The 115,343-nt window shown below is 59.4% G+C and carries 99 protein-coding genes and 3 pseudogenes (1 of these 102 running past the window's edge); 48 read left to right on the forward strand and 54 right to left on the reverse strand.

Features of this window, described 5'->3' with window-relative positions; all coding sequences use genetic code 11:
- From RYC18_RS06010 to RYC18_RS06020, 3 genes and pseudogenes are all read left to right on the forward strand, one after another.
- Nucleotides 1-2,067, forward strand: a pseudogene (locus tag RYC18_RS06010) (hypothetical protein); the annotation flags it as partial.
- Nucleotides 2,064-2,747 carry a hypothetical protein gene (locus tag RYC18_RS06015; protein ID WP_057404690.1) on the forward strand — a complete coding sequence of 228 codons (684 nt, stop codon included), beginning with the start codon at nucleotides 2,064-2,066 and terminating at the stop codon, nucleotides 2,745-2,747. The pseudogene RYC18_RS06010 and the gene RYC18_RS06015, both read left to right, overlap by 4 nt.
- Before the next feature lie 56 nt (nucleotides 2,748-2,803).
- Entirely contained in the window at nucleotides 2,804-3,379 is a 576-nt protein-coding gene (locus RYC18_RS06020) for a GNAT family N-acetyltransferase (RefSeq protein WP_054098029.1), read from the forward strand.
- Between the two features lie 69 nt (nucleotides 3,380-3,448).
- On the opposite strand, the gene RYC18_RS06025 is transcribed toward RYC18_RS06020, so the two are convergent.
- Nucleotides 3,449-5,017, reverse strand: a complete 1,569-nt coding sequence (locus tag RYC18_RS06025; protein ID WP_005744172.1) for a TerC family protein — start codon at nucleotides 5,015-5,017, stop codon at nucleotides 3,449-3,451.
- Nucleotides 5,018-5,669: 652 nt separating this feature from the next.
- On the opposite strand from RYC18_RS06025, the gene RYC18_RS06030 reads away from it, so the two are divergent.
- From RYC18_RS06030 to RYC18_RS26330, 7 genes and pseudogenes are all read left to right on the forward strand, one after another.
- Nucleotides 5,670-5,951 (forward strand): hypothetical protein, encoded by a 282-nt coding sequence (locus tag RYC18_RS06030; protein ID WP_002553776.1) that lies wholly within the window; start codon nucleotides 5,670-5,672, stop codon nucleotides 5,949-5,951.
- Nucleotides 5,952-6,101: 150 nt separating this feature from the next.
- On the forward strand, nucleotides 6,102-6,443 hold the full coding sequence (locus RYC18_RS06035) for an FKBP-type peptidyl-prolyl cis-trans isomerase (protein WP_002553777.1): 342 nt from the start codon (nucleotides 6,102-6,104) through the stop codon (nucleotides 6,441-6,443).
- Between the two features lie 130 nt (nucleotides 6,444-6,573).
- A complete protein-coding gene (locus tag RYC18_RS06040) occupies nucleotides 6,574-6,801 on the forward strand; it encodes a hypothetical protein (RefSeq protein ID WP_002553778.1) in 228 nt (75 codons plus the stop codon).
- A 50-nt stretch (nucleotides 6,802-6,851) separates the two neighbouring features.
- The gene (locus RYC18_RS06045; protein WP_002553779.1) at nucleotides 6,852-7,556 is read left to right on the forward strand and encodes a YoaK family protein; all 705 of its coding nucleotides are present in this window, start codon (nucleotides 6,852-6,854) and stop codon (nucleotides 7,554-7,556) included.
- Between the two features lie 65 nt (nucleotides 7,557-7,621).
- Nucleotides 7,622-8,584 carry a class I SAM-dependent methyltransferase gene (locus RYC18_RS06050; RefSeq protein WP_005783041.1) on the forward strand — a complete coding sequence of 321 codons (963 nt, stop codon included), beginning with the start codon at nucleotides 7,622-7,624 and terminating at the stop codon, nucleotides 8,582-8,584.
- Nucleotides 8,585-8,874: 290 nt separating this feature from the next.
- Nucleotides 8,875-9,612 (forward strand): annotated as a pseudogene (locus tag RYC18_RS26325) (MCP four helix bundle domain-containing protein); the annotation flags it as partial.
- A 129-nt stretch (nucleotides 9,613-9,741) separates the two neighbouring features.
- Entirely contained in the window at nucleotides 9,742-10,497 is a 756-nt protein-coding gene (locus tag RYC18_RS26330) for a methyl-accepting chemotaxis protein (protein WP_394342752.1), read from the forward strand.
- 14 nt (nucleotides 10,498-10,511) lie between these two features.
- Here the strand turns inward: RYC18_RS26330 and RYC18_RS06060 are convergent, their stop codons facing one another.
- Nucleotides 10,512-11,351, reverse strand: a complete 840-nt coding sequence (locus tag RYC18_RS06060) for an IclR family transcriptional regulator (protein WP_016980418.1) — start codon at nucleotides 11,349-11,351, stop codon at nucleotides 10,512-10,514.
- A 241-nt stretch (nucleotides 11,352-11,592) separates the two neighbouring features.
- Between RYC18_RS06060 and RYC18_RS06065 the strand changes: the two genes are divergently transcribed.
- The 9 genes from RYC18_RS06065 (at nucleotide 11,593) to moaA (ending at nucleotide 20,987) form a co-directional block, all read left to right on the forward strand.
- Complete coding sequence (locus RYC18_RS06065) at nucleotides 11,593-12,621, forward strand: ABC transporter ATP-binding protein (protein ID WP_005783047.1); 1,029 nt, start codon at nucleotides 11,593-11,595, stop codon at nucleotides 12,619-12,621.
- Entirely contained in the window at nucleotides 12,618-13,490 is an 873-nt protein-coding gene (locus RYC18_RS06070; RefSeq protein ID WP_016980417.1) for an ABC transporter permease, read from the forward strand. Before RYC18_RS06065 ends, RYC18_RS06070 begins: the two co-directional genes overlap by 4 nt.
- Nucleotides 13,491-13,493: 3 nt before the next feature.
- Complete coding sequence (locus tag RYC18_RS06075) at nucleotides 13,494-14,288, forward strand: ABC transporter permease (protein WP_005783051.1); 795 nt, start codon at nucleotides 13,494-13,496, stop codon at nucleotides 14,286-14,288.
- Between the two features lie 17 nt (nucleotides 14,289-14,305).
- On the forward strand, nucleotides 14,306-14,596 hold the full coding sequence (locus RYC18_RS06080) for a (2Fe-2S)-binding protein (RefSeq protein ID WP_002553787.1): 291 nt from the start codon (nucleotides 14,306-14,308) through the stop codon (nucleotides 14,594-14,596).
- A complete protein-coding gene (locus RYC18_RS06085) occupies nucleotides 14,593-15,984 on the forward strand; it encodes an FAD/NAD(P)-binding oxidoreductase (RefSeq protein ID WP_044293251.1) in 1,392 nt (463 codons plus the stop codon). Before RYC18_RS06080 ends, RYC18_RS06085 begins: the two co-directional genes overlap by 4 nt.
- The gene (locus RYC18_RS06090) at nucleotides 15,981-17,165 is read left to right on the forward strand and encodes an NAD(P)/FAD-dependent oxidoreductase (RefSeq protein WP_005783058.1); all 1,185 of its coding nucleotides are present in this window, start codon (nucleotides 15,981-15,983) and stop codon (nucleotides 17,163-17,165) included. The genes RYC18_RS06085 and RYC18_RS06090 overlap by 4 nt, the downstream gene beginning before the upstream one ends.
- Nucleotides 17,162-18,214, forward strand: coding sequence for an ABC transporter substrate-binding protein (locus tag RYC18_RS06095; RefSeq protein ID WP_005783060.1), 1,053 nt, complete (start codon nucleotides 17,162-17,164; stop codon nucleotides 18,212-18,214). The genes RYC18_RS06090 and RYC18_RS06095 overlap by 4 nt, the downstream gene beginning before the upstream one ends.
- A 149-nt stretch (nucleotides 18,215-18,363) precedes the next feature.
- Nucleotides 18,364-19,710: a cation:proton antiporter gene (locus RYC18_RS06100; protein ID WP_005783061.1), complete on the forward strand. Its 1,347-nt coding sequence runs from the start codon at nucleotides 18,364-18,366 to the stop codon at nucleotides 19,708-19,710.
- 278 nt (nucleotides 19,711-19,988) lie between these two features.
- Nucleotides 19,989-20,987 (forward strand): GTP 3',8-cyclase MoaA, encoded by a 999-nt coding sequence (moaA, locus tag RYC18_RS06105; RefSeq protein ID WP_005783063.1) that lies wholly within the window; start codon nucleotides 19,989-19,991, stop codon nucleotides 20,985-20,987.
- A 42-nt stretch (nucleotides 20,988-21,029) separates the two neighbouring features.
- Here moaA and RYC18_RS06110 read toward each other — a convergent pair whose 3' ends face one another.
- The 7 genes from RYC18_RS06110 to RYC18_RS06140 all read right to left on the reverse strand — a co-directional run bounded on the left by RYC18_RS06110 (nucleotide 21,030) and on the right by RYC18_RS06140 (nucleotide 29,907).
- Nucleotides 21,030-21,563 carry a DUF3833 domain-containing protein gene (locus RYC18_RS06110; RefSeq protein WP_005783065.1) on the reverse strand — a complete coding sequence of 178 codons (534 nt, stop codon included), beginning with the start codon at nucleotides 21,561-21,563 and terminating at the stop codon, nucleotides 21,030-21,032.
- A 17-nt stretch (nucleotides 21,564-21,580) separates the two neighbouring features.
- A complete protein-coding gene (locus tag RYC18_RS06115) occupies nucleotides 21,581-22,099 on the reverse strand; it encodes a chalcone isomerase family protein (protein ID WP_057404686.1) in 519 nt (172 codons plus the stop codon).
- A 224-nt stretch (nucleotides 22,100-22,323) separates the two neighbouring features.
- Nucleotides 22,324-22,641, reverse strand: a complete 318-nt coding sequence (locus RYC18_RS06120) for a hypothetical protein (RefSeq protein WP_005755789.1) — start codon at nucleotides 22,639-22,641, stop codon at nucleotides 22,324-22,326.
- A gap of 605 nt (nucleotides 22,642-23,246) precedes the next feature.
- Nucleotides 23,247-25,208: a methyl-accepting chemotaxis protein gene (locus RYC18_RS06125; protein ID WP_046832711.1), complete on the reverse strand. Its 1,962-nt coding sequence runs from the start codon at nucleotides 25,206-25,208 to the stop codon at nucleotides 23,247-23,249.
- A 372-nt stretch (nucleotides 25,209-25,580) separates the two neighbouring features.
- Nucleotides 25,581-27,299 carry a ubiquinone-dependent pyruvate dehydrogenase gene (poxB, locus tag RYC18_RS06130; RefSeq protein WP_016980412.1) on the reverse strand — a complete coding sequence of 573 codons (1,719 nt, stop codon included), beginning with the start codon at nucleotides 27,297-27,299 and terminating at the stop codon, nucleotides 25,581-25,583.
- 151 nt (nucleotides 27,300-27,450) lie between these two features.
- On the reverse strand, nucleotides 27,451-29,340 hold the full coding sequence (gene mrdA, locus RYC18_RS06135) for a penicillin-binding protein 2 (RefSeq protein WP_002553803.1): 1,890 nt from the start codon (nucleotides 29,338-29,340) through the stop codon (nucleotides 27,451-27,453).
- A 138-nt stretch (nucleotides 29,341-29,478) separates the two neighbouring features.
- Nucleotides 29,479-29,907, reverse strand: a complete 429-nt coding sequence (locus tag RYC18_RS06140) for a winged helix-turn-helix transcriptional regulator (RefSeq protein ID WP_005744192.1) — start codon at nucleotides 29,905-29,907, stop codon at nucleotides 29,479-29,481.
- A gap of 88 nt (nucleotides 29,908-29,995) precedes the next feature.
- On the opposite strand from RYC18_RS06140, the gene RYC18_RS06145 reads away from it, so the two are divergent.
- From RYC18_RS06145 to RYC18_RS06165, 5 genes are all read left to right on the forward strand, one after another.
- The gene (locus tag RYC18_RS06145; protein WP_005744194.1) at nucleotides 29,996-30,853 is read left to right on the forward strand and encodes an SDR family oxidoreductase; all 858 of its coding nucleotides are present in this window, start codon (nucleotides 29,996-29,998) and stop codon (nucleotides 30,851-30,853) included.
- A gap of 97 nt (nucleotides 30,854-30,950) precedes the next feature.
- The gene (locus RYC18_RS06150) at nucleotides 30,951-31,256 is read left to right on the forward strand and encodes an RcnB family protein (RefSeq protein ID WP_005744196.1); all 306 of its coding nucleotides are present in this window, start codon (nucleotides 30,951-30,953) and stop codon (nucleotides 31,254-31,256) included.
- Between the two features lie 238 nt (nucleotides 31,257-31,494).
- Nucleotides 31,495-31,983 (forward strand): DUF3828 domain-containing protein, encoded by a 489-nt coding sequence (locus RYC18_RS06155; protein ID WP_005733540.1) that lies wholly within the window; start codon nucleotides 31,495-31,497, stop codon nucleotides 31,981-31,983.
- Between the two features lie 63 nt (nucleotides 31,984-32,046).
- A complete protein-coding gene (locus RYC18_RS06160) occupies nucleotides 32,047-32,250 on the forward strand; it encodes a hypothetical protein (protein ID WP_002553810.1) in 204 nt (67 codons plus the stop codon).
- A gap of 160 nt (nucleotides 32,251-32,410) precedes the next feature.
- Nucleotides 32,411-32,608: a hypothetical protein gene (locus RYC18_RS06165; protein ID WP_002553811.1), complete on the forward strand. Its 198-nt coding sequence runs from the start codon at nucleotides 32,411-32,413 to the stop codon at nucleotides 32,606-32,608.
- An 8-nt stretch (nucleotides 32,609-32,616) separates the two neighbouring features.
- On the opposite strand, the gene RYC18_RS06170 is transcribed toward RYC18_RS06165, so the two are convergent.
- Both RYC18_RS06170 and RYC18_RS06175 read right to left on the reverse strand, forming a co-directional pair.
- A complete protein-coding gene (locus RYC18_RS06170) occupies nucleotides 32,617-34,068 on the reverse strand; it encodes an MFS transporter (RefSeq protein ID WP_016980410.1) in 1,452 nt (483 codons plus the stop codon).
- A 61-nt stretch (nucleotides 34,069-34,129) separates the two neighbouring features.
- Nucleotides 34,130-35,437: an Nramp family divalent metal transporter gene (locus RYC18_RS06175; RefSeq protein ID WP_161938286.1), complete on the reverse strand. Its 1,308-nt coding sequence runs from the start codon at nucleotides 35,435-35,437 to the stop codon at nucleotides 34,130-34,132.
- A 316-nt stretch (nucleotides 35,438-35,753) separates the two neighbouring features.
- Here RYC18_RS06175 and RYC18_RS06180 point away from each other — a divergent pair, with 316 nt between their 5' ends.
- Nucleotides 35,754-37,172 (forward strand): MFS transporter, encoded by a 1,419-nt coding sequence (locus RYC18_RS06180; protein ID WP_005744198.1) that lies wholly within the window; start codon nucleotides 35,754-35,756, stop codon nucleotides 37,170-37,172.
- Nucleotides 37,173-37,194: 22 nt separating this feature from the next.
- On the opposite strand, the gene RYC18_RS06185 is transcribed toward RYC18_RS06180, so the two are convergent.
- Nucleotides 37,195-37,419 carry a DUF6555 family protein gene (locus RYC18_RS06185; protein WP_004658504.1) on the reverse strand — a complete coding sequence of 75 codons (225 nt, stop codon included), beginning with the start codon at nucleotides 37,417-37,419 and terminating at the stop codon, nucleotides 37,195-37,197.
- Between the two features lie 116 nt (nucleotides 37,420-37,535).
- Nucleotides 37,536-39,086, reverse strand: a complete 1,551-nt coding sequence (gene norR / locus RYC18_RS06190) for a nitric oxide reductase transcriptional regulator NorR (RefSeq protein WP_016980409.1) — start codon at nucleotides 39,084-39,086, stop codon at nucleotides 37,536-37,538.
- A gap of 371 nt (nucleotides 39,087-39,457) precedes the next feature.
- Here norR and RYC18_RS06195 point away from each other — a divergent pair, with 371 nt between their 5' ends.
- Genes RYC18_RS06195 through RYC18_RS06215 form a run of 5 tightly spaced genes read left to right on the forward strand, consistent with a single transcriptional unit; the run spans nucleotide 39,458 to nucleotide 45,403 of the window.
- Nucleotides 39,458-40,909: a UbiA family prenyltransferase gene (locus RYC18_RS06195; protein ID WP_005783092.1), complete on the forward strand. Its 1,452-nt coding sequence runs from the start codon at nucleotides 39,458-39,460 to the stop codon at nucleotides 40,907-40,909.
- Complete coding sequence (locus RYC18_RS06200) at nucleotides 40,906-42,222, forward strand: FAD-binding protein (protein WP_005783094.1); 1,317 nt, start codon at nucleotides 40,906-40,908, stop codon at nucleotides 42,220-42,222. Before RYC18_RS06195 ends, RYC18_RS06200 begins: the two co-directional genes overlap by 4 nt.
- On the forward strand, nucleotides 42,219-42,959 hold the full coding sequence (locus tag RYC18_RS06205) for an SDR family oxidoreductase (RefSeq protein ID WP_005783095.1): 741 nt from the start codon (nucleotides 42,219-42,221) through the stop codon (nucleotides 42,957-42,959). The genes RYC18_RS06200 and RYC18_RS06205 overlap by 4 nt, the downstream gene beginning before the upstream one ends.
- Nucleotides 42,956-43,921, forward strand: coding sequence for a YbhN family protein (locus RYC18_RS06210; protein ID WP_005783096.1), 966 nt, complete (start codon nucleotides 42,956-42,958; stop codon nucleotides 43,919-43,921). Before RYC18_RS06205 ends, RYC18_RS06210 begins: the two co-directional genes overlap by 4 nt.
- A gap of 54 nt (nucleotides 43,922-43,975) precedes the next feature.
- Nucleotides 43,976-45,403: a DUF2723 domain-containing protein gene (locus RYC18_RS06215; RefSeq protein ID WP_010192038.1), complete on the forward strand. Its 1,428-nt coding sequence runs from the start codon at nucleotides 43,976-43,978 to the stop codon at nucleotides 45,401-45,403.
- Between the two features lie 48 nt (nucleotides 45,404-45,451).
- Here RYC18_RS06215 and RYC18_RS06220 read toward each other — a convergent pair whose 3' ends face one another.
- From RYC18_RS06220 to RYC18_RS06250, 7 genes are all read right to left on the reverse strand, one after another.
- On the reverse strand, nucleotides 45,452-47,278 hold the full coding sequence (locus RYC18_RS06220) for a glycoside hydrolase family 15 protein (RefSeq protein ID WP_005783098.1): 1,827 nt from the start codon (nucleotides 47,276-47,278) through the stop codon (nucleotides 45,452-45,454).
- On the reverse strand, nucleotides 47,271-48,071 hold the full coding sequence (locus RYC18_RS06225) for an SDR family oxidoreductase (RefSeq protein WP_005733527.1): 801 nt from the start codon (nucleotides 48,069-48,071) through the stop codon (nucleotides 47,271-47,273). Before RYC18_RS06225 ends, RYC18_RS06220 begins: the two co-directional genes overlap by 8 nt.
- A gap of 67 nt (nucleotides 48,072-48,138) precedes the next feature.
- The gene (locus tag RYC18_RS06230) at nucleotides 48,139-49,176 is read right to left on the reverse strand and encodes an NADP(H)-dependent aldo-keto reductase (RefSeq protein ID WP_005783099.1); all 1,038 of its coding nucleotides are present in this window, start codon (nucleotides 49,174-49,176) and stop codon (nucleotides 48,139-48,141) included.
- A gap of 87 nt (nucleotides 49,177-49,263) precedes the next feature.
- Nucleotides 49,264-51,075, reverse strand: coding sequence for an ABC transporter ATP-binding protein (locus RYC18_RS06235; RefSeq protein ID WP_004665547.1), 1,812 nt, complete (start codon nucleotides 51,073-51,075; stop codon nucleotides 49,264-49,266).
- Between the two features lie 306 nt (nucleotides 51,076-51,381).
- Nucleotides 51,382-52,452 carry a DUF1615 domain-containing protein gene (locus RYC18_RS06240; protein ID WP_016980408.1) on the reverse strand — a complete coding sequence of 357 codons (1,071 nt, stop codon included), beginning with the start codon at nucleotides 52,450-52,452 and terminating at the stop codon, nucleotides 51,382-51,384.
- An 80-nt stretch (nucleotides 52,453-52,532) separates the two neighbouring features.
- Complete coding sequence (glsB, locus tag RYC18_RS06245; protein WP_002553827.1) at nucleotides 52,533-53,441, reverse strand: glutaminase B; 909 nt, start codon at nucleotides 53,439-53,441, stop codon at nucleotides 52,533-52,535.
- Between the two features lie 70 nt (nucleotides 53,442-53,511).
- Complete coding sequence (locus RYC18_RS06250) at nucleotides 53,512-54,327, reverse strand: class II aldolase/adducin family protein (protein ID WP_002553828.1); 816 nt, start codon at nucleotides 54,325-54,327, stop codon at nucleotides 53,512-53,514.
- Nucleotides 54,328-54,560: 233 nt separating this feature from the next.
- On the opposite strand from RYC18_RS06250, the gene RYC18_RS06255 reads away from it, so the two are divergent.
- Entirely contained in the window at nucleotides 54,561-55,598 is a 1,038-nt protein-coding gene (locus RYC18_RS06255; RefSeq protein ID WP_016980406.1) for an ABC transporter substrate-binding protein, read from the forward strand.
- Nucleotides 55,599-55,778: 180 nt separating this feature from the next.
- Here the strand turns inward: RYC18_RS06255 and RYC18_RS06260 are convergent, their stop codons facing one another.
- From RYC18_RS06260 to RYC18_RS06285, 6 genes are all read right to left on the reverse strand, one after another.
- Nucleotides 55,779-58,181 carry a TonB-dependent receptor plug domain-containing protein gene (locus tag RYC18_RS06260; RefSeq protein WP_016980405.1) on the reverse strand — a complete coding sequence of 801 codons (2,403 nt, stop codon included), beginning with the start codon at nucleotides 58,179-58,181 and terminating at the stop codon, nucleotides 55,779-55,781.
- Nucleotides 58,182-58,461: 280 nt separating this feature from the next.
- Nucleotides 58,462-58,863, reverse strand: a complete 402-nt coding sequence (locus RYC18_RS06265) for an ExbD/TolR family protein (protein ID WP_002553831.1) — start codon at nucleotides 58,861-58,863, stop codon at nucleotides 58,462-58,464.
- A 1-nt stretch (nucleotide 58,864) separates the two neighbouring features.
- On the reverse strand, nucleotides 58,865-59,593 hold the full coding sequence (locus RYC18_RS06270) for a MotA/TolQ/ExbB proton channel family protein (RefSeq protein WP_002553832.1): 729 nt from the start codon (nucleotides 59,591-59,593) through the stop codon (nucleotides 58,865-58,867).
- A 118-nt stretch (nucleotides 59,594-59,711) separates the two neighbouring features.
- Nucleotides 59,712-60,542: an energy transducer TonB gene (locus tag RYC18_RS06275; RefSeq protein ID WP_005779650.1), complete on the reverse strand. Its 831-nt coding sequence runs from the start codon at nucleotides 60,540-60,542 to the stop codon at nucleotides 59,712-59,714.
- 883 nt (nucleotides 60,543-61,425) lie between these two features.
- The gene (locus tag RYC18_RS06280) at nucleotides 61,426-61,920 is read right to left on the reverse strand and encodes a copper chaperone PCu(A)C (RefSeq protein ID WP_004658526.1); all 495 of its coding nucleotides are present in this window, start codon (nucleotides 61,918-61,920) and stop codon (nucleotides 61,426-61,428) included.
- Complete coding sequence (locus RYC18_RS06285; RefSeq protein ID WP_004658527.1) at nucleotides 61,914-62,519, reverse strand: SCO family protein; 606 nt, start codon at nucleotides 62,517-62,519, stop codon at nucleotides 61,914-61,916. The genes RYC18_RS06280 and RYC18_RS06285 overlap by 7 nt, the downstream gene beginning before the upstream one ends.
- Before the next feature lie 394 nt (nucleotides 62,520-62,913).
- Here RYC18_RS06285 and RYC18_RS06290 point away from each other — a divergent pair, with 394 nt between their 5' ends.
- Complete coding sequence (locus tag RYC18_RS06290; protein ID WP_316884437.1) at nucleotides 62,914-65,412, forward strand: TonB-dependent receptor; 2,499 nt, start codon at nucleotides 62,914-62,916, stop codon at nucleotides 65,410-65,412.
- Between the two features lie 17 nt (nucleotides 65,413-65,429).
- Here RYC18_RS06290 and RYC18_RS06295 read toward each other — a convergent pair whose 3' ends face one another.
- Nucleotides 65,430-65,984 (reverse strand): TetR/AcrR family transcriptional regulator, encoded by a 555-nt coding sequence (locus RYC18_RS06295; protein WP_005779656.1) that lies wholly within the window; start codon nucleotides 65,982-65,984, stop codon nucleotides 65,430-65,432.
- Between the two features lie 180 nt (nucleotides 65,985-66,164).
- Between RYC18_RS06295 and RYC18_RS06300 the strand changes: the two genes are divergently transcribed.
- Both RYC18_RS06300 and RYC18_RS06305 read left to right on the forward strand, forming a co-directional pair.
- Complete coding sequence (locus RYC18_RS06300) at nucleotides 66,165-67,325, forward strand: efflux RND transporter periplasmic adaptor subunit (protein WP_005779658.1); 1,161 nt, start codon at nucleotides 66,165-66,167, stop codon at nucleotides 67,323-67,325.
- A gap of 33 nt (nucleotides 67,326-67,358) precedes the next feature.
- On the forward strand, nucleotides 67,359-70,502 hold the full coding sequence (locus RYC18_RS06305; RefSeq protein WP_010200252.1) for an efflux RND transporter permease subunit: 3,144 nt from the start codon (nucleotides 67,359-67,361) through the stop codon (nucleotides 70,500-70,502).
- Between the two features lie 38 nt (nucleotides 70,503-70,540).
- Here RYC18_RS06305 and RYC18_RS06310 read toward each other — a convergent pair whose 3' ends face one another.
- On the reverse strand, nucleotides 70,541-72,124 hold the full coding sequence (locus RYC18_RS06310; RefSeq protein ID WP_005744219.1) for a sensor domain-containing diguanylate cyclase: 1,584 nt from the start codon (nucleotides 72,122-72,124) through the stop codon (nucleotides 70,541-70,543).
- A 334-nt stretch (nucleotides 72,125-72,458) separates the two neighbouring features.
- Nucleotides 72,459-73,559 (reverse strand): dimethylsulfone monooxygenase SfnG, encoded by a 1,101-nt coding sequence (sfnG, locus tag RYC18_RS06315; protein WP_005779663.1) that lies wholly within the window; start codon nucleotides 73,557-73,559, stop codon nucleotides 72,459-72,461.
- A gap of 323 nt (nucleotides 73,560-73,882) precedes the next feature.
- Here sfnG and RYC18_RS06320 point away from each other — a divergent pair, with 323 nt between their 5' ends.
- Complete coding sequence (locus RYC18_RS06320) at nucleotides 73,883-74,218, forward strand: hypothetical protein (protein WP_004665564.1); 336 nt, start codon at nucleotides 73,883-73,885, stop codon at nucleotides 74,216-74,218.
- 208 nt (nucleotides 74,219-74,426) lie between these two features.
- A complete protein-coding gene (locus RYC18_RS06325; RefSeq protein ID WP_004660551.1) occupies nucleotides 74,427-75,464 on the forward strand; it encodes an LLM class flavin-dependent oxidoreductase in 1,038 nt (345 codons plus the stop codon).
- A 169-nt stretch (nucleotides 75,465-75,633) separates the two neighbouring features.
- On the opposite strand, the gene RYC18_RS06330 is transcribed toward RYC18_RS06325, so the two are convergent.
- From RYC18_RS06330 to glnT, 5 genes are all read right to left on the reverse strand, one after another.
- Nucleotides 75,634-76,959, reverse strand: coding sequence for an ammonium transporter (locus tag RYC18_RS06330; RefSeq protein WP_005779665.1), 1,326 nt, complete (start codon nucleotides 76,957-76,959; stop codon nucleotides 75,634-75,636).
- Nucleotides 76,960-77,440: 481 nt separating this feature from the next.
- Nucleotides 77,441-78,781, reverse strand: a complete 1,341-nt coding sequence (locus tag RYC18_RS06335) for an FMN-binding glutamate synthase family protein (protein ID WP_005744225.1) — start codon at nucleotides 78,779-78,781, stop codon at nucleotides 77,441-77,443.
- Between the two features lie 15 nt (nucleotides 78,782-78,796).
- Nucleotides 78,797-79,480: a protein glxC gene (locus tag RYC18_RS06340; RefSeq protein ID WP_004665565.1), complete on the reverse strand. Its 684-nt coding sequence runs from the start codon at nucleotides 79,478-79,480 to the stop codon at nucleotides 78,797-78,799.
- Nucleotides 79,477-80,397 carry a class II glutamine amidotransferase gene (locus tag RYC18_RS06345; RefSeq protein ID WP_004665566.1) on the reverse strand — a complete coding sequence of 307 codons (921 nt, stop codon included), beginning with the start codon at nucleotides 80,395-80,397 and terminating at the stop codon, nucleotides 79,477-79,479. Before RYC18_RS06345 ends, RYC18_RS06340 begins: the two co-directional genes overlap by 4 nt.
- A 124-nt stretch (nucleotides 80,398-80,521) precedes the next feature.
- On the reverse strand, nucleotides 80,522-81,856 hold the full coding sequence (gene glnT, locus RYC18_RS06350) for a type III glutamate--ammonia ligase (RefSeq protein ID WP_002553848.1): 1,335 nt from the start codon (nucleotides 81,854-81,856) through the stop codon (nucleotides 80,522-80,524).
- Between the two features lie 290 nt (nucleotides 81,857-82,146).
- On the opposite strand from glnT, the gene RYC18_RS06355 reads away from it, so the two are divergent.
- Nucleotides 82,147-82,752, forward strand: coding sequence for a helix-turn-helix domain-containing protein (locus RYC18_RS06355; RefSeq protein ID WP_004665568.1), 606 nt, complete (start codon nucleotides 82,147-82,149; stop codon nucleotides 82,750-82,752).
- Between the two features lie 36 nt (nucleotides 82,753-82,788).
- Here RYC18_RS06355 and RYC18_RS06360 read toward each other — a convergent pair whose 3' ends face one another.
- The 4 genes from RYC18_RS06360 to RYC18_RS06375 form a co-directional block, all read right to left on the reverse strand.
- Nucleotides 82,789-83,955, reverse strand: a complete 1,167-nt coding sequence (locus RYC18_RS06360) for a DUF1624 domain-containing protein (RefSeq protein ID WP_044292846.1) — start codon at nucleotides 83,953-83,955, stop codon at nucleotides 82,789-82,791.
- A 51-nt stretch (nucleotides 83,956-84,006) separates the two neighbouring features.
- Complete coding sequence (locus RYC18_RS06365; protein ID WP_005779671.1) at nucleotides 84,007-84,567, reverse strand: carbonate dehydratase; 561 nt, start codon at nucleotides 84,565-84,567, stop codon at nucleotides 84,007-84,009.
- Between the two features lie 11 nt (nucleotides 84,568-84,578).
- Nucleotides 84,579-85,484 carry a GTP cyclohydrolase FolE2 gene (gene folE2, locus RYC18_RS06370; protein WP_004660572.1) on the reverse strand — a complete coding sequence of 302 codons (906 nt, stop codon included), beginning with the start codon at nucleotides 85,482-85,484 and terminating at the stop codon, nucleotides 84,579-84,581.
- 175 nt (nucleotides 85,485-85,659) lie between these two features.
- Complete coding sequence (locus RYC18_RS06375) at nucleotides 85,660-86,568, reverse strand: LysR substrate-binding domain-containing protein (RefSeq protein ID WP_016981366.1); 909 nt, start codon at nucleotides 86,566-86,568, stop codon at nucleotides 85,660-85,662.
- Between the two features lie 205 nt (nucleotides 86,569-86,773).
- Between RYC18_RS06375 and RYC18_RS06380 the strand changes: the two genes are divergently transcribed.
- From RYC18_RS06380 to RYC18_RS06415, 8 genes are all read left to right on the forward strand, one after another.
- Nucleotides 86,774-88,294 (forward strand): ABC transporter substrate-binding protein, encoded by a 1,521-nt coding sequence (locus tag RYC18_RS06380; protein ID WP_005779677.1) that lies wholly within the window; start codon nucleotides 86,774-86,776, stop codon nucleotides 88,292-88,294.
- A 102-nt stretch (nucleotides 88,295-88,396) separates the two neighbouring features.
- Nucleotides 88,397-89,314 (forward strand): ABC transporter permease, encoded by a 918-nt coding sequence (locus RYC18_RS06385; protein WP_003348343.1) that lies wholly within the window; start codon nucleotides 88,397-88,399, stop codon nucleotides 89,312-89,314.
- Between the two features lie 8 nt (nucleotides 89,315-89,322).
- Nucleotides 89,323-90,231 carry an ABC transporter permease gene (locus tag RYC18_RS06390; protein ID WP_057405302.1) on the forward strand — a complete coding sequence of 303 codons (909 nt, stop codon included), beginning with the start codon at nucleotides 89,323-89,325 and terminating at the stop codon, nucleotides 90,229-90,231.
- A 16-nt stretch (nucleotides 90,232-90,247) separates the two neighbouring features.
- Nucleotides 90,248-91,249, forward strand: coding sequence for an ABC transporter ATP-binding protein (locus RYC18_RS06395; RefSeq protein WP_029240938.1), 1,002 nt, complete (start codon nucleotides 90,248-90,250; stop codon nucleotides 91,247-91,249).
- A complete protein-coding gene (locus RYC18_RS06400; RefSeq protein WP_004665574.1) occupies nucleotides 91,246-92,259 on the forward strand; it encodes an ABC transporter ATP-binding protein in 1,014 nt (337 codons plus the stop codon). Before RYC18_RS06395 ends, RYC18_RS06400 begins: the two co-directional genes overlap by 4 nt.
- Nucleotides 92,256-93,683 carry a M20 family metallopeptidase gene (locus tag RYC18_RS06405; RefSeq protein WP_005744235.1) on the forward strand — a complete coding sequence of 476 codons (1,428 nt, stop codon included), beginning with the start codon at nucleotides 92,256-92,258 and terminating at the stop codon, nucleotides 93,681-93,683. The genes RYC18_RS06400 and RYC18_RS06405 overlap by 4 nt, the downstream gene beginning before the upstream one ends.
- Nucleotides 93,680-94,831 carry a M20 family metallopeptidase gene (locus tag RYC18_RS06410; RefSeq protein WP_057405301.1) on the forward strand — a complete coding sequence of 384 codons (1,152 nt, stop codon included), beginning with the start codon at nucleotides 93,680-93,682 and terminating at the stop codon, nucleotides 94,829-94,831. Before RYC18_RS06405 ends, RYC18_RS06410 begins: the two co-directional genes overlap by 4 nt.
- Before the next feature lie 122 nt (nucleotides 94,832-94,953).
- Nucleotides 94,954-96,477, forward strand: coding sequence for an amidase (locus RYC18_RS06415; protein WP_016981362.1), 1,524 nt, complete (start codon nucleotides 94,954-94,956; stop codon nucleotides 96,475-96,477).
- A gap of 62 nt (nucleotides 96,478-96,539) precedes the next feature.
- Here RYC18_RS06415 and RYC18_RS06420 read toward each other — a convergent pair whose 3' ends face one another.
- From RYC18_RS06420 to RYC18_RS26340, 16 genes and pseudogenes are all read right to left on the reverse strand, one after another.
- Entirely contained in the window at nucleotides 96,540-98,915 is a 2,376-nt protein-coding gene (locus RYC18_RS06420) for a glucose/quinate/shikimate family membrane-bound PQQ-dependent dehydrogenase (RefSeq protein ID WP_057405300.1), read from the reverse strand.
- Between the two features lie 138 nt (nucleotides 98,916-99,053).
- A complete protein-coding gene (gene phnP / locus RYC18_RS06425; protein ID WP_005779697.1) occupies nucleotides 99,054-99,803 on the reverse strand; it encodes a phosphonate metabolism protein PhnP in 750 nt (249 codons plus the stop codon).
- Nucleotides 99,794-100,360 (reverse strand): phosphonate metabolism protein/1,5-bisphosphokinase (PRPP-forming) PhnN, encoded by a 567-nt coding sequence (phnN, locus tag RYC18_RS06430; protein ID WP_004665582.1) that lies wholly within the window; start codon nucleotides 100,358-100,360, stop codon nucleotides 99,794-99,796. Before phnN ends, phnP begins: the two co-directional genes overlap by 10 nt.
- Nucleotides 100,360-101,505: an alpha-D-ribose 1-methylphosphonate 5-triphosphate diphosphatase gene (locus RYC18_RS06435; RefSeq protein WP_005732942.1), complete on the reverse strand. Its 1,146-nt coding sequence runs from the start codon at nucleotides 101,503-101,505 to the stop codon at nucleotides 100,360-100,362. The genes phnN and RYC18_RS06435 overlap by 1 nt, the downstream gene beginning before the upstream one ends.
- Complete coding sequence (phnL, locus tag RYC18_RS06440; protein ID WP_005744242.1) at nucleotides 101,499-102,215, reverse strand: phosphonate C-P lyase system protein PhnL; 717 nt, start codon at nucleotides 102,213-102,215, stop codon at nucleotides 101,499-101,501. The genes RYC18_RS06435 and phnL overlap by 7 nt, the downstream gene beginning before the upstream one ends.
- A gap of 41 nt (nucleotides 102,216-102,256) precedes the next feature.
- A complete protein-coding gene (gene phnK, locus RYC18_RS06445; RefSeq protein WP_005744244.1) occupies nucleotides 102,257-103,078 on the reverse strand; it encodes a phosphonate C-P lyase system protein PhnK in 822 nt (273 codons plus the stop codon).
- Nucleotides 103,075-103,947 carry an alpha-D-ribose 1-methylphosphonate 5-phosphate C-P-lyase PhnJ gene (locus tag RYC18_RS06450; RefSeq protein WP_162491491.1) on the reverse strand — a complete coding sequence of 291 codons (873 nt, stop codon included), beginning with the start codon at nucleotides 103,945-103,947 and terminating at the stop codon, nucleotides 103,075-103,077. The genes phnK and RYC18_RS06450 overlap by 4 nt, the downstream gene beginning before the upstream one ends.
- 11 nt (nucleotides 103,948-103,958) lie before the next feature.
- Nucleotides 103,959-105,038, reverse strand: a complete 1,080-nt coding sequence (locus RYC18_RS06455; protein WP_316884488.1) for a carbon-phosphorus lyase complex subunit PhnI — start codon at nucleotides 105,036-105,038, stop codon at nucleotides 103,959-103,961.
- Nucleotides 105,038-105,634 (reverse strand): phosphonate C-P lyase system protein PhnH, encoded by a 597-nt coding sequence (phnH, locus tag RYC18_RS06460; RefSeq protein WP_316884490.1) that lies wholly within the window; start codon nucleotides 105,632-105,634, stop codon nucleotides 105,038-105,040. The genes RYC18_RS06455 and phnH overlap by 1 nt, the downstream gene beginning before the upstream one ends.
- On the reverse strand, nucleotides 105,634-106,098 hold the full coding sequence (gene phnG, locus RYC18_RS06465; RefSeq protein WP_316884492.1) for a phosphonate C-P lyase system protein PhnG: 465 nt from the start codon (nucleotides 106,096-106,098) through the stop codon (nucleotides 105,634-105,636). Before phnG ends, phnH begins: the two co-directional genes overlap by 1 nt.
- A gap of 14 nt (nucleotides 106,099-106,112) precedes the next feature.
- A complete protein-coding gene (gene phnF / locus RYC18_RS06470) occupies nucleotides 106,113-106,847 on the reverse strand; it encodes a phosphonate metabolism transcriptional regulator PhnF (protein WP_316884494.1) in 735 nt (244 codons plus the stop codon).
- Between the two features lie 36 nt (nucleotides 106,848-106,883).
- Complete coding sequence (phnE, locus tag RYC18_RS06475; RefSeq protein ID WP_002553872.1) at nucleotides 106,884-107,672, reverse strand: phosphonate ABC transporter, permease protein PhnE; 789 nt, start codon at nucleotides 107,670-107,672, stop codon at nucleotides 106,884-106,886.
- Between the two features lie 28 nt (nucleotides 107,673-107,700).
- Nucleotides 107,701-108,711, reverse strand: a complete 1,011-nt coding sequence (phnD, locus tag RYC18_RS06480) for a phosphonate ABC transporter substrate-binding protein (RefSeq protein ID WP_004658078.1) — start codon at nucleotides 108,709-108,711, stop codon at nucleotides 107,701-107,703.
- Between the two features lie 38 nt (nucleotides 108,712-108,749).
- Nucleotides 108,750-109,583 carry a phosphonate ABC transporter ATP-binding protein gene (phnC, locus tag RYC18_RS06485; protein WP_316884500.1) on the reverse strand — a complete coding sequence of 278 codons (834 nt, stop codon included), beginning with the start codon at nucleotides 109,581-109,583 and terminating at the stop codon, nucleotides 108,750-108,752.
- A 257-nt stretch (nucleotides 109,584-109,840) separates the two neighbouring features.
- Nucleotides 109,841-110,605 carry a methyl-accepting chemotaxis protein gene (locus RYC18_RS26335; protein ID WP_371321914.1) on the reverse strand — a complete coding sequence of 255 codons (765 nt, stop codon included), beginning with the start codon at nucleotides 110,603-110,605 and terminating at the stop codon, nucleotides 109,841-109,843.
- Nucleotides 110,606-110,698: 93 nt separating this feature from the next.
- A pseudogene (locus RYC18_RS26340) lies at nucleotides 110,699-111,730 on the reverse strand (cache domain-containing protein); the annotation flags it as partial.
- A 333-nt stretch (nucleotides 111,731-112,063) separates the two neighbouring features.
- Here RYC18_RS26340 and RYC18_RS06495 point away from each other — a divergent pair.
- The 3 genes from RYC18_RS06495 to RYC18_RS06505 form a co-directional block, all read left to right on the forward strand.
- The gene (locus RYC18_RS06495) at nucleotides 112,064-112,891 is read left to right on the forward strand and encodes an HDOD domain-containing protein (protein WP_316884502.1); all 828 of its coding nucleotides are present in this window, start codon (nucleotides 112,064-112,066) and stop codon (nucleotides 112,889-112,891) included.
- A gap of 158 nt (nucleotides 112,892-113,049) precedes the next feature.
- Complete coding sequence (locus RYC18_RS06500) at nucleotides 113,050-115,023, forward strand: DNA topoisomerase III (RefSeq protein WP_316884504.1); 1,974 nt, start codon at nucleotides 113,050-113,052, stop codon at nucleotides 115,021-115,023.
- A 77-nt stretch (nucleotides 115,024-115,100) separates the two neighbouring features.
- Nucleotides 115,101-115,343, forward strand: the 5' portion of a protein-coding gene (locus RYC18_RS06505; RefSeq protein ID WP_004658073.1) for a RidA family protein. 156 nt of this gene lie beyond the right edge of the window; the window shows 243 of its 399 coding nt (coding positions 1-243); it begins with the start codon at nucleotides 115,101-115,103; the stop codon falls past the right edge of the window.

Here is a 115,343-nt window from a genome sequence, read left to right on the forward strand (position 1 = left end):
CTGCAAACGATCATGCTCAACCTGCAGATCATTTACGCCCAGGACAGCGCAGCCATCACCTGGCTGGCCGAGCAGGAAGCCAACGCCACCACACCGTATGGCACATTGCGTTACGGCTTCTCACCCGCGCTCAAACAGGCGTTGCACCAAGAGGCCGACGCGCTATTGAACGGCCTTGGCGACGTCACCAACCTGGCCACACGCATTGGCGAACTCAATGGTGCCCTCAATCACCAGGGCTTTGCCGACAAGCCGTGGATGAAAGCGCTGAAGCAACCCGTTCAGGGCACCTTCAAAGCCCTCGGCGAACTGGCCAGCGGCGCAGGTAAAACGACGCTTGAGAGCATCCTGCTGGCCTGGGTACCCATCGACAGCCGCATGGCCCTTGGCAAACAGCAGAACATCGTCGCGTTGCTTCGCACCCTGTTGATCGGCCAGATGTTGCTTGATTCGAAGGCGCGCATTGCAGTCGATCAACAGGTACTCACCAAGCTCAAACAGTGGATACGCGAGTGGCAAGTACTTAACAAGCAGATCAGTGATATCCGTCGCCGGTGGCTATATCCGAATGCCTACAACACACGCCAAAGCACCGCTCGCAACCTGCACGCCCATAAACAGAAACTGCGCGTCCACGAACTGAGCATCCCCGCTCTGCTCGACTTCCAGAACAACGAATACGCCAAATTACTGCAGGACGAGATTCGCCAGTACTTCCAGTCCGGCAAAACCCTGGCCAAGGACTGGCTCGCCCAAGCCAAACGCTGGACCAACCGACTCGGCGGCACTGCGGGCTCGATCACTTGGGGTGTGATCATGCTCAATTTCATCAATACCGCGCTCACTTACCGGGACGTTACTCGTGATGGAGACTTCAGTGCCAAGGATATTGGCAAGGTCACGTATGGACTGGGTTACAGCTTCAATCTGTTGATGGTGGTGTTTGTTGAAGCGCCGTGGAGCGTAATAAGGGATGCGACGCCGGTACTGATCGATGGCAAGAATGTAGGGGTTCTGGACAGGTCCAGTGCGTATTGGAAAGCCAAGGGAAATGCGACGTGGAGTGATGCAATACGTGGGTTCAGGGTTTCGATGGTGGCGATGGGTGGGTTTGGAGTAGCAGCAGTTACGCTTGAACTATTTGATATCACAGATGATTTTTACGCAGCTAAAACACCTGAGGAAAAGAACACGATTATTGTTAAAGGTATTTCTATATTCGCAATGGGAGTAGGCTCCACTTTTCAATTTATAGCAGGGTTGTCCCCCGCAAGCACATTCACAATTGTTGCGATGAGTCCATGGTTCAGCGTGGCGCTGCTCGTAATAGGATCTATATATCTTTTTACTACAATGGCTTTAAGTTATTTCAAGCAAGACAGCGTCGGCTGGTGGCTACGTAAGTGCTGTTGGTCGAGAACCCTAGACTATCGTTACCCCGAGACTGTCAAAGGTGAGAGCGAAGAGGTTCGCGCATTGATGGAAATTCAATTATCTCCGCAGGTTTATGTAAAAAGCACTGTGCATTATGAAAGCCGTTATCTTGGCAAAGGCGATCACTACAGCGTAGCGGTACAAAATGGCGCTGGAGTACAAGTGCGCTTGCCCAACCTAGTGCGCGGGCAGTCCGTGCACTTCAATGTCATTAGCAGCAAGCGCCCATGGGGAGTGCTACCGGTAGAAAAAATAGACGACCCTCTGCATGAAGCTTTTCTGGCCCACGGGCAATTCAGGAAGACCGAACAGTTCGGAACGCTAACCAACAAGCCTGCTGGCAAGGCGAGTGAAGACTTCACCTACCCGTTGATGCCGCCCGAAAACGAAGACCTCATCTGGGAAACCTGGGTGCCGCTCGACAAGGACGCAACCTATCTTGAGCTGCAAATCTGGTACCCCAGCAATCTGATACATCCTGGCGAGGAAGATCAAGGCTATCTGTTTCAGATGGAGCTTGGCACAAGAGGCGATACAGCTATCGATGGTTTGGCTGCTGTGGAGCTTGAAGTAAAGACATCAAGCAGTGTCGGCACGCTGACCCTAGAAGTAGCAGAGGGTACACCTGTATGAACCAGCAAGAAAAAGCCTTGTACCTGCCAAAAAACAAAGACGTTCTGAACTGGAAGATCAAAACACTTGCGAGATCGCCTAGAGAAATGATGATAACTCAGTCCATATTCATTGCCGTCTACGTGATAGGAAGCACACTTTACATGTGGGGAGGCTGGATAATGTTCTCAGACAGTCTTTACTCATTAGCGGGCACCATACTCGCGCTTGCTGGAATTCTTGCGTATTTCATATGCCTGCTCATCCGTCAAAAAACCATCTACAACTACACCATAAAAACCAACTGCGCCCACCTGGAGTACTACCTCCATTACCCCGACTTCGCCTCGTCCTTCTTCAAGGGCATTGCCATAGCCGTCATCCTGATATTCGTCTTCATAGCCGCCCTCACCGGCTCACTGCTCTTCCTGATCGGCCCGGCAGCCATGGCCTGTATCGCAGCCCTCAAGCTACTAAACTGGGAAAACCCCATTCACCATGAACAAAGCCTGCCCTGGGATGAGTACAACTTTGTAACCGTCGACCGTAAACGCCTCATGATCATCACGCACCGCACTGACGTCACGCTAGGCTTTGAGGCCCGTTTCCAGCACGAGGTACTGTTCAACAAATACCTGAATTTTCTCCACACAGTGCTCCCCTCCACCGCCGAGTTCACCGAAAAAGCCTGGAAGTGGTAGCACACCCAAGCTAACGTACACGCCGGAATTCAAGCCCTACCCACCAAGGCCTCACCATGATCCAGATCCGCCCCATGACCACGGAAGACTTCGAGCGCTTCTGGCCCACCTTTCAGGCTGTCGTCATCGCTCAGGAAACCTACGCCTACGACCCTGCCGTCACTCAGGAGCATGCCCGCAGTCTGTGGATGGAGCTGCCGCTGCACACGCTGATTGCCGAGGAAGACGGCCAGCTGTTGGGCAGCTATTACTTGAAGGCCAATGCGGCAGGTCCGGGGAATCATGTCTGCAATTGCGGCTATATGGTGACGGATGCGGCGCGGGGTCGTGGTGTGGCGCGGTTGATGTGCGAGCACTCGCAGCAACTGGCGCGCGACAGCGGGTTCCTGGCGATGCAATTCAATTCGGTGGTGGCCAGCAATGAAGTAGCTGTCGCGCTGTGGGCCAAGCTGGGTTTTGAGACAGTCGGGCGTTTGCCCAAGGCTTATCGTCACGCCCGATTGGGGCTGGTGGATTGTCTGGTGATGTTCAAGTGGCTGGCTGATGCGCCGATGGCCAAAGAACCTGCGCAGCCCAAGCTGATCGGCCGCAAGAATATCGAATCTGTGGTGTCGCGTCCGCGTCGAAAATAAGCGCGGCGCACACATGAAAACGGGGCCTGCTCACATGAGAAGGCCCCGTTTTGTATTACAGCTCCGTGCTTATTTGCCAGAACCCATATCGGGCTGTTTCTGCAACAACACCCGAGTCACCCGGCGCTCTTCCACGCCGACAACCTGAAGTTTCCAGCCCTGCCAGTCCAGGCTATCGCCGGTAGAAGGCAGGCGATCCAGCAGGCTCATGACCAGCCCGGCGAGGGTCTGATAATCCTCGGTGGCCTTGGCCTGGAAGCCGGTGCGTTCGCGAATCAGACTCAGGTTCAAGGCACCCGATACCACGAAGTCCTCGCCTTGCTTGACGATGTCCGGGCCTTCCACTTCGCTGGCGTCCGGCAGCTGGCCGGCGATGGACTCCAGAATATCGGTCATGCTCAACACGCCGATGAAATCACCGAACTCGTTGACCACAAAAGCGATGTGCGTCGACTCCTTGCGCATCTGCTCCAGGGCATTGAGGATGGTGAAGCTTTCCAGCAGGTTGATTGCCTTGCGCGACATTAGCTTCAGGTCGGGCTCGTTGCCGGACAACAATTCCTTGAACAGCTCTTTCTTGTGCACGAAGCCCAGCGGCTCATCGATGCCTCGCTCGCCAATCAACGGCAGACGCGAGTAGGACGAGTGCATCAGTTTCAGACGGATTTTCTCAGCATCGTCTTTCAAGTCGATATAGTCGATTTCGGCCCTCGGCGTCATCACAGTGCGAATCGGCCGCTCTGCCAGTTGCAGTACACCGCTGATCATCACCCGCTCACGACGGTCAAACACCGGCTCGCTGCTTTCGCCTTCCAGCATGTCGGTGATTTCCTCATCGACATCGCCAGACTCCAGCTTGCGACCGCCCAGCAGACGCATCACCGCATGGGCAGCCCGCTCGCGACGCGGCAGGTGGCCATGAGCAGACTTCTTGCTGCGCTTGCGAGCGATCTGGTTGAACACCTCGATGAGGATCGAGAAACCGATGGCCGCGTACAGATAGCCCTTGGGAATATGGAAACCCAGGCCCTCGGCGGTCAGGCTGAAACCAATCATCATCAGGAAGCCCAGACACAGCATGATCACTGTCGGGCGGCTGTTGACGAATTTGGTCAGCGGCTTGCTGGCAATCATCATCAGGCCGATGGAAAAGATCACAGCGATCATCATCACCGACAGGTGTTCGACCATGCCGACGGCCGTGATTACGGCGTCCAGCGAGAACACCGCGTCGAGTACCACGATCTGCGCGACGATGGGCCAGAACAACGCATAACCTGCGTTACCAGCGCGCTGAGCAACATGGCCTTCCAGCCGTTCGTGCAGTTCCATGGTGGCCTTGAACAACAGGAACACACCACCAAACAGCATGATCAGGTCACGACCGGAGAACGTCTTGTCGAAGATCTCGAACAACGGCTCGGTCAGCGTCACCATCCAGGAGATGCTCGCCAGCAGGCCCAGGCGCATGATCAGTGCCAGCGACAGGCCGATGACGCGCGCCTTGTCGCGTTGTTCGGGGGGCAGTTTGTCCGCCAGAATGGCGATAAACACCAGGTTATCGATACCCAGCACCAGTTCCAGCACGATGAGGGTCAGCAGGCCAAGCCATGCCGTGGGGTCAGCGATCCATTCCATGGTAGTTATGCAGCCTCACGAGAAAAATGGCGGGAAAACTCATCGTTGGCCACAGCTGGCCACGCACTGCAATGAATTGCCATGCGCAAAGGTGCCTTGCGACCATGCACAGGCATGTCGGGGCCATTGCAACACGAGAGAGAGGGTAAACCGGCGTTCGAATCAAACGGCCTGCCTAGTGAATGGGATATCACTGGCCAGCCATCAGCGGTGAAGGGAAGGCAACTCGGAGGCTCCTGGAGGGTATTCATACGGTCCTGAAAATCAATACGGGCGTTGATCGTACAATACACACAACTGTTTCGTATTTTGTATAAGTATTACAAGACTTGACCAAAAGCACGGCGTATTCCTAAGCCTCGCTCAACCCGGAGCGACGTTTTGCCGCACCTCCAGGTACGACCAGTTGTCTGACAACGGCAGTGTCCGGGTAGATCACACAAATCATTTGTTTTAAAATGTTGCAATAACGGCAGGCCTGCGCAGTGTCCAACGCGACTTGTGTGAATGCACGATCCCCTGCCCTCTGACCAGAATCATAAAAAGAAAGCCCGTCATAGACGGGCTTTTTTCGTTTTCAGCTTTTGCACCCCGACGCCGGTGACCGGCATCGCGGACGACCCGTTTCTTTTAACCTTTGAGGTGATTTCCCATGCTGCGTATCGTTGTCGTTCATTTGTTCCAGTGGCTCAAGCGCCTATCGTCCGCGCTGTTCTTCCGTAGCGCCGAGGACAACTATTCCCGTAGCTTCACTCGGGAAAACGATGACGAAGGCCGCTGGACCTTTGTTTCAATCGTCATCGTTCTGACCCTTAGCCTTTACTGCCTGGCTGGCCTGGGTTACTACGCCAAGACCAATATCTGGGACGGTTTCACCCAGGAGCAGAAAGAGAATATCGCCCAAGCGATGGTGGTCAGTTCGCAGAATCTCTGACGAACGACACAATCGGAATACGACGGGGAAGCGAAAGCTTCCCCGTTTTCGTTTCGCCCGCTTGTCACAGGCATGCTTTTCTGCGAGAAAGCGCTGCGAAAATGCACGCTCTCGGCATTCATTGAGCGCGCTAAAAACGGAAGCCTTGTAATGAGCAAAGAATTACAGATTACCGACCTGCATCCCGGCGAAGGCAAGGAAGCGGTCAAAGGTGCGCTGATCACCACGCATTACACCGGAACCCTCGAAGACGGCACTGTCTTTGATTCCTCTCACCAGCGTGGCAAGCCGTTTCAGTGCGTGATCGGCACCGGACGCGTTATCAAGGGCTGGGATCAGGGCCTTATGGGCATGAAGGTGGGCGGCAAACGCAAACTGTTCGTGCCTGCCCACCTGGCCTATGGCGACAGAACGATGGGCGCGCACATCAAACCGGGTGCCGACCTGACGTTTGAAATAGAGCTGCTGGAAGTGCTGACCCGCGACGATTGAGCCGGCTGCCTTGCAGATCGCCTTGAATCGGCCGATGACCTTGGCTGACAGGCATAAGCCTGATTGCTTGTTATCGCGGAAAAAGCCATGCTCCGGGTATGGAATTCAAGGTCTTGGCACAGGAACACGTATGGCGCTCAATAAGTCGACTCAGGAGCTGAAGCGGCACCTGAAAGGGACAGCAACCAATCTGGAAAACACGGCGGAAGAAATTCTCAAACTCGCCTCGCAAATGAAAGATGTCGACGTTACGGCAGTACTGCAGATGGTCAACCGCCTTTACAGCGATGCCGATCAGCTCAAGGCCTATGCCGATGAGGTCAGGGCCAAGCGAATAGTACGCGCCAAGCCGCTATGAACCGCTGAACCAGCGATCAAACGCGCTTCCATTGGTCCAGAGGGCCTTCGATGCTGCCACAGCCCGCCAGAATCAGCGCCAGCCCCAGGCACCTGAACATGCAGAAATGGCGTGGCCGGGTCGGCATGTGCCTGGTGGCGAGCCTTTCGGTTCTGGCGGGCATGACCGATGCCATCGGTTTCATGGCGACCGGCGACTTCGTTTCGTTCATGAGTGGCAACACCACCCGGCTTGCCGTCGCGATCAGTGCCGGCGACCTGAGCGTGACCCTTCGCCTGGCACTCGCCATCTTCGCCTTTATTGCCGGCAATGCGCTGGGCGTCGTCGTTGCACGGCTTGGCGGCCGACGCGCCCTGCCCCTGCTGCTGGGGATCGCCACGCTGCTGTGCGCCGCAGCCGCATGGCCGCTGGAAAGCAATATGCTCGCACTGATCTGGGCCATTCTGGCGATGGGTATGCTCAACGCCGCCGTGGAACAGGTCAACGGGCTGCCGGTCGGCCTGACCTATGTAACCGGCGCGCTGTCGCGTTTCGGGCGTGGCTTGGGCCGCTGGATACTGGGCGAGCGCCGAGATGGCTGGCGCGTGCAACTGGTGCCGTGGGTTGGCATGTTCATCGGGGCGGTCATCGGCGCACTGCTTGAACAACGCCTGGGGCTCAATGCCCTGTTGATCAGCGGCAGCCTGTCGGCATTGCTGGGGCTGGTTTCATTGAAAATCCCGCATCGCTGGCAACGTCAATACATGCCTCGCTGAACCCTGCGATTCCCATCTGCTGAAATACGTTTACCATACGCCGCCTTTCATAACCGACCTTCGTCATGACCCCTGAAGCACTCGCCATCCTGCAACAGCATCTACTCGCCGCCCTGAACAACGTTCCGACTGAAACCCGCCGCCTGTTTCATGGCCGTGGTCGCGTATGGCCGGGGCTGGAGCACATTACCGTCGACTGGATGCAGGGCGTGGTGCTGGTCTCGCTGTTCAAAGAGCCTCTTGAGCCCGAACTGGCAGCTCTGACGCAGCTGTTGAACGAGTTGATCGAAACGCCGCAGTGGCAACAAAGTCAGGCCCATACCCTGTTGTTGCAACACCGCTATCTGCCGCAAAGCACTACGCAATGGCTGACCGGCGAGGTGGTCGATGAATGGGTGATCACCGAAAATGGCCTGCGTTATAAAGTCGATTTCGGCAAGAAGCAGAACAGCGGTCTGTTTCTGGACATGCGCTATGGCCGCGAATGGGTGCAGGCCCAGGCAAAGGGCAAGCGCATCCTGAACCTGTTCGCCTACACCTGCGGCTTCTCGGTCGCCGCCCTTGCCGGTGGTGCAGACCATGTAGTGAACCTGGACATGGCCCGCGCGGCATTGAATCGCGGTCGTGAGAATCACCGGCTCAATGATCAGGACCTGGGCCGGGTGACCTTTCTCGGGCATGACCTGTTCAAGTCATGGGCCAAAGTCACCCGCTCCGGCCCTTACGACCTGATCATCATTGACCCGCCGTCTTTCCAGAAAGGCAGCTTCATGCTCGACAAGGACTACCAGCGAGTCCTGCGCCGTCTGCCAGAGTTGCTGGATGAAGACGGTTCGGTGCTGGCATGCATGAACGATCCGGCGCTGGGGCCGGACTTTCTGATCCAGCACACGGCAATCGAGGCACCGTGCCTGCGCTTCGAACAACGCCTGGAGAACCCGCCGGAATTCCCGGATGCGCGGGTCGATGGCGGCCTGAAGGCTTTGGTGTTCAAGGCTGAAGGCTTGAGTCGGACAGGGTGGGCGTAAACCCTAAAGAATTTAGCCAGCGACGCGCGAGTATCGCTGGCTACCGTCAATGGAACAAGTAACGTTACGGGAAATGCGTTTACAAACTTTTCACATTCAAAAACAGTCCTCGCCATTAAAAGTCTGACTATTTTCCAACTTTTTGTTTGTTTAACACTTCCTGAATGACCAATAAACTTTTTGTGTCAGACAGTAGTTTTTTCCAGGCCACAGCACTAGAGTGATATCAAGTCACCATCATTTGTAATGATGGCCCCCGCCATGAAGTGGTGACACAAAGGGGATCCATAATGCCAATAAGAAATATCGGATTGAACCTCAGGGCGTTTGTCAGCTTTGGCTTTATTTGCTTGCTGCTCGCTGGCCTGGGCATCAACGCACTGTTCAAAATGGAAGGGCTCCACCAGTCCGCCGAGCGGTTACAGAATGACTGGCTGCCCAGCGTGAGGCAGGCAGGCCGCATTAATACCGCAGGCCTGCTGTATCGCCTTGATGCTCGACGCTTCGTGATGGATGACGACAGACGGTCTTCCGAGTCCATGAACAAGCTGACTGGATTGAAAAATTCGTTACTGCAAGAAGCTGACACTTACGGCCCTCTGGTATCAAGCCCGGAAGAAGAGGAAGCCTATCGAAAAGTGAAGGCTGATGCGTCGGCTTACATCGCCAAAATCGATGAACTGGTTGAACTTAGCAAGAACAAGTCCGATAGCGAATTATTCGCATTCATTCGCGATGTGACGAGCCCGCAAGCCAAGGCGTTACAAGCATCGATAGAAAAACTGATCGAAGTCAATATCAAAGGAGCCGAACAATCGGGGTTGGTGGCTAACAGGAATTATCAGAGCGGGCTGACCGTGACCATGACGCTGATTATTCTCGCCATCATCATTACGTTGATTGTTGCCACCTTATTTACGCGCAGCATTGCAAAGCCGGTCAAGGCGCTACTCGACTCCACACGACGGATCGCCGAAGGTGATCTGCGCACGACTGTCGAAATCAACGGGGCAGACGAGCTGACCGAACTGCAAAAAGCCAGCGCAGCGATGCTCTCTAACCTCAAGGGCACCATTCAGCATATTTCCGATGCCTCAGGCCTGCTCGCCTCGGCCGCCGAAGAAATGAGCTCGATCACACAGGATTCCACACAGGGCATGCAGCGTCAGACCCAGGAAACCGAGCAGGCGGCCACGGCGGTCAACCAGATGACAGCCGCCATCGAAGAGGTCGCACGCAACGCTGTTGCGGCCTCTTCCTCTACCCAGGCCTGTGAAAAATCCGCGCAGACTGGCCAGGATTGCGTCGGCCAGACCATCACTGCGCTGGAAAAGCTCAGTCACACCGTGGACAGAACCGGCACAGAAGTAGAAGGCCTCGCCAATCAGGCTCAAAGCATCGCCAAGGTTGTGGACGTGATTCGCGCCATCGCCGAACAGACCAACCTGCTGGCGCTCAACGCCGCCATCGAAGCGGCGCGGGCTGGCGAACAGGGCCGTGGGTTTGCGGTGGTTGCCGATGAGGTCAGGGCGTTGGCACATCGCACGCAGACGTCTACCCAGGAAATAGAACAGATGATCCAGGGTATTCAGAAGAACTCCAATGAAGCCGTCCAGTCGATGAAGCAGAGCAATGCGGAAACCGACGCCACCTTGCTGATCGCCCAGCAGGCCGGGATTGCGATCAAGGACATCACCGCGTCGATCAGTCATATCAATGAACGCAACCTGATGATTGCGACAGCCTCTGAACAGCAAGCGCATGTTGCGCGGTCGGTCGACGAGAACCTGGTGAGCATTCGCGATCTGTCGGCGCAGAGCTCTTCGGCTTCCAGCCAGACCTCCACTGCCAGCCAGGAGCTGTCTCGCCTGGCTGTGGATCTCAACCGTATGGTGTCGAAGTTTTCAATCTGAGACGGACCTCTCCTTTACTCCGCCTGCCCAAATACCTGGCTGGGCCGTCGCAGCGAAGGATCGAAGGGATTGATTCTGGCACTGATGGCCGTGGCTTCACGCTTGAGCAGTTCTACCACGGTCATCAGGCGATCAGGCCCCAAGCGGTCGGAGATAGTTGCCACGCTGAGCGCTGCCACTGCCCGGCCGCTGCGGTCCAGGATCGGCACGGCCAGCCCGGCCATGCCCGGTAGCGCGCCGGTGTTGCGCCCGGCGTAGCCGAGGCGGCGCACGTTTTCGACCTCTGAACGCAGAAACACCTCGTCGTACAGGTGAAAATCCTTGAGCCGTGGCAGGTTGTAGGCAATCACCGTTTCCCGCTCGTCCTCGGGGAGAAACGCGAGAATCGCCAAGCTGCCCTGCCCCACGCCCAACGCAACACGGCCACCAATGTCGCCGGTGAACGTGCGAATCGGGTACGGGCCCTCACTGCGGTCCAGACAGATCGCGTCAAAGCCACTGCGTGCCAGCAGAAACAGCGAGTCGCCCAGCGATGCAGACAGGCGTAACAGACTGGGGCGTACCACGTCGCGCAGATTGCCGGTGTTGCCCGCCTTGGCGGCCAGCGCAAAGAATTCGATGCTCAACCGATAGCGCTTGCTGAGCAGGTCCTGCTCGACCATGCCCTCATCCATCAGACTGCGCAGCAAGCGGTGCGTGGTGGGTTGCGAGAGCCCGACACGCTGGGCGAGTTGTGTGACCCGCTCGCCGCCCTCGTCGCAATCGCCCAGGCAACGCAATACGGCGAACAGACGCGACACCGCGCCGACGCCCACTTGCGCAGAATCAGTATTCCGATCAGTGGAATTATTCATGAATATAGCTCGCTATTTTTCCACTAAAAGAATTAATTCGAAGAAAGATGTTATTCAGTGAAATTGCTTGTTGAGCCCATCCTAGCCTTCGCCCTACTCTCAGTCCACAGGGGCGATTTGAACAATCATCGGTAGCCGACTCAGAGCGAGCACCAACGTCCACAGAACTGCATGACTTCATTTCGCATCTGCCCATGACAAACGCGTGCCTCGGCGCGCATGCACACAGGTGGAAGCAGGCATGGCATTTCTGCAGCTCGAAGGTCTCTCCAAACGCTACGGTTCCATAGACGCTGTGGTCGCCACGAACCTGGCCGTCGACAAGGGCGAATTCGTTTCACTGCTCGGCCCTTCCGGCTGCGGCAAAACCACCACTCTGCAAATGATCGCCGGCTTCGTTGAAGTCAGTGACGGGCGCATCGTGCTCGACGGCCGCGACATTACCCACGCCAAGCCCAGCAGTCGGGGTCTGGGCGTTGTATTTCAGAGCTATGCATTGTTTCCGCACATGACCGTGGCCAACAACGTTGCGTTTGGCCTGCGCATGCGCAAGGTGCCTGCTGCCGAGTTGCAACAGCGTGTCACACGGGTGCTGGAACTGGTTCGTCTCGGCCAGCATGCCGAGCGCTACCCGCGCGAGTTGTCTGGCGGGCAACGGCAGCGGGTCGCGCTGGCCAGAGCACTGGTGATCGAGCCGCCGGTGCTGCTTCTGGATGAACCGCTGTCCAACCTGGACGCCAACCTGCGCGAAGAGATGCAGTTCGAAATTCGCCGTATTCAGAATGAAGTGGGCATCACCACACTGATGGTTACCCACGATCAGGCTGAAGCCCTGTCGATCAGTGATCGGGTGGTGGTGATGCAGGCCGGACGGATCACGCAGATCGACGAGCCCTACACGCTCTACGAACACCCGCGCACGCGCTTTATCTCGGGGTTTGTCGGCAAAGCCAATATGTTGCAGGGCGACCCGGACAGCAGCGGCAACCCGCAGATCCGTCTGCTACCCGGCGATGGCACGCTGACACTCAGCCTGCGTCCAGAGAAAATTGATCTGGTGGACCCCGGCTGCGGACGGCTGTCGGGGCGTATCGTCACGCGTTACTTTCTCGGCAGCCAGTGGCTGTATCGCATTCAGACCGGCATCGGCGAAATAACCGTAGTGCGTCGCAACGACGGCCAGGCACCGCTGGAACAAGGTGCTGCGGTCGGCATCGATTGGCCAGCCGAATTGCTGCGCGTACTGGACGCCGACGAGGTGCGCGCATGAGCCTGATGAGCGAAATGCGTCAGGGTGGCCGCGGTTATTGGCTGTCAGCTCCGGCACTGGCGTTGTATATCGGCTTGCTGGTGCTGCCGCTGGGCCTGACGCTGCTGCTGTCATTCAACGTGTTCGACTATCAGGTCGGGGTGAAAAGCGACAGCTATACGCTGGCCAATTACACGGCCGTGGTCACCGATTCGTATTTCTATGAAATCTTCCTGCGCACCTTCTGGATCAGCGCGCTGGTGACGTTGCTCTGCGTGCTGATCGGTGTGCCGGAGGCCTACATTCTGAGCCGCATGGGCACACCGTGGCGCTCTATCTTCCTGATTCTGATCCTCACGCCGCTGCTGATCTCGGTGGTGGTCCGGGCCTTCGGCTGGAGCCTTCTGTTGGGGGCGGACGGTCTGATCAACCAGGCTATCCAGTTCATGGGCGGTCGCCCGGTGAAACTGCTGTACACCCCGTTTGCCGTGATCATCGCGCTGGTCCACGTCATGTTGCCGTTCATGATCATTCCGGTCTGGACCTCGTTGCAAAAGCTCGACCCCACCGCCGAACAGGCCGCGCTGTCGCTGGGTGCCAGTCAGGCGAAAGTCATGCGCCTGATCGTCCTGCCACAGGTCATGCCGGGCGTGCTGTCCGGCTCACTGATTGTCTTTGGCCTGGCCGCCAGTTCGTTTGCCATTCCCGGCCTGCTCGGTGGTCGACGTTTGAAGATGGTCGCCACGGTGATCTACGACCAGTACCTCTCGGAGCTCAACTGGCCGATGGGCGCGACCCTGGCGGTGGCGCTGCTGCTGGTCAACCTGCTGGTCATGCTGTCCTGGAACCGCCTGATCGAAGGCCGTTACAAAAAAACTCTGGGGGAATGATCCATGTCCAAGAACGGTCCTTTGGCCCTGTCGTTTCATGCGCTGGTAGTGATCTTCATGATGGCCCCGCTGGTGGTGGTGTGCCTGGTGGCGTTTACCCCGGAAAACACCCTTAGCCTGCCCACTACCGACTTCTCGCTGCGCTGGTTCAAGGCGGTGTTCGAACGCGCCGACTTTATCGACTCGTTCTACAACAGCCTGATTCTGGCGTTTGTGTCCGCAACGCTGGCGACGTTGATCGCGGTGCCTGCTGCGCTGGCGATCACCCGGCATACATTTCCGGGCCGCAACTTTTTCAATGCGCTGTTTCTTTCGCCGATCATCATTCCGCACCTGGTGCTGGGGGTGGCGATGCTGCGCCTGTTTGCGCTGATGGGCGTAAACGGCAGCTTCACCTGGCTGATCTTCGCCCACGTGCTGGTCATCACGCCTTACGTACTGCGTCTGGTGCTGGCGGCGGCGATCGGTATCGACCGCAGCGCCGAACACGCCGCCGAGTCATTGGGGGCCAACCGTTTGACCCTGTTTCGGCAGATCACCCTGCCGATGATCCTGCCCGGCGTGGCAGGCGGCTGGCTGCTGGCGTTCATCAACAGTTTCGATGAAGTCACGCTGTCGATCTTCGTCACCTCGCCTGCTACCCAGACGCTGCCGGTGCGCATGTACGTTTACGCCACCGAATCCATTGACCCGATGATGGCTGCCGTATCGGCACTGGTCATCGCCCTCACCGCCGCCACCATGATCCTGCTCGACCGGGTCTATGGGCTGGATCGGGTGCTGGTCGGCAAACACTGATCCGGAGCTTTCACGTTATGGCATTGCTGAAACGACTGGCTGAACATGATCGCCCCGTTCTGCCCTTCACCCTCGATGGGCAACCGGCCAATGGTCTGTTGGGCGACACCGTGCTGACTGCGGTATTGACCGCCAGTGAGCACCTGCGCGGCAGTGACTTCAGTGCCGAGCCGCGCGCCGGGTTCTGCATGATGGGCGCCTGCCAGGACTGCTGGGTAAGACTCGGCAACGGCCAGCGAGTGCGTGCCTGTTCGACGCTGCTGGAAGCTGGCCAGGCGATTATTCGTGAACCGGGGCGGCGGCCATGAGCAAAGACCGCGTTGCCATTATCGGCGCCGGCCCAGCCGGGATTCGCGCTGCCCAGACGCTGCTGGAGCACGGTGTCAAAGCCTGCCTGATCGACGAAGGTCTGCGCGGCGGCGGGCAGATCTATCGTCGCCAGCCAGAGAATTTCCAGCGTTCGGCCAAGGCGCTTTACGGCTTTGAAAGCGGCAGGGCCGTTGCGCTGCATCAGGCGCTCGATGCACTGACAACACAGATCGACTACCGACCGCAGACGCTGGTGTGGAACGTCGAAGGCAATCAACTCGATACCCTGCACAACGGAACAGTCGCAACCCTGGATTTCACCCGACTGATTGTCGCCACAGGTGCCACCGACCGCATTCTGCCAGTGCCCGGCTGGACACTGCCCGGCGTGTATAGCCTGGGTGCAGCGCAGATCGCACTTAAATATCAGGGTTGTGCGATTGGCGAACGCGTGGTGTTTTGCGGCAGCGGCCCCTTGCTGTATCTGGTCGCCTATCAATATGCCAAGGCTGGCGCGAACGTGCTGGCGGTGCTCGACAGCGCGCCGTTTTCAGCCCAATGCAAGGCGCTGCCTGCGCTGCTCGGCCAACCGGCAACCCTTGCCAAGGGCCTGTATTACCGCGCGTGGCTGAGTGCGCATGGCATTCCCGTGCACCAGGGCGCATACCTCACACGCATCAACGGTGACAAACGCGTAGACGGCATTCACTGGCAACGCAACGGCCAATCAGGCCACCTGGCCTGCGACGCAGTAGCCTTTGCCCATGCGCTGCGCAGCGAGACACAACTGGCCGACCTGCTCGGCTGTGAATTCGGTTGGAGCCCGCTTAACCGAGCGTGGCTGCCCATTCGCGATGACTGTGGGCGCAGCAGCGTGCCAGACGTGTATCTGGCAGGCGACGGTGCTGGAATCATGGGCGCAGACGCGGCGGAAATGGCCGGAGAACTGGCCGCGCTCGGGCTGCTGCAAGACAGCGGTGTCACCGTCGACGCCGTGCGTATCAGTGACCTGCAAACCGCACTGCAACGCATCGAAAGCTTCCGCCACGGGCTGGAAACCGCGTTTCCGTTCCCCGAAGACTGGGCTGCCAATGTAGCGGATGACACGCTTGTGTGCCGCTGTGAAGAGGTCTCTGCGGGCGATATTCGTACCACCGTGCAGGACGGCCATTGGGAGATCAACCGGGTCAAGGCCATGTGTCGGGTGGGTATGGGCCGCTGTCAGGGCCGGATGTGCGGCCTGGCAGCCGCCGAGATCATCGCCCGCGAGAGCGGCCGGCCAGTTGAGCAGGTCGGCCGTCTACGCGGCCAGGCACCGATCAAGCCACTGCCGTTCGGCCTGGAGATGCTGCCCGTGGACAAACAATCAGCGGAGACACAACCATGAGCACGCTGATTGAAAGCGATGCGATTGTTATCGGCGGCGGCATCGTCGGCTCGTCGGCAGCCTTGGCGCTTGCACTGAAGGGCAAGCGTGTCGCCTTGCTGGAGCGCGACTTTTGCGGCTCGCACTCCAGCGGCGTCAATTATGGCGGCGTACGCCGTCAGGGCAGGCCCTTGTCGCAACTGCCCTTGTCGCAACGGGCGCATCAGATCTGGAGCGGCCTGTGCGATCTGATCGGTATCGACGGCGAATACCAGCGCTCCGGCCACCTCAAACTGGCGCGCAGCGAGCAGGACATGGATGCGCTACGCAGCTACGCCGAAGCCAGCCAGGGGTTCGGGCTGGATTTGCAACTGCTGGATCGAGAGCAACTGCGCGCCCGTTACCCTTGGGCGGGCGATGTCGCCGTCGGTGCATCGCTATGCGCCGACGACGGGCACGCCAATCCGCGTCTGGTATCGCCCGCCTTTGCCCGCGCAGCTCGCCGGGCGGGCGCTCAGGTATTCGAGCAGGCGCCGGTCAGCGAAGTCAGTCACGACGGCAACGCCTTCATCGTCACGACCGCCAGCGGCCTGACACTGCGAGCCCCCTGGCTACTGAATTGCGCTGGCGCCTGGGCAGGAGCGCTGGCGGCACAATTCAACGAACCGGTGCCGATGTATTCGGGGCATCCGGCGATGCTGGTGACAGAACCACTGCCAATGTTCATGGACGTCAGCACCGGTGTCGAAGGCGGCGGCATCTATGCCCGGCAGGTGGCACGCGGCAATTGCGTGCTGGGCGGCGGACAAGGCTTTGCCCTCGGCCCGGCACACGCCAGACCAGGACAGGCGGCAGTGCTCGACATCCTGCGCAACGCCGTCGAACTCTACCCGCCATTGGCCGGGGCCCAGGCCATTCGCACCTGGAGCGGCACTGAAGGCTACCTGCCTGATCGCGAACCGGTGTTGGGCCCGAGCCTGACAAGACCAGGCCTGCTGCACGGCTTCGGCTTTGCCGGGGCAGGCTTTCAGATCGGCCCGGCCGCGGGCGAAGCGCTGGCCGAATGGGTCTGCGGCGGTGCCTCAACGATCTCGCTCGAGGCTTTTTCCATCGGCCGCTTCCGCCAGGCAGCTACCCAACCCACTGCGATAGAACCCGCTACGAACGTCATCCCATTGCACAGAGGAAGGTCGTCCTTATGAAAAGCACCAAACGTCTCGCCCTCACCAGCCTGTCATGCCTGCCCTTGGCTGCCGCACTCGTGTCGTTGCCTGCCCAGGCCGAAACCACGCTGTACCTGGGCATGAACGGCGGAACCATGGAGCGCCTGTATGCCGATCAGGTGCTGCCCGCTTTCGAGAAGGCCAACAACGTCAAGGTGGTGATCGTGCCCGGCACCTCGGCCGACATCCTCGCCAAGGTGCAGGCGAGTAAAGACAACCCGCAGATGCATGTCATCTTCCTCGATGACGGCATCATGTACCGAGCCATTTCCATGGGCCTGTGCGACACCCTGCAGCCCAGCGCCAGCCTGGCTGACCTGCCTGCCAAGGCAAAAATCAAGGAACAGGCAGCGGCCGTCAGCCTGGGTGTGACCGGCCTGGCCTACAACACGCGGATGTTCAAGGAAAAGGGCTGGAGCGCGCCCACCTCATGGATGGACCTGGCCGACAAACGTTTCAAGGACAAGGTGGTGTTCCAGTCACTGGCCTCCTCGACCTTCGGCCTGCATGGCTTTCTGATGTTCAACCGTATCCAGGGCGGCAGCGAGAAAGACGTCGAGCCAGGCTTCAAGGCCTGGCCGAAGACCATTGGACCGAACGTGCTGGAATACATCGCCAGTTCGGCGAAGATCTCGGAAATGGTACAGACCGACGAAGCCGCGCTGTTCCCGCTGACGCCGACGCAAGTGACCGCCTTGAAGATCAAGGGCGTGCCGGTGGAATACGCCTCGCCCAAGGAAGGCGGCGTGGTGTTGAACGTGGCTGAATGTGCAATCGCCAATAACAACCAGCCAGAGCTGGCCCAGAAGCTGGCGGCCTACCTGCTGACACCGGAAGCACAGGCACCTGCGTTGGAATTCGGCGATCAGATCCCGTCAAATCCGAAAACACCGACCTCCGAGAAGACGCGCGCGCAAGTCGAGGCCATGGAAAAGTACCTGGAAACAGCGGTAACCATCGACTGGGATCAAGTCAACCAGATCCGCCCCGAGTGGAACGCACGCTGGAGCCGCAGTATCGAGCGCTAGTCGCAAGCGGCAAGGTCAAAAGGCCGTGCCGTTTACAGGCAAACACCGGCTGATCACCGCCCGGCAAATTATTTCAACTTATTACCGCACAAGAGAGTCCCACCGTTACGCCCTCTTCTTGAGGCGCATTTAACGGTGGTTCTTTCTTTATGAGTTTTATTGTCTGCATGAGCGTGCTTGGCGTGCTCTTGATGCTATTGGCGCTCACGTCCTCGTACCTGCGCTGGATGCCGGTGACCACGTCAGCGGTATGCCTGGGATTCGGCTTTGGCATCGGGCCGATGGGCCTGGATATCGTCAATCTGGATTTCGAAAAATCCTACGAATGGCTGGAGCGCCTGACCGAGGTGGCGGTACTGTTTTCCCTGTTCGGTACGGGCATCAAGTTGCGCCTGCCGCTGCGCGGCAAGGCCTGGCACTCTGCCTACTGGCTGGCCGGGCCAGTGATGCTGGCGACCATTGCTGGCGTGACGGTCGCGGGGCACAACATCATCGGCCTGGACTGGGGCGTGTCGTTGTTGCTCGGTGCCATGCTGTCGCCGACCGACCCTGTACTGGCCGGGATGGTCCAGGTGAACAACGCCCAGGACCAGGATCGCCTGCGGTTTGGTCTGTCCGGCGAAGCGGGCCTCAACGACGGGACGGCGTTTCCGTTCGTGATCTTTGCCTTGCTGTACCTGAGTTCCGGGGGCGCAATGAGCGACTGGGTCCAGGGATGGCTGATCAAGGACCTGATCTGGGCGGTTCCGGCCGGTTTGTTGATTGGTTACGGCATGGGCCGCGGCGTTGGCCATCTGATGATCTTTCTCCGCATCAAGAACGCCGACAGCACCACATCACCCAATGACTTTCTGGCGCTGGCATTGATCGCCCTGGCCTACGTGGTCGCGCAAGGTGTGGGAGCCTTCGGTTTTCTTTCGGTCTTTGCCGCCGGATTCGGGCTGCGTCAGGCTGAAGTACGTGTCACGCGCTCAGAGCTGCCATCGGAGCATGTCGCGCAACCGGTCCTGGGGCATATGACTGCGTCCCTCGAACAGGGCACAGTAGCGCAGGGCGAAGACATGAGCGACTCGCAACTGGCTGCCGGGGTAATGATGGGGGATATGCTCGCGTTCGGCAGCCTGGTGGAACGCGCGATGGAAGTGTTGCTGATCACCCTGCTGGGCGCTGCGCTGGCGATGTACTGGGACTGGCGCGCGATTGGTCTGGGTATCGCGCTGTTCTGCGTGATTCGTCCTGCCAGCGTTTGGTTGCTGGTGAGTCGTCGCCTGCTCAACGTCCGACAAAAAGCACTGGTTGGATGGTTCGGTATTCGTGGGATCGGCAGTCTTTATTACCTGTGTTTTGCGTTGTCACACGGTCTGGCACACGATGTCGGCCACGTTGTGATCGGCATGACACTTTCGGTCGTAGCGCTGAGCATTCTGGTACACGGCATCAGCATCCAGCCTTTACTGGAACGCTACGAGCGCAGCGCCGCCGCCAACCCTGATTAACAGGCCTGCTACGGCAAAGGGCCATAGATGAGGTCGATGAGGGTATTGGAAGAAGCAATTGGACTGCGGCATTTCGACTCGGTAGCGTGGCGGCCATGTAGCAGGTGCATAGTCGCCAGTGCAAAGCTTGAGGCGTGCAGCTAATATGTGAGCAGGCTTGGGCACTTTGCCAGCCTGCGCAAAGGCCTGAATGCTGCACCTTGCAAAAGAGCTGAACCCCTGTAGCACGCTGGCCTCCAAACCTGGAATACAGCTCTCTCGATCATTTAGAAGGTGAAATGTCAGAACCCGTCCTGATGGACCGCTTTGCACGTAAAGTCGATTATCTGCGCATGTCGGTCACCGACCGGTGCGATTTCCGCTGCGTGTACTGCATGGCCGAAGAGATGACGTTTTTGCCTCGGCAACAGATTCTGTCGCTGGAGGAAATCCTTCAGGTAGCCGAGCGCTTCGTGGCGCTGGGTACGCGTAAAATTCGTCTTACCGGCGGTGAGCCACTGGTACGCTCGGGCGTCGTGGGTCTGTGCGAAAAGATCGCCGCCCTGCCCGGCCTGCGCGAACTGTGCATGACCACCAACGGTTCACAACTGGACAAACTGGCCGTACCGCTGTTCAAGGCGGGCGTCACCCGTTTGAACATCAGCCTGGACAGCCTCGACCCGCAACGTTTTCGCGAACTGACCCGCACGGGTGATCTGCACAAGGTCATTGCCGGTATCGACGCCGCCAATGCCGCAGGTTTTGTGCACACCAAGCTCAACTGCGTGGTAATGCATGGTCGCAATGATCACGAGATCAACGACCTGCTGGCGTTCGCCATCGATCGCAATCTGGATGTCTCGTTCATCGAAGAGATGCCGCTGGGCATCATCAGCGAGCACAGCCGTGCCGAGTCCTTCTACTCCAGCGATCAGGTTCGCGAGCGCATTGCCGAACGTTACACGCTAGTGCCTTCCACTGACTCGACCCAGGGGCCGTCGCGCTACTGGCGTCTGGCCGAAGCACCAGGCATTCGCATTGGCTTTATCTCACCGCACAGCCATAACTTCTGCGGCACCTGCAATCGCGTGCGCCTGACGGTCGAAGGCCGCTTGCTGCTGTGCCTGGGCAACGAGCACTCCGTGGACTTGAAAGCGGTACTGCGCGCCAATCCCGGTCAGCCTGAGAAACTCGAAAAAGCCATCATCGATGCGATGCAAATCAAGCCGTGGAGCCACAACTTCACCCACGACGATGGCGTGCAGGTGGTGCGCTTCATGAATATGACGGGCGGCTGACAGCCGCACTGGTGGATAACGCCTCAGCTCATGAGGCGCGGTTTATTTGCCCGACTTGCGAAAGAACAAAGTGATCTGCCCGACTTCCACGCCCAGTTTGGTCATCGACGAACGATTGGCCATGGTCTGCTTGTCGATCAGGTACATCCAGTCATCCAGGCTGACGTCATACTCGGTGCCGTCCACCGGCAACCTGAGCACATAGTTCCAGTGGAAGCTGTTGCCTGACACCTCGCCATAGGCCTCGCCAACCACGTCACCTGCCGTGCCCTTCCAGCGCCCCGGACCATCGGGACGCAAGCGCCACTCCCGGACCTGCTTGGTGCCATCGCTGTAGCTGAAGGCCTCGTGCATGACCAGCACTTCGCCTTCACTGTGCCCGTCGATCACCACGGTAAAGCGCTTGGTGACTTCACCGGAGCGCTTTTGAAACATTCCCCAGGCCTCGACACGCCCGGTGAAGTACTGGCGCAGATCGAGCTTGGGCTCTTCCTGACTGTAACGGGTTACCGGCACACCGCCGCAGCCGCTCAGTACAAGCCCCGCAAACAACATCAACATCCACTTTCTCAGCATGCGCCCTCCTTGATGGGTCATGAGCCGGTACTGCCGAGCAACTGCTCACGCAGCTCGGGGTTACGGGTTTTCGGGTCAAGCCAGATGGAAAAGAAAGCCTTGGCGAACTCACTGTCGGGCACGACATGCTGGAGTTTGTCGCCGACATAGAAACGCGCTTCGCGGCCGGGCAGGTAAACCCCGGTAATCTTCATGCCCGGCTTAACATCGACAAATGACTGGTTCATTTGCTGACGCCATTGCGCCAGTTGCTGTTCGTTCACCTTCGACCCGGAAATACGCTTGATCTCATCGATGCTGGCATCGACCAGATCTTCGCGGTCAATATCGCGATGGTAAGTCAGCTCGAGAGCCAGCGGCGCATTCGCTACAAAGGGCTTGGCGGGACTAAGCAACCTGGCCGTGTAGACACGAAAGCCGAACAGGCTGAGATCACCGCCACCGACAACCTGGGCATTGGGCAATGCCTCCCGCCAATCCGCCGAAGCGCCAGCGCTGAGCAACATCACCAACCATAGCCATCGTGGCGCACGCATCGGCAACCTCTGTGTAGGTCAGGTGCTGGCGCTGCCATGAAAGCATCGGCAGGCCGGGAATGAGAGAAGCCAGATAACTGACTCATGGCCGGAATCTATACCAGCAAAAACACTTTGTACAACCAATAAGGCAATTACCCTTTCGGGCGCTGAAAATAAAAAAGCCTGTTCCCGATCAGGTTCGGGAACAGGCTTCAGGGCTCAATACTTATCGCACCTTGAATTCAGGCGACCTGAGAGTGTGCCTGCAGACGGCTCTTTTGCCATTCGCCTTTCAGCGCCTGCAGCGTATTTTCCACATACGTGCGGTCGGCCGCCGCTTTTTTGCCGACATAACCCTGACCGCGGCGAAACATCTTCAGCGCAGTGCGCATCTGTGGATGAGCGTCACGGAATTCGTCTTCCTGGGTGAATGGCGACATGGCGTCGACATGGACTTCACCCGAATCGGCAATCCATACGATGTGGTTGTCCAGCGTGTCTTTGCATACTGCAAACAGACGAGCCAGTTCATCAATAGTCGGTTGCTTGTTGATATTCATGTTGATGCTCCTTCGCTCGTAGACCGTTCAATAATTGATACATCAAGTTCATGCGCCAGAGCGTCATCAATGCGACACACGTAAGTGTTAGTCGAATGTCGCTCCAGCCCCTCAAGGACATGCAGGTAGCCTTGATGAAGAGCCGCTACACAGCGGCATCAGCGCAGAGAGAAGAAGTCACGAAACCCAAAGACCTGACCCAGGATCGGCAATCGATCCATTACAAGCATCATGAGGACGTTTCGCCAGCTTCTCGCCCATATCGACGACAAATGCCAGTTCAGCTCCATCAATCTGCCTTGTGGGCAGCCTACATCCGGGAACATCTCGACGGCTTGCCGAGCCTGTTCAGTACACTTTGCAGCGCTCCCGATCGGGGAGACAGCTGCATAATGCAAAAGGAAAACGGGTACGTCAACGATTATGTAGTGATTATTTTATAGCACTACATAATTATATGAGGGACGTGGGGTTACGTTAAAAGGTGACTGAATGGTCATGCTGGGCAGGCTCAGGGACATCGGCACGACAGCATCTGAAGACCAGCAAAAAGGCCTGAAAGTGTTCGCTTCCAGGCCTTTTCAAAACACACAAACAGCTTACTGTCAGCTCACTTTAAACCGTCCCACCAGCCCCTGCTGCTGCTCAGCAAGCCTGGCCAGTTCACGACTCGTGACCGCTGTCTGCTCGGCACCTGCACTCACCTGGATGACCAGCGAGTTGATGTCGTCGACGTTGCGGTGGATCTCTTCGGCCACCAGGCTTTGCTCTTCAGCGGCCGAAGCGACCTGGATGTTGCGGTCGCTGATGGTCGCGATGCCTTCGGCGATCTCTTCCAGCAGTTCGCCAGCGCGTACGACGTTGCTGGCCCCCTCCTGCGCCTTGCCCAGGGTTTCCTGCATCGACGCTGCTGCGCGTTCCGAGCCGGACTGCAGGTTGGCGATCATTTTCTGGATGCTGACGGTAGAGTCCTGAGTCTTCTTGGCCAGATTGCGTACTTCGTCGGCAACCACCGCAAAACCACGCCCCTGCTCGCCGGCACGTGCAGCCTCGATGGCTGCGTTGAGCGCCAGCAGGTTGGTCTGGTCGGCGACGCCACGAATGACATCGAGCACCGAGGAGATCGAGTTGCTCTCGCCCTTGAGCTCGTCGATGATCCGCGAAGTCTCTTCAGCCTGCACCGAGAGTTCCTGAATCAGGCCGATGGTGTTGTCGATTTCGGTCTTGCCCTGCACGGTGCTGTTGTTGACGCGTTGCGACATCTCGGCCGCGTCGGTGGTGCTGCGCGCTACATCCTTTACCGTGGCGCTCATCTCGCTGATGGCAGTAGCGACCTGATCGGTACCCTGGCGTTGTTGCGCCACGTTCTGATTGGTTTGCAACGCCACTGCGGAGGACTGCTCGGCAGCGGTGGCAACCTGCGCCGTGGCGCTGCCGATTTCGCTGATAACCTCACTGATCTGATGCGCCATGTTGTCAAGATTGCGTGAGATCTCGCCAAACTCATCCTTGCCGATATAGCGGGTCCGCGCGGTCAGGTCGCGGGTGGAAAGTGCCATCAATGTGCGGTTCACATCGACAACTGCGACCTTGATGTTGCGGATGATGACCGACGCCAGCCACAGCACTACGATCAGCATCAGGACGACAGTAGCAACCGCCACATACAGGCTGCTTTGAGCAGAGCTGCGCGCATCCGTTGCCAGGCCGACCACGTTCTGGCCAAGCTCTGCTTCTACCTGAGCCATCATGTCGATACGCACGGTGGCAAGGTTGAACCAGTCTTCCGGCTTGACGTTGAGCGGATCACCCATCGGGGTATCGAAACCCAGGCGTTGCAAGCGCGCCACTTCCAGCGAGCCCGGCTGCTGCATGACGTCATTGAGTTTGGTCTTGAATACTTCAGGGGACCAGCGTTGAAACGCTTCGAGGTAACCGGAGAACTCTCCGAGGTTACGACTGAAGCGTGACAACAGGGGCGCGTCAAAGCGGTTCTGGTTGAATGCCTGGCCGAGCAGCACGCGCTCGCGACCGGCACGTTCCTTCATGTCGATGAACTGGTTGAGCGAACTCAGGCCACGCAGTATTTGCGGATCTTCGATACTCGCCTCCAGTGAATAGGAGAACCCGACAAGTGTTTTGATAACGTCGGTGAAGCGCGTAGAGGACTCGGTGTTGTTGATCCCCAGCGTATCGATCTTGAGGCGCAACGCAGTCAGGTCATCCAGTGCACGGTAGACTTTGTCCGGACCGGGAATACCGTCGGTCGACTGGGCACGCATCTCGCTTATCGCCTTGTCGGTTTCCTGACGGAAGGTCTTCAATTTGTCCTGCATGGACTTGCCGCCGCTGCCCAGAAACACGCCGCTGGCACCGCGCTCGCGCTGGATGGTAGTGACCACGTTGCTCAGTTTCTGTGCAACTGCGGTGGCTGTTACTGCTCGCCTCATGTCACCGAGGTTTTCGCTTTTGTCAGCGACGAACAAACCTGCAAAGGCCAGGAAGCCCAATAGGGGGAATATTAAAATAAGCAGCAGTTTCATACTCAAAGGAGCATTTCTAAGCATTGCAGACCTCATGACGTGCAGACTTTTCTATAAAGGCTATCCAGGGCGTAACGTTCTGTATTCGTCGACGTTTTTTTGTCGCCAGGGACAATTGGTTTATCAGCCTGCCGTAGCCGGTCTTGCTTCCGTATCACTGTCTCGGCCGCCTTCCGGGAAGCTTTACCCACTATTTGAATTTGTTAATTCAAATAGCGAACTTGATAAAGCAGAGGGCGTGAGAAGTTTGGATCCGCAAAGAAATGACCGCCTGGGGCGATCATGATGAGAAGATAAATATAAAACACCGAGAGTGTAACCTGTAACAGCGATGACAATCTCGATAGAGAGAAGTTGCAACTTTTTTCTATTAAACCCATACGTTTTTATAATTGATTAACGCAGGTTGGTTTTCGCCAGCTCCAGCACCTCACTGCCCCGCCCGCTCATGATCGCGCGCATCATGTACAGGCTGAAGCCCTTGGCCTGGGCCAGCTTGATTTTCGGCGGGATGCCCAGCTCCTGCTTGGCAGTGACCACGTCGATCAGCACCGGACCGGGATGATCGAACGCCTTGCGCAACGCTGCAGATAGCTCTTCGGCGTTCTCCACGCGCAGGCCGAGAATGCCTGCGCCCAAGGCGATGCCGGCGAAGTTGGTTTCATGCAGGTCGGTGCCGTGCGGCACGTAGCCACTGGCTTTCATTTCCATGTCGACAAAGCCCAGCGAGCTGTTGTTGAACACCACCATCTTGATAGGCAGGTTCAGTTGGCGGATGCTCAGCAGATCTCCCAACAACATCGACAGGCCACCATCGCCACACAACGCCACCACCTGACGCTCAGGGTGCTCGGCCTTGGCCCCCAGAGCTTGTGGCAAAGCGTTGGCCATCGAGCCGTGGTTGAACGAGCCGAGCAGACTGCGCTTGCCGTTCATGTGCAGGTAGCGTGCGGCCCACAGCGTTGGCGTGCCGACATCGACGGTAAAGATTGCATCGGCGTCGGCCTGTTCATCGACCAGACGGGTGAGGTATTGCGGGTGAATAGGCGTACCGTCTGGCGTAGGCGTGGCCAGTTCGTCCAGCTCTTCACGGGCCTTGGCGTAGTGCTTCAGGGCCTTGTCGAGGAAACGGCGATCGGTATGCGGCTTGAGCCTTGGCTGAAGCGCTTCAAGGGTTTCCCGCACGCCTCCAACCAGACCCAGCGCCACGGGCGTGCGGCGGCCCAACTGCGTAGGGTCGAGGTCGATCTGGATGATGTTGGCTTTTTCCGGGTAGAAATTCCGATAGGGGAAGCTGCTGCCGAGAATCACCAGCGTGTCGCAGGACAGCATGGCGTGATAGCCGGAGCTGAAGCCGATCAGGCCGGTCATGCCGACGTCGAACGGGTTGTCGTATTCAACGTGCTGCTTGCCACGCAAGGCATGAACAATGGGGGCGCCCAGCGTATCGGCCAGTGCAAGAATCTGCTCGTGAGCACCTGCACAGCCTGCACCGCACAGCAAGGTCACGGCTTTCGAGTCGTTGAGCATGTCGGCCATCGACTGCAAGTCGTTGTCTGCCGGGACGACAGCTGGCGGCGTGGGCTCAATCCATTTCGCAGCTACATCAGGGGATTCGCTGAGCGCTACATCGCCGGGCAAGACGATAACGGCAACACCTTTCTGGCTGATCGCCGCGCGCATGGCACGTTCCAGCACACGGGGGAATTGCTCGGGGTTGCTGACCAGTTCGACGAAGTGGCTGCACTCCTTGAACAGCTCCTGCGGGTGGGTTTCCTGAAAGTAATCCAGGCCGATTTCCGAGGAAGGAATGTGCGCAGCAATCGCCAGCACCGGCACGCGGTTGCGATGGCAGTCGTACAGGCCATTGATCAGGTGCAGGTTGCCCGGTCCGCAGCTGCCTGCACAGACCGCCAGCTTGCCGCTGGATGCCGCCTGGGCACCGGCGGCGAAGGCTGCGACTTCTTCATGACGGGTGTGCATCCAGCGAATCGAATCGGTGCGTTCCAGGCTGTCGGTCAGGCCGTTGAGGCTGTCACCGGACACCCCCCAGATGTGGGAAACACCTGCCGCTGCGAGGGTTTGCGCAAGATGGTCGGCGATGGTCTTGGACATTAGGGGTTCCTTGTCGAGGCAATAATGAATTCGGTAAAACGCGCGCAGCGCTCTGCTACGCCTGTTGTGGTCGACCCGATGAATTCTCGACAGTTCAGAAAACCTGAGCCCTGTTCAGGGCTCGGTCAGACAGTTTGCATTGGCAAACAATTCAGGCGTGCGGGTTGCCCGGCGCCTTGGCAGGGACTGCGTATTGCGGTTTGAGCTTGCCCTCGCTGTCGAGCAGCCAGGCATCGAGAATTTCCCGGACTACAGGGCCCGCGACTCGACCACCCGCCTCGCCGTTCTCGATGGTCACAGATACCACGATCTTCGGATGATCGGCCGGTGCGAAGCCGACGAACAAGGCGTTGTCACGGTTACGCTCCAGCGTCTTCAGGCGGTTGTAACGCTCACCCTGCTTGATCGCCACCACCTGCGCCGTACCGCTTTTGCCAGCGATGCGGTACTGCGCGCCCTTGGCGGCATCGCGCGCAATGCCGCGTGGGTCGTGCATGACCATCTGCATGCCGGTGTTGACCTGATTCCATTCATTGGGATCGCGCAGCACGATGTTTGGCATCGGGTGCTCATCAAGCGGCACGTCATGACCTACTTCCATCGCCAGGTGCGGCCGATGCCAGACGCCTTTGCTGGCAATCAGTGACGTGGCCTGGGCCAGTTGCAACGGAGTGACCTGCATATAGCCCTGGCCGATACCGAGAATCACCGTTTCGCCCGGGAACCACGCCTGGCGGCGTGTAGCGCGCTTCCATTCGCGGGACGGCATCAGCCCGGCCGATTCCTCGAACATGTCCAGCGAGACCTTCTGACCGATGCCGAACATGGTCATGTAGTCGTGCAGGCGGTCGATGCCGAGCTTGTGCGCGACAGTGTAAAAGTAGGTGTCATTGGAACGCATGATCGCTGTGTCCATATCCACCCATCCATCGCCGCTGTGGTTCCAGTTGCGGTATTTGTGATCGAAGTCCGGCAGCTGGAAATAACCGGGGTCGAAGACCTTGGTCGAGGCTGTGACCACACCGCTGTCGAGACCGGCAATCGCCACCTCCGGCTTGACCGTCGAGCCCGGTGCGTAAAGGCCACGCAGCACCCGGTTGAACAGCGGCCGGTCAATGGAATCGCGCAGCGCAGCGTACTGCTTGAAGCTGATGCCGGTGACGAACAGGTTGGGGTCGAAGCTTGGTTTGCTGACCATCGCCAGCACTTCGCCGGTTTCCGGGTCCAGCGCAACCACCGAACCACGTCGATCACCCAGAGCGTTTTCCGCTGCGGCCTGCAAATGCGCGTCCAGCGTTAGGGTGATGTTCTTGCCCGGCACCGGGTCAGTATGTTTCAGCACCCGCAGCACGCGGCCCTGGGCGTTGGTTTCGACCTCTTCGTAGCCTACGTGGCCGTGCAGCTCGGATTCGTAGAAGCGCTCGATACCGGTCTTGCCGATGGATTGAGTGCCGCGATATTCGTTGTCGAGATGCGACGCTTCTTTTTCGTTGATACGCCCGACATAGCCAATCGAATGAGCAAAGTGTGCGCCCAACGGGTAGTGACGAACGAACTGCGCTGCCACATCCACGCCCGGTAGCAGGTACTGATTGACCGCCAGTATGGCGATCTGCTCCTCGGTCAGCTCATAAAGCAGTGTTGCGGGCTCGAACGGGTGACGAACCTGTTTCAGTTCCTTGTCGAACAGAATCCGGTCTTCGTCGGGCAACTCCAGCAGGGTCATCAGTTCATCGATCACCTTGTGCCAGTCACCGGCGCGTTCACGGGTCAGGGTCAGGTTGAAACTGGGGCGATTGTCAGCGAGCACTTCGCCATTGCGGTCAAAGATCAAACCGCGCTCGGGCGGGATCGGCAGCACGTGAACACGGTTGTTTTCGGAAATGGTCGAGTGATAGTCGAACTCGGTGACTTGCAGGAAATACATGCGCGCGACCAGACAGGCAGCCAGCAGGCCGACCAGCACCGCGCAGGCAATCAGGCGCTGATTGACCAGCCGCGTCTCTTTTTCGTGGTCTTTCAGGGGAATTGGATTGGGCATTTCTACAGCTTCTCGGTGAAGGGCAAACGGCGCAACTAAACGTGTATATAAAGATTTCGGCGCGCACCATACCAAGAAGCGGCTGATTGCAGGCGATCAAGCCGACAATCGCAGGATGAAAAATCTGTCAGAAAAGACTCATTCGGGCGTGATCTGCAGCGTATTCGACACTTCACGGGCCTGCATAATGCGCGGCAGATTGGTCTCGATCCAGGTGGCGAGTGTTTCAACCTGCAAGGCGACTTCTTCGCCCATCGGGGTCAGCCGGTATTGAACATGCGGCGGCACTACCGGCAGTGACTTGCGGCTGACGAAGCCGTCCTGCTCCAGGTGCTGCAGGGTTTGCGCGAGCATTTTCTCGCTGACCCCGCCAATTTTGCGCCGCACCTCGCTGAAACGATGCATGCCGCCGCGCAAAACCACCAGCACCAGCACGCCCCAACGGCTGCAAACATGGTTGAGCACAATCCGTGAAGGGCAGTCAGTGGCCAGTACCTGCCCCTGACGAACGAAGGCCAGCATGGACTCGACCGTTTCAGACTGTGGATGCGAGGCAGATTCACTCATAGCACTTACCTTTTTGTACGTACTTACGAAAGGTAAGCATCATGACTATGCTGGCGCTTCCTTTCAACCTGATTCAAGGAATCCTTCCATGATCGTTGTCACCGGTGCCACTGGCCAGCTTGGCCGTATCGTCATTGAACAGCTGCTCACTCGTGTACCTGCCGGGCAGATCATTGCCGCAGTCCGCAGCCCGGAAAAGGCCAATGACCTATCGGCAAAGGGCATTCAAGTTCGTCACGCCGACTATTCGCAGCCGTCGACGCTGGACAGCGCGTTTGCCGGTGCCGACAAAGTGCTGCTGATTTCTTCCAGCGAAGTGGGCCAGCGCCTGCCGCAGCACAAGGCCGTGGTTGATGCGGCGAAACGCGTCGGGGTCAAACTGCTGGCTTACACCAGTGTTCTGCATGCAGACGCCTCGGCACTGGGCCTGGCCAGAGAGCACCGCGAAACCGAAGACTACCTGCGCGCCAGCGGGCTGCCTTATGTCCTGCTGCGCAATGGCTGGTACACCGAAAACTACACAGCAGGCATTCCCGGCGCGCTGGGCCATGGCGCGGTCATGGGCTGTGCCGACGAGGGCCGCATCAGTTCGGCGTCGCGCCTCGATTACGCTGAAGCTGCGGCGGTGCTGCTGACCTCCAGCGAGGATCAGAGCGGTCGCGTGTACGAGCTGGCTGGTGACGATTCCTACACACTTGCTGAGTTCGCTGCCGAGCTTTCAAAGCAGGCCGGCAAGACTCTGCCTTACGTCAACCTGCCGCAAGCCGAATTCAAAGCCGCGCTGATCCAGGCAGGCTTGCCAGACTTCGTTGCGCAGTTGCTGGCTGATTCCGACGCGGCCGCAGCCAAAGGCGCGCTGTTCGATGACAGTCACCAGTTGAGCGCACTGATCGGCCGTCCGACCACCAGGCTCTCTGCAACCATCGCCCAGACCCTGCAAGGCTAAGCGCGGCAAACCCGATCGAATGATTTGCAAACGTGAGGGTCCCAGTTGTTACGAGGCATTAAGCCATCGCCTGATACCAAAGACTGGGAGTCTTTACATGAATAGCAAATCGTTGATCGCCTGCATGACCTTGCTCGGCTGCTTCTCCGCCGTCACCCTGCCCGCTCACGCAGAGACGGCGGACCCGAAAGTCACCGAATCCAAGGACAATATGCACGAACTGGAAATCGGTTCCCGCGTGCCGGAAAAATATCGCCGCAGCGATCTGGAAGTAAAAGACTGGAAAAGCAAAGGCCTTGAAGCACCAGCCAAGGAAAGCGAATGGGTGAAGATCAATGACAAATACGTCCGCTTTCAGAAGGTCAACGGCAACATCATGGATATCGTGCCGGTGAAGAAGTAAGGTTCAACAAGTATGCACAGCGCTATGGAGCACAAGCCTGGCGCTAGTGTTTCATATATAGGCTCATTGCAACTGAGCCTGGTGCCAATGCCACGCATTGGCACGCTGCACTGCGGGCATAGCTCGTCGCAAACAGCCCCTCCACCAACCAAAACCATTGCTTTTTTGTCCGCATGCCTTACAAATGCAGTGTTGCCAGCCTGTAACATCACTGCCACCTTCTCTGCGAGCCTGCTCCATGTCCAGAACCGTCGCCATTGCCTTCGCCTGCCTGCTTTCATCAACGGCCCAGGCCGCCTGCCCCGCCGCGACCCCGGTCGATACAGCGCGCTGGGTCTACGAAAAGCATCAGGACTTCTACCTCAGTGGCAAAGGCTCGGCTGATTACCTGTCCAAGCCTTTGCTGGGCTTGCTGAAAAAAGACTGGGCCTGTCAGAACGGTGATCAGTGCGCAGTCAGCGCCAACCCCTGGACCGACGCGCAGGATGGCGATGTGCAGAAGCCCATCGACTGGAAGCTGGTGTCCAATTCCGACAAGCAGGCGGTGGTCGAGATGACCTACAACCTGGGCTACAAAGACGCCCCGCAGCAGCCGGTCACCAGCCAGACCACTCGTCTGTTGTTGACTAAAAATGCCAGCAGTTGCTGGGTGCTGGACAATCTTCAAGGGCCGCAGGGTGTCGCACTGATGCAGACCTTGGAGGAATTTCCTTACGAAGGTGATTGATCGGCCTTGAAACAATCCGTCATTCTCGGTATCACAGGCACTTGAATTTCACGAGCGAGCACCATGAATACCTTTGAGCAATCGATTATTGAGGCTGCGCAGGCCGCCACGCCCAATAACACCGATGCCGAACGCGAAGCTGCCAGAATTGCCGCCACGCAGGCAGTGGCCGAAATCATGTCCAGCCGCAGCGGGCTGGACCGTACCCTGGCATTGGCCGAGTTGCTGGATTCCTACTCGGAACATGACGATCAGGAAGACGATTAGGCTGGGCGGCAGCGGGCAAAAATTTATTACCTGTTTATTTACCTGCGACGCTAAAGAAAGCTACTGTAGCGGTCGATAATTCGATTGAGGGGGTTCATCACAGCCCCCCATTCACTTAGTCATTTAGTGCGCTCGGATGCGACCTATAGGGGAACCATCCGTGCAAGTCGAACAACTGAAAGACATCCAGGCCTATGTCAGGCGCACCGCCGACGACCTTGAACGCGTCTCGGCCAATCTTGCCGGACATCTTTTGTACCTGGAGCGTACTTCTCGCCCGCATGAGGCGCAGGAAGTCAGCGAGCGGATCGTCGGCTTGCGTGCGTCAGTCGATGGCCTTCGTGGCGTGTTCCGGTAACTGACCATTTACCTTTCCCCGGCCTGCGACAGCGGCCTCGCTACTTCCTCCAGAGACTTGCGCTCGGCAGCCGCGCCCCATATCGACTGCACCAGCGCCGCGAACACCATCAACCCTGCCCCGATCAGATAGCCGATCAGCACATTGCTGCGTTCGCCGGTTTCTATCAACTCACCAAACAACGTAGGGCCTATCATCCCGCCCAGCCCCGTACCGAAGGCGTAGAACACTGCAATCGCCAATGCGCGGATTTCCAGCGGAAAGGTTTCGGCCACTGTCAGGTAGGCCGAGCTGGCCGCTGCCGAAGCAAAGAAGAAAATCACCATCCAGGCAATGGCCTGCTGGGTTACGTCCAGCAGACCTTGCTCGAACATATAGCCACTGATCGCCAACAGCACGCCTGACACACCATAGGTCAGGCTGATCATGACACGCCGCCCCACCACGTCAAACAACCTGCCCAGCAGCAGCGGACCGCAGAAATTACCCAGCGCCAGCGGCAACACATACCAACCGACGCGCTCGGACGGCACGCCATAGAAGTCGGTCAATACCAACGCATAAGTGAAGAAAATCGCATTGTAGAAAAAAGCCTGCGCCGTCAGCAGCGTCAGGCCAACCAGCGATCGCTGGCGAAACGTCACCAGCAAGGTTCTGGCAACCTCCCCCAGCGGCGTGTGGTCGCGCACGTGCAGGCGCAAGGGTTTGCCCTGCACGGGAGGCAGCACATGGCCCTGGCGCTGCAAATCGGCCTCTATCTGTTCAACGATCTTTTTCGCCTGCGCGGCCTGGCCGTGAATCAACAGCCAGCGTGGGCTCTCCGGCAGCCACAGACGCATCAGCAGCACCAGCAGGCCCAATACCGCACCGATCCCGAAACACAGGCGCCAGCCCAGTTCGGCACCTACCCATTGCGGATCGAGCAACACAATCGAGCCAATCGCGCCCAGCGCAGCACCCAGCCAGAACGTGCCATTGATGGTCAGGTCGACCCAGCCCCGGTAACGCGCCGGGGTAAATTCCTGGATCGTCGAATTGATTGCGGTGTACTCGCCACCGATACCCATGCCGGTCAGAAAACGGAACAGCATAAAGCTCCAGACACTGAATGAAAACGCCGTGGCGGCCGTGGCACCGACGTACAGCAGCAAGGTGATGAAGAACAGTTTGCGACGCCCGAGACGGTCCGCCAGCCAGCCAAAAAATAATGCGCCGAGTACGGCACCGGCGATATACGCGGCACCCGCCAGGCCCACGTCACTGTTGGTCAGGTTGAGCGCCGGACTGGCTTTCAGGGCGCCAGCCACCGAGCCTGCAAGGGTCACTTCCAGGCCATCGAGCAACCAGGTGATACCCAGCGCCACAACCAGTAAGGTGTGAAACCGCCCCCAGGGCAAGCGGTCCAGACGGGCCGGCAAATCGGTTTCGAACACTGCACCCTTTTCATCGGTTGTGGTCATTTCCGGCTCCCTGACAGCGAACATTGGTGTCAGGTTTGAGAGTGACTTACGGCGATCAAGTTCAGCTCACCCAGAACCACAGCAGCGTCAGATTGGCCGCCGAGATCAGACCGAACAGACCCCAGGCGGCAATCTTGACCAACCGACTGTTGACGAACGGCCCCATCAACTGCGGATCACTGGTAAAGCGAATCAGCGGCCAGAGTGCAAACGGCAGTTGCAGGCTCAGCACCACCTGGCTGAGCACCAGCATCTTGCCGACCGAACTGTCACCCAGCCAGATCACGCCGATCAGCGCCGGAATCAGTGCCAGTGCGCGAGTAATCAAGCGCCGCTGCCAGCAAGGAATTTTGGCCTGCAGAAAGCCTTCGAGCACCACCTGCCCGGCGATGGTTCCCGTGAACGTCGAACTTTGCCCTGCCGCCAGCAAGGCGACGCCGAACAGCACGCTGGCAATGGCACCGCCGACCAATGGATCAAGCAGGTGATAAGCGTCCTGAATCTCGACCACTTCGGTATGCCCGGTCTTGTGAAACGCCGCAGCCGCGAGGATCAGAATCGCCGCATTGATAAGCAGCGCAAGGCTCAGCGAACCGATAGTGTCCAGCCGGGCGTAGCGAATGGCAGTGGCCTTGCTGGCCAGGTCAGCACCATTGACCCGGGTCTGCACCACCGACGAATGCAGATAAAGGTTATGCGGCATGACCGTGGCACCCAGAATACCGATGGCGATATACAGCGGCTCCTGGCTGCTCAGTACATCCCAGCTCGGTTTCAGGCCCGCCACCACATCCGGCCAGAATGGCTTGATCAGAAACAGCTCGATGGCAAAACAACTGGCAATGGTTGCAATCAACCCCAGCACGATAGCTTCCAGACGCCGGAAATTGGCGCCCTGCAAGGCCAGCACGATCAGGGTATCGAAAGCGGTCAGCGCTACACCGGTGGTTATCGATACGCCCAGCAACAGATGAAACGCCAACGCCGCCCCCAGCACCTCTGCCAGATCGGTGGCGATGATCGACAGCTCTGCCAGCAGCCACTGGCCTTTGGCGACATTACGGCTGTAGCGGGCAGCAGACAGCTGCGCCAGATCACGCCCGGTGGCGATGCCAAGTCGGGAACAAAGGTTTTGCAAGACCATTCCCGACAGACTGGCGAGCACCACCACAAACAACAATGAATAACCAAAGCGTGAACCGGCCTCGATAGCCGTCGCCCAGTTGCCGGGGTCCATGTAACCGATGGAAACCAGCAGGCCTGGCCCCACGAACAGCATCATCTTGCGTAGCAAGGATGCGTTCGGCGGGATGGTCACGCTGTCGGTGGTCGCCGATGGGCAGAAAGGGGCTGTTGCAGTGGTGGGCAGTTTGTACGTCACGGGAACCCGACAGGCAGAAAATCAAGACCCTCATCCTAAGGTTTTGCGACACATGTTGATACATCATTGGCGGCTTCATGCCTGCTGTTTTGACGCTTGCTGGTCTTTGAGGCTGGCACTGCATTGCTAATCTCAAGCTATTTCAACGGCGTACAGCCTGAGCTAACCGGTATAAACACTCAAAAACCGCACCAACTAAACAATTATTAATCTTTTAGGGGCCATTAACCGCATTAAAAGACCATTCATTACAAATTGTAAAGAGTACCATTCAGGCATCTACAAGAACTCAGGATGGCCATCGATGAACTCATCACCTCGCACAGGTGCACCCAAGGGCGAACAGCTGCGGGCAGCGTATATCTCGGCGCGAATTGATCGACTGCCTGCGGTTGCCACTATCTGGAAACTGGTCGCCCTGCTGTCTATCGCCGGTTTTTTCGAGCTTTACGACCTCTTTCAGACGGCCTATATCAGCCCCGGCCTGATTCGCGACGGAATCTTTGCCACGGGAAACCAGGGCCTGTTCGGCTTTTCCGATCAGGCAGCCTTTGCCTCGGCGACCTTTCTGGGTCTGTTTTTCGGTGCCAGTCTGGTTAGCCCGATTGCCGACCGTTACGGTCGCCGCGCAATTTTTACCTTCGCGCTGATCTGGTACACCATTGCCACGGTGATCATGGGTCTGCAGACCTCCGCTCTGGGCGTGATAGGCATGCGCTTTGTAGTGGGTATCGGCCTGGGCGTCGAGCTGGTGACCATCGACACTTACCTGTCGGAACTGGTACCCAAACGCATACGCAGTTCGGCGTTCGCCTTCGCATTTTTCATCCAGTTCCTGTCAGTCCCCAGCGTGGCGCTAATGTCATGGTGGCTGGTGCCGCAGGCACCCTTCGGCTTTTCCGGATGGCGCTGGGTGGTGATTGGCAGCGCGGTATTTGCGCTGTTTGTCTGGTGGCTGCGTTCAGCACTCCCAGAATCACCTCGCTGGCTGGCGCAGCAGGGGCGTTTCGACGAAGCCGAACTGATCATGGACGGAATTGAAGCACGTTGTATCAAAGACCAGGGCAAGCCGCTGGATGAACCTGAACCGGAGAAAGTCGCGCTGTCAGGCAACGGCCGCTTCGCTGATATGTGGCAACCGCCATACCGTCGTCGTGCACTGATGCTGATCGTATTTCACGTCTTCCAAGCCATTGGCTTCTTCGGCTTCGGTAACTGGCTGCCCGCCCTGCTTTCTGGCCAGGGCCTGAGTGTCACACACAGCCTGGGGTATGCGTTCGTGATCACGCTGGCCTACCCGCTCGGCCCGCTGCTGTTCGTGAAATTTGCCAACCGCTTCGAGAACAAATGGCAAATCGTCGGCTCAGCGTTGGGAGCGATGATCTTCGGCAGCCTGTTTGCCTTCCAGACCAGCGCGGCAGGCCTTATTTTCTGCGGGATCATGATCACATTCTGCAACGCATGGCTGAGCTTCAGTTATCACTCGTATCAGGGCGAGTTGTTTCCGACCAACATCCGCGCACGTGCCGTGGGCTTTTGCTACTCGTTCAGCCGCCTGTCAACGGTGTTCAGCAGCCTGCTGATCGGGATTTTCCTCGACCACTTCGGCACACCGGGCGTACTGGCGTTCATCGTTGGCAGCATGCTGATCGTGATCATTACCATTGGCCGGTTCGGACCACGTACACGCCATCTGGCGCTGGAGCAGATAGCCCACCGTTGAGTGAACTGACCGAGGAGTGGGTTCAGGCCTGAGCCCACTCCACATTGGTGACACCAAAGTGTTCCGCATAAGGTTTGGACACTTTGGCGACTTTCTCCAAACGGTATTTCGGTATGCGCGCAAGACCCGCGTCGACACTTGCACAGTGCCAGGCTTCAGCGTTGTCCATATTCTCGGTGCGTATATAAAAACTCTTGAACGAACCGTTCAGCAGATAATCAATGCGGTAATGCTTTGGAAGTGCCATTGAAAGCCTGATCCTTTTTTCAGCAGTGGCTTGAAGTATAGGTGACTGCATTCACTGCAAAGAAATTCATTCTTTTTTCAATATCGGCGACCAACGAACATCCCCATTCTGATATATCAGCGAATACCCAGGCGCTTGGCAAGTCGATTGAGATTGGCTCTGTCCACCGCTAAATCGCGCGCCACTTCTGCCCAACGGCCTTGATGTCGTTCAAGACAATCAACAATCAAAGAACGCTGAAAAGCATCCACCGACGCCTTAAGCCCTGCCCCCTGCGCAGCCGCTGAAAGGGCTTTTTCAGCCGTGGGCAGTGGCGTGGCAGACGCCGAGCCGTCGAGACCCAGCGCTGGCCCTTCGACCGTCAGGATGCGCGGCTTTTGCGGATGGGCAGACAGCGCCTTGAGCACCGCCCGGCTGATCAGGTGCTCCAGCTCACGAACGTTACCCGGCCAGGGGTGCGCGAGCAGCAGCCGCTGCGCCTCGGCGCTCAGGCGCAGCCCACGTAGCCCCATGCGCACACGGTTTTCCTCGAGAAAATAGCCAGCCAGCAGCAACACATCCCGTCCGCGCTCGCGCAGTGCTGGCACGAGCAGCGGGTAGACGCTCAATCGATGATAGAGATCCGCCCGAAACCGGCCGGAGCGCACTTCCTCGGCCAGATCACGATTGGTGGCAGCGATGATGCGCACATCCACATGGTGTTCCTGATCAGCACCGACCCGTTGCAACTGACCACTTTGCAGCACACGCAACAGCTTGGATTGCACCGACAATGGCAGCTCACCCACCTCGTCAAGGAACAACGTACCGCCATCCGCCAGCTCGAACCTGCCGCTACGCCCATTGACCGCCCCGGAAAAAGCGCCTTTGACATGCCCGAACAATTCGCTCTCGACCAGCATTTCAGGCAGCGCGGCGCAGTTGAGGCTGATCAGCGGCTTGTGTGCCCGCGGCGAGTGCAGATGGATGGACTCGGCCACCAACTCCTTGCCGACACCGGTTTCACCCATGACCAGTACCGTCAGCGGGCTGTTGCCGACCAGTTCAATCTCCTGCTGCATACGCTGGTGAACCGCACTCTGGCCAATCAGCTCGCGAGGCGCTCGCCCTCCGGCAGCGCGCTTGTAGACCTCGGCCAACTGGCGCTGATCTTCAAAACCCCGCGCCAACTGGTTGATGCGCTCGCCCGCCATGACCGTTGCCGCCGCGAGACTGGCGAAGGCCTGCAGGTTATCCAGATCGACGCTGCCAAAGCTGGAGGGGTCCAGCGAATCCAGGGTAATAAGCCCCCAGGGCCGCCCCTGAACAGACAGCACGCAGCCCAAGCAATCATGCACTTCCAACGCGCCATGACCGTCGACCAGCCCGTCATAAGGGTCCGGTAAATCGCAATCGGCAGCAAAGCGCAGCGGCCCGTCACTCGCAAGCAACGCCTCGAAGCGAGGATGCTCGCTGACCCGGAAGCGACGACCGAGCGCGTCCGGGCTGAGACCGTCGACCGCCAGCGGAATCAACACATCACCTTCAAGCCTGAGCAGTGCTGTAGCGTCGCAAGGCAGCCAGTGGCGCAGCGAGCACAGCAGACGCCGATAACGCTCTTCGTCCGGCAGTTCTCTGGACAGGTCGGACACCAACGGTATCAGCTCACGCAACAGGGGGTGGGTCATTACGACTCCAGCAGACGGCCAACAAAGGCGTCATTATGACTCGCCAGGCTGAATAAGTGGTCACCGCGATGTTTATCCAGGCTCGCCCGTTCTGGCACCGTATGTCGAACACGTTGTATCAACGCGCGAATCAGAGCTACCGCCGTTAATCAGCCCTCTGAAATGACTCATTAACTTTACAGTTTCCGTACCAGATTCCGTTATTTGGTCAATCAATGAATCAATAGCGTTCATGCAATTACAGTTGCCCGATCCTTAATTTTCCTGACGCCACAGGCACGGCTGAATGATGGATATCGTTTAATTTTATTGATGTGGCGATTGTCCGGTCTTGTTCCATAGTGCGCTCACTTTTACAGGAGCAACTGTTCATGCCCGGCACTCAAGGAGGAGTTCTTGAGGTTGATACACCTCTGGTTGTCGACCTCGATGGAACGCTGCTGCGTTCAGATTTGCTGTTTGAAACCGCAGTAGCTTTTATCCGCGGCCGACCACTACAGGTATTCAGGATTTTTACCTGGCTGTTACAAGGCAAGGCGCCCCTCAAGCAAGGGCTGGCTCTGGGCACCGACATCGACGTTGCGTTACTGCCCTACGATGCTGCGGTCATCGCTTATATCCAGACCAGTCGGCAGCACGGGCGCAGGGTGGTTATGGCAACGGCCTCTCACGAAACCCTTGCCAACCAGATTGCAGCACACCTGCAAATGTTTGATCAGGTCTGGGCCTCGGACGGTAAAACCAATCTTTCTGCCCATCGCAAACGCGATTTGCTGGTCAGCCATTATGGTGAGGGCGGCTTTGATTACATCGGTAATTCCCGGGACGACCTGTGCATCTGGAAAGTCTCACGCAAGGCCATCGTCGCCAGCCCGCTCGCAGGTGTGGAGCGCGCGGCGCGGGCACAAGGAAACGTCGAACAGGTGATCAAATCCACATCGTCCCGACGCAGTGCGTGGTACAAGGCGTTGCGCCTCCACCAATGGCTGAAAAACACACTGATTTTTGTGCCCCTGCTCGCGGCTCACCAAGTCCAGAGCACGCAATTGCTGCTCGACGGATTGCTGGCGTTTTTGTGTTTCGGGCTCTGCGCATCAAGCGTTTACCTGCTCAATGACCTGCTTGATCTGGCAGATGACCGCCACCATCGAAGCAAACGCGAGCGCCCGTTCGCCAGCGGTCAGTTGTCGATCGAATCCGGCTTACTGGTGATCCCGCTGTTGCTCGCAGCAGCCTTCGCCGGCGCGGCAATCATGTTGCCATGGCAATTTGCGGCGGTGCTGGCTGCCTATTACTTGCTGACGCTGGTCTACTCGCTTTACCTCAAGCGCCACATGGCAGTAGACGTCATTGTTCTGGCGATGCTCTACACCACGCGCATCCTGGCCGGTGCAGCGGCGTTTCAGTTGCCGCTGACGTTCTGGATTCTGGCATTTTCAATGTTTCTGTTTCTCAGCCTCGCGCTGGTCAAGCGCTATGCCGAACTGCGCGACGCGAGGCTGTGCGATGTGACCGTCAAGACACGCGGCCGCGGCTACTACCCGGGCGATCTGGACATGATCGCCTCCCTGGGTGCATCGTCGGGCAATCTGGCGGTAATGGTCCTGGCGCTTTACATCCATGAGGGCGCGACGGTTGCCCTGTATCAGCATCCGCATGTGATCTGGCTGGCCTGCCCGTTGCTGTTGTTCTGGATCACCCGGATCTGGATGCTCACCCATCGCGGCCAGATGAACGAGGACCCGGTAGTTTTCGCAATCCGCGACCGGATCAGCCAGGGGATCGGTTTTCTGTTCCTGCTGGTGTTCTGGATCGCCGCATGAGCGCGCCTCTCTACTCCTGGGGGCGCTACCCGCAGGTTGCCCAGCAAGGTCATGACTGTGAGGCGGTAAATCGCTTGCCGGCGCACATCTCGGAAACACTTGCGCATCATCACACCAGCCTGCCGTTCGGCAACGGCCGTAGCTACGGCGACAGTTGTCTGGCAAGCAGTGGTCACGTACTGGACATGCGCAAGCTGGATCGCTTCATCGCCGCAGACTGGCAGAACGGCGTGGTGCAACTGGAAGCAGGCATGACCCTGTCACAACTGCTGGCGGCAGCAATCCCGCGCGGCTGGTTTCTACCGGTCACACCGGGCACGCAGTTTGTGACGATAGGCGGCGCACTTGCCAACGACGTGCACGGCAAGAATCATCATCTACGCGGCACCTTCGGCTGTCATGTCATGCGTTTCGAATTGATCCGTCATGGCGAGCCGCCGATGGTTTGTTCGGCCGTGGAAAACCCTTTGTTTTTCGCTGCCAGCATCGGCGGCCTGGGCTTGACCGGCGTTATCAGTCGGGTCGAGCTGCAATTGATGCCGATCCGTACCAGTCAGATCAACAGCACGGTGGTGCGCTTCGCCAATCTGGCAGAATTTTTTACCCTGTCGCACGAGCTGGACGCGCAGCACGAATACAGCGTGGCCTGGATTGATTGCCTGGCGCGAGGCAGTAATAGCGGCCGTGGCGTGTACATCGTCGGCGACCACGCTCGTTACGGGTCGCTAACGGTCGATGCGCCCAAGCGTCTGAGCATACCGTTCATTGCCCCGCTTTCACTGGTCAACCATCTGTCCTTGCGTGCATTCAATTCGATCTACTGGCACGCCCATCCACAACAGGCCAAGGCCCGCCGCAGCGCGTGCGAAGCGTTCTTCTACCCGCTGGATCGCATCCGGCACTGGAATCGTCTTTATGGTCGCAAAGGGTTTCAGCAATACCAGTGCGTGATCCCCGAGCATTGCGCGCCCAAGGCCATGCAACTGCTGCTCGATGCGATTGCTGCATCGGGCCGGGGTTCATTCCTTGCGGTACTCAAGCGCTGCGGCGATATCGCTTCGCCGGGGCTGCTGTCCTTCCCGATGCCGGGTACTTCGCTGGCACTGGATTTTTCGCAGACGCGCGAGCTGGCCGAAACACTGTTCCCACGCCTGGATGCCATTGTCCGTGAAGCGGGTGGACGTCTATATCCGGCAAAAGATGCACACATGACCGGGAGCGATTTCCGCCAGGCCTATCCAGCCTGGGAGCAACTTGAAGCCCTGCGTGACCCTTCCTTGATGTCCCGCTTCTGGAAACGAGTGATGCCATGAAAAAAATTCTGATCATCGGCGCGACATCAGCCATCGCCCACGCCTGTGCCCGACTCTGGGCCGCGCAGGGCTGTGATTTTTTTCTGGTGGCGCGCGACATGGAGAAGCTCGACAGCAATGCAGCCGATCTCAAGGCGCGCGGTGCCGGGCGTATCGACACACACCGACTGGACGTTACGCACTTTTCAGAGCACCCGGCGATGCTGGCCGACTGTCTGGCTGCATTGGGGCAGATCGATATCGTCCTGTTGGCTCACGGCACCCTGCCCGACCAGAAGGCCTGCGAGCAATACGCAGGCCTGGCCATACAGGAATTCATCACCAACGGTGCATCGGTTATTGCCTTGCTGACCCTGCTGGCCAGGCATTTCGAAGTGCAGCGCTGCGGCACACTGGCAGTGCTTTCCTCCGTCGCTGGTGATCGAGGACGCCCTTCCAATTACCTGTACGGTTCGGCCAAGGCTGCCGTCTCGACGTTCTGCGACGGGTTGCAGGCGCGGATGTTCAAACTCGGCGTACACGTAGTGACCATCAAGCCGGGTTTTGTCGACACGCCCATGACCCACGGCCTGCCGTTGCCTGCCTTGCTGGTTGCGCAACCGGCAGCTGTTGCCGAGCGCATCGTCAGGGGCATCGCACGCCGGTCTACAAGCCTTTATGCGCCGGGCTTCTGGGCATGGATCATGTGGGTGATTCGCGCGATTCCACAGCCATTATTCAAAAGGCTCGACCTTTGAGCGACATGCCGCTGCTGTCAGGCTGGCGCTATCGGGCGGTGCTGCTGTCGGTCGTCGTCTCGGCACTGGGCTATCTGGGATTTTCCCTGTGGGGCGGCTGGCAGGCAGTCAGCGCAGCAACCGGCAAGGTCGGGGCGCAGGGCATTGGCTTGGTCTTGCTGATGTCGGCAATCAACTACGCGCTGCGCTTCGGACGCTGGCAGCTTTACCTTGAGGTGCTGGGGCATCCGCTTGCCTGGCGGCAAAGCCTGCGGATCTACCTGGCCGGCTTCGCGCTGACAACCACGCCCGGCAAGGCCGGCGAAGCACTGCGTGGCGTATTGCTCAGGCCGCTGGGCGTACCGTACCCACAAAGTTTTGCTGCATTTTTCAGCGAACGCCTGTCCGATCTGCTGGCCATCGTGCTGCTGACGCTGTTCGGTCTGTCGTGGTACCCGCAGGCGCAACCCATGATTTTTATCGGCCTGGCGCTGGTTCTGGCGGGGCTGCTGGTGCTGTCTCAGGGTCATTTGCTGAAGCGCATGCGAGGTGCGCTGCCGACGGAGAAGAGCACACGACTGCGCAGGCTGCGGCGGCAGTTGTTCGACATCCTGCTCGCCGCCCGTCAATGCCTGCACGGGAGAGTGTTGCTGACCGCCAGCCTGCTCAGTCTGCTTGCCTGGAGCGCCGAGGCACTAGCGTTTTACTGGATGCTTGGCTGGATGGGCGCGCAGATCCCACTGACGTTTGCCGTGTTCACCTATGCACTGGCAATGCTCGCCGGAGCGTTGAGTTTCATGCCGGGTGGCCTGGGCAGTGCCGAAGCAGTGATGGTCGGGCTGCTGATGTTCAAGGGCATGCCTGGGGCCGACGCGATTGCCGCCACACTGCTGATACGTCTGGCGACCCTGTGGTTCGCAGTGGCGATCGGTGCCGTGATGCTTTCCCGATTCAACGCTGCACCACCGGGACGTCAGCCTTGAGGCAGTAAAGCAGGCACCCGACACCTTTTGTTCACCTCACGGAGGAGCTGTTCAATGCCACCCGATTCGCGCACTTCGATTGCCATGCCCCTGTTTCTGCTGGGTGCCGCCATCGCCGCAAGTTTTCTGGCCTCCAGCGGGCCGGTGCAATGGATGGACAATGGCATGTTTCTGGCCAACGCCCGCGAAGGCCATTATTTCAGTCAGTCGCTCGGACCGCTGGAGCATCCGCTTTATCAACTGCTCAACTCGGTATTCTTCACACTGTTCGGCTCACGCGCGCTCAGCCTGCTGAATTCGTTACTCCTCGTGCCGTTGGCATGGATTGTCTATCGACTGGCGCAAAGCCTCGGCGCCGGGCAACGTCAGGCCGTACTCGCTGGCGCAGCGACGGTATTGGCGCACGGAGTGTTCTGGGTGTCGACCAAAGCCGAGGTTTACCTGCTGCACACGCTGTTCGTACTGCTGGCTTATACGCTGCAGTTCAATGACAGTAACCGTCTGACGCCGCTGAAAAAGCTGTTCATGATTGGCGTGCTGACTGGAATGGCGGCCTCGACTCATCAACTGACCTTCGTGGTCCTGCTGCCGCTGTACCTGCATCTGCTGTACCTGTATAAAGCGCGCGTTTTGATCACCCTGCCCGGCTTCATGCTCGGCTTCGCAGCGGCGGCTGTCGCGGTGTTCAATGACCTGAACACCGGATTGGGCCTGCTGGATATTGCTCGACGTTACCTGACCGGTGCGTCCGCGACCATTGCGGGGCCGGAGTGGGAGGGTAGCCTGTTGCGTTTCGACGAACTCCTGGAGGAAAGGAACGCAGCCATACTGGTGCTGCTGTCACTGATAGGGCCGCAGTTGGCGGGGCTGCTGCTGTTTCCCAAGGAGAGTCGGCTGCGGTTGTTGTGGAGTGCGGCGCTGTTGAATCTGGTTTTTGCCATTTCCTATAACGTGACCGACCGTTTCACCTTTTTTCTACCCGGCGTGGCGATGCTGAGCATCATCGGCATGATTCAGCTGCGGCGGGTTTTGCCACACAATGTGACACGCAGCACCTTGCTCAATCTCTCGGTATTGTCCTCGCCGACAGTGGTTCTGTTGGCGTATTCACTTTACGCAAACGGGGTCATACATTTTCCTGAGCATAAGGAGAAGCTGCCCTATCGCGACGATATCCGTTATTTCATGGTGCCTTACCTGCGCGACCGCTCTGCCGAGCAGTTCGTGCGCGCCTATGAACAGGTCGTGCCCAACGGTGCGTTGATCATCGCCGACTGGACACCGATGGGTGCCATGCGCTCCGGGCAAGCCATCGGGCTGCTTGGCGGTCGCAGGCTGGCCATGTGCGACGACAACGTTGCCATTCGAGCGGCCTTGAACAGCAACGGCGTCTATCTGCCACGGTTGAGCTATTGCGGGACGCTTACACAGAACTACCGGCTGGAAGAACAGCCGGCAGGATATTCATTGCAGGCGAACTGATCATGAATGAACCTCTGACTCACATTCATGACACATTCGCGCATACTCTCAAGGCTGCCAGAGCGCCTGCCCGCCGCCCAGTTTGCGGTCCAGAAAACTGGCCGCGCTGATCAACGCCAGATGGCTCAGGGCCTGCGGTGTATTACCGAGATGATGAGCATGCGCGTCGAATTCTTCGGCGTACAAGCCCAGCGGGTTGGCGTAACGCAGCAATTGTTCGAACTCCAGATGCGCCTGCTCGACCCGACCGGCACGGGCCAGACATTCGACGTACCAGAACGAACAGGCAACGAATGCGCCCTCTTCGCCTGCCAGTCCGTCATCGTGATCATCATCGTTGCGATAGCGGAATACCATCCCGTCACGCACCAGTGCTGCCTCGATGGCGTCCAGCGTCGCCAGCCACTTCGGGTCATTGGCACCGACAAAGCGTACCAGCGGCATCAGCAGCATTGAGGCATCCAGATTGCGGCTGCCCTTGTGCTGCACGAAGTGGCCCAGGTCTTCGTTCCAGAAATTCTCCCAGATGTCGTTGTGGATCTCTTCACGTACCCTGGTCCAGCGCTCAAAGGGCCCCGACAGCGAGCGCTTGAACGCCAGGCGCAGTGCCCGGTCCAGTGCAACCCAGCACATCAGCCGCGAATGCAGAAAATGCTGATCGCCACCGCGCATTTCCCAGATGCCCACATCGCGGTCGCTCCAGTGTTCGCACACGTAGTCAACCTGGCGAACGACATGCTGCCAGCCATCATGGGAAATAGCGTCTCCATACTTGTTGGCCAGGTAGACGGCGTCCATCAGTTCGCCGTAGATATCCAGCTGAACCTGCTTGTAGGCCTCATTGCCGATGCGTACCGGCTGAGCACCGCCGTAGCCGGACAAATGATCGAGATTGTCTTCCGGCAATTCTGCGTGGCCATCGAGGGCATACAGAATGCCGAGTTTCTCGGTCTGTTCACAGCAGTCATCCAGTCGCCCGCGCACCCAGCTCATGAAGGCATTGGCTTCATCGGTGTACCCCAGGCGCATGAACGCATACACGGTGAATGATGCGTCACGTATCCACGTGTAACGGTAGTCCCAGTTGCGCTCGCCGCCCTCGGTTTCCGGCAGACCGAACGTCGCGGCTGCGACAATGCCGCCATGCTTGCGCGAGGTCAGCAGCTTGAGCGCCAGCGCCGAGCGGGTGACCATTTCACGCCAGCGGCCCTTGTATTGCGATTGCCCGGCCCAGCGCCGCCAGAATTTCAGTGTGTCGTCGAAATAGCGCGAGCACTTGCCTGCCGCCACGTTCGGGTCGTCGATACCGCCAAGAATGAACTCGACGGTCTGGCCTTTATGCATGTGAAACTCGGCTACAGCGTCCTGCTGCTGCAGCTGTAGCGGCGTAGCGGCCGACAAGCGCATGCCTGGCTGCCCTTCGGCCTCGAAACAGATGTCCTGGCCATCGACGCGAGCGGTGGTTTCAGCACGGCTGTAGTCCATGCGTACCCGGCAGCGCATGCGAATGGTGGCCTCGCCAAAACGCACTTGAACCCTGCGCACGATGCGCGGCAGATCGTCCTGATCTTCACCGATCGGCATCAGGTCGGTGACTTCCACCACCGCGTCCTCGGAAATCCAGCGGGTTTGCAGGACATTGGTGTCCGGCAGGTAGATCTGCAGCCGCCTGGCGCCAGGCAAATCGGGCGCCAGCTGAAAGATCCCGGCATCGGGCGTATCCAGCAGCGCGGTGAAAATCGACGGGCTGTCGAAATCCGGCCAGCAGCAGAAATCGATGCTGCCGGTGTTGGCGATCAACGCGGCGCTGCGCATATCGCCGATGATGCCGTGGTCTTCGATACGGTTTTGCGCTTCTTGGGGAAAGTCAGCCATTGCCACGGAACTCCGGATAAAGGGTCATCCCGCCGTCGATGTACAGGGTCGTGCCGTGCACATAATCCGAGGCATCGGAGGCCAGCCAGAGCACGGCATTGGCGACGTCTTCGGGCTCACCGATACGGCCATAAGGGATCAGCTTGAGCATTTCCTTCTCGGCGTCGCCCTTGCGCGCGTCGGCATTGATCGGCGTGCGAATAGCACCCGGCGCGACGCTGTTGACGCGAATTTTCAGTTCGCCAACCTCCTGAGCAATGCTGCGCATCAGCAGATCGACGCCGCCTTTGGATGCAGCGTAATTGACGTGCCCGGCCCATGGGATCAACTGATGCACCGAACTCATGTGAATGATCTTGCCCATCGCCCGTGACACATCAGGGCGCATGCCTTGCTTGATGAACTGGCGCAACGCCGCGCGGGCACAGAGAAATTGCCCGGTCAGGTTGACATTGATGACCGTGTTCCAGTCTTCCAGGCTCATGTCGACGATGGCTGCGTCTTTTTGCAGGCCCGAGTTGGCGACCAGGATGTCCAATGCGCCAAAGTGCTCGATGGTCTGCGCAAACAGGCGCTCGACGTCTGCTTCTTTCGACACGTCGGCCCCGACAGCAAGGGCGCGACCGCCCGCTGCGCGAATCTCTTCAGCCAGCTTCTCGGCAGGTTCAGCCTTGGAGTTGTAATTGATCACCACCGCCGCCCCGGCGTCCGCCAGCGCTCGCGCGGCACCCGCGCCGAGACCGGAACTGGCTCCGGTGACGATAGCGACTTGTTGCTTGAGTGAGATATGCATCGAATTTCAGCCTCGGAGTAAGCGTACTAGTGCTGACTGACGAGGCTGAAAGTAAGTTCAGTTCGGCTTAGGGTGCCGGGTTGGGCTGAGTGGTATGAATGGCTTCGATGCCGGCGATGACCTCGTCGGACAGCGTGACGTCGATGCTCTCCAGATTGATCTTCAGTTGATCCAGTTTCGTGGCACCAATGATGTTGCTGGTCACGAACGGACGGCTGGTGACATAGGCCAGCGCCATCTGCGATGGATCCAGACCATGCTCGCGAGCCAGCGCGACATACTTGGCTGTGGCAGTGACGGCCTGCGGGTTGTTGTAGCGCTGGAAACGCTCGAACAGGGTCAGGCGGCCATCAGCCGGACGTGCACCGTCCAGGTACTTGCCGGCCAACACACCGAACGCCAGTGGCGAATAGGCCAGCAAGCCGATCTGTTCGCGAATAGCGATTTCTGCCAGACCCACTTCGAAGGTGCGGTTAAGCAGGTTGTAGGGGTTCTGGATCGAGACAGCACGTGGCAGATCGAGGGTTTCGGCAAGGTGCAGAAAACGCTGAGTGCCCCATGGCGTTTCGTTGGAGAGGCCGAAGTGGCGAATCTTGCCCGCCTTGACCAGATCGCCCAGAACCGACAGGGTTTCTTCGATTTCGACAGCCTGATCATCCGGGTCGTGGGTGTAACCCAGCATGCCGAAGAAGTTGGTCTTGCGATCCGGCCAGTGCAACTGGTACAGGTCCAGGTAATCGGTATTAAGGCGCTTGAGGCTGGCTTCCAGCGCCGCAGTGATGTTCTTGCGGTCAAGCCGCGGATTGCCATCGCGGATATGATCCATGCGACCTGGACCGGCGACCTTGCTGGCCAGTACCCAGTCGTTGCGGTCCCCATACTTCTTGAAGTACTCGCCGATGATGCTTTCGGTCTTGGTGTAAGTCTCGCCACGCGGCGGCACCGGGTACATTTCTGCCGTGTCTAGGAAGTTGACCTTGGCATCCTTGGCCATACGAATCTGTTCGAATGCTTCATCCTGGGTGTTCTGCTCGCCCCAGGTCATGGTGCCCAGACAGATCGCGCTGACCGACAGATCGGTTTTGCCCAATTTACGAAATTGCATCGATGTCTCCGTTTGATTCAAAAAGATACAGCTTGAAACAGGGCTCCCATAAAACGCCGACTGGTCATTCACTGCAACACTTTTTATCTAACGATAGCCTTGCGCCTGCAGATCGAACAGCGCGGCGTAGCGCCCTGCGGCGGCGATCAGGCTGTCGTGATCACCGCGCTCCAGCACCCGCCCATGCTCCAGTACCACGATATGTTCGGCGTTGCGCACACTGGAAAAACGGTGGGAAATCAGCAGCGTCATGCGTCCCTTGGCGTACTCGCGAAAGTGCTCGAATACCGCAGCTTCTGCCCCGGCATCCAACGCGGCAGTGGGCTCATCGAGAATCAGAATATCGGCATCGCGGCGCATATAGGCGCGTGACAGCGCGATTTTCTGCCACTGCCCGCCGGACAGCTCCTGACCGCCTGCGAACCAACGCCCCAATTGTGTGGCGTAACCCTTGTCGAGTTGTTCGATAAACTGCGCTGCCATGCCTTGCGCAGCGGCTTCGCGCCAGCGGGTTTCGTCGTGAAAGGCATGGGTATCGCCGACCCCGAGGTTTTCACCGACCAGAAACTGATAGCGGATGAAGTCCTGAAAAATCACGCCGATGCGCGACCGCAGGGCGTCTTCGTCCCAGTCCTGCAGATCGCTGCCATCCAGCAGAATGCGGCCTTGGTCGGGCTGATAAAGGCGCGTCAGCAACTTGATCAGGGTGGTCTTCCCCGAGCCGTTCTCGCCCACCAGCGCCACGCTACGACCCGGTGCAAGATGCAGATCGATGTTTTCCAGTGCTGCGCGGCTGGTGCCAGGGTAAGTGAAGCTGACGTTCTCGAAACGCATGCCATCGCCGGGCAGCGCACCCTGGGTCAGGCTGCCAGCAGACGGCGTGACCGGCTGACCGAGGTAAATGTACAGGTCGGCGAGGTACAGCCCGTCCTCGTACAAACCACTGATCGCACTCAGGCTGCTGCTCACAGCGGCCTGCCCTTGCTTGAACAGCACCAGGTACATGGTCATCTGCCCCAGGGTAATACGCCCATGCACCGCATCGACCACCACCCAGGCGTACGCCAGATAGAACGAAGCAGTGCCCAGCAAGCCGAGCAGAAAGCCCCAGCCATCACGGCGCACGGTCAAGCGGCGGTCTTCGGCATACAACCGTTCAAAGGTGTCGCGATATCGTTTGAGCAGCAGCGGCGCGAAGCCGAACAGCTTGACCTCTTTGATGTAGCCCTCGTGGGAGAGCAGTGTTTCGATGTAGTTCTGCCGACGGGTTTCCGGAGCACGCCGGGTAAACAGGCGGAACGCGTCGCCGGAAAAATGCGCCTCGGCAAAGAACACCGGCAATGCGCCGAGCACCAGAATCAGCAACGCCCAGGGCGAGAAATGCACCAGCAGTACGGCAAAGCTGATCAGCGAAATGAGGTTTTGCAGCAATCCCAGGGATTTGGTCACCAGTGCCAGCGGCCGTGTCGAGGCTTCACGCCGGACGCGCACGAGCTTGTCGTAAAACTCCGAGTCTTCGAACTGCGACAGTGACAGGGTCTGGGCCTTCTCCAGAATCAACGTATTGACCTTCTGCCCCAGCAACACCCGCAACAGCGCCTGCTGCACCGACAGCCCGCGTTGCGCACCGGCCAGCAGGGCCAGTACACCGGCCTCAAGCAACACATAACGCAACACCGGCCATAAAGGAGCCTCGCCAGTGCTGGCATGCAGTTGCATGGCACTGACCACCGCATCGACAATCCGCTGCCCCAGCCAGGCGGCCAGCGCGGGCAGCAAGCCTGCCACCAGCGTGGCAACGATCAAGCCAACGGAGAGCGCTCGGGACGTGGTCCAGACCAGATGCATGGCCCGTAAGGCCTGCTGCATGAACGACGTGAAGCGTTTGAAAACCGGCATACGTTAAAAAATCCTGAAGAGCCTTACATATAGGGGGCAGTTCACTGGAGCGCTCATCGTTATACACAAAGCCTTGAGATGACTATCGTGCCAATGCTCCGCGTTGGCATGCAGTTCGTGACGCTCTGCGTCACACATCTTCAGTCTGGTGAAACAGCAGGCGTAACCGGAGCTCAGGCCAGCATCTCGTACGGCCTGAATCAGGTGTCAAGGCTCTAATGTGTGACGCGGAGCGTCACGAACTGCATTACCACGCGGAGCGTGCTAACGATAATCGATGTGTGATCGCTTATTCCGGACTCACCCTCACTTCGGCGCACGCAGCACACAGCGTTCGCGGCGGTCGTCGACGCGCTCGGCGAACCAGGCGGTGGTCAGGTTGCGGGTGATTTTCGGGCTTTTCAGGGTGATGCCGGGCAGGATGGCTCTTGGCAAGGGCTTGCCTGCTGCCTTGTCCGCCAGTGCAAACATCTTGCTGTACAGATCGGTCTCTTCGAACTCCAGGGTATCGCCCTGCTTGAGCTGGTTCCATATCTGTGACTTGTTCATGCCCAGCCGGTCAGCCAGGGTTCGCACTGCCAGCTCGGTGGAGCCTGGCGAGGTGGAGTCGAAACGAATCAGATCGCCATCAAGCGCCAGCTCGATGCCGGTCGCACGACTCACCGCGTTCTGAAACGCGGCATTGCGACTGGCGTACCAACCGGCATTGAAATCGGCAAAGCGGTACAGGGACTGGGTGTAGTTCACCGGGTAACCCAGTAGATGAGCGATGCCGAAATACATGCCGCCACGGCGAGTAAAGACTTCGCGTCGGATCGAGCCATCCACCGTGTAGGGATAATCTTCCGCATGCTTCTCGGCAAAGGCGATGCTGACCTGCATCGGGCCGCCGGTCTTGACCGGGTTGAAATTGCCGAACAGTGCCTGGCCCAGCGGTACCATGCCGATGAAATCATCAAAGATCGCGCTGAGGTCTTTCTCTGTGCGGGCTGAATCGAGGCGCTTGCCATAGGTCTTGCCGTCTGGTGAACGTACGCGCAATGCAGTGGCTATCAACGCATTGGGGATATGCAAGCGCGCCGCGCGGCGGTTTATTTCGGCACGGGCAATGCGGCCCATGTCCGGCACCGCAGGGTCGACCTGAAAGGTTGACTCCTGTTCGGTCACAGCCAACACCGAGCACAGGTTTTCGGTGGTCATCGGAATTTTCTGCGCGGCAAATGCGGCATGGATATCCGTTGCCCACGCCTGCCGATCCGTAACAGTGGCAGGCATCAGGCGCACGATCTGCGCACGCGCCTGTTCCGGGCTCAGTTCCGGTTCCTGCACACGCTGGGTGCCACAACCTGCCAGCACCAGCAGCCCGACGCTCAGCATGAGCGATTTGCTTAGCCTTCGATTCAATCCATGACTCCTGCCAGGTTCGCGCTTTACCGCACCGTTCACTTCAGAAGGCTTTAAAACACCGACCAGTCGATCCTCGCGCTGAGTTTTTCCAGCGCAGCCATACCGACAAGGGAATTGCCCGCCGCGTTCAACTCCGGAGACCACACACAGACCGAAGCGCGCTCCGGCACAATCGCAACGATACCACCCCCTACTCCGCTCTTGCCTGGCAGGCCGACGCGATAGGCAAAGTTACCGGCTTCGTCGTAAAGACCGCTGGTGGCCATGATCGAATTGACCTGAGTGGCCTGGCGTGCGGTGAGTATCTGCTCGCCACTGTGAGTGCAGAAGCCCTGATTGGCCAGAAAACCGAAGGCCTTGGCCAGATCAATGCAATTCATGCTCAGCGCGCAATGGTGGAAATAGCTGCGTAGCACGTCTTCCACATCGCCATGAAAATTGTCGAAGGACTTCATCAGATAGGCCGCTGCGGCGTTGCGCGAACGGTGCTGGTATTCGGATTCCGCAACTTTGGAATCGGAGGTGATCGCCCGGTTGCCGCACAGGCGTCGAACGAAGTCACGCATTGACAGCGACGGCGCCGCAAACCGTGCCTGATTGATGTCGCAGATCACCAGCGCGCCGGCGTTGATGAAGGGGTTGCGCGGCCTGCCCCGTTCGAATTCCAGCTGCACCAGCGAGTTGAACGGCTGGCCGGAGGGCTCGTGCCCCAGGCGCTGCCAGATGTCCTCACCGGAGTGCCCGATGGCCTGCACCAGGCTGAACACCTTGGAAATACTCTGTATCGAAAACTGCGTTTCGGCATCACCGGCGCTGAACACCTGGCCGTCGTTGCCGTACACCGCAATGCCCAGTTGATCAGGCCGCACCCCGCCCAGCGCCGGAATGTAATCGGCCACCTTGCCCTGACCAAGCAAGGGTCTTACTTCATCGAGGATTTCGTTCAGCAGGTCTTGCATGTGTGCGCCCCTTGTTTTGGCTGCGCACACTACACCAACCCCAGGCGCCTCGCATCACTGTGTTGCAGGCTCAGTCCCGGTAATCGGTGCCGCTACGCTCCAGCTCGCGGATCAGCGCATTCCAGTGTCGGGCGACACCTGGACCATTACCGTCCTTAATGGCCTTGGCCTGCTCTTCCACTTTGGCGATGACCTCCCGGGGCGGAAACACCAGCTCTGCGTTGCCGGCAGACTGCGCTGCAATCTGGATGTTGCAGGCGTACTCGAGGGCATGCAGCTGCTGGAATGCGTGCTCTACACTCACCCCGCCGGTGAGCAAGCCGTGATTGCGCAGGATCATCACGCTCTTGTCACCCAGGTCCGCGACCAGTCGTTCACGCTCGCTCAGGTCCAGCGCAATGCCTTCGTAACCGTGATAGGCCACGCGCCCGGAGAAGGCAATGGAGTGCTGGGAGATCGGCAGCAATCCGTCCTTTTGCGCCGACACTGCGATACCGTCACGGGTGTGGGTGTGCAGCACCGCTTGCAGGTCATGGCGCGCAGCGTGAATGGCACTGTGAATCACGTAACCGGCGTAGTTGATACCCAGCCCTGTCGGGTCATCGACAATCGTGCCGTCGATGTCGACCTTGACCAGATTGGATGCGGTGATTTCATCGAACAACAGGCCAAACGCGTTGATCAGAAAGTGCTCGTCCGGCCCCGGTACCCGCGCCGAGAAGTGTGTATAGATATGGTCGGTCCAGCGCTTGAGCGCGGCCAGCCGATAGGCCGCCGCCAACTTGACCCGGACTTCCCATTCCTGCGGCGAAACCCTGTCACGCACACTGCCGCCACCCGACGGCGTAGTACCTGGCTGGAGTGGCAAAGCGCTGACGTTGCTCATAATGTTGCTCCTTGGTGACTGCTGACTGGCCAGCCAGACTAGGCGCATTACAAATCAATTAAAAATCACATTTACTTCTAAGTTAATTATAAAAAACAAGAATATTAAGAACGACTGGTGTATAGGCTTCCCAAGCGCATCAGGCGGTCTATTCATATTCGTTAAGGTTATTTAAATAAATTTTTATATAGCGATATGCTCCAGAAAATTTCGTTTCCGTTTTGGAGCCATGCATGTCAAAACCTGCCCCCTTTCTACCTCGTTTCAGCCGTCTGGCAGCGGCCATCGGGCTTAGTGCCGCGCTACTGACCGGAACGCTGATTGCGCCCGCCAGCGCACAGGCTGAAGGCGAAATTCGCATCGCCGAGCAGTTCGGCATCGTCTACCTGCTGCTCAACGTGGTGCGCGATCAACAATTGATCGAGAAACACGGCAAGCAAGACGGCCTGGAGATCAAGGTGGACTGGACCCAACTGTCCGGAGGTTCGGCGGTCAACGATGCGCTGCTGTCGGGCTCCATCGATGTTGCCGGTGCAGGGGTTGGCCCGTTGCTGACCATCTGGGACCGCACCAAGGACAGGCAGAACGTCAAGGCGGTCGCATCGCTGGGCAACTTCCCCTATTACCTGGTGAGCAATAACCCCAACGTCAAAACCATCGCCGACTTCACCGAAAAGGACCGCATCGCGGTGCCGGCAGTCAGTGTTTCAGTGCAGTCACGCTACCTGCAATTCGCCGCCGCAAAACTTTGGGGTGATAAGGAATACGCACGCCTGGACAAGTACACCTTGAGCCTGCCGCACCCGGACGCCGCCGCCAGCCTGATCGCGGGTGGCACCGAATTGACCGGGCACTTTTCCAACCCGCCCTATCAGGATCAGGAACTGAAAAACCCCAACGTGCATGTCGTGCTCAACACTTATGACCTGCTGGGGCCTAACTCTCCCACCGTACTGTTCGCCACCGAGAAATTTCGCAACGAAAACCCGAAAACCTACAAGGCCTTCATTGAAGCGCTGGCCGAGGCAGAAGCTTTCGTCAGTAAAGACATCGGGGCTGCCGCCGACATCTACCTGCGCGTCACCAAGGCGAAGATCGACCGTGCCGAACTGTTGAAGATCATTCATCAGCCGGAGTTTCAATTCACCATCACGCCGAAGAACACCTACCCGCTGGCCGAGTTTTTGTACCGTGTCGGCGCGATCAAGAACAAGCCAGCGTCGTGGAAGGATTACTTTTTTCAGGATGCCACCCCGTTGCAGGGCAGTTGAGTTCTCGCACTGATCCTTATACGCAACAGTCGCTCGGCGTATAGACAAGTCCGGATGACGGGCTTCTGCCCGGAGGGCGTGGGAGCGTCGCCCGGTCCGCTCCCACGGCCCTCGGCCAGAATCAAGAGCGGACTTGTGTATCACGCGAAGCATTGGGACGACAATCAGCGACAAATCAAATTACCAGTTGTACGTCACCTTGCCGTAGTAAAACGCCCCGCTATACCCGTAAGGCGAGAACGTGCTGTAAGCCAGGTTGCCGCCGCTGGACGAGAAGTCGTTGAGCTTTTCGGGGTACTTGTCGGTGACGTTATCGCCGCCCAGGGTGAAGACCCAGTTCTTGAGTGTGTAGTCTACTGCGAGGTCCAGCAGCCACGCAGCGCTGAAGGTCTGATCGTTGACCTTGTCGGCCTGGTAGCTGGTGAACTCGCCGTAGCGAACCAGGTTGGAATGCAGTGCCCAGTTACCGAACGTCAGATCATTGCCCAGCGTCAGTTTGTGCTGCGGAGTGGTGTCACCCAGCAGACCGATGCGCTCCCTGCGATCCACCCGAACCAGATTCACCCCTAACTGATCGAGAATCGCCGGGTTGGCTTTCACGTCGGTGACTTTAGTGTGGTTGTAGTTGTAGCCCACTGTGCTGTTCCAACGGACGCCGTTATCGAACTGGTAGCGGTAATTGGCGACCAGATCGACACCATCGGTGCTGGTGTCTGTGGCGTTGGTGAAATAGCGCGCGCTGGTGTAGTTGATATCACCCACGCCATTGCTGCGCAGGTAGTTGATGGCCGTGTTGTTGAGCACCAGGTTAGAGGACAGCGAGATACGATCCTGAATATCGATGCGATAGACGTCGGCGGTCACAGTCAGGCTGTCCAGTGGCTGGAGCACCAGGCCCAGGCTGTAGTTGCGCGACTTTTCGGGCTTGAGGTCTTCGGCGCCTAACAGTTGCGCAACGTTACTGCCGGCCGGAAACGTGCCCGCTTCCTGGATAGTGTTGCCAATCAGTTGTGACGAGGTAAAGGTGAAATTCTGCTGCGCCAGTGAAGGGGCGCGGAAGCCTGTCGATACGCTGCCTCGCAAAGCCACCTGCGGGGTGAAGTCATAACGCGCCGAGAGCGAGCCGCTGACGTTGGAGCCAAAATCGCTGTAGTCCTCGTGGCGAACGGCAGCCGACACACCGAGCTTCTCGGTCAGGTTGGTTTCCACATCCAGATACTGGGCGAAGTTGTGTCGCGAGTAGCTGCCTGCATCGGCGGCGCGGAAGCCGCCCAGCCCGGAACTGCCGGTCTGAAAATACGACTCGGCCTGCCCCGCCTCGATCTGATAACCCTGGTGCAGGTATTCGGCGCCGAACGCGACCGACACCGGGTAAGGCAGCCATGCCGCGCTGAACTCCCGCGACAGATCGAAGCCAAGTTGCTTCTGATCGTTGGTCAGCGTGCCGTTATCGAACGAGCGCGGCGTGTTCAGGCCAAGTGACGTATTGATGGTTTTGGTGCGCAGTTCATAGGTATTTTTCCCGTAGTTGGCAGACACGTCGTAGTGCCAGTCATCCGCCAGCTCGCCGCGTAATCCCGCTACCAGCGAGGTGTCTTCCAGCGTGCCGTTAATCAGTGGCAGATAACCGTTGGGGTAAATCGCAGCGATGTTGTTGGAGGCGTTGCTCGGCCGATAAAACGCGGCCGTTTCACCACGGCGCTTGCTGTAGCCACCGAAGCTGTAGAACTCCGCCGCATCGTTGAAACTGTACTCGGCGTTGTATTGCAGCTTGCCCTCGTGGGTTTGCGGCTCACCCTGACGGAACACCTGCTGACCGTAAGTAGTGGAACCTATGCTGGAAGTACGAAAATCATCACCGGCACGGTTGGTGTAGTCGTTGTTGGAGCCTTCACCCGACAGGTTCAACGTGCCGTTGTCGCCCAGCGCGAAACCGGTGTTGCCGGACACCTGACGCTGAATCCCGTCGCCCTTCTTGTATTGGCCGTATTTGCTGGAAATCGAGCCGCCATGATCGGCGCTTTTGAGGATGATGTTGATCACCCCGGCAATCGCATCGGAACCGTAACGCGCTGAAGCACCATCGCGCAGCACTTCGATGTGGTCAATGGCAGACAGCGGAATGGCGTTCAGGTCGGCAGGTGCCGAACCGCGTCCCACCGCCCCACCCAGGTTGACAAAGGCCGATGTGTGGCGGCGCTTGCCATTGACCAGCACCAGCACCTGATCCGGCGACAGCCCGCGCAATTGCGCCGGTCGGGTCAGCTCGGCACCGTCCACCAGGCTGGGCCGCGGAAAGTTGATCGAAGGGATCAAGCGCGCCAGCACCGTGCCCAATTCGCTGGAGCCGGAACTGCGCAGGCTGTCGCCGGAAATCACATCGATGGGCGACAGCGAAGCACTGGCGGTGCGCTCCTGCGCCCGAGTGCCGGTAACGATTACCGTGCTCAGGGTGGATGCGCCCTGGCTGTTTTGCTCATCTGTTGCCTGTGCAGCATGAGCGCTTGCACTGATGCCTGCGACGCTCAGCAAATTGGCTGAGAAAATCGCCGTTGCCAATACACTCCGTTTGAAACTCCCCATACCACTACCCCTTGAAAATCCTTGATCCAGAAACTCTGTTCTGGTTACAACGAGCGATCCGTGCGGCGGACGGTAGCGATCATTACAGTGTCTGATTGGTGTTCCGGAGGTCCGATGCTTTATAGCTTAATGACATTGATTTAAATATTTAAATATCAATAAAGAATAAGCATCTACATTTGTGTCCAGACTGAAAAATGCCGGAAGCGCGGACAAAAAAAGGCCGCACCTGCCTGAGGATGCGGCCCAAAACTGATGAAGCTGATGGACGAAGAATTGCTTACTTTGCGGTGATCACCGACAGTTTGGTAATGCCTGCGCGTTCGATGGAAGCCATGGCTCGTGCCACTTCGCCGTAATTCACGCCATTGTCCGCCTGCAACTGCACGCGCACGTCAGGGGCCTTGTCCTTGGCCGCCTTGAGGCTGGTTTCCAACAGATCTGGTTGAATTTCATCCTTGTTGATGAACAGCTTGCCCTGCCCGTCGATACTCACCACTAGCGGGTCTTTCTGTTCCACCGGCGCAACCGATTCGGTCTTGGGCAGGTTGATCGGAATCGAGTTGGTCAGCAGCGGCGCGGTCACGATGAACACCACCAGCAGCACCAGCATCACGTCCACCAGCGGCGTAACGTTGATCTCGCTCAGCACTTCATCGGTATCTTGTGTGGAGAAAGCCATCTCAGGATGCCTCCTTCACTTTCTGTCCAGCCTGCCCGCCTGTAGCGCCAGACTTCAGGACCGGATGCAGCAGCACGCGAAATGCACTCTTCTGCGCCAGGCTATAGAAGTCGTGGGCGAAGTCATCCAGGTCGGCAGCGGTCAGTTTCAGGCGCCGCAGGAAGTAGTTGTAAACCAGTACCGCAGGCACGGCGACGGCGATGCCGACACCGGTTGCCACCAGCGCTGCGCCGATAGGACCGGCAACGGTTTCCAGGCTTGCCGAACCGGCAGCACTGATACCCTTGAGCGCCGACATAATGCCCCAGACCGTACCGAACAGGCCGATAAACGGCGAGGTGCTGCCAATACTGGCGAGAATCGCCAGACCGGTCTCCAGCGAGCGGCGCTCCCGAACGATCTGCTGACGCAGGGCACGTTCAAGGCGGTCCTGATGGTTGATGGACTGACTGAGGTCGTTAGCCTGCGCGCCGTCCGGCACCTGAATGGCGGCGTAACCGGCCAGCGCAACACGAGCAGCAGCGCCGGGCTGTTCCTGGGCCAGTTGCGCGGCCGAATCCAGGCTCGATGCAGCCCAGAATTGCTTGTGGAACTTGCGGTCCTGGGATTTCAGGCGCGAGAACTGCACACCTTTGAGCAGGGCCAGGCCCCAGGTGGCGACGGAAAAAATGACCAGCAGCCAGATGACCGCGTGTTCGATGGATTCAAAAGGCGAAGCAAGTAGGTTCATGGCGCAGCTCTCTTTATGAACGAAGTCTGAACAAGGCATTGGGGTGTATCGCGATGCGCCTTTGGTTCAGGTAGCTCGCCGGGTCAATCGAATATCGTGTTTATTGGAACTTGAAACGTTATTTGATCTTGAAATCGATCGGCACACTGACCCAGCCGTCCTGGGCGACGTCGCCTTGTTTGGCGGGCACGAAACTCCAGCGCTTCACCGCTGCCAGCGCTGCGTCATCCAATTGATCGCGGCCGCTGCTTTTCTGTATCTGAATCTCGCCGGGCTTGCCGCTGGCCAATACATGGACGCGCAACAGCACGGTGCCTTCCCAGCCGCGGCGCATTGCCAGCGACGGGTATTCCGGTGCCGGGTTGCGCAGATAGCCAGCGCTGGCAGAAGCCGGAGTTACCGGTTTTGGCGCGGGCGGTGCGGGAGCGGCAGGTGCAGCGACAGGTGGCGCGGGCACCGGTGGGGCCGGTTGCTCGACCGGTTTTGCCACTGGCTTGACGACCGGTTTGACCACCGGCTTGGGCGGCTGCGGCTTGGGTTTTGGAATCGGTTTGGGCGGTGGCGGCTTGACGGCCAGTTCATCTTCGACCGGGGGCGGCGGCTCGACCACAGGCTGCACGACAGGCTCGGGCGGTGGCGGCGGCGTCTCCACAACCGGCGGCGCGGGCTGAGAGAACTCGATGGTCATCGGCGGGATTTCCGGCGGCACGACCGGCAATGCGGGTGTCGGGTTCTGGCTCAACCAGTAGATGACCGCGCCATGAAATACCAGCGCCAGTGCACCCAGCAGAATGGCTTCGCGTCGTCCAAGTATGGGTTTGGGGGTGCTTTGCAACCGCGATAACGCCAGAGGCGCACGGAAAGGACGCCCCAGATCGACCAGGTCGCCACTCGGCGTCTGGCGCCAGGGCACATCATGTGCGCTGGCTGCGGTCTGGACATTGCCCATTGATACACTCCTGCATTTTCATGATAAAAATCCAGGTTCTGTTGGTATCAGTCACCTTTCCAAAGTTGATGTGGCAAGGCAATCATCGCTGAAAGAGGCTTGTTCCTGAAAAGAATATTTGGTTCGCCGGTTAGACTTTAAATGAATATATGAATCAGCGCAGACCGTGATGCGAGAGCGTGAGGAACGATAACCTCAACTATCGTGCGACGCAGAGTTGTGACGCGGAGCGTCACGAGAGGCATTCCCACGCTGGAGCGTGAGGAACGATAGTCGTCAGGTAGATCAACTATCGTGCGACGCTCCGCGTCGCATGCCGTTCTGGACGCTCTGCGTCCTCTCTTGAATTGCAGTGCGGCGCAGAGTTGTGACGCGGAGCGTCACGAGAGGCATTCCCACGCTGGAGTGTGAGGAACGATAGTCGTCAGGTAGATCAACTATCGTGCGACGCTCCGCGTCGCATGCCGTTCTGGACGCTCTGCGTCCTCTCTTGAATTGCAGTGCGGCGCAGAGTTGTGACGCGGAGCGTCACAAGAGGCATTCCCACGCTGGAGCGTGAGGAACGATAGTCGTCAGGTAGATCAACTATCGTGCGACGCTCCGCGTCGCATGCCGTTCTGGACGCTCTGCGTCCTCTCTTGAATTGCAGTGCGGCGCAGAGTTGTGACGCGGAGCGTCACGAGAGGCATTCCCACGCTGGAGCGTGAGGAACGATAGTCGTCAGGTAGATCAACTATCGTGCGACGCTCCGCGTCGCATGCCGTTCTGGACGCTCTGCGTCCTCTCTTGAATTGCAGTGCGGCGCAGAGTTGTGACGCGGAGCGTCACAAGAGGCATTCCCACGCTGGAGCGTGAGGAACGATAGTCGTCAGGTAGATCAGGCTCAATGACCGCTGTGATCACCATGCCCGCTGTGCTCGTCGCTGGTCAGCGACTTGGCGACTGCGGTGACCTGAATCGACTCTTTCACGCCCTTGGCGTCTTCCACGGTCAGGGTCAGAGGCACCTGATCACCCTCTTTGACCTGCGCTGCAAGGCCCATGAACATCACGTGGTAGCCGTCGGAATCGAGCATCACCGGTTTGCCGGCTGGCAAGTCAACCGAGTTGACGCGCTGCATGCTCATCACGTCGCCTTTCATGCTCATCTCATGGATCTGCACGGTTTTCGCAACAGGTGAAGCAACGTCGACCAGCTTGCTGTCCGTGTCCGAAGTGATGCGCATGAACGCACCAGTGGCGGACTGGCCCGGCACGGTGGCACGCACCCAGGCGTCATCGACTTTGGTTTCGGCCAGCGCCTGAGCGCTCAGGCCCAGCAGCGAAAGGGTCAACAACAGCGGCTTTGCGACGTTACGAATCAGAACGGTCATCAGCATACTTCCATCAAAGTGAGCAGATCTTCAGTGCATTGTTGGGCGGACAGCCTGTGCGACAAGCCCAGGCGCAGCACGCCGCGGGTGTCGTAGACATAACTGGTGGCGGTATGCGAGATCGTGTAGGTGTCGCCCAGCGGGACCTTTTCGAAGAATACGCCGAACTCCTTTGCCGTTGCGGCCGTTTCTTCAAGCGTACCGGACAGGGCGACGAAGGTCGGATCGAAAGCCTTCACGTAGGCGTCGATCACCTCGGGCGTATCACGCTCCGGGTCGAGAGTAATGAACACTACCTGGAGGGTCTTGCCCTCTTCGCCCATCAGCTTTCTGATCTGTGCAGCTCGCGCCAGTGCCGTCGGGCAAATGGCCGGGCATTGGGTGAAGCCGAAGAAGATCATCGGCATCAGGCCACGAAAACTCGACAGGGTCTTGACGTTGCCTTGTGCATCCTTGAGTCGGAAGTTGCGGCCAACTATCTCGTTGCTCATGTCTTTGCCGTGCTTGAACGGCAAGGCATTGGAATTGCCGCAGCCAGTCAGCAGGCCAAGGCTCAGCAACGAGAGGCCTGTGACCACCTCGCGGCGGGTCGGTTGGTACGTCATGTCTTGCGTCCCCTGGAGGGTTAGGCGCGTGGGTTCTGACACATTCAAAGGCCGCGAATTTACCACCCCAAGGCAACAGGGAATACCGCCAATCCTGTTTCAAACCATGAGCAGGCGCGCAAACGTCGGCCTCATGGGCTGCAATACGTCGTGCGACAAAACAGCACAGGCAGCTTTACCACCCTCAAGTACTGTTACCGAACACCCGTGCGCAACGCTTTAAATGCATATAAAACATATAATAAATAAAAATAATTCAATATTTTTATAATTAACATATAACCAAAAGGCCTTTCACAGGCTCGTTTCATAACCCTATATTCGCCAGCAAACCGACTCTTGCCTTGTGGAGGTGCCCAGAACTTTCTCAGCATTGCCCAAGGATTACTCCGTCATGGCCTTACCCGCTCACGCTCCCCGCCACGCCCTGCGCAACCCGCTGATCAAAAGCATAGCGCTTGTCGGCCTTGGCCTGATGAACCCCGCTCAGGCCGCCGATGAAACCCTCGACCGTGAGGCCCGGCTGGAGAAGGTCACGGTGATTTCCACCGGGGTTCGCGGTACACAGCGCACGGTGACTGAAAGCCCGGCCCCGATTGATATCGTAACCAGCGATCAGTTACTGAAAACCGGTCGCGCCGACCTGACCGAAGCCATCGCCAAACTGCTGCCTTCGTTCAACTATGGCACCAACGTCGCAGGCTATAACTCGACCATCCGCCCGTTGTCCAACCGCAGCCTTGCACCGGCCTACACGCTGGTGCTGGTCAATGGCAAACGCCGCCATAACAGCGCCCTGCCCGCCAATGGCTCGACTGACAGCAGCGGCGCGAACTCGGTGGACATCGACATGATCCCGATCAGCGCGGTGGAGCGCATCGAGGTGCTCAAGGACAGTGCCGCTGCGCAATACGGCTCGGATGCGATTGCCGGGGTGATCAACGTGATTCTCAAATCCAGCGCCGAGGGCGGTCATCTGGGGGTGACGTACGGCAAGCTGTACAGCGGTGAAGGCGAAGTGAGCAAATTCGAAGGGGACACCGGCTTCGAACTGGGTGACGGCGGCTTTCTGCATCTTTCGGCCGACGCACGCAAGCGTGGCGATGCCAGCTGGAACGAAAAAGCCACCAATAACGCCTACTTTCCCGGCGACCCTCGAGAGGCGACGTGGGACCGGGTCGGCGTCAAGAACGGCGACCCGCAGATCAAAGCGTTCAACCTGGCCTACAACGCCGAACTGCCGCTGAATGATCAGACGAAACTGTATTCCTACGGCACTTACGGACAACGCGACGCCATCATCAACAACTACTTCCGCTATCCCAACAGCAACGCCAACGTTCCCGAACTGTTTGCCGACGGCTACTACCCGCTGAACAATCTGGACGACACCGACTACCAGTACCTGATTGGCGCCAAGGGTGAGGCGCTGGGCTGGAACTGGGACCTGAGCACTACATACGGGCGCAACAACAACCATCAGTACAGCGATCTGACCATCAACCCCTCGCTGGGACCGGCCTCGCCGACGTCGTTCGACGACCTGGCAACCTATCGATTCGAGCAATGGGTCAACAACGTCGACATCACCCGTGCGTTCGACGGGCTGTTTGGCGTGCCGCTGCAAGTGTCCGCAGGGCTTGAGCATCGCTGGGAACGGTTCCGGACGTTTTCCGGCGACGCGCAGGCCTATCAGGTGGGCGGCTATCGCTTTCCGGCTACTCTGCCCAATGGTCAGGCCAACCCGCTGGCCGGACAGCTGGCGTCGATTGCCGCCCAGGCCGCAGCGGTCATCTCGCCGCAAGATGCCACCAGCCTGCAACGCAACAACTACGCAGCTTACGTCGATTTCGGTATCACCCCGATAGAACCGTTGTTTGTCGACCTGGCGCTGCGTGCAGAGCATTTCGACGATGACTCGGGCAACACGGTCAGTGCCAAGCTCAACTCGCGTTACGAATTTACCGACACCTTCGCCGTACGCGGTACCGTCGGCACGGGCTTTCGTGCGCCCTCGCTGACCCAGGTCGGCTACAGCATCTCGGACAACCGGGTCGGTGCTGCGCCGGATGGCACCATCGTGCCCGCCGTGACGCGCATCGCGCCGGTCAACTCGGCGCTGGCCCAGGCGCTCGGTGCGACCACCCTAGACCCGGAAAAATCGCGCAATCTGGGGTTCGGCGTGACCTGGCAACCGGCACCGCGCACCAGCCTGACCGCAGACGCCTACTGGATCGAGATCGACGACCGCATCGCCCGTACCGAAAGCCTGTACGGCCCAGCGCTGGCGCCCATCCTGGCGGCTCAAGGTGTGGACACCAGCACCTGGACTTCGTATTACACCAACGCGTTTGACACCCGCACCCGCGGCCTGGACATCGTCCTCGACCATTCCAGCCAGTACGGTGCATGGGGCAACGTGCGCTGGAGCGCCGGGTTCAACTACAACAAGACCATTATCACCGACGTCAAGGACGCACCGGCAGCCTTGCAGGGCTTGGGCAGCAACCCTGGCGGCAGCCTGACCTGGGTCGGCCGGGCCCGCGAGGGCGACCTGACCGATGCTCAACCGAAAACCAAATGGGTACTGGGCGGCAAATGGACGCTGGGCGACCTGGGCGTGAATCTGCAAACCACCCGTTACGGCAAGGTCAAGACCCTCCAGCAGCTGGAAAGCGGTGATCGCAGCTTCGGGGCCAAGTGGATCACCGACCTGGATGTGTCCTACACCCTCTACGACAACATCACCCTCAGTGTTGGCGGCACCAATATCTTCGATGTGCGCCCGGACAAGCACGCAATTCCTTCCGCCGTAGGACTCAACCTGTACGGCAACTCACCGTTCTATCCGGGCGGAGGGTTCTGGTACAGCAAGATTGCCTATGATTTCTGACATCCGCACAGATTTGCTTATCGTGCCGCCGCGCCATGCAGAAAAAACTGCGTCACCAATGCGCCCATACCGGCGCGTGCCACACGGCCGCGGCGTTCGGCGTCGACCATCCCGGAGAGCAGCGCTGCGAACATTTCGGTAAGGACGGCCGCACTGACGTCGATCCGGAACAGACCTTCATGCTGCCCACGCAGGAAAAACGCATCGAGGGCGTCGGAGTAAGGCAACCAGCGGCGTCCTCCGCTGCTTTCATCGAGCGAATCCGGGCGCCACTGAAACACCAGAAAGACCAGCATTTCGCGGTGCATGAGGTGATTGTCGACCAGTCGTTGAAGCGCTTCCAGCGGCGGAGCATGCTGCAGATCCGCGTCGGCAACCATCTGGTTCATCAGGTCCGAGGCGTGATTGAGCAACAGTTCCACGAGGTTGGCGCGGGTGCCGCAGAAACGGTTGAGCGTCGCCTTGCTGACGCCAGCCGCTTGAGCAATATCCTTGAGCGTACCGTTGGAGTGGTCAACCAGCGCAACGGCCAGGGCTTTCAGAAATTTGTCGTCAGCGGCAGGTAATTCCATCGGGTACGTCTTCAATTCGTGTTAAGTGGCAGGCGGCGCATTGTGCAGAAACCTTACCGCGTTCTCAAAGCCTATACACAATTAGTCACTAAAGTCTCACATGAGTCAATGTTGACTCACTCTCTTACACAGTAGATCATTCGCGGCTTTAGTGTCTGATGGGCTGCGCCCGGGTGAGCGATGAGTGGTTTGAGCGATTGGCGTGTCATGCCTGCGGTAGCGCTGCTGGCAGTGTTGGGTCTGGCCGGGTGCGAGCAGAAACAGCAGCAGGATCACGCTGCATCGACAGCGCCCAAAGAGGTGGAGGCCATTGCGGTCAAAGCCGAATCGTTCACGGTCGTTGATGAACTGCCCGGCCGTATCGAACCGGTTCGTGTGGCGCAGGTACGCGCCCGGGTGGCCGGTATCGTGCTCACGCGCAATTTCGAGGAAGGCGCCGATGTGAAAGCGGGCGCGGTGCTGTTCCAGATCGACCCGGCACCGTTCAAGGCCGCGCTGTCCAAAGCTCAGGGCGACCTGGCCCGCACAGAAGCCGCACTGTTCGAAACTCAGGCTACGGTCAAACGTTACGAGTCGCTGGTCGAAATCGAAGCGGTCAGCCGTCAGACCTTCGACACCGCCCGCTCTGCGCTGCAAAACGCCATCGCCGCTAAAAAGTCGGCTCAGGCAGATGTCGAAACCGCCAGGCTGAACCTGGGCTATGCCACGGTCAAGGCGCCTATTTCAGGGCGCATCGGCCGCGCGATGGTCACTGAAGGCGCGCTGGTCGGTCAGGGCGAAACCACCCTGCTGGCAACCATCCAGCAACTCGACCCGGTCTACGCCGACTTCACCCAGCCGGTTGCCGACGCCTTGCAAATGCGCGAGGCCATTCAGGAAGGTCGCCTGCCCAAGGGTGGCGAAGACGCGCTGTCGCTGAGCGTCGACGGTACTGACTATCAAAGCACTGGCACCCTGTTGTTTACCGACGTTGCAGTAGACCGGACCACCGGCCAGGTTTCGTTACGCGCCCGCTTCGCCAACCCCAAAGGCGTGTTGCTGCCGGGCATGTATGTGCGGGTGCGCACACCGCAGCGGGTCGATGCCAATGCCATTCTCGTCCCGCAACGTGCCGTTCAGCGCTCCAGTGATGGCGCAGCTCGCGTACTGGTGATTGCCCAGGACGGTACGGTCGAAGCGCGTCCGGTCAAAACCGGCGCAATGCAGGATTCGCGCTGGCAGATCACCGAGGGGCTGAAGGCAGGTGAACAGATTGTCGTCGGCAACATGACCGGGCTCAATTCCGGTGACAAGGTCGTCGCCAAATCGCCCTCCGCCCAGCCGCAATCCAAGTCGCAATAAAGCCGCCTTCAGCGCGATCGAGGATCACCGTTCATGTCTCTGTTCTTTATCAAGCGACCCAACTTTGCCTGGGTGCTGGCCCTGTTCATTCTGCTGGCAGGCCTGATGGCCCTGCCCTCCTTGCCAGTGGCGCAGTACCCTGATGTGGCACCGCCGCAGATCACCATTACCGCTACTTACCCCGGCGCATCCGCGAAAGTGCTGGTCGACTCGGTGACCAGCGTCATCGAGGAAGAGCTGAACGGTGCCAAGGGCATGCTGTATTACGAGTCGACCAGCAACTCGACCGGCAGCGCCGAAATCAACGTGACATTCGTACCGGGCACCAACCCGGACATGGCACAGGTTGAAGTTCAGAACCGTATCAAGAAGGCTGAAGCGCGCCTGCCGCAGACGGTGCTCAGCCAGGGCCTGCAAGTCGAACAGGCCAGCTCCGGCTTCCTGTTGATCTTTACCCTGAACTACAAGGACGGCTCGGCCACCAAGGATACGGTCGCGCTGGCCGACTACGCGGCACGCAACGTCAATAACGAAATCAGTCGGGTGAACGGTGTCGGCAGGTTGCAGTTTTTCGCCGCCGAAGCCGCAATGCGGGTCTGGATCGACCCGCAGAAGCTGGTGGGCTATGGGCTGTCCATCGACGACGTGAATGCGGCCATTCGTGCGCAGAATGTGCAGGTTCCCGCAGGCAGCTTCGGCAGCAGCCCGGGCTCATCACTGCAGGAATTGACCGCGACACTGGCGGTCAAGGGCACGCTAGACAACCCGGAGGAGTTCGGCCGCATCGTATTGCGTGCCAACGAAGACGGCTCCACGGTGCATTTGTCCGATGTGGCACGCGTGGCCATCGGCAGTCAGGATTACAGTTTTGAATCGCGCCTGAACGGGCAACGTGCAGTGGCCGGTGCCGTGCAACTGTCGCCAGGTGCCAATGCGATCCAGACTGCCCGGGCAGTCAATCAGCGCCTCACCGAGCTGTCGGTCAATTTCCCGGAAGGCGTCGAGTTTTCGATACCGTACGACACCTCGCGCTTCGTCGACGTGGCCATCGACAAGGTGATCTACACCCTGATCGAGGCCATGGTGCTGGTGTTTCTGGTGATGTTCCTGTTTCTGCAGAACATTCGCTACACGCTTATCCCGACCATCGTGGTGCCGGTGTGTCTGGCCGGGACCCTGGCGATCATGTACCTGATGGGCTTCTCGGTGAACATGATGACCATGTTCGGCATGGTGCTGGCCATCGGTATTCTGGTCGACGACGCCATTGTGGTGGTGGAAAACGTCGAGCGGATCATGGCCGAAGAAGGCCTTTCTCCGGCAGCCGCAACAGTCAAGGCGATGCAGCAGGTCTCCGGCGCGATTTTCGGTATCACGCTGGTACTGGCCGCAGTGTTTCTGCCGCTGGCGTTCATGGGGGGTTCGGTCGGGGTCATCTACCAGCAGTTCTCGCTGTCGCTGGCCGTGTCGATTCTGTTCTCGGGTTTCCTGGCCCTGACCTTTACCCCGGCACTGTGTGCCACGTTGCTCAAGCCGATTCCGGCCGGGCACAGTGAGAAGCGCGGGTTCTTCGGCGGCTTCAATCGGCTGTTCGGTAGATTCACCGACCGTTACGAACGGGTCAGTTCCAGCATGATCAAACGCGCTGGCCGCTACATGCTGTTGTACGTCGGGATTGTCGGTCTGCTGGGCCTTTTCTACCTGCGTCTGCCGGAGTCCTTTGTGCCCGTGGAAGATCAGGGCTATCTGATCATCGACGTGCAACTGCCGCCCGGCGCGACCCGGTCGCGTACCGACCTCACCGCGCAATTGCTCGAGAACTACATGTTGTCCCGCGAAGCCACAGGTGCGGTGACCATGCTGCTGGGCTTCAGCTTCTCGGGCATGGGTGAAAACGCCGGTCTTGCGTTCCCGACCCTGAAGGACTGGTCGGAGCGCGGCAAGGGCCAGTCGGCAGCTGAAGAAGCGGCGGCGTTCAACCAGCATTTTACCGGGCTCGCCGACGGTACGGTGATGGCGGTGACGCCTCCGCCCATTGATGGCCTGGGCACCTCGGGCGGCTTCTCACTGCGCCTGCAGGACCGTGCAGGCCTGGGCCGCGAAGCCCTGCTGGCGGCACGCGACAAGCTGCTCGGCGAGGCCAACGGCAACCCGAAGATTCTCTACGCGATGATGGAAGGTCTGGCCGAAGCGCCGCAATTGCGCCTGAATATCGACCGCGAAAAAGCCCGTGCGCTTGGCGTGAGTTTCGAATCGATCAGCAATGCGCTGTCCACCGCCTTCGGCTCCTCGGTGATCAGCGATTTCGCCAATGCCGGACGTCAGCAGCGTGTGGTCGTGCAGGCAGAACAAAGTTCGCGAATGACTCCGGAAAGCGTACTCAAGCTCTACGTGCCCAACAGCAGCGGCACGCTGGTGCCGCTGGGCGCATTCGTTTCGACGCAATGGGAACAAGGCCCGGTGCAGATCGCCCGCTACAACGGCTACCCCGCGTTCAGGATTTCCGGCGATGCAGCACCGGGTGTGAGTACAGGTGAAGCGATGGCGGAAATCGAACGGATCGTTTCCGAGCTGCCGCAAGGCATCGGCTATGAATGGACCGGCCTCTCCTATCAGGAAAGAGTCGCCAGCGGCCAGGCAGCCGGCCTGTTCGGCCTGGCGCTGCTGGTGGTGTTCCTGCTGCTGGTTGCGCTGTATGAAAGCTGGGCGATTCCGCTGGTGGTGATGCTGATCGTACCCGTCGGTGCGCTGGGCTCCGTGCTGGCAGTGACTGCGGTCGGCATGCCTAACGATGTGTATTTCAAGGTCGGGTTGATCACCATCATCGGGCTGGCAGCAAAAAACGCGATTCTCATCGTCGAATTCGCCAAGGAGCTGTGGGATCAAGGCCATTCGCTGCGTGACGCGGCACTTCAGGCTGCGCGACTGCGCTTTCGGCCGATTGTCATGACATCGCTGGCCTTCATCCTTGGCGTCGTGCCCCTCACGCTGGCGACCGGCGCAGGCGCTGCGAGCCAGCGCGCGATCGGCACCGGCGTCATAGGCGGCATGCTCAGCGCTACACTGCTGGGCGTGATTCTGGTGCCGATATTTTTTGTCTGGGTGCTGTCAGTGTTGCGCCGTAAGCCGCATGTACAGCAGGTTAATGACGATAAACACCTGCCCGAGAAACAATAAACAGTAAGCGGCCAGCGGGCTGGCGGGCTTCAATCCCGTCACTCCGCCGTTGGTCTGCTGCCGGTTTGCGGGTCCGCCGATGCCTTGACGCGGGTCCAGGCCGGCAGTGTGCTGGTAGCGATTTCCGACGCCACATTCACACGGTTGCGACCTTGCGACTTGGCAGCATACAGCGCACGGTCGGCAAGTTCGATCAGGCTGCGCTGGTCGAGCTGTCGATCCGTGCCGACGAATGTGGCAACACCGAGGCTGACCGTCACGATGCCAAACGGGCTGGCGGGATGCTCGATCTGCTCGTCGCGGATAGCCTGCAGGATGTTCTCGGCCACCTGACGAGCACTCGACTCGTCAGTGCCGGGCAGCACCACCGCGATCTCTTCACCGCCATAACGAGCAGCGACATCACCGGGGCGGCGGATGCATTGTTCGACCACACGGGCCAGTGCCACCAGGCACTCGTCACCGGCCAGATGGCCGTAGTGATCGTTGTAGCGCTTGAAATGATCGGCATCTATCAGAATCAGTGACAGAAGGCTGCGCTCGCGTCTGGCACGCTTGAATTCAACCTCCAGAAACTGATCGAACCGTCTGCGATTGGCCAGCCCGGTGAGCTTGTCTTCCGAGGCTATGAACTCCAGGTGCTGATTCAACTGGATGAGGGCTGCCTGAGAATCGAGTAACTGATCTTCCGCGCGGATGCGGCTGTGAATGTGCCCGATCAGGCGGATGCCAAGGCCGACCACCAGCCCGAGCAGCACCAGCATGACCAGAATCGACTGCTTGGTCTGGCCCAACCAGTCGAGCATGGCCTCTTTCTGGCCCAGCGCGACCACAGTGACAATCGGGTACACGGCGCTGCGCTTGAACGCATAAAAACGCGCAACACCGTCGATTCTGGAGACAAACTGAGTGGTGCCAGAGGGTCGATTGCGCTCAGAAGTAAAGATCGGCGTCGATGAGAGGTCACGCCCGATTTCCGCTTCCAGGTGCGGATAGCGCACACGCAACTGCCCGGCCGCCGACGTGAGGCTGATGATGCCGGTTTTGCCGACCTGAATATCCGAATAGAACTTCAACAGATGATCGACACCAATGGTCACGACCATCAGCCCGGCAAAACTCGAGTCAGGGTGGTTGATGCGCCTGCTGACCGATATGACCCATTCGCCGGAGGCACGACTGCGGATCGTCGGGCCGATGAAAGGTGCTTTGCCAGGCGTCTGCAGGTGGTGCTGAAAGAACTCGCGCTGGGCGCTGTTGACGCCAATGGCCTTGGGATTGGTTGAAAAGGTGCAAATGCCGTCAGCGTTGTACAGCGAAACCGTGTCGATTTGCGGCAATGCGCCCATTTCACGGGCAATGACCCATCTGAGACGCTCCATCTGCTCGGGCCCGGCACCGTCGTTTTCGACACGCTCCGTCAGGCCGATCAGCATCAGCTCGCTTTGTTTGAAAATGCCATCGGTGTAAGTGCTCAGCGCCCCAGCCAGATTAATCGTGCTGGTCTGGATGTTCTCCAGCGTGTTGCGGCGCGCGGTCCATGCTTGCCAGGCCATCAACATCACCACGCAGGCGCACACTACGAAGATCAGCCATGACGCAAGCCGAAGGTCGCGTTTCAAAACTTGCCTCCACAACAGGTGAGAACCAGTGCATCTGGTTTTTCTGAAAACCGGACCTGATTGCTCAGGGGCCATCGACAATCCTTTCGCTATCAACTGCCATTGTCGGCAAGCGTTCGGCCGTACCTGAAGGCCTGGCATTAATGAAGCATGCCAGAGAGTGGTATCATAATGCCACGTACAGCGGTCTATTGGTTGATCGGGGTTCAACATACGCAGGCAGGCACGCACTGGATCACAGTGGTGCCTGATTTTCTGGAGGGCTGTTTTCTGAAGGGGCTGGAAGCGAAGCTCGCTTACAGGGGCAAGGCAGGACGCACGTATTTGCCGGGCTTCATGCTGTTTCGGCGACAGGTTTGCGCAGTGCCGCAGCTTCCAGCTCGCGCACTAAAGGCAGCACGTGCTCGCCGAAATAGGCGACTTCTTCCTGGAAATGCAGAAATGCGGAAAGTACCAGATCGACACCAACGGACTTGAGCTCGACGATGCGCTCGGCAATCTGACGCGGCGTGCCGATCAAATTGGTCTTGAAGCCATCGTTGTACTGCACCAGATCCTGAAAGGTGGATTTGGCCCAATTGCCCTCGCCTTCCGGGCTGGCCTTGCCGGCCTGTTTCGCGGCATCACCAAACGCATTGACGGCTTCCGGATCTGCCTTGTCGACAATTTCAGCCAGCACCGCTCGCGCCTCTTCTTCGGTGTCCCGGGCAATGATGAAGGCATTGACGCCGATCTTCACCGAATGGCCGTTCGCGGCGGCCTTGGCTCGAATGTCATCAACCTGAGCCTTGATGCCTTCGATAGTATTGCCGTTGGTGAAATACCAGTCTGACACCCGGGCCGCCATATCCCGCGCAGCACGTGAGCTGCCGCCCTGAAAGATCTCGGGATGAGGACGCTGGATCGGCTTGGGTTTGAGGGTGTAATCGTGGAAGCGATAGAAGTCGCCCTTGAAGGTAAAATTGTCGGTGGTCCAGATACCCTTGAGGGCCCGAATGAACTCTTCGGAACGGCGATAGCGCTCGTCGTGCTCCAGCCAGGGTTCGCCAATGGCCTGAAACTCGCCCTTGAACCAGCCACTGACAATATTGACCGCCACGCGCCCGGCGGTGAGCTGATCAATGGTTGCCAGTTGCTTGGCCGCAACAGAGGGCGTCCATGGACCTGGCAATATTGCTGCAATGACTTTGAGCTTTTCGGTGGCCGCCAACAGAGCATGGCTGAACGCTACGGACTCATGCTGGAATTCCGCACCGTAACCGGCAGTGAAGCGAATTTGCGTCAGCGCATATTCGAAACCGGATTGTTCGGCGATCTGCGCCAGCTTGCGGTTGTAGTCGATGGTCCAACTGGTACGCTGTTCGATCTTGCTGACGACCAGACCACCGCTGACGTTCGGCACCCAGTACGCAAATTTTATGGAAGATTGGCTCATATCGGCACTCCTCTGACTGCAGGCTTCCCGAGCGCATTAGTCGAACGGGCTTGCAGAACCACAGAGCAGCAACCGTGCCAGACAGTTAAATGAATACAGATCAACGAGTTGCAATGCCTGGAGGACAGCGTCAACTGTTTGCACTTCGGCAAGCTGTCGAAACACTGTTGCCAGGGCAACAGTGTCTGGCCGGGTTGCGCATTCATGCAGTGTTTAATTTAGCGGAAACAAACCGACGGAAGGCTGATCGCCCAGCTATCCAGAATCAAATGGCTAGGGTATTTTTGGATCCAATGAAACCGTGTTCATCCGCAGGAGCACCGATGAAACTGCATGCCTTTTTACTGGCCTTGATGATCCCCGCACTGTCGGCGCATGCCGAAGCCAAAACCATAAACGTCCCCCATGACCCGACCGGGCAGCACGCGCTGGTGGAGAAAAGCGGCAGTCCCCAAGCGCGCGTCGTCGTCACTCGACGTGAAGGTCTGCTGGGCGTGATCTACTCCAAGCGCGTCTACAACTGCGCCAATCACACAGTGAACCTGGTGGGCACCGGCTCTACTCTGGAAATCATGCAACAGGCTCGCGCCGTCAGCGGCATGGGTCCGGTGATACGCGATTCCACAGCCGACTACATCGAGTCCGAAGCCTGCAGTTGATGTCGCACTGATCAAGCACCTCCCCGGCTGAATTCACTACGCCCGAAAGCGCCTCTCATGAGGCGCTTTTTTCGTTTCGGCTGCCTCGCCATCCAGCCAACACGTCGGACGCAAAAAACGCTTGCACGTAAAGTATTACGGTATACCATCAGACAGAAATAACTCACCATGCCCGTGCAGGCAGCAGGATTTAAGCGAGGTAAGTGTCATGAAGTTTTCGTTGTTCGTGCACATGGAACGCTGGGATGAAAGTGTCAGTCATCGCCAGCTTTTCGAAGACCTGACCGAGCTGACGCTGATGGCCGAGCAAGGCGGTTTCAGCACCGTGTGGATCGGCGAACACCATGCGATGGAATACACAATATCGCCGAGCCCCATGCCGCTGCTGGCGTACCTGGCCGCCAGAACAACGCGCATTCATCTGGGCGCGGGTACCATCATTGCGCCGTTCTGGCATCCGTTGCGGGTGGCAGGAGAATGCGCGCTGCTGGATGTGATCAGCAACGGGCGCATGGAAGTCGGCCTGGCGCGCGGTGCCTATCAAGTGGAGTTCGACCGCATGGCGGGCGGCATGCCGGCCTCCGAAGGCGGCAAGGCGTTGCGCGAAATGGTGCCGGTAGTCCGTGCGCTGTGGCAGGGTGACTATGCCCACGACGGCGATATCTGGAAATTCCCGACTTCGACCTCCGTACCCAAGCCAATCAACACGCCACCCATGTGGATCGCTGCTCGCGACCCTGATTCGCATAACTTCGCCGTGCAGAACGGCTGCAACGTGATGGTCACGCCATTGATGAAAGGCGACGAAGAAGTCGTCGACCTGAAGAACAAGTTCGAAGCAGCGCTGGCCAATAACCCCGACGTACCTCGTCCACAACTGATGGTTTTGCGCCACACGCATGTGCATGCTGCGGACAATCCTGAGGGCTGGAAAACCGGTGCTGCCGCCATCGCGAAGTTCTACCGCACCTTCGACGCCTGGTTCGGCAACAAGCAGACGCCGGTGAATGGTTTTCTGGCACCCAGCCCGGAAGAGAAATTCAAGGAGCGTCCGGAGTTCGAGCTGGAGAATATCCGCAAGAACACCATGATCGGCACGCCGGAAGAGATCATCCCGCGCATCCGCCATTACCAGGAGCTGGGAGTCGACGAGTTCAGTTTCTGGTGCGACAACAGCTTGCCGCACGCGGAGAAGAAAAAATCACTTGAGCTGTTTATCAAGCACGTGGTGCCGGTGTTTCGTTGAGCTGAACGAGAACGACAGCTCGCTTGCCAATACTCCGGGTTGGCGTGCAGTTCAGGACGCTCCGCGTCCCTTGCGACGCAGAGCGTCGCGAAATGCATTCCCACGCTGGAGCGTGCGGAACGAGAGGTGTCTGGACTTTACTCTCGCTCCACTCAGTTAAGGCCAACCTTCAATGGTTATAAGCCCGCTCGTTATGCTCGGCCAGATCCAGCCCCATCTCTTCCACTGATTCATGCGCACGCAGGCCGATCAGTGCCTGCACGGCCTTGAGGATGATCCAGCTGACTGCGAAGCAATATACCGTGGTGAACAGCGCGCCTTTGATCTGGGCAATTACCTGAGCTCCCATGCTGACATCCGGCACCAGCCCGCCCAGTGAGGGCACGCAGAACACGCCGGTCAGCACTGCGCCGATCATGCCGCCGATGCCGTGCAGGCCGAACACGTCGAGGCTGTCGTCATAACCCAGGCGTTTTTTCAGCACGGTCACGCTCAGGTAGCAGAACACCCCGCACAGCACGCCAATCGCCAGTGCCCCGCCGACGCCGACATAGGCACAGGCAGGCGTAATGCCGACCAGCCCCGCCAGCGCCCCGCTTGCCAGACCCAGCGCGCTGGGTTTGCCGACCTTGAACCACTCGGTGAACATCCAGCCGAGTATCCCGGCGCAGGACCCCACTTGCGTGTTGAGCATGACGATGCCGGAAGTGCCGTTCAGGCCGCCACCAGAGCCGATATTGAAACCAAACCAGCCGACCCAGAGCATCGCCGCGCCAGCCATGGTCAGGCTCAGGTTGTGCGCAGGCATCGGGGTATTCTGATAGCCCTTGCGTTTGCCAAGCACCAGACACGCCGCCAGTGCCGCGACACCGGCATTGATGTGCACAGCGGTGCCACCGGCAAAATCCAGCACGCCCCAGTTATGCATCAGTGCACCTGCCCCGCCCCAGACCATATGCGCGACCGGCGCATACACCAGCGTAAACCAGAGCGCCATGAACAGCAGCGCGGCCGAGAATTTCATGCGTTCGGCAAAGGCTCCGGCAATCAGCGCAGGCGTGATAATGGCGAAGGTCATCTGGAAGGTCACAAACACGCCTTCCGGAATGTCACCGACCAGACTGTCGGGGGTCATGCCGGCCAGAAACGCGCGGCTCAGTCCGCCGACAAAGCTGTTGAAGCTCACCTGCCCTTCGACCATGTTGCTGGTATCCACTACCATGCTGTACCCGTAGATGACCCACAGCACGCCGACCACTCCGGCAATGCCGAAGCACTGAGTGAACAGCGACAACATGTTCTTGGCCCGTACCAGCCCGCCGTAAAACAGCGCCAGCCCCGGAAGGCACATGAACAGCACCAGCACAGCTGCGGTGATCATCCACGCCGTGCTGCCGGTGTTCAGAACGGGGGCGTCAGCTGCCTGCGCAATCGGAGCGAAGGCGCCTGGCGCGAGTAAAGCTGTAAGGGATTTGCCGTGTAGACGATTGACCATGTTCAAAGCTCCCGCAAATGAATGGAAAGTGTCTGGCAGCAAGAAAGGTCATCGAGACAGGCGAGGCTCTTCGGCCTCTTGGGGGGGGCTAATTCTCGTTCCCACGCTCCGCGTGGTAATGCCGTTCGTGACGCTCCGCGTCACACAGTTCTGCGACTCAGTGAGATTCAGGCTCGACTTGAGTCACCTTTTCGCCCCTCGGCGACCTACTTTGATGGGGCCAAAGTAGGCAAATCCCTTCGCTCCTGTTTCCGGCCCGACTTCGTCGGGTTCCTTCGCCCTGTCACTGATCCGGGGGTCGCCGCAACGGACCATCCATGGTCCGGTGCGGCTAGCCTGGCGTCCTGCCAGGCTACCCCCGGATCAGTGCCAGGACTCAGCCGTCACTAACGTCGCACTCTGCGTCGTCTGTGCCATCGTGATCGAAAAGCACGTTATGGCGTCAGTCGGTGCCATCGCGGTCGAAAAGCACGTTATGGCACTAGTAACCAGAACCCGAGCCAGGAATCCAAGATGTCCCGGCCAGGGGCACTCGGGCCATCGCCGCAGACTCGACGGTCAGCGCCACCAGGTCTTCCGGGTCGAGGTTGTGCAGGTGCGACTTGCCGCAGGCGCGGGCCATGGTCTGAGCCTCCAGCACCAGCACGCGCAGGTAGTTGGCCAGACGCCGACCGCCTTCGACCGGGTCGAGACGTTTGGACAGTTCCGGGTCCTGGGTGGTGATGCCCGCAGGGTCGCGGCCGTTCTGCCAGTCGTCGTAGTAACCCGCTGCCGAGCCAATCTTTCTCAGTTCTTCGTCGAGACGCGGATGATTGTCGCCCAGGGCTATCAAAGCGGCTGTACCAATTGCCACTGCATCAGCGCCCAGAGCCATGGCCTTGGCCACATCGGCGCCGTTGCGGATGCCGCCGGAGACGATCAACTGCACCTTGCGATGCATGCCCATCTCCTGCAGCGCCTGCACGGCTTGCGGGATGGCGGGCAGAATCGGAATGCCGACGTGTTCGATGAACACTTCCTGAGTGGCCGCAGTACCGCCCTGCATGCCGTCGAGCACAATAACGTCAGCACCAGCCTTCACTGCCAGCTTGACGTCGTAGTACGGGCGGCTGGCACCTATCTTCACGTAGATAGGCTTTTCCCAGTCGGTGATCTCGCGGATCTCGGCAATCTTGATTGCCAGATCGTCGGGGCCGGTCCAGTCCGGGTGTCGGCACGCAGAACGCTGATCGACGCCGACCGGCAAGGTGCGCATACCAGCCACGCGCTCGGTCACTTTCATGCCCAGCAACATGCCGCCGCCACCGGGTTTGGCGCCCTGCCCCAGGACGATTTCGATGGCATCGGCCTTGCGCAGATCGTCGGGATTCATGCCGTAACGCGATGGCAGGTACTGGTAGACCAGATGCTGCGACTGACCGCGCTCTTCCGGGGTCATGCCGCCATCACCGGTGGTGGTACTGGTGCCGGCAATGGTTGCGCCGCGGCCCAGCGCTTCCTTGGCGTTGGCCGACAATGCGCCGAAGCTCATGCCTGCAATGGTCACCGGAATTTTCAGGTACAGCGGCTTTTTGGCGAAACGATTACCCAGCACCACGTCGGTGCCGCACTTCTCGCGATAGCCTTCCAGCGGGTAGCGCGAGACGCTTGCGCCAAGCAGCAGCAGGTCGTCGAAGTGCGGCAGTTTGCGTTTTGTGCCGCCACCGCGAATGTCGTAGATGCCGGTTTCCGCAGCACGCTGGATTTCCTGAATGGTCAGGCGATCAAAGGTGGCCGACTCGCGCAGGACTGGAGCAGGTTTGTTGCTGATAGGGTCGCTCATGGTAATGCTCCTGAATCAGTACGCGGAGGCGTTATCGACTTTGAAGTTGTAAAGCTGCCGGGCCGAGCCATAGCGTTTGAAATCCGCGGCCTTCTCGTTGAAGCCCGCGCGATTGAGCAGCTCCTGCAACTCCTGCAGATGCTCTTCGCGCATCTCCTTGGCGATGCAGTCAGAGCCCAGCGACTCGACCTTGCCTTTGACGTAGATCCGCGTTTCGTACAACGAGTCGCCCAGCGCATCGCCCGCGTCGCCGCAGACCACCAGCCGACCGGCCTGGCCCATGAAGCAGCTCATGTGGCCGATGCTGCCGCCGACCACAATGTCGATGCCTTTCATGGAAATGCCACAGCGCGCTCCGGCATCGCCTTCAATCACCAGCAAACCGCCGTGCGCCGTGGCACCTGCCGCCTGCGAGGCGCTGCCCTTGACCCGGACTGCGCCGGACATCATGTTCTCGGCGCAACCAACACCGACATTGCCGTGCACGGTGATCGAAGCTTTCTGGTTCATACCCGCGCAGTAATAGCCGGCATGGCCCTGAATATCTATGGAGATGGCCTCGTTGACGCCGACCGCCAGGTTATGCGCGCCGTCAGGGTGGGTGACCAGCCATTCGCGCTCTTGCAATGCCTTGACCTGATCGTGCAGAGCCTGGTTGAGATCACGCACGGTGGCGCTGGAAAGATCGACGGTTTTCATGAGCGTGCTCCCTCGGCTGGCTCGCGTTCCCAGATGTACATAGTGGCCGGGACAGGTTCCCAGACCCTGGCGTTTTCGATACCCGGCAGGCTGGACAGCGCCTGGTATTCCGAGGCCATGGCGACGTAATCGTCGGTTTCGGCGAGAATGGCCGGTTTGCAGGCAATCGGATCGCGAATCACCGCAAAACCATTGCGCGTGCCGATGGCGAAGGTAAAAAAGCCATCGAGGTCCTCCAGCGATTTGTCGAGCGCCTGCTTGAGGCTGTCGCCCTGTTGCAGGCGCCAGGCCAGATAACCGGCGGCCACCTCGGTGTCGTTGTCGGTCTCGAAGTGAATGCCTTCACGGCGCAGGTTCTGGCGCAGGCGAAAGTGATTGGACAGCGAACCGTTGTGCACCAGACACAGGTCCGAACCCGTGGAAAACGGATGACTGCCTTCCATGGTCACCGCACTTTCAGTGGCCATGCGCGTATGGCCGATGATGTGGCTGCCCTTCATGGACGCCAGACCGAAGCGCTCGGAAATCTCCCTCGGCAACCCCATGCCCTTGAGGATCTCGATACTCTGTCCGGCGCTCATGATGCGCACGGTGGGCGCCAGCTGCGCCAGTGCAGCACGCACCGGGGCTTCTTCTGCCTGAATCTTCAATACCACGGCGCTGGCGTTCTGAAACCAGTCCAGTGGTGCATCCAGTCTGCTTTGCAGCGCTGCGATCAGCGCCTTGAAATCATACTGTTCGGTGGTGGCCTGCAAGGTCAGCTTGACCCAGCCCTGCGCCACTTCATCGCCATAAATGGCAAACCCGGCGCTGTCCGGCCCGCGGTCCGTCATAGCCTCGAGCATCGGTTCGAACAACCTGCCGAGTTGTGATTCCAGCGCCGGGTTCTTCAGATACAAACCAACGATTCCGCACATAAGCCTCACCTTGTTCGGAAGCGGCAAGCTTTTAGCTACAAGCTGCAAGCCAACCGCATAGACAGAAAAATTCAATACGCCGCAATCCAGCTTCTTATTGCAGCCTGAAGCTTGAAACGTGCAGCTAGAAAAACTCGATATAACGCTTCACTTCCCAGTCACTCACGTGGCGGCTGTACTCCACCCATTCCATGCGTTTGAGGCGGATGAACTCACCAACGATCTCGTTGCCCAGCACCTCGGCGAACAAAGGGTCGGCTTCGAGTGCATCGCAGGCTTCCTTGAGCGACTGCGGCAGGGTCTTGATGCCCCGTGCGGCGATTTCTTCCAGGCTCAATGTGTAAAGGTTCTCGTTACAGACGTGATCGATTTCCAGTTGCCGGTCGATGCCGTCCAGCCCTGCGGCGATGATCGCGGCGCTGACCAGATACGGGTTGCAACCGGCGTCCGGCAGGCGAAACTCCAGTCGGCCATAGGGCACCCGCACCATCGCCGAACGGTTGTTGGCGCCGAAGGCAATGAACGCTGGAGCCCAGGTCGCCCCCGACAGCGAGTTGCCGACCACCAGGCGTTTGTAGGAGTTGACCGTGGGTGCCGCGAAGGCACACAGCGCGGGGCCGTGAGCCAGCAGGCCAGCCGCAAAGTGATAGGCCATCTTCGACAGGCCCATGCCGCTGGGGTCGCTGGCGTCGTGAAACAGGTTCTTGCTGCTGGCACTGGCGATCGACAGGTGGAAGTGCATGCCGTTGCCCGCACGCTTCGGATCGGGTTTGGGCATGAACGAGCAGATCATGCCCATGTCGTTGGCGATCTCCCCGGCCGCCATGCGGAAGAAAGTGAAGCGGTCCGCCGACTCCATGGCCTCGCTGTAGGTGTAATTGATCTCGAACTGGCCGTTGGCGTCTTCGTGATCGATCTGATAAATGTCGAAGCCCACCGGCTGTAGCGCCTCGGTCAAGCGCTCGAGAAACTCACGTGAACGCGACAGCCCCTTGTAGTCATAGCAAGGCTTGTCGAGGTTATCGCTGGCATCGACCATTTGCAGGCTACCCGCAGCATCGCGCTTGAACAGGCTGAACTCGGGCTCCAGCCCGGTATTGAGGGTCCAGCCACGCTGGCTGAGGCGTTCGACCTGCTGCTGCAACACATAACGGCTGTCATAGGGCCACGGCTTGCCATCCACATGACCGATGCACACCACCCGCCCATACCCCGGCTGCCAAGGCACGGGGGTCAGCGACGACAGGTCGCCCCTGGCCATGAAGTCCGGGCCGTGGGGTTCCATGCCCATGCCGCAGATAGCGAAACCGGCGAACCCGGCACCGTCCTCTGCAACCATTTCCAGGCCCGTCACAGGAACCGACTTGGTCTTGGCCGAACCATGAATATCCACGAACTGAGCCAGCACGTACTTGATGCCGTGCTGTTCGATCAGGCGCTGTGTTTCGGGTGGCAACATGGGACGTGTCTCCTGGCATGGCAAAACGTTTCAGGGAAGGACCGTTGTTTCACTACCTGCCGAGAATATATTCTGATCAGGAAAGTTACTTTCCCTTTAGGAATGCAAAGCGCTTGCCAGTTTGGTATGCCAGCAAATCGAAGAGACGTGGAAGGGACAATTCAGCTGTTTATATGGGAAACTCGTTTTCTCTCCGGGAATAATCTGCAACTGAGGCACGCGATGACAGCGGCGAAATGCACATTCCCAGTGCGAAATAAAAATTATTGAACGGAAACTGTGCGCAGCCGATGAATATGCCGACCGAACCGCATCCGAAATTGAAGCTTGAGCAATACCTGGGTATTCAGATCAAACGCCAGCGCCAGGCTCAGGAGCTGAAGCTTGCCGACGTAGCGCGCATTGCCGGTATCAGCCAGGGCATGCTGAGCAAGATCGAGAATGCACAGGTGTCGACCAGTCTCGACAACCTCAGCCGTCTTTGCGACGTGCTGGGCATGCCCATGTCCAAACTGTTCAGCCAGTACGATCAGCAAGGCAGCAGTGCACTGCTGGTGAAAGCCGATGAAGGGCTTGAGGTGGTAAGGCGCGGCACCGAGAAAGGCCACACCTATCACTTGCTCAACCATACCCGTGGGCCGAAGAAGAGTTTCGAGGCGTACATGGTGACGATGGACGATGCCAGCGAGGAGTTTCCGACCTTCTCACACCCCGGCACCGAGTTTCTCCACCTGCTCGAAGGCGAGCTGATCTACCGCCACGGCAATCAGCTGTATCCGATGCAGGCCGGTGACAGCCTGACCTTCGACGGCGACATTCCCCACGGCCCCGAGCAACTGGTGCAGGTGCCGATCAAGCTGCTGTCGATCATGAACTATGGTGCGCAGGGCGATTGAGGTCAGACCGGCAGCGGCGCGCCGTGCCTACGGTGGTTACAGGTATTTCAACCAGCTGATATCGCGACGACGCGCCTTCAGCTCAGCGAACCAGCGCACGGCCGGAAACAGCAGCACCGCCAGTACCACCGAGGTCAGCCAGACACTCCATATGTGGTCGAAACCGAAGTATTTGCCCTGGTTGGTTCCCCAGATCGCTACGGCAATCAGGTACAGAATCTTCAGGACGTACAGGTGCAGCAGGTAGAAAAACATCGGTGCCGAGCCGAGCACCACCAAGGGCCGCAACCAGCTTTTTTCCTGACTGCGTTCGAAGGCGATGAGAATCAGCAGACCGATCCCCAGCGTCAGGCTGATGAACAGCAACGACGGTGGGTATTTGGTGATGTTGAAGAAGCTCATGACCGTTTGCACACCGGTCTCGCCAACGCTCCACGGTTTTTCACCGTAGCCGTTGATCATGCGCAGGACCACAAAGCCCGACAGCGCTCCCCCACCCCACATCCACAGGTTTGCACGTCGTTTCGCAGCATCGTAACTACCGGCAAACCAAGGGCCTGCGGCGTAGCCCAGCGCGATAATGCCAATCCACGGCAATAACGGGTAAGAGGTACGGAAACGCAGGTTATCGGAGACCTCGATCCAGCCCCGATCATGCAGAATCGCCCACGGAATGTGCATGGCCGACTCGACACCGAAGTGCAGTGAGTCCAGCAGGTTATGCCCGGCAATGATCACCACGCCAATGACCACCAGCGCCCAGCGCGGCAGATACACCATCAGCGACAGCGCAACCATGCTCAGGCCGATGGCCCAGATCACTTGCAGGTAGATGATGGTCGGCGGGAACTGGAAGGTCCAGGCGAAGCTCACCAGGGTGAACTCCAGGGCAATGAGGAACAGCCCGCGCTTGAGCAGAAACGCCGACACGTCAGTCTTGCCCTGATATTTCTCGCCATACAGATACGCCGAAAGCCCGGTCAGCAGAACAAACAGCGGCGCACATAAATGCGCCAGTGTGCGGCTGAAAAACAGGGCGGGCTCGGTGCTCGCGACCTCCATCGGGTCGAGGACCTGGCGGTGCAGGAAGAAGGTTTCCCGCACGTGGTCCAGCAGCATGAAGAGAATGATCAGCCCGCGCAGAGCATCGATAGAGCGCAGCCGTGATGCTGGCGCGCGGGTTGGTTGAACAACTGCTGTCATGAAAAATCCAGATCCGTAGCCGGAAGTGCAATGAGTCGATTGTGTTCTGTGTCAGAACTCGTTCTGAAGTGCCTTGTAGCCGCGCACCAGGTCAATGTTGGTGTGCGCCACGTCTTCGGAAAATTCCGAGGCCGAAATGCTCACCGGCGGGAATTGCGAAAGATCAGTATTAGGCCCGATCCGGGTGGTGGACGGCACGTAAAAATTCTCCGGCAAATCGCGACCGTCGACCACCGAGTTGTGTCTGACCACACTGCCGTTGCCGACCCGGCAGTTGAACAGCACGCTGTTGAAGCCGATGAAGACGCGGTCTCCGACCATGCAAGGTCCGTGCACGATGGAGCGGTGGGCAATCGAGGTGAACTCGCCGATGGTCACCGCAGCACCCGATTTGGAGTGAATCACCACGCCATCCTGAATATTGGAATTGGCGCCGATGACAATCGGCTCCATGTCCCCTGTAGCGTCGACTTCATCGGCGCGGATCACGGCATAGGGACCGACAAACACGTTGTCCTTGATGATCACCTTGCCGCAGATGATCGCGGTCTTATCGATGTAGGCGGATTCGGCGATGACAGGCAGATGGCCGGAAGGATTTTTACGGATCACGGTATGAAGCCTCAGGACAGGTAGTTGGAGGTCTGGGCGGCCGCATCGTGCGGATGCAGGCTTTCGAAGTGACGCACACTGACGCTGGAGGCTGCATAGCGGCCCTCCAGCGCTTGCTGGACCTTGCGCGCGGCGTCTTCGACGTACATCAGGTTCTGGCCGTTGAGCCGGGCGAATGCCTGCTCATCGGCACGCTTGACGGCGGTTTGTACCGGGGTGCCCAACGCCTGCTCGACCGCGTCGATCAGCGTCATCAGGCCCAGTTCGGTCGCCTGCTCTGCCACCCGCACCTGGACGGTAGCCACGCTGCGCTGGCTGTGCGGCGTGGCGAACGAGGCGTTCTCGCGCAGCCAGGTCGCAACCTGCATCGGGTCGACGAACGACTGCCTGCCAAAGCGTGCCGTAAAAGCCCCTTCCAGCAGTTGTCGAGACAGTGCAGCCGAGCACGGGCAGGTAGACGAATAAGTGATGTCGGCTGAAACGTCGAGGCACAAACGACCGGCGTGCCATGTGGCGTCAAGCTTCACCGGGTAGGATTTCCAGCCGCTGAGCCCTTCGGTAATCAACGCCGGGCGACGGCACAGCAGATTGAAGCTCAGGGTGAGCCGGGCGCGGCTGGAATGGCAGTCCAGGTGACTTTCGACCATGGCTTCCATCAGCGCACCCAGCGTATCGGGGCTCAGTATCTGGTGCTCGGCATACCTGTCGAGGAGCCGGTAGAGCCGCGACATATGGATACCTTTGACACTCGGATCGGCCAGATCGACTTGCAGATCGACATGCGCATGGACCGGATACCGGACGCCCGCTTCGGCCAGCCTGACGGGCACTTCGACGCCCTGCATGCCGACCCAGTCAAGTGAAACCAGGGCCGAGGAAACTTCCGTCAGGGCAACGTCTGGGAGGGGGTTGTTCATGTGCGTCAGTCGTCTCTTTGGCGAACCTCGCCGAGGGGGGCGAAGCCTGATGTTGGCGGTTCACGGCCGCACAGCGTGCAGTCGCAAATTCGTTACACTATAACATCATGCTTATGGACTTCATCAACCAAACGCTACCAGCCCGTTACAGCGCACCACCGACGCCACCTGCGTGTCAGGTCTTAGCCAGCTCCTCGATCAGAAAATCCCGAAAGGCCGCAACCGCTGCGGGCAGGTTGCGGCCGGCCATGCTTTGCAGTTCGATACGACGCGCCTTCATTCCTTCGTCGCTGATCGGCAGCGACTTGAGCTGTTTTTCGTGTGCGCGCTTGTCCAGCGTCATCTCGCTGGACAGGCTGATACCGCCCTCCTCACGCACAAACCGCAGTAGCGCGCCAATGTAATTGCTGGTCAGCACCGGATCGAACAGCAGGCCCTGCACCCCGCAACAGATGTCGAACAACTGGCGCAAGGTCGTGTCGGGATTGGTCAGGGCGATGGCATAGGGTTGCAGCTCGGCCAGCGAGACTTCGGTGCGTGAGGCCAGCGGATGGTTATGACTGACCACTGCGCAGATTGCGCCGCTGTGGATGTGCTCGACCTTGATCTCGTTCTGCGGTGTCAGGCTGAAGGTCAGACACAGGTCCGCATCCCCGGAGCGCACCCGCTCGGTGGCCTGGGCCGGCGCGCAGACCTCCATCGAGAAATGAATGCCTTGATACAGCCGCCGGAATCGCGCAATGCACTGTGGCAGGAAATCCAGGGCAAAGCCTTCCGAGCAGGCAAGTCGTACATGACCACGCTGCAAGCCTTGCAGCTCGGTGATTTCCAGTACGACCTGCTCGGCTTCCAGCTGTGATTTGCGCGCATAGGCTGCCAGACGGATACCCGCCTCGCTAAGCATCATGCCGCGTGCCTGGCGTTCGAACAGCACGGCATCCAGCTCGCGCTCCAGCTTGCTGATCTGTCGACTGACTGCCGAGGACGCGACATTGAGCCGTATCGACGCCTCGCTGATCGACCCGCAACGCGCCACTTCAAGGAAGTAGCGCAACGCGGTGGACTGTACGCCGTAGAGTTGCATCGCGGCTCCTGCGTTGCCTTTTCGGCAATGAAAGGTTCGAAATATTGTGCTTGTGGCATTGATACGCTTTGCCTAGAGTCATGTCGAGGCGCAACATCAATACAACCCAATCAAAAGAACACTGCAGCCTCGTTTCTCCCCTCTTCTCGCATTTGCGACCCCACTGCCCTTTGATACATCCACTTTGCCTTTTGGAGACGACGGCATGGGAATCAAGGGTTTCGCTCGCAGCATCGCGCTATTGAGCCTGTTCAGCAGTTTTTCCGCCCTGGCTGGCAAGGCCGACGACACACTGGTCTACGCCTCCGACAGCGAACCGGAGAACATCAGCCCCTATCACAACGACCTGCGCGAGGGCGTGATTCTCGGTCGCCTGATCTGGGACAACCTGGTCTATCGCAACCCGGACAATGGCGAGTACCAACCCATGCTCGCCACCAGCTGGAAGCAGGTCGACGACACCACCATCGATTTCCAGCTGCGCGAGGGCGTGAAGTTTCACAACGGCGATCCGTTCACGGCAGATGACGTGGTATTCACCCTCAATTACGTGGTATCGCCCGAATCCAAGGTGGTCACGGTACAAAACGTCGACTGGATCAAGAGTGCCGAAAAACTGGGTGACTACAGCGTACGCCTGCACCTGAAAAAGCCTTTCCCGCCTGCGCTGGAATACCTTTCCAACGCTGTGCCGATGTTCCCGAAAAAGTATTTCGAAGAGGTCGGGATGGCAGGCTTCAGCCGTAAACCAATTGGCACGGGGCCTTACAAGGTGACGGCCATTGCTACCGGTGAAGGCGTGAAGATGGACAAGAACCCAGATTACTTTCAGGGCAGCCCACAGGGCCAGCCGAAGATCGCTCACATCAATTTTCGCGTGATTGCCGATGCTGAAACACGTCTGGCCGAGCTGATGACCGGTGGCATCGACTGGACCTGGCGCGTAGCGCCGGATCAGGCCGAAAACCTCAAAGCCATGCCCAACCTGGTGGTCACCAGCGGCGCGACTATGCGTATCGGCTTTCTGATTCTGGATGCGCGCGGCACCTCCAGCGCCGACTCGCCGATGAAACACCTGAAAGTACGCCAGGCAATCAACTATGCGATCAACCGTGACGGTCTGGCCTCGCAACTGGTCGGTGGCGAAAGCAAACCATTGCAGGTCGCCTGCTACCCCGGTCAGTTCGGTTGCGACACCAGCGCAGCCACGGTCTACAACTATGACCCGGCCAAGGCCAAGGCGCTGCTCGCCGAAGCGGGTTACCCGAACGGCTTTGAAACCGAAATATTCGCCTACCGCGACCGCGACTACGTTGAAGCAATCATCGGCAACCTGCGTGCAGTCGGCATCAACGCCAAGCTGCGCTACCTCAAGTACGCGGCCCTGCGTGATCAGCAGCGCGGTGGCAAAGTGCCAATGTCGTTTCAGGCCTGGGGTTCGTTCTCGATTCTCGATACATCGGCCTCGGCCGGCACCTGGTTCAAGGGCAACCCGGACGACAACATCAAGGACCCGCAAGTCCAGGGCTGGCTGCAGACCGCCGACAATGCACTGGACCCACAGGTGCGCAAGGACAATTACCGCAAGGCCTTGCAGCGCATCAGCGAACAGGCGTACTGGGCACCGTTGTTCAACTACTCGATGAACTACGCCTACGTCTCGGACCTGAACTTCAAGCCGTATCCGGACGAGCTGCCGCGCTTCGTACTGTCGAGCTGGAAATAGATCGTTAGTGAAGTTATTTGGCGAGACCTGCTGTGAGGTACGTGACGCGCCTTGCAGCATCGTCAGCCAACCCGTCATTCCCTGAACACAAGGTCACTTGCCATGTTCGGATTTCTCTTGCGCCGCCTGGGCATTGCCCTGTGCGTAGCGATCACCGTGTCGGTGATCAGCTTTTCCCTGCTGCACCTGTCCGGCGACCTGGCCACCGCCATCGGCGGGCCGGAAGCCAGCAGCGAGCAGATCGAACAGATCCGTGTGCAATACGGTCTCAACAAACCATTGGTGACCCAGTATTTCGAATGGTTGGCCGACGTGGTACGCCTGGATCTGGGTGACTCGTTCTTCTTTCAGGAATCGGTCTACAACCTGATCGCCTCGCGCCTGTCGATTACCCTCGGGCTGGGCGCAATGGCCCTGAGCATTGCGCTGCTGATTGCCATTCCGTTGGGCGTACTGGCCGCCGTGAAGCGCGACACGTGGATTGATCGCCTGGCGCTGAGCATCGCGGTACTGGGTCAGGCGATGCCGAGTTTCTGGTTTGCGCTGATGCTGATCGTGGTGTTCTCGGTCACCCTGAAATGGCTGCCGGTATCGGGCAACTCGACCTGGGCGCACTTCGTCATGCCTGCCATCGCGCTGGGTTATTACGCCACACCGGCGATCATGCGCCTGACTCGCGCCGGCATGCTCGACGTGCTCAATTCCGATTACATCCGCACAGCGCGTGCCAAGGGCCTGCGCCCCGCCACCGTGCTGTTCAAGCATGCGTTGCGCAACGCGTTGATCCCGGTGGTGGCACTGGCCGCCGTGGAGTTCGGCTTCATGCTTGGCGGCTCGGTGGTCATTGAAACAGTGTTCTCGCTGCAAGGCATCGGCCAACTGGCCTGGGATGCGATTGCCCGTGACGACTTCCCGGTGGTGCAGGCGGTCGTGCTGTTGATCGCGGTGATCTACATCGTCCTCACCCTGCTGGCCGACGTGCTCAACGCATTGCTCGACCCGCGCATTCGCGTGAAATAGGAGGCCACATGAGCACAACCACCTCATCGCCGCTGCTGATCAACGATTACCAGCCACCGGCGCGCAGTGTCTGGCGCACCCTGCGCAACAGCTTCGCGCACCGCGGTTTTGCCATCGGCGCGGTGTTGTTGCTGATCATCCTGTTCGGCGCACTGTTCGCCCCCTGGCTGGCCCCCTACGACCCTTACACGCAGGATGTAATGCTGCGCATGAAACCACCGGTATGGATGGCCAACGGCACCTGGGACTATGTGCTAGGCACCGACAAACTGGGCCGCGATTACTTGTCACGCCTGCTGTACGGCGCACGCATCTCGCTATTCATCGGCTTCTCGGCGGCGCTCATCTCTGGCGTCATCGGCACCATCATGGGCCTGCTGGCCGGCTACTTCGGCGGCAAGACCGACGCTGTGATCAGCTACCTGATCACCACGCGCCTGGCAATGCCAGTGGTGATGATCGCACTGGCCTCCGCATCGCTGATCGGTGGCTCGCTGAAAGTGGTGATCGTGCTGCTTGGCTGCCTGCTCTGGGACCGCTTTGCCGTGGTGGTCCGCGCTGCCGTACAGCAGATTCGCGACGCTGAATACGTGGCTTCGGCCCAGGCGCTGGGTTGCTCGACGCTGCGCATTCTGGCCAGCGAAATTCTGCCTAATCTGGTCGGCGCACTGATCGTGGTTGCCACGCTGGAGATGGCCCACGCGATCCTTCTGGAATCGGCGCTGTCGTTCCTCGGGGTCGGCGTACAGCCACCGATTCCGTCCTGGGGACTGATGATCGCCGAAGGCAAACCGTACATGTTCTTTTCCCCCTGGGTCATCGCCATTCCAGGCGTCGCCCTGATGGTGCTGGTGCTGGGTATCAATCTGGTCGGTGACGGCCTGCGCGACCTGATCCTGCCCGACGGGCGCAACTGACAGAGGAGATACGCACATGGCGCTGTTGCATGTTGAAAACCTGCGTGTCGAGATTCCTCTCGGCCAAGACACGCTGCACGCAGTGCGCGGCCTGGATTTTCAGGTCGAGCGCGGCGAAATGCTGTGTATCGTCGGCGAGTCCGGCTGCGGCAAATCCCTGACTTCGCTGGCACTCATGGACCTGCTGCCGCGCAAGGCCCGGCGTACCGCAACGACGCTGAGCCTGGACGGCATCGACATGCTGACCCAGAGCGAGCGGCAGATGTGCGACCTGCGCGGCAACCGCCTGGCGATGATCTTTCAGGAGCCGATGACCTCTCTGAACCCGGCCTACAGCATCGGCGATCAGCTCAGCGAAGTGCTCACCCGACACCGCAACGTGTCCCGCAAGGAGGCACTGCAGCGCGCCGCGCAGATGCTCGAAAAAGTCGGGATCAGCAACGCCAGCGAACGCCTGCGTCAGTATCCACATCAATTGTCGGGCGGCCTGCGCCAGCGGGTGATCATCGCCATGGCACTGATGTGCGAACCGGACGTGATCATCGCCGACGAGCCGACCACCGCACTGGACGTGACCATTCAGGCACAGATCCTGCGCCTGATCCGCGACATTCAGAAGGAGCTGGGTCTGGCCGTGATCTTCATCACCCACGACCTGGGGCTGGTGGCACGTATCGCCGACCGGGTTGCGGTGATGTACGCCGGACAGATCGTCGAAACCGCCCCGGCGGTCGAGTTGTTCGAGAACCCGCAACACCCCTATACCCGCGGCTTGCTGGCGAGCATACCGATCCCCGGACGCACTCAACCGGGTCAGCCGCTGGGTTCGATTCCGGGGCTGGTGCCCAGCCTGGTGGGCGAGCAACATGGCTGTGCATTTCGCAATCGCTGCTCGCTGGCAATCCCGGCCTGCGCCGAAGACGTGCCGCCAATCAATAGCCAGGACCACATGACCCGCTGCCTGTTTGCTTCAACGGGCGAAGAAACTGTATTGCACCGTGAGGGCATGACGTCATGAACAATCAGGCCCTTAACACGAGTGTCAAAAAAGACATTGCTCTGGAGCTGTGCGACATCCGTCGCGAATTCAGCATCAGCCGTGGATTTTTCAAACCCAATGCCACTTTGAAAGCAGTCGACGGTGTGTCACTGCGCCTGATGCGCGGCGAAACCCTCGGGCTGGTCGGCGAATCGGGATGCGGCAAGAGCACCCTGGCCAAGATGCTGCTGGGCCTGCTCGCGCCCAGCAGCGGCGATGTGCTGGTCAATGGCAAACACCTCGCCGGAACCGACCGCAAGGAGATGGCACGGCGCATCCAGCCGATCTTTCAGGATCCTTACTCGTCGCTCAACCCGCGCAAGACTCTGCGCGAAATCGTCACTTTGCCACTGATCGTGCATGACATCGGCACCCATACCGAGCGTCGCCAGCGTGCCGAAGCAATGATGGACGTGGTTGGTCTGCCCAAGCGCGTGATCGACAGTTACCCGAGCCAGCTTTCCGGTGGCCAGCGCCAGCGGGTAGCGATTGCCCGGGCCCTGGTGATGCGCCCGGATGTGTTGATTTGTGACGAGCCGACCTCGGCGCTGGACGTTTCGGTGCAGGCGCAAATTCTTAATCTGCTACAGGACCTGAAACAGGAATTCGGCCTGACGTACCTGCTGATCAGCCACAACCTGGCCGTCATCGAACACCTCGCCGACCGCGTCGCGGTGATGTACCTGGGGCGGATTGTCGAAGAGCGCAGCCGCGAATCGCTGTTCGCCAGACCCGGTCATCCCTACACGCAAGCGTTGCTGGACTCGGTACTGACCCCTGACCCGCATCTGGGCATTCCCGATCTGGGTTTGCACGGGACCTTCCCCAATCCTATGTCGCCGCCATCCGGCTGTGCCTTTCACCCGCGCTGCCCGGCCTGCATGGCGGTGTGCAAGGAGAAGTCTCCGGTGATTGGCCGCATGGAAGGCGGAACCGTGCGCTGCCACCTGCGCGACACCTCGAAAACCCTGGAGCTGATGCCCTCATGAGTAGCCGTTCGCACGCCATCGAAAACGTCACTGAACAATTCGACAACGGCGCATTTTTCGCCCTGCTTGGCGAAAGCGTCGCCTATCCGACCCAGAGCCAGGAGGCCGAGAGCCTGCCGGAGCTTTATCGCTATCTGCACGAATTCATTACACCGCATGTCGAGCGTCTGGGTTTCAGCGTGGCGGTGCATGACAACCCGGTCGCCGGGCGTGGCCCCCTAATGATCGCGACCCGTATCGAAGACCCGGCCCTGCCGACCCTGCTCAGTTATGGTCATGGCGATGTGGTTCGCGGTTATGACGCGCAGTGGCAACCGGGCTTGTCGCCGTGGCAGGTCATCGAACGTGGCGAACGCTGGTACGGGCGTGGCACTGCGGACAACAAGGGCCAGCACCTGATCAACCTGACCGCTCTGGAGCAGACCCTCAAGGCACGCGACGGCAAGCTGGGTTTCAACGTCAAACTGCTGCTGGAAATGGGCGAAGAAGACGGCTCGCCGGGTCTTGGCGCGTTCTGCCAGGCCCACGCAGAAGAACTCGCCGCAGACATTTTCATCGCCTCCGACGGCCCACGCCTGGCAGCGGCGCGCCCTACCCTGTTTCTTGGCTCGCGCGGGGTGTTCAACTTCGAGCTGACGGTGAACCTGCGTGAAGGCGCGCACCATTCCGGCAACTGGGGCGGGCTGCTGGCCAACCCAGGCATCATTCTGGCCAACGCAATTGCCAGCATGGTCGATGCGCATGGCCGGGTGAAAGTCGCGGGCCTGATGCCGACAGCCATCCCCGATGCCGTGCGTACTGCGTTGGCGGATATCGAGGTCGGCGGCGGCCCCGGCGACCCGGACATCGACGCTGGCTGGGGCGACCCGGCGCTGTCGCTCAGCGAAAAAGTTTTCGGCTGGAACACCCTCGACGTTCTCGCCTTCAAGACCGGCAACCCGGACGCCCCGGTACACGCCATTCCCGGTAAAGCGCACGCGTTATGCCACATTCGCTTTGTGGTCGACAGCGATTACAACGCGTTCATTCCCGCCGTGCGTGCACACCTGGATGCGCACGGTTTCACCCAGGTCGAAGTCCGTCAGACGCGCATGGACGTAATGCACGCCACGCGCCTGTCACCCGACAGCCCGTGGGTCGGTTGGGCACTGGCATCGCTGGCCGTCACCACCGGCAAGAAGCCGGCACTGCTGCCCAATCTGGGCGGCTCGCTGCCCAATGACGTGTTCGCTGAAGTGCTGGGCCTGCCGACTGTCTGGGTGCCACACTCGTACCCGGCGTGCTCACAACATGCCCCCGACGAGCATTTGCTGGCACCGGTGGTCAAAGAAAGTCTGCAAATCATGGCCGGACTGTTCTGGGACCTGGGAACGGACGGCGTACGGCTGACCCGCGAGCATCGGATACAGGAGCTGAGTGAATGAATGAGGCACAACGGCAGGCCACCGACTGGCTGAGCGGGCAGTACGAGGCAATGGAGAAGCTGTTGCAGAGCCTGGTCGATACCGACTCCAACAGTTACGACAAGGCCGGAGTGGATGCGGTCGGCGAACTGCTCGCCGCGCAATTGCTGGCCGACGGGATCAGCGTCGAACGTATCCCGGTTGACGGTTTCGGCGATGTGCTGCTGGCTGAATTGCCAGGCGGCCCCGGCAAGCCGGTGCTGCTGCTCGGCCATCGCGACACGGTATTTCCCAAAGGCACCACGTCCACTCGCGGCTATACCAAAGATGCCGAACTGGCCTATGGCCCTGGCGTGGCCGATATGAAAGGCGGACTGGTGCTGAACTGCTTTGCGCTGAAAGCGTTGAAGCGCATCGGCCCGCTGCCGTTTCCAGTACAGATCCTCTATACCGGCGACGAAGAAATCGGCTCGGCCAGCGCTCGTGTTCACATCGAAAAATACGCCCGCCAGGCTCGCGCGGTGCTCAACCCGGAACCGGGACGCGCCAGCGGCAACGTGGTCAGTGCCCGCAAAGGCGGTGCCACGCTGATCATCGAAGTCAGCGGCCGCGCGGCGCATTCCGGGGTCAATCACGCCGACGGTGCCAGCGCGATTCAGGCGCTGGCGCACAAGGTGATCAAGCTGCATGCGTTGACCGACTACGCAGCGGGCATTACCACAAACGTCGGCTTGATCTCGGGCGGCACCTCCAGCAACACCGTTGCACCCAGCGCCACGGCGAAGCTTGATGTGCGCTTTGTCGAACTGCGCCAATGGGATGAAATTCTCGCCGCCGTCCAGGCCATTGTCGCCGAAGAGGAACTGCCCGGCACATCGGCCAGACTGCTGGAAGCCACGACCTTCCTGCCCATGGAAGCCCGGCACAGCACTGAACTGCTGAGTATTTATCAAGGTCTCGCGCAGGAACTGGGTTTCAGCGTGGAAGGTGAGTTCACCGGCGGCTGCGCCGACTCGGGCTTCACCGCCAGCCTGGGTATCCCTACGCTGTGCGGCCTCGGCCCGGTCGGCGGCAAGGTACACACCGACCGTGAGTATCTGGAGCTTGATACCCTGGTGCCCAGAGGCCAGGCGCTGGTGGCGACGATACTGGCGTTGGGGGATGGTTGAAGAGACTGCCAACGTGCGCCCGACCTGGAAAAAGAGGCGCGACGCAGGTGTGTGACGCAGAGCGTCACGAAATGCATTCCCACGCGGAGCGTGCGGAACGATGACATTCGGGAGAACATTCCATGCAAAACCCATCCGAGCTCCTTGGCAAATCCGCCACCGAACTGCGTGCGCTGATCGGCAACAAACAGATCTCGCCAGTGGAATTGCTCGACGCCTGTATCGAGCGCATTGAAAGCCTGAACCCGAAAATCAATGCGTTCGCCGCCACCTGTTTCAAGCGCGCCCGCGACGAGGCACTGCTGGCCGAGCATGCAGTCCTGCAAGGCAAACCGCTGGGGCTGCTGCATGGCCTGCCAATCGGCATCAAGGATCTGGAAGAAACTGCCGGGGTACTCACCACTTACGGCTCACAATTGTTCCGCGACAACATCCCCGCGCAGGACAACCTGTTCGTCGCCCGCCTGCGTGCTGCCGGAGCAATCGTCGTCGGCAAGACCAATGTCCCGGAACTCGGCGCCGGAGCCAACACCCGCAACGTAGTCTGGGGCGCGACCGGCAACCCGTTCAATCCGGAACTCAACGCAGGCGGTTCCTCGGGTGGTTCAGCCGCCGCATTGGCTGTGGACATGGTGCCGTTGTGCAGCGGTTCAGACACCGGTGGTTCGTTGCGCATTCCCGCAGCACTGTGCGGCATCGTCGGCCTGCGACCTTCACCCGGCTTGGTACCGAGCGAACGCAAAAAACTCGGCTGGACGCCGATTTCCGTTGTTGGCCCGATGGGTCGCAATGTCGCCGACACGCTGCTGCAACTGCGCGCCAGCGCCGGGCTGGGACAGTCTGATCCGTTGAGCTATGCCATTGCCGATGACGAATTTGCACCACGCACCGTCGACCTCAGCCAACTGCGGGTCGGCTATAGCGAAGACTTCGGCGCGTGCGCAGTCGATGACACAATCCGTGCCGTTTTCCGGGAAAAAATCAATGCACTGAAGCCGCTCTTCAAATCCTGCGAAGCCATCGACCTGAATCTGGGCAGCGCCCATCGCACCTTCGATGTACTGCGTGCCGAAGCCTTCGTTGCAGGGTTGCAGGACGCCCATGACCGCGACCCCGATGCGCTGGGACCCAACACCCGCGCCAACTTTGAGATGGGCGCCGCCATGTCGCTGCAGGACTGCGTCAAGGCGCACGGCGAGCAGAGCCGGATCTTTCGCGGTTTCCAAAAGCAATTCGAACACTACGACCTGATCCTCGCCCCGACCACGCCAGTCTCGCCCTTCCCGTGGAGCGAACTGTACCTGCGCGAAGTCAACGGTGTACCACTGGACAATTACTATCGCTGGCTGGCGCTGTGCTACACCATCACCCTGACCACCAACCCGGCACTGTCCCTGCCCTGCGGCACCGACCACAACGGCATGCCGTTCGGGTTACAGGTGATCGGCGGGTTCCGCGGCGACGCAAAACTGCTCGCCTGCGCCGAAGCGCTCGAACAGGCGACGACGAATGACCCACGCTTGTCCCGCCCACGCCCGGACCTGCAAAAATTGCTGGCCTCGGCGGTCGACCTGACGCACATCGTCACGCATCCACCGGTTTACGGCGGATCGAGAACGGGCAAGCCGGAGATTGGGGCGATGTGAACGCGGCGCAGCCAGGTTCGGAAAGATGAGGGGCAAAATCTGCCCCTCAACGTTGAAGCACGTTACTTGGGTAACGCGTAGGCAATCACGTAATCGCCACGATCCGGCGATTGGCGTGCACCGCCGGCGGTGAGCAGGATGTACTGCTTGCCGGTTTTGGGCGACACGTAGGTCATCGGGCCGGACTGGCTGCCGACTGGCAGACGGGCCTTCCAGATTTCATTGCCGTTGCCGCTGTCGAAGGCACGCAGGTAGAAGTCCTGGGTACCGGCGAAGAACAGCAAGCCCGACTGGGTGGACAGCGAAGCACCCAGCGTCGGCATGCCAATCGGAATCGGCAGGCCCATGCGGACGCCCATCGGACCTGTGTCTTTCACGGTGCCGACCGGAACCTGCCACATCAGCTTTTTGGTTTTCAGGTCAATCGCCGACATGGTGCCGAACGGCGGTGCCTGGCACGGAATGCCGACGGCAGACAGGAAGCGCTGGCGCATTGCACCAAACGGCGTGCCGGTCTGCGGCACGACGCCCATCTCGATACCACTGGCACCGGCGGCGATCTTGTCGCGCGGGATCATGTAGTTGGCCAGGCCCAGGCGCATGTCATTGACGAACATATAGTTGTTGGTCGGGTCGACCGAGACGCTGCCCCAGTTCATGCCGCCCAGCGAGCCGGGGAACTGCAACGCAGGGTCCAGGCCTGGCGGTGTGTAAACGCCCTCGTGACGCATGCCTTTGAAAGCGATGCGGCACATCAGTTGGTCGAACGCCGTGGCACCCCACATGTCGGACTCTTTGAGGGTCTGGTTGCCAATCGACGGCATGTCCACCGAGAACGGCTGGGTCGGAGAATAGCGCTCGCCCGGCACATTACCCTGCGGCACAGGGCGTTCTTCGACACGCGAAATTGGCACGCCGGTTTCGCGGTTGAGCAGGAAAATCTCGCCCTGCTTGGTGACTTGCGCCAATGCCGGCTGCGTACCGCCCTTGCCGTCCGGGATGTCATACAGCAACGGTTGCGCCGGAATGTCGAAGTCCCACAGATCATGGTGGGTCATCTGGAAGTTCCAGCGCACCTGACCGGTCTTTACGTCCACCGCAACGACTGATGAGGACCATTTGTCGTCCTGCTCGGTACGCGTCCCGCCGAAGAAGTCGGGTGTAGCGTTACCGGTCGGCAGGTAGATCAGGCCGAGCTTGTCATCGTAGGACATGGCCGACCAGACGTTCGGCGTGCCACGCGTATAGGTTTCACCTGCTGGCGGACGCTTGTTGGTATTCGGGTTACCCGGATCCCAGGCCCAAACCAGCTCACCGCTGTGTACGTCGAAAGCACGCACCACGCCTGGAGGTTCGCCGGTGGAGAAGTTGTCGGCAACCCGACCGCCCACCACCACTACATTACCGGCCACCAGCGGCGTCGAGGTCTGCTGGTAGTAGCCTTCCTTGACTTCGCCCATGTCGGTTTTCAGATCGACTACGCCTTGATTACCAAAGTCCTTGCAGGTCTCGCCGGTCCTGGCATCGAGTGCGATCAGGCGAGCGTCGCCAGTCGGCAGAAACACGCGTGTGGCGCACGCGGCGGCTGGCTGGGCAGGTGCGTCGGGTGCAGCTGCGGGTGCGGGTGCGGCGAAGTAGCCCAGGCCTCGGCAGCGCTGCCAGTTGGGCGCACTGCCCTGCGGATCGAACTTCCAGCGCTGAGTGCCGGTGTCAGCATCCAGTGCGAATACTTTGCCGTAGGCGGTGCAGGTGTAGACCGTGTCGCCGACCTGCAGCGGGGTGTTCTGGTCTTCTGCACCGGCACCTGTGCTCTGCGGAATGTCGCCGGTGTGGAAGGTCCAGGCAACCTGCAGCTTGTCGACGTTGCTCTTGTTGATCTGATCCAGAGCAGCGAACCGGTTACCTGCCGGCGTATTGCCCCAGTGTGCCCAGTCCTTCTGCTCGGCACCCGGCGCCACCGGGACAATAGGCGGCACGCTGCTGGCGCTGACCACATGGCTCGGAACGAACATGTAGCCAATGGTCGCCACAACACCGATGGCCAGCATGCCGGCCAGACCATATGCGCCACGACCCGCCTGAGCACCCGAAGCGCGCACCAGTGTCGGGTAGATCAGCGCAATCACCAGGCCGATCACGGCAAAGGTCAATAGGCGGGACACCAGCGGCCAATAGTGCAGGCCTGCATCCCAGATAGCCCAGATGGCGGTCAGTACCAGGGCGATGCCATACAACAAAGCACCTTTGGGTTTGCGCGCGGCGATCAGCGCACCACTGATCAGCATCGCCAGTCCCATCAGCAGGAAGAACCAGCTGCCGCCCAATGTCACCAGATAGCCGCCGCCACCTGCCAGACCGAGCCCGATCAGGGCGATCAGTACTCCCAGCCCAAGCAGCAGCAACCTGCCGCCAGTTCCTGTGTCTTGCTTGTTTGTCATTTTTCAAACCTGTCGGATTTTTACAGCCGAACAGAATGTACCAAACGGTTCATAATGACAAATTGTCGCAGGCTGCCAAGCTTCTGGAACAGGCTTTTGCGGGCGATCAGCGCACAGTTTTTGCGTTTATGCGCACGCCTATAGCGCCATGCCATCCCGACCGATCAATACATGGCCCGGCAGTCCTGGCGGCAGCCCCATCAACCACGCATCCAGCGTATGGCCGATGTGCGTCAATACCGCCTTGCCCGGTCGCAACTGGTCGATGGTTTGCAGCGCCAGGGTCAGGTCATTGTGATTGCGTGGCGGCTGAGGCTGTGGGGGCATGGAACAATCGAGAATCAACACATCCAGCGGTTGGCGTTGCAAAAACTCGCAGGTCGCGTCGGGCAAGCCGACTGTGTCGGTCAGGTAGGCAAAACGTTGCCCGTCGCCTTCAAACATGTACCCGAACGTGGGCTTGGAGTGCGTCAGCGGCAACGCCGTAACCTGCAGTGCGCCCAGTGCCCGGGTTTCGAAGGCTGCAAACGGCTGGCTGAAATCGAGAATGCCGGGGTGCTTGTAGAGGTCGGCCAGGCCTTCCGGGTCCGCCGGGCCGTGGACCGGAATCACCAGCCCCTGGCCCCAGCGCAGATGCAGCAGGCCCTGGGCATGGTCGGCATGGTAATGCGTCTGCAGGATGCCATTCAGGCTGCGCGGCGGGAAACGTTCGGTAAGGTCGGTCAGGCCGCTATCGATCAACCAGCGCTGATCGGCGCATTCAATCAGCGCACTACACGGCAAGCGTCGCAGGTCCTGATTCGCCCGCGCCGCCGAGCAGGCCGGGCACTGGCAACCGTAGACCGGCACCTGTCGTGCGTCACCGGTGCCCAGCAGGGTCAGGCGCATGCGTCACGCCGCTCCATCAGGCCGATAAGCGTGGCGACGGTCTGTTGCAGATCACCCGAATTATCCAGCGGGAAGACCTGCGGATTGTTCGCCAGTAAATCCCCGGCAAAGCGCGAGTTGCGCGCTAGGCGCTCCTCGATTTCCGCAAGGGTTTCCCTGTTGCGCGCCAACAGCCGTTGGCGCAGCACGTCCTGATTGACGGTCAGCAGCACCGCCAGCAGCGTCGGATAACGCAATTGCGCTTTCTGCAGATGCGCCCGGGAGCCGTTGATCAACACGTCGTGGCCCTCCAGCAGCCACTGATCGATCTCGATGGGGATGCCGTAGTGCAAGCCATTGGCCTGCCAGCTCAAGGCAAACGCGCCACGCTCGCGCATCTGCTCGAACTGTTCGACCGTCACCGCCTGTGCCGCCTCGCCCACCGCTTCGGCAGAACGGGTGATCACCCGCCGTACAACCCGGCAGTTGCGTTGCGCCAGCGTTTCACGGGCTGCATCCAGCAGGCTGTCCTTGCCTGAACCGGACGGCCCGATGAGATAGATCAACCTGCCAACCATCAAAACACCCTCTTGCCTTGTCGCCAGACCTTGTCGATAACCGGCAGGCCTGCATGATTGCGCGCCTGAATCAGATCAGCGCGCAGACCGATGCGAATCTCGCCCCGATCCGCCAACCCTGCCGCAACGGCGGGCGTGCGGCTGACCATATTGATCGCGTGCGGCAGCTCGCAGTCGTTGTCCTGTTCGGCCAGCATGAACGCGGCCTGCAACAGGCTGGCCGGGTAGTAATCGCTGGACAGAATGTCCAGCAGCCCGTGTCGGGCCAGCGATGCTGCCGCCACGTTACCGGAGTGCGAGCCGCCGCGCACGATGTTCGGTGCGCCCATCAGCACACTCATGCCCAGTTGCCGACAGCCGCGGGCCGCTTCGAGTGTGGTCGGGAATTCGGCGATGTTCATGCCGAAACCTGCCGATTCCTCGACATGTGCCATGGTTGCGTCGTCGTGGCTCGCAATCGACAGGCCGCGCGCCAGGCACAGTTCGACAATCGCGCGCCGGTAGCGGTCGGCATACTCGGTGGAATTGGCCACCTGTTCGACGATAAAGCGGTCCATTTCCTCATGACTCATGTGGTACTTGCCCATGTAGTACTCGCGGTACTTGGACTCCAGGGCAAATTGGCGCTGGCCGGGCGCGTGGTCCATCACCGAAACCAGTTGCACCAGTGGCTGGTCCACCAGGTCACGAAACACGCTCAGGGTATCCGGATGACTGACCTCACAACGCAGGTGCAACAGGTGCTCGGCGCGGGTCAGGCCCGCTGCGTTGGCGTCGGCAATCGCCTGAAGCATTGCGGGCAGTTGCTGCATGCGCTTGCCTTTGGGGTTGATGTCGCCAATAGACAGTGCATCGAACACCGTGGTAATCCCGGCCGCGACAATTTGCGCATCATGGCTGATCACCGCCGACATCGACGGCCAGTCGACACCCGGCCGCGGCGACAGGTGCTTCTCCAGATTGTCGGTGTGCAACTCCACCAGGCCCGGCAGCAGGTAATCGCCCTGCATGTCCTGAGCCTGGCTCAGTTGGCTGCGCCCGCTCTGAACCTCGGCAATCAGGCCGTCGCGGACCACGACTGTGCCGACGAACACCTGCTCGGCAGTCACCACACGGGCGTTACTAAAGATCTGTTCGTTCAGCATTGCAGCAACTCCTTGGCGGTGAGGTCCACCGGGCTCATGTCGAGTTGACGATTGGCGACTGCCTCACGGGCGTCGCGGTCATGAAAAATACCGATCAGTGCGGCACCGGCCTGTTTGGCCTCGTCGACCAGCTCCAGCACCACCTGACGGTTGGCGTCGTCCAGCGAAGCCGTCGGTTCGTCGAGCAATAAAACCGGCCACGGCACCATGAATGCCCGGGCGATGTTGATACGCTGCTGTTCACCACCGGAAAAGGTGCTGGGAGCCAGTGGCCAAAGGCGCTGGGGAATGTTCAGCCGGTTCAGCAGCAGTTGCGCGCGCTCCTGAGCCTGTTCGCGCGACCATCCGCGTGCGAGTGCCGGCTCCATCACTACATCCAGGCTGGAGACACGCGGAATGACGCGCAAGAACTGGCTGACATAGCCGAGCGTTTTGCGCCGCACCTCAAGCACCTGGCGCGGGGTTGCCCCGACCAGTTCGGTCCACTCGCCTTCGTGCTGTACGCGGATGCTGCCAGCGGCAGGCAGGTAGTTGCCGTACAAAGTGCGCAACAATGTGCTTTTGCCCGCGCCGGACTGCCCGCTGAGCACCAGGCATTCGCCAGCGCGCACCGAGAAACTGAGCCCGCGCAGCACATCGAGGACCACGCCGTTGTGCTGGTGCAGGGTGAAGGTTTTCGACAGGTCACGGACCTCGATCAAGGTTGTCATCGGGCTCACCTCTTCTGTACAGGCTGTTCGGACAGTGCGGCTCATGGCTGCAATACCGAGGACACCAGCAGTTGTGAATACGGATGCTGCGGGTCATCGAGAATCTGGTCAGTCAGGCCGCTTTCGACCACTTCCGAGCGACGCATGACCATCAGCCGATCAGCCAGCAACCGTGCGACCGCCAGGTCGTGAGTGACGATGACCACGGCCAGGTCCAGCTCTCGAACCAGACCACGCAACAGGTCGAGCAACCGCGCCTGCACCGACACGTCCAGCCCGCCGGTGGGTTCGTCCATGAACACCAGTCTGGGGCTGGACACCAGGTTGCGGGCGATTTGCAGGCGTTGCTGCATGCCGCCGGAAAATGTGCGCGGCAGATCATCAATGCGCAGCGGGTCGATCTCGACCTGGCTCAGCCAATCCAGCGCTGCACTGCGCAATTGCTGATAATTGCGCACGCCCTGGGCCATCAGGCGCTCGCCGATATTGGCTCCGGCAGAGACGCCCATGCGCAAACCGTCACGCGGGTTCTGCTCGACAAAGCCCCACTCGGTACGTAACAAGGTGCGACGTTGCGCCTCACTGGAACTGTACAAATCAAACCAGTTGCCATCCTTGCTTCGATAATCGATGTTGCCGCGATCCGGCGGGCAGCGCCCGCTCAACAGCGACAGCAGCGTGGACTTCCCCGAGCCGGACTCGCCAACGATGCCCAGCACTTCGCCGGGGTACAGATCGAAACTGACGTCCTGACAGCCCTTCTGCACACCGTACAGGCGAGTCAAGCCGCGTACCTTGAGCAGCGGCTGCACAGCGTCAGGAAGGCGCCCGCCCGCCGCGTCCAACGAACGTGCACTGATCATCGGTCGTTCTCCTGCTGCTTGACGCGCTGGGCGCAGTAATCGGTGTCGGAGCAGACAAAGCTCTGCGTCCCGGCATCGTCGAGAATCAGCTCGTCGAGAAAGGACTCATGGCTGCCGCAGATTGCGCAGGACTGCTCCCAGCGCTGCACTTCAAACGGGTGATCTTCAAAGTCCAGACTTACCACCCGGGTAAACGGCGGTACGGCATACAGACGCTTTTCCCGTCCCGCACCAAACAGCATCAGCGCAGGGCTCATGTGCAGCTTGGGGTTGTCGAATTTAGGGATCGGCGACGGGTCCATCACGTAACGCTCATCGACCATCACCGGGTAGGCGTAACTGGTAGCGATGTGGCCGAAGGTAGCGATGTCTTCGTAGAGCTTGACGTGCATGACGCCGTAATCGTCCAGCGCGTGCATGGTGCGGGTCTCGGTTTCCGAAGGCTCGATGAAACGCAGCGGCTCGGGAATCGGCACCTGATAGACCATGATCTGATCGGCGTGCAACGGTGTTTCCGGAATGCGGTGACGGGTCTGGATGACAGTCGCCTCGGGGGTGCGCTCGGTGGTGGCGATACCGGCCGTACGGGCAAAGAAACGCCTGATCGAGACTGCGTTGGTGGTGTCGTCAGCGCCCTGGTCGATGACCTTGAGCACATCATCGGCACCCAGGATCGCAGCGGTCAGCTGCATCCCGCCGGTGCCCCAACCATAAGGCAGCGGCATCTCGCGCCCGCCGAACGGTACCTGATAACCGGGAATCGCTACCGCCTTGAGCAAGGCACGGCGAATCATGCGTTTGGTCTGCTCGTCCAGATACGCGAAGTTGTAGGCGTCATCCCGTGCGGACCTTTGCTCTGCGGTGTTCATCGGTGCATTAGTCATTGGTCGCTCTCCGGTTGCGGTGCGGACTTGCGCAGCTTGCGGATCAACTCCAGCTCGGACTGGAAGTCCACGTAATGCGGCAGCTTGAGGTGCGAGACAAAACCGGCCGCCTCGACGTTGTCGCAATGCGCCAGCACGAACTCTTCCTGCTGGGCCGGCGAGCGGACTTCTTCGTTGAATTCCCCGGCGCGCAACGAGCGGTCCACCAGCGCCATGCCCATTGCCTTGCGCTCTGCGTTGCCGAATGCCAGGCCGTAGCCACGGGTGAACTGCGCAGGTTCGCTGGCCGAGCCGACGAACTGGTTGACCATCTCGCACTCGGTCACTTCGATGTCGCCGATCACAATCGGAAAACCCAGTTCTTCAGGCTCTATCCAGACCTCTACCTCGCCGATGCGGATTTCCCCGGCGAACGGATGGTTGCGGCCGTAACCACGTTGGGTCGAATAACCCAGTGCCAGCAGGAAACCCTCATCGCCACGGGCCAGCGCCTGCAAACGCTGGGCACGACTGGACGGATACTCCAGCGGTTCGCGGGTGATGTCCGCGACGCTCTCGCCATCGTCCACTTCAGGTTTGATCAACCCTTCTTTGGCCAGCAACCCCAGCACTCGCGGGCAGGGTTGCAGCGTTGCATCCGGCGCCACGTCCGGGCCAGGGTGCTCACCTTCGGCCAGCAAGGTGAAATCCAGCAGGCGGTGGGTGTAGTCAAAGGTCGGGCCCAGCAATTGCCCGCCGGGGACGTCCTTGAACGTGGCAGACAAGCGCCGGTTGAGCTGCATATTCGAGGTGTCGATGGGCACGCTGGCGCAAAAACGCGTCAGCGTCGTGCGGTAGGCGCGCAGCAGAAAGATCGCTTCGATCAAATCCCCCGCCGATTGCTTGATCGCCAGTGCGGCCAGCTGCGGGTCGTACAGCGAACCCTCGCTCATGACTCGCGCAACCGCCAGTGGCAACTGCTGGCGGATCTGCTCGACATCGAGCTCGGCAATGCTTGTATCGCCACGGCGCTTGCTGGCCAGCAGGCGGTGGGCGTTATCGATGGCCTGTTCGCCACCCTTCACGGCGACGTACATCAGGCACACTCCTGCACGCGGGTGCTGCGTGGCAAGCCGAGCATTTGGTTGCCCGACACAAAGAACACGTCCAGCCCGCAGGGGAAGACATTCCGTGCTTCACGCTCGGTCCAGAACGCTTCGTCCAGCGGCAAGGCCACAGAATTTTGCTGCTCGATGCCGGGACCGCTCCAGGCAAGGGTCTGTCCGCCTTGCAGGCCTGGCAACTGAATCAGCAAGGTGCAGGACTGATCAGGGTAACGGTCGTTGCCGGTATCGAAACCGTGCAGGTCCCCGACAGTCGACGCATCGAGCAACGCGAAACGAGCAGCACTCCGGTCAGTGACAATCGGGCTGCCGCAATGAAAGGCAATATTCGCGCGAATCGCCGGGGTATCAAACTCAGGGGCAAGCCAGAGCGGAGTGTCCAGGTCCAGCAGCGCCAGGCACAAGGCATGAGTGGCACTGTCCAGGCCCTGCAAGGCAGGCGGCTGATGTCTGGTGGGCAGGGTCTGGATCACACCCGGACCGGACAAAGCCTTGAGCACTACGCGAAAACTGCGCTGGGCATCCAGCACTGGATCGGTGAAGGCAGGTTGCAGAAGGACGGCATTCATCAGTCTTTTCCTCGGACCAGGGTAAAGAATTCCACTTTGGTTGCAGCGGCTTCTGCGTCCTTGCGTGCACGACGCTCGGCTTGCGCACGCGCCAGGGGCTCGATCAGCTCGGACAGCCACCAGGCCTGTTGCGCGCCTTGCAAATGGGCATCAGCCAGCGCCGCCAGTTCGGCATGGCGCTTGTCGCGTCCGGCCAGGTAGCTGTAACCCGTGCGGCCATCGGCCAGACGGACCACGCAGCGGGTAACGCTCATCTCGCCAAGATTGAACGCCGAACCGGTGCCGCCCATGCGACCACGCACCAGGGTCATGCCGATTTCCGGGGCACGGATTATCTGGTAATCGGTGTCGCGCAACGCCGCCTCGTGACGCTGCAACTGTTCGCGGCTCGGCTCATCGACAAAGGCGCGCGCCAGTACGCCCATCCAGTGCTGCCGTGCGGCCGTTTCAGGGGTTGCTTGCATGGAACACCTCGATGTCAGTCAGTCGTTGGGGTGACGGCGATCTGGTTGAACGTCACCTGATACTGGAAGCGGTCGCAGCGGCTGGCCGAGCGGGAAAGCTCCACCGGCCGCCCCGATCGGTCACACGAAACCGTCAACACCGTCAGCGCCGGCATGTGCCGGGGCATCAGCAGCAGCCCGGCCTCTTCACGGGACGGCAGGCGTGCTCCGATCAGGCTCTGCGCGCGGCTCAGCGGCAACTCGCGCTCAGCCAGATACTGGCGAACCGAGCCACCCTGATAGTCAGCCAGCACATCGCTGTAGCGGGCGCTGTAGCGATGGCAGATCAGGCTCACAGGCTGGCCATCCAGCTTGCGTAACGTCTGCATTTCGATCAGCGGCGCATGCTCGGCCAGCCCCAGATGCAGCGCATCTTCGTGACTGGCGAGGCATTCGCGGCGCAACAGCAGAATCGCTTCCACGCCGATGCCTTGTGCCGACAGTGACTGGCTGTAGGCGCTGTCGGCCTGCATCGGGTAGATCAACGGACGTTCCAGCACTTGCGTGCCCTTGCCCTGGCGTCGCAACACACTGCCCTCACGGACCAGTTCATCGACCGCTCGGCGGATCGTATGGCGGTTGACACAGAAGCGTTCGGCCAACTGAAACTCGGCAGGCAGATAATCGCCGGGCCGATACGAGACCAGCTCATCGCGCAGGGTTTCAGCCAGTTCGAGGTACATCGGCTCAGCTTGTCTAGACAACTGCATGATTAAAAAAAGTGTTCATTGAACACCCCTCTTCTGTCAGATGAATTGCTTGCGCAGGCGCTGCGACATGATGTCGATGACGCTTACCACAACGATGATCACCAGCAGCACGGCGCTGGTCTGGACGAACGCAAAGGCCCGGATATTCTCCCAGAGAATGACCCCGATGCCGCCTGCACCGACCATGCCCACCACGGTCGCCGAGCGCACATTGGATTCGAACCGGTATAAAGCATAGGAGATCCATAGCGGCATAACCTGAGGAATTACACCGTAGATCACTTCCTGTAAAGCACTGGCACCGGTCGCACGTACCCCTTCGACAGGACCAGGCTCTATGGCCTCGACGGCTTCGGCGAACAGCTTGGCTAGCACACCGGTGGTACTGATCCAGAGCGCCAGCACCCCGGCAAACGGCCCAAGCCCGACCGCGACCACAAACAACATCGCAAAAACCATCTCATTGATCGAGCGAAAGGCGTCCATGCAGCGCCGCAATGGCAGGTGAATCCACCACGGCGTGATGTTCTCGGCGCAAAGAACGCCCAGCGGTATCGAACAGACAATCGCCAGCGCCGTACCCCACAGGGCAATCTGGATGGTCACCAGCATTTCCTTGAGGTAGCTGCGCCACTCACGGAAGTCCGGCGGGAAGAAATCGGCGGCGAAGGTCGCCATGTTCGACGAGTCTCGAACCAGCGTCATCGGGTTCATTTCCGCGCCCTGCCAGGCCCAGGCCAGTGCCGCAAGCAACAGCCCCCAACCCAGGTAACGAGACCAGTTGGGCTTGCCCGCAGCCTGGGCATAGGCAACTTGAGTGGTCATGGCGAACTCCTGATAGTGATCGATTGGCTCAACCTGCAGAGCTGTCTGCCGTTTTCTGGTTCAGCTCGGTGATGCGCTCCTGCAACTTGTTCAGGCTGGCGTCGATGTCCTTGAGGCGGGTCGCTTTCTCCTGAGCATCCAGCGTGGTGCTGGCGGCCACCTCAGTACGCTGTTTGAACAGCTCAAGCTGGCGAATAGGCAACAACTGGTCGTCGCTGGACTTGAGGAACTTGCCCATCTGCATGTTCTTCAGGACGGTTTTCTCTTCAGCGGTATTGCCATAATCGGCGAAGAAATCACGGATCTTCGCCTTGTTTTCGTCCGACAGAGCTTTGCTCCAGACAATCGGGTCGGCTGGAATCAGCGGCGACTTCCAGATCACCTTCAATTGCTCGACCTTGTCCGGTTGAGTCACGGCCAGGCGGTCCCAGCTTTCGGTATTGAAGGTCGCGACATCCAGCTGACCTTTGGCAACACTCAGGGCATTGACCTCATGGCTGGAGTTCAAGGTGCGCTTGAAGGCGGTGGAGGCATCCACGTGGTTTTTGGCAAATACGTAATAGCCAGGCACCAGATAACCCGACGTGGAGTTCGGGTCACCGTTGCCGAAGGTCAGACTCTTGGCGTTCTTGAGCATGTCTTCGACGGAGTTGATCGGGCTGTCCTTGCGCACGATCAACAGGCTCCAGTAGCCCGCATCGCCGTTGGCGGCAGACGTCTGGGCAAAGATCTCGCCATTGGAGCGGTCTACCGCTTCCATCGCGGCCTTGTTGCCCAGCCAGGCCACATCGACCTTGTTGAAGCGCATGCCCTGAATCAGACCGGCGTAGTCCGAGGCAAAGGTGGCATTGACCTTCAGACCGGTTTTGCGGCTCATGTCATCGAGAAACGGCTGCCAGATACTTTTCAGGTTCTGCGATGACTCGGTGGACATGATGCCGAAATTGATGGCTTTTTCTTCTGCAGCCTGGACCGTGCCCAACGCGCAGGCGGTCAGCAAGGCGGCAGAGGCGAGAAGACGACCGATACGCTTGAACATGCAGGCTCTCCTGATAAATAGGGTGATGTTGAAAAGCTTCAGACTTTGGCCAGTTCCAGACGCGGCTTCTGCCGAACGCGACGGCTTCGTTCGGTGATCATCAGGCTCGCGTCCGCGTCTGCACCGTAGAGGTCATTGAGGAACTGTTTGCTGAGATCCTGCGCCAGGCCATCAAAATGGATCCGCCCGCCCTTGAGGGCCACGGCACGCGGGCAATAGCGCACCGCGTAATCCACCTGATGCAAGGTGACGACGACGGTCTTGCCATCGCTGCGATTGATGTCGGCAAGAATTTCCATGACCCTGCGGGCCGATTCGGGGTCCAGCGAGGCAATCGGTTCGTCGGCAAGGATCACTTCGGCGCGCTGGGTCAAGGCACGAGCAATCGCCACTCGTTGCTGCTGGCCGCCAGACAGGGTCGAAGCCCGCTGGGTGGAAAGATCTGCCAGCCCTACCCTGTCCAGCGCGGCCATCGCACGCTGTTTTTCCTCGCGATTGAACAGCGCCAGACTGCCGCGCCAGCGCGGCATGCGTCCCAGACAACCGAGCAAAACGTTGTCCAGCACACTGAGGCGATTGACCAGATTGAATTGCTGGAAGATATAGCCGATATCGGCGCGCAGACGTCGCACCTGACCGTTGAGACGACCGGACGACTGAACCTCGCGCCCCAGCACCTGAACCTGACCGCCATTGCTGCGATCACAGCACGCCAGGCCGGCAAGATGGCGCAGCAAGGTTGATTTGCCAGAGCCGGAAGCGCCAATCAGCGCAACCATCTCACCAGGTTGTATAGACAACGCAAGGTCAACCAGCGCACTTTTGTGCGAGAAGGTCTTGTTCAGGCCCTGTACATGAATGGCATCGTTCATGAGGCTTCTCGGTCTGCGCACGACCCGGGACAGGTCGTATTCGGTTGTCAACCAAACTGAACCTGTGTTGTTGCAGCCTCATGAACCGTGAGTGACTAGCTGATAACAGTTTGTCGCAGAAGGTGTTGCAGCGTCACGAAATGCATTACCACGCGGAGCGTGGTAACGATCATCATCGTGGTTTGAGCCCTATTTACAGGCCCATCGTAACCTGTACATCACGATGAGCCCTTCGCTTGGTACAGACAGCTGCCGGATCAGATCCGGAAGCTGCCGACCAGTTGCTGCAAGCGGGCAGCCTGCTCTTCCAGCGAGTTGCAGGCGTCCAGGGTCTGGCGCAGGTTGTCGACACCCAGCTGGTTGAGGGTGTTGATATGAGTGATGTCGACATTGATCGACTCCACCACCGAGGTCTGCTCCTCCGTTGCTGCGGCCACCGACTGGTTCATGCCGTTGATCTCTTCGATACGGCGGGTCACGCTGCCCAGGCGCTCGCCAGCGAGGTTGGCGATGCCTACGCTGTCCTCGCTCTGACGCTGGCTTTCAGTCATGTTGACCACTGCCTCACGAGCGCCGACCTGCAGCTCTTCAATCATCTTCTGCACTTGTTGCGCCGAATCCTGAGTGCGGTGCGCAAGGTTACGCACCTCGTCAGCCACCACGGCAAACCCGCGCCCGGCTTCACCGGCACGCGCCGCCTCGATGGCCGCGTTGAGCGCCAGCAGGTTGGTCTGCTGGGAAATGCTGGTGATCACTTCGAGAATCTGCCCGATGTTGGCGGTCTTGCCATTCAGGCTTTCGATGTTCACGCACGACTCGCTGATCTTGCCGGACAGCTCGTTCATGGCCTTGATGGTCTGCTGCACAACGTTCTGGCCGTCGCTGGCCAGGCCGCTCGCATCGCTCGACTGCTGCGAGGTGCGCGCAGCATTCTGGGCGATTTCCTGGGCGGCGGCACCCAATTCGTTGATCGCCGCTGCCACGCTTTCAGTGCGGTTGGCCTGCTGGTCGGAGTTGTCCATCGACGCGTTGGAGACCTTGACCACTTGTGTGGCCACCGCCCCCAGTTGCGCGGCAGTCGAGGCCACTTCGCGGATCGAGGTATGGATACGTTCGACAAAATGGTTGAACGACTGCGCCAGGGCACCGAATTCGTCCTGCGATGTAATGGCCAGACGCTTGGTCAAATCGCCCTCGCCATCGGCGATATCACGCATCGCGCGGCCCATCTGATGCAAGGGTTGCATCAACACCCGGATCAACAGGCCCAGCAGCAGGATGATCACCATCACCACAACCACCATCGCAGTGATGGCCGAGGTACGGAACTCGGTCAACATGGCGTAGGCGGAATCCTGCTCCAGTACCAGTGCCACGTACCAGTTGGCCGTCGAGACACCTTGAACGGGCGTGAAGGAAATGATCTCTGGCTTTTTACCGGAGTCGATTTCACTCACCCCGGCAGCAATTTTCGGAGTGTTGGTCGGGTAGGCTTCACTGATGTTCTTGAGCACCAGTTTGCTGTCCGGGTGCACCAGAATCTTGCCGTCGGCACTGACCAGAAACGCATAACCATGGCCATCAAAGTTCAGCGAGTTGATGATCTTGGTGACGTTGTCCAGAGCGATATCAGCACCGGCCACGCCCACGAACTGATTCTGAAACTTGACCGGTGTGGCCATGGTCATGACCAGCTTGCCGGAAGATGCCGCGATGTAGGGTTCGGTCACAATGGTGCCGGGCGCATTCTGTGCCGCCTTGTACCAGCCACGTGCACGCGGATCGTAGTCAGCGGGGCGATTGGCCGACGGCACCGAGAACATCACGCCATCGGTGCTGCCAAAGTAACTCAACTGAAAACTTTCGCTGTAGGCAGGCAGGCCAATGGCGCGCTGCAACTGTGGCAGCTCCTTGCCATCCGCGGCGACTTGCTGCGACATCGATTGCAGCAATTGCATGCGGCTTTCCAGCCAGGTCTGGATGTTCTGCGTGGTGAGCGTACCCAGTTGTTGCAACTCGGACCTGACGCTGGATTTGAGCGACTGACGTTGTCGATAGTCATTGATGACAATGAACACACTGAACGCGACAACCACAATCAATGCGGCGGCGAGAAGAATTTTCTTGCTGAAACCCAGACTTTTCATAGCGGTTACTTCCACGGCAAAAACCAATAAGGACGATCTCTGAATCGTCAATCAAACTTCCAACTGTGCCGTCCTTTTCACGTAACAACCTACAGGCCGTTCAGCAACCGGAGTCGATACACCAGCGCCTGCCATGTCGATCATCAGGCAGGTTCAGGTACCGAAACCTTACAGAGACGCTTGTATCGCCATATCGGCCGAGATGGACGAGTCCTTGATTATTTTTTTCAAAGCGTGCTGAGACCTGTCTCCCACAATCGGCGGTGAAACGTGCAGAGCCGGAAAAACTGGCTATGGTTGAATCATCCCCGCCGTGCAGAGGATGGTCTTGCCATGCTGAGTATCGAAAAACTTTTTGACGATTTGCACAGTCTCCCGAGCATTCCCAAGGTGGCTCAGGATCTGATGCTGCAATTTGACAACCCTTCCTCGAACCTGGAAAGCATTGCGCGAAACATCGAGAAAGACCCGGTGATTGCTGCCAAGGTGCTGCGCCTTGCCAACTCGGCGCGGTTTCGCGGCTCGCGAGAATCCTCGAGTATCGAAGACGCGGCCATGCGCCTGGGTTTCAACACCCTGCGCACCCTGGTAATGGCCTCGGCAGTGACCGGCGCGTTCAAAGCCGGGCCGAGTTTTGACCTCAAAGGGTTCTGGCTCAAAAGCTTTCAGGTGGCAGGGATCTGCCGGATGCTGGCGAAACAGACGGGTGTCGACCCAGAAATCGCCTTTACCTGCGGGGTCATGCATAACATCGGCGAACTGCTGATCCAGACCGGCGCGCCCGACGTTGCAGAGCGCTTGAACAACGCAGCCAAGGCCGGTACACCGGGGCGAGCGGCCAACGAAACCCTGCAACTGGGTTTCAGCTACCCGGAAGTAGGCGCAGAACTGGCCAGTCGCTGGCATCTGCCAGAGCTGATCAAACAGGCTATCGCCTATCAGGCAACACCGCTGAAGGCTCCGTCCGACGCACCGCTGCCAAAGATCGTCGCTCAGGCCATCACCATCTCCGATGCACTGGAAGCCCACGGCGGCGCAACCGCGCAAGCGCAGCAGGCTTGCGGCGGGCCATTGATGGAAGGAGTCGATCTGGACGCACTGTTTGCCGGACTGCCAGCGGTGCTTGAAGCCGACAAGGCGTTCTCCGACCTGCTGAGCTAAGCCGGCCACTCTCCACGGCTGCAAGAGCGGCCATGGCGTGAGTGCTTCACCCCATGGTCCTCCTCATTTATCTGTATATCCATACAGATAAAACTTGCCCGCGGCGTATTCAACGTTCATCCTTGCAGCCCTTGCACCGGTAATCGACGACGGTAGTCATGCGGCTGTTTCTTTGCGAAAAACCCTCCCAGGCCAAAGACATTGCGGCTGCGCTCGGCGCGACCCGGCGTGGCGACGGCTGCTGGGTGGGTGCCAATGCCACCGTAACCTGGTGCATCGGCCACTTGCTGGAAACCGCCCCGCCCGACGCCTACGATGCGCGTTACAAACGCTGGGTGCTGGAAGACCTGCCCATCATTCCGGAAAAGTGGAAGATGCTCGTCAAGCCGAGAACTGCCAGCCAGTTCAAGGCAGTCAAGCGATTGCTGGGCGAAGCTCAAGAGTTGGTGATAGCCACCGATGCCGACCGCGAAGGCGAGATGATCGCCCGCGAACTGGTCGAACACTGTCGCTATCGCGGGCCGATTCAGCGTTTGTGGCTGTCGGCACTCGATGACGCCTCCATCCGCAAGGCGCTGGCAGCGCTCAAACCCGGTGCCGATACGTTCAGCCTGTATCACTCGGCACTGGGTCGATCCCGTGCCGACTGGCTGATCGGCATGAACATGAGCCGCCTGTTCACCCTGCTGGGTCGCCAGTCGGGTTATCAGGGCGTATTGCCAGTCGGGCGGGTACAAACCCCGACCCTGCGGCTGGTGGTGGACCGTGATCGCAGCATCGCCAACTTCGTACCGGCACCCTACTGGGCCATTGACGTCAGGCTGTTGCACGACAATCAGGCTTTTATCGCCCAATGGCGCGCACCGTCCGACGCCTGCGACGATCAGGACCGCTGCCTGAATCAGCCGCTGGCGCAACAGGCTGCCGAAGCGATGCGCAGTGCGGCCAGCGCACGGCTGGTCAAGCTGCGCACCGAGCGGATTCGCGAAGTTGCCCCGCTGCCTTTCGATCTGGGCACCCTGCAGGAAATCTGCTCGAAAAAGCTCGGGCTTGGGGCGCAGGAAACCCTTGATATAGCTCAATCGCTGTATGAAACACACAAGGTCATCACGTACCCGCGCAGCGATTGCGGTTACCTGCCGAACAGTCAGCATGGCGAAGCCGCGGGTATCATCGCAGCGCTGTGCAAGGCAGACCCGACGCTGGCCAGCCTGTCGCCACACCTTGACCCGCAACGCCGATCGCGGGCCTGGAATGACGGCAAAGTGACTGCCCACCACGGCATCATTCCCACTGCTGCCGTGCGCGGCGTCGAGCGTCTGACCGGCAAGCCGCGAGCGGTGTACACCCTGATCAGGGCGCGCTATCTGGCGCAGTTCCTGCCCAACCACGAATACGACCGTACCCAGGCCGACTTCGACTGCGCAGGCCATGCGCTGCGGGCGGTCGGCAAACAAATTGTCGAGCCAGGCTGGAAACGTGCCATGCCCGAGGCACTGGCACCGGCCAAGGGTCGCGAAGCACCTGCGCCGCAGCCGTTGCCGGCATTGTTCCAGGGCTGCGAGTGCGCCGTCGCTGAGGTCATCCTCAAGGACCTCTGGACCCAACCGCCCAAACCTTTTACCGAAGGCGATCTGATCAAGGCCATGAAAAACGTCGCCAAACTGGTGGAAGACCCGCTGCTCAAGCAAAAGCTCAAGGACACGACCGGCATCGGTACCGAAGCCACCCGCGCCGGCATCATTCAGGGCCTGCTGGACCGTGGCTATCTGACCAAACAGGGCAAGGCCCTGTGCGCAGCGCCCGCAGCATTCAGCCTGATCGACGCCGTCCCCCGCGCCATCGCCGACCCAGGCACTACAGCGATCTGGGAACAGGCACTCGACATGGTACAGAGCGGCGAAATGAGCCTTGAAGAGTTCGTCGCCAAACAGGCAGCGTGGATGAGCAAACAGGTCAGCCGCTGCGTCGGCATGCGCATGAGCATCAGCGGCCCGGCCAGCCCGGCAGGCGTTGCGCCGCCCTGGAAGAAAAAACGCAAGACCGCCAAGCGCAGCACTGCTACGTCCTCTGCTGCAACGGGCACTGCGACGAAAAAACCGCGACGTACAGCCAAACCGGCGGCCAGATGACTGGCTCATATACAACCCGATCAGCCATCGCATAGTCGGGTGTTACACACTCAAGCGTTCCAAACAGGTGTTACAACATGTCAGACCGAGAGATCATCGTTCCGCCCACCATGCAGCCGATCATGGACCGAGCAGGCTATGCACCCGCAGTCAGAGTCGGCGACACCCTTTACTGCGCCGGGCAGGTGGGACGCACACGGGAAATGGAAGTCATCCTCAACCCCGAAGCGCAGTTCATCGCCTGTTGGGAAAACCTGCGCACGGTGCTGGCCGAGGGCGGCTGTACGTTCGACGATATAGTCGACATGACGACTTATCAC

It is taken from the genome of Pseudomonas syringae group sp. 247E2, assembly GCF_032587795.1.
GTDB lineage: Bacteria > Pseudomonadota > Gammaproteobacteria > Pseudomonadales > Pseudomonadaceae > Aquipseudomonas > Aquipseudomonas amygdali.

Bases quoted from the DNA above. Each gene is read 5' to 3' on its own strand.
- RYC18_RS06015 (WP_057404690.1), top strand. From the start codon at position 2,064: ATGAACCAGCAAGAAAAAGCCTTGTACCTGCCAAAAAACAAAGACGTT.
- RYC18_RS06020 (WP_054098029.1), top strand. From the start codon at position 2,804: ATGATCCAGATCCGCCCCATGACCACGGAAGACTTCGAGCGCTTCTGG.
- RYC18_RS06025 (WP_005744172.1), bottom strand. From the start codon at position 5,017: ATGGAATGGATCGCTGACCCCACGGCATGGCTTGGCCTGCTGACCCTC.
- RYC18_RS06030 (WP_002553776.1), top strand. From the start codon at position 5,670: ATGCTGCGTATCGTTGTCGTTCATTTGTTCCAGTGGCTCAAGCGCCTA.
- RYC18_RS06035 (WP_002553777.1), top strand. From the start codon at position 6,102: ATGAGCAAAGAATTACAGATTACCGACCTGCATCCCGGCGAAGGCAAG.
- RYC18_RS06040 (WP_002553778.1), top strand. From the start codon at position 6,574: ATGGCGCTCAATAAGTCGACTCAGGAGCTGAAGCGGCACCTGAAAGGG.
- RYC18_RS06045 (WP_002553779.1), top strand. From the start codon at position 6,852: ATGCTGCCACAGCCCGCCAGAATCAGCGCCAGCCCCAGGCACCTGAAC.
- RYC18_RS06050 (WP_005783041.1), top strand. From the start codon at position 7,622: ATGACCCCTGAAGCACTCGCCATCCTGCAACAGCATCTACTCGCCGCC.
- RYC18_RS26330 (WP_394342752.1), top strand. From the start codon at position 9,742: ATGCAGCGTCAGACCCAGGAAACCGAGCAGGCGGCCACGGCGGTCAAC.
- RYC18_RS06060 (WP_016980418.1), bottom strand. From the start codon at position 11,351: ATGAATAATTCCACTGATCGGAATACTGATTCTGCGCAAGTGGGCGTC.
- RYC18_RS06065 (WP_005783047.1), top strand. From the start codon at position 11,593: ATGGCATTTCTGCAGCTCGAAGGTCTCTCCAAACGCTACGGTTCCATA.
- RYC18_RS06070 (WP_016980417.1), top strand. From the start codon at position 12,618: ATGAGCCTGATGAGCGAAATGCGTCAGGGTGGCCGCGGTTATTGGCTG.
- RYC18_RS06075 (WP_005783051.1), top strand. From the start codon at position 13,494: ATGTCCAAGAACGGTCCTTTGGCCCTGTCGTTTCATGCGCTGGTAGTG.
- RYC18_RS06080 (WP_002553787.1), top strand. From the start codon at position 14,306: ATGGCATTGCTGAAACGACTGGCTGAACATGATCGCCCCGTTCTGCCC.
- RYC18_RS06085 (WP_044293251.1), top strand. From the start codon at position 14,593: ATGAGCAAAGACCGCGTTGCCATTATCGGCGCCGGCCCAGCCGGGATT.
- RYC18_RS06090 (WP_005783058.1), top strand. From the start codon at position 15,981: ATGAGCACGCTGATTGAAAGCGATGCGATTGTTATCGGCGGCGGCATC.
- RYC18_RS06095 (WP_005783060.1), top strand. From the start codon at position 17,162: ATGAAAAGCACCAAACGTCTCGCCCTCACCAGCCTGTCATGCCTGCCC.
- RYC18_RS06100 (WP_005783061.1), top strand. From the start codon at position 18,364: ATGAGTTTTATTGTCTGCATGAGCGTGCTTGGCGTGCTCTTGATGCTA.
- moaA (WP_005783063.1), top strand. From the start codon at position 19,989: ATGTCAGAACCCGTCCTGATGGACCGCTTTGCACGTAAAGTCGATTAT.
- RYC18_RS06110 (WP_005783065.1), bottom strand. From the start codon at position 21,563: ATGCTGAGAAAGTGGATGTTGATGTTGTTTGCGGGGCTTGTACTGAGC.
- RYC18_RS06115 (WP_057404686.1), bottom strand. From the start codon at position 22,099: ATGCGTGCGCCACGATGGCTATGGTTGGTGATGTTGCTCAGCGCTGGC.
- RYC18_RS06120 (WP_005755789.1), bottom strand. From the start codon at position 22,641: ATGAATATCAACAAGCAACCGACTATTGATGAACTGGCTCGTCTGTTT.
- RYC18_RS06125 (WP_046832711.1), bottom strand. From the start codon at position 25,208: ATGCTTAGAAATGCTCCTTTGAGTATGAAACTGCTGCTTATTTTAATA.
- poxB (WP_016980412.1), bottom strand. From the start codon at position 27,299: ATGTCCAAGACCATCGCCGACCATCTTGCGCAAACCCTCGCAGCGGCA.
- mrdA (WP_002553803.1), bottom strand. From the start codon at position 29,340: ATGCCCAATCCAATTCCCCTGAAAGACCACGAAAAAGAGACGCGGCTG.
- RYC18_RS06140 (WP_005744192.1), bottom strand. From the start codon at position 29,907: ATGAGTGAATCTGCCTCGCATCCACAGTCTGAAACGGTCGAGTCCATG.
- RYC18_RS06145 (WP_005744194.1), top strand. From the start codon at position 29,996: ATGATCGTTGTCACCGGTGCCACTGGCCAGCTTGGCCGTATCGTCATT.
- RYC18_RS06150 (WP_005744196.1), top strand. From the start codon at position 30,951: ATGAATAGCAAATCGTTGATCGCCTGCATGACCTTGCTCGGCTGCTTC.
- RYC18_RS06155 (WP_005733540.1), top strand. From the start codon at position 31,495: ATGTCCAGAACCGTCGCCATTGCCTTCGCCTGCCTGCTTTCATCAACG.
- RYC18_RS06160 (WP_002553810.1), top strand. From the start codon at position 32,047: ATGAATACCTTTGAGCAATCGATTATTGAGGCTGCGCAGGCCGCCACG.
- RYC18_RS06170 (WP_016980410.1), bottom strand. From the start codon at position 34,068: ATGACCACAACCGATGAAAAGGGTGCAGTGTTCGAAACCGATTTGCCG.
- RYC18_RS06180 (WP_005744198.1), top strand. From the start codon at position 35,754: ATGAACTCATCACCTCGCACAGGTGCACCCAAGGGCGAACAGCTGCGG.
- RYC18_RS06185 (WP_004658504.1), bottom strand. From the start codon at position 37,419: ATGGCACTTCCAAAGCATTACCGCATTGATTATCTGCTGAACGGTTCG.
- norR (WP_016980409.1), bottom strand. From the start codon at position 39,086: ATGACCCACCCCCTGTTGCGTGAGCTGATACCGTTGGTGTCCGACCTG.
- RYC18_RS06195 (WP_005783092.1), top strand. From the start codon at position 39,458: ATGCCCGGCACTCAAGGAGGAGTTCTTGAGGTTGATACACCTCTGGTT.
- RYC18_RS06200 (WP_005783094.1), top strand. From the start codon at position 40,906: ATGAGCGCGCCTCTCTACTCCTGGGGGCGCTACCCGCAGGTTGCCCAG.
- RYC18_RS06205 (WP_005783095.1), top strand. From the start codon at position 42,219: ATGAAAAAAATTCTGATCATCGGCGCGACATCAGCCATCGCCCACGCC.
- RYC18_RS06215 (WP_010192038.1), top strand. From the start codon at position 43,976: ATGCCACCCGATTCGCGCACTTCGATTGCCATGCCCCTGTTTCTGCTG.
- RYC18_RS06220 (WP_005783098.1), bottom strand. From the start codon at position 47,278: ATGGCTGACTTTCCCCAAGAAGCGCAAAACCGTATCGAAGACCACGGC.
- RYC18_RS06225 (WP_005733527.1), bottom strand. From the start codon at position 48,071: ATGCATATCTCACTCAAGCAACAAGTCGCTATCGTCACCGGAGCCAGT.
- RYC18_RS06230 (WP_005783099.1), bottom strand. From the start codon at position 49,176: ATGCAATTTCGTAAATTGGGCAAAACCGATCTGTCGGTCAGCGCGATC.
- RYC18_RS06235 (WP_004665547.1), bottom strand. From the start codon at position 51,075: ATGCCGGTTTTCAAACGCTTCACGTCGTTCATGCAGCAGGCCTTACGG.
- RYC18_RS06240 (WP_016980408.1), bottom strand. From the start codon at position 52,452: ATGCTGAGCGTCGGGCTGCTGGTGCTGGCAGGTTGTGGCACCCAGCGT.
- glsB (WP_002553827.1), bottom strand. From the start codon at position 53,441: ATGCAAGACCTGCTGAACGAAATCCTCGATGAAGTAAGACCCTTGCTT.
- RYC18_RS06250 (WP_002553828.1), bottom strand. From the start codon at position 54,327: ATGAGCAACGTCAGCGCTTTGCCACTCCAGCCAGGTACTACGCCGTCG.
- RYC18_RS06255 (WP_016980406.1), top strand. From the start codon at position 54,561: ATGTCAAAACCTGCCCCCTTTCTACCTCGTTTCAGCCGTCTGGCAGCG.
- RYC18_RS06260 (WP_016980405.1), bottom strand. From the start codon at position 58,181: ATGGGGAGTTTCAAACGGAGTGTATTGGCAACGGCGATTTTCTCAGCC.
- RYC18_RS06265 (WP_002553831.1), bottom strand. From the start codon at position 58,863: ATGGCTTTCTCCACACAAGATACCGATGAAGTGCTGAGCGAGATCAAC.
- RYC18_RS06270 (WP_002553832.1), bottom strand. From the start codon at position 59,593: ATGAACCTACTTGCTTCGCCTTTTGAATCCATCGAACACGCGGTCATC.
- RYC18_RS06275 (WP_005779650.1), bottom strand. From the start codon at position 60,542: ATGGGCAATGTCCAGACCGCAGCCAGCGCACATGATGTGCCCTGGCGC.
- RYC18_RS06280 (WP_004658526.1), bottom strand. From the start codon at position 61,920: ATGCTGATGACCGTTCTGATTCGTAACGTCGCAAAGCCGCTGTTGTTG.
- RYC18_RS06285 (WP_004658527.1), bottom strand. From the start codon at position 62,519: ATGACGTACCAACCGACCCGCCGCGAGGTGGTCACAGGCCTCTCGTTG.
- RYC18_RS06290 (WP_316884437.1), top strand. From the start codon at position 62,914: ATGGCCTTACCCGCTCACGCTCCCCGCCACGCCCTGCGCAACCCGCTG.
- RYC18_RS06295 (WP_005779656.1), bottom strand. From the start codon at position 65,984: ATGGAATTACCTGCCGCTGACGACAAATTTCTGAAAGCCCTGGCCGTT.
- RYC18_RS06300 (WP_005779658.1), top strand. From the start codon at position 66,165: ATGAGTGGTTTGAGCGATTGGCGTGTCATGCCTGCGGTAGCGCTGCTG.
- RYC18_RS06305 (WP_010200252.1), top strand. From the start codon at position 67,359: ATGTCTCTGTTCTTTATCAAGCGACCCAACTTTGCCTGGGTGCTGGCC.
- sfnG (WP_005779663.1), bottom strand. From the start codon at position 73,559: ATGAGCCAATCTTCCATAAAATTTGCGTACTGGGTGCCGAACGTCAGC.
- RYC18_RS06320 (WP_004665564.1), top strand. From the start codon at position 73,883: ATGAAACTGCATGCCTTTTTACTGGCCTTGATGATCCCCGCACTGTCG.
- RYC18_RS06325 (WP_004660551.1), top strand. From the start codon at position 74,427: ATGAAGTTTTCGTTGTTCGTGCACATGGAACGCTGGGATGAAAGTGTC.
- RYC18_RS06330 (WP_005779665.1), bottom strand. From the start codon at position 76,959: ATGGTCAATCGTCTACACGGCAAATCCCTTACAGCTTTACTCGCGCCA.
- RYC18_RS06335 (WP_005744225.1), bottom strand. From the start codon at position 78,781: ATGAGCGACCCTATCAGCAACAAACCTGCTCCAGTCCTGCGCGAGTCG.
- RYC18_RS06340 (WP_004665565.1), bottom strand. From the start codon at position 79,480: ATGAAAACCGTCGATCTTTCCAGCGCCACCGTGCGTGATCTCAACCAG.
- RYC18_RS06345 (WP_004665566.1), bottom strand. From the start codon at position 80,397: ATGTGCGGAATCGTTGGTTTGTATCTGAAGAACCCGGCGCTGGAATCA.
- glnT (WP_002553848.1), bottom strand. From the start codon at position 81,856: ATGTTGCCACCCGAAACACAGCGCCTGATCGAACAGCACGGCATCAAG.
- RYC18_RS06355 (WP_004665568.1), top strand. From the start codon at position 82,147: ATGAATATGCCGACCGAACCGCATCCGAAATTGAAGCTTGAGCAATAC.
- RYC18_RS06360 (WP_044292846.1), bottom strand. From the start codon at position 83,955: ATGACAGCAGTTGTTCAACCAACCCGCGCGCCAGCATCACGGCTGCGC.
- folE2 (WP_004660572.1), bottom strand. From the start codon at position 85,484: ATGAACAACCCCCTCCCAGACGTTGCCCTGACGGAAGTTTCCTCGGCC.
- RYC18_RS06375 (WP_016981366.1), bottom strand. From the start codon at position 86,568: ATGCAACTCTACGGCGTACAGTCCACCGCGTTGCGCTACTTCCTTGAA.
- RYC18_RS06380 (WP_005779677.1), top strand. From the start codon at position 86,774: ATGGGAATCAAGGGTTTCGCTCGCAGCATCGCGCTATTGAGCCTGTTC.
- RYC18_RS06385 (WP_003348343.1), top strand. From the start codon at position 88,397: ATGTTCGGATTTCTCTTGCGCCGCCTGGGCATTGCCCTGTGCGTAGCG.
- RYC18_RS06390 (WP_057405302.1), top strand. From the start codon at position 89,323: ATGAGCACAACCACCTCATCGCCGCTGCTGATCAACGATTACCAGCCA.
- RYC18_RS06395 (WP_029240938.1), top strand. From the start codon at position 90,248: ATGGCGCTGTTGCATGTTGAAAACCTGCGTGTCGAGATTCCTCTCGGC.
- RYC18_RS06400 (WP_004665574.1), top strand. From the start codon at position 91,246: ATGAACAATCAGGCCCTTAACACGAGTGTCAAAAAAGACATTGCTCTG.
- RYC18_RS06405 (WP_005744235.1), top strand. From the start codon at position 92,256: ATGAGTAGCCGTTCGCACGCCATCGAAAACGTCACTGAACAATTCGAC.
- RYC18_RS06410 (WP_057405301.1), top strand. From the start codon at position 93,680: ATGAATGAGGCACAACGGCAGGCCACCGACTGGCTGAGCGGGCAGTAC.
- RYC18_RS06415 (WP_016981362.1), top strand. From the start codon at position 94,954: ATGCAAAACCCATCCGAGCTCCTTGGCAAATCCGCCACCGAACTGCGT.
- RYC18_RS06420 (WP_057405300.1), bottom strand. From the start codon at position 98,915: ATGACAAACAAGCAAGACACAGGAACTGGCGGCAGGTTGCTGCTGCTT.
- phnP (WP_005779697.1), bottom strand. From the start codon at position 99,803: ATGCGCCTGACCCTGCTGGGCACCGGTGACGCACGACAGGTGCCGGTC.
- phnN (WP_004665582.1), bottom strand. From the start codon at position 100,360: ATGGTTGGCAGGTTGATCTATCTCATCGGGCCGTCCGGTTCAGGCAAG.
- RYC18_RS06435 (WP_005732942.1), bottom strand. From the start codon at position 101,505: ATGCTGAACGAACAGATCTTTAGTAACGCCCGTGTGGTGACTGCCGAG.
- phnL (WP_005744242.1), bottom strand. From the start codon at position 102,215: ATGACAACCTTGATCGAGGTCCGTGACCTGTCGAAAACCTTCACCCTG.
- phnK (WP_005744244.1), bottom strand. From the start codon at position 103,078: ATGATCAGTGCACGTTCGTTGGACGCGGCGGGCGGGCGCCTTCCTGAC.
- RYC18_RS06450 (WP_162491491.1), bottom strand. From the start codon at position 103,947: ATGAACACCGCAGAGCAAAGGTCCGCACGGGATGACGCCTACAACTTC.
- RYC18_RS06455 (WP_316884488.1), bottom strand. From the start codon at position 105,038: ATGTACGTCGCCGTGAAGGGTGGCGAACAGGCCATCGATAACGCCCAC.
- phnH (WP_316884490.1), bottom strand. From the start codon at position 105,634: ATGAATGCCGTCCTTCTGCAACCTGCCTTCACCGATCCAGTGCTGGAT.
- phnG (WP_316884492.1), bottom strand. From the start codon at position 106,098: ATGCAAGCAACCCCTGAAACGGCCGCACGGCAGCACTGGATGGGCGTA.
- phnF (WP_316884494.1), bottom strand. From the start codon at position 106,847: ATGCAGTTGTCTAGACAAGCTGAGCCGATGTACCTCGAACTGGCTGAA.
- phnE (WP_002553872.1), bottom strand. From the start codon at position 107,672: ATGACCACTCAAGTTGCCTATGCCCAGGCTGCGGGCAAGCCCAACTGG.
- phnD (WP_004658078.1), bottom strand. From the start codon at position 108,711: ATGTTCAAGCGTATCGGTCGTCTTCTCGCCTCTGCCGCCTTGCTGACC.
- phnC (WP_316884500.1), bottom strand. From the start codon at position 109,583: ATGAACGATGCCATTCATGTACAGGGCCTGAACAAGACCTTCTCGCAC.
- RYC18_RS26335 (WP_371321914.1), bottom strand. From the start codon at position 110,605: ATGGACAACTCCGACCAGCAGGCCAACCGCACTGAAAGCGTGGCAGCG.
- RYC18_RS06495 (WP_316884502.1), top strand. From the start codon at position 112,064: ATGCTGAGTATCGAAAAACTTTTTGACGATTTGCACAGTCTCCCGAGC.
- RYC18_RS06500 (WP_316884504.1), top strand. From the start codon at position 113,050: ATGCGGCTGTTTCTTTGCGAAAAACCCTCCCAGGCCAAAGACATTGCG.